This is a genomic window from Eubacterium sp. OM08-24 (assembly GCF_003438075.1).
In the GTDB taxonomy this organism is placed as follows: Bacteria; Bacillota; Clostridia; order Oscillospirales; family Acutalibacteraceae; genus Ruminococcoides.
Genome location: NZ_QSTA01000001.1, coordinates 288,357 through 403,699 on the forward strand (window position 1 = coordinate 288,357; position 115,343 = coordinate 403,699).

103 protein-coding genes, 1 tRNA gene and 4 pseudogenes (1 of these 108 only partly in view) are annotated in these 115,343 nt (G+C 36.9%); 67 read left to right on the forward strand and 41 right to left on the reverse strand.

Features of this window, described 5'->3' with window-relative positions:
* Positions 1-102: 102 nt before the first annotated feature.
* The 8 genes from DXC23_RS01495 to DXC23_RS01530 all read right to left on the reverse strand — a co-directional run bounded on the left by DXC23_RS01495 (position 103) and on the right by DXC23_RS01530 (position 8,830).
* Positions 103-387: a hypothetical protein gene (locus DXC23_RS01495; RefSeq protein ID WP_117704444.1), complete on the reverse strand. Its 285-nt coding sequence runs from the start codon at positions 385-387 to the stop codon at positions 103-105.
* Between the two features lie 28 nt (positions 388-415).
* The gene (locus DXC23_RS01500; protein ID WP_117704445.1) at positions 416-850 is read right to left on the reverse strand and encodes a hypothetical protein; all 435 of its coding nucleotides are present in this window, start codon (positions 848-850) and stop codon (positions 416-418) included.
* Positions 851-922: 72 nt separating this feature from the next.
* Positions 923-1,651: an Eco57I restriction-modification methylase domain-containing protein gene (locus DXC23_RS01505; RefSeq protein ID WP_117704446.1), complete on the reverse strand. Its 729-nt coding sequence runs from the start codon at positions 1,649-1,651 to the stop codon at positions 923-925.
* The gene (locus tag DXC23_RS01510) at positions 1,609-2,574 is read right to left on the reverse strand and encodes a XamI family restriction endonuclease (protein ID WP_117704447.1); all 966 of its coding nucleotides are present in this window, start codon (positions 2,572-2,574) and stop codon (positions 1,609-1,611) included. Before DXC23_RS01510 ends, DXC23_RS01505 begins: the two co-directional genes overlap by 43 nt.
* 1 nt (position 2,575) lies before the next feature.
* Positions 2,576-2,686 (reverse strand): hypothetical protein, encoded by a 111-nt coding sequence (locus tag DXC23_RS12745; protein WP_278286532.1) that lies wholly within the window; start codon positions 2,684-2,686, stop codon positions 2,576-2,578.
* 340 nt (positions 2,687-3,026) lie between these two features.
* A complete protein-coding gene (locus DXC23_RS01520; RefSeq protein ID WP_117704448.1) occupies positions 3,027-6,746 on the reverse strand; it encodes an ATP-binding protein in 3,720 nt (1,239 codons plus the stop codon).
* Between the two features lie 33 nt (positions 6,747-6,779).
* Positions 6,780-7,697, reverse strand: coding sequence for a hypothetical protein (locus DXC23_RS01525; protein WP_117704449.1), 918 nt, complete (start codon positions 7,695-7,697; stop codon positions 6,780-6,782).
* Complete coding sequence (locus DXC23_RS01530) at positions 7,694-8,830, reverse strand: DUF6076 domain-containing protein (RefSeq protein ID WP_117704450.1); 1,137 nt, start codon at positions 8,828-8,830, stop codon at positions 7,694-7,696. Before DXC23_RS01530 ends, DXC23_RS01525 begins: the two co-directional genes overlap by 4 nt.
* Positions 8,831-9,112: 282 nt before the next feature.
* Here DXC23_RS01530 and DXC23_RS01535 point away from each other — a divergent pair, with 282 nt between their 5' ends.
* The 9 genes and pseudogenes from DXC23_RS01535 (at position 9,113) to DXC23_RS01570 (ending at position 15,323) form a co-directional block, all read left to right on the forward strand.
* Positions 9,113-9,349 (forward strand): cysteine-rich VLP protein, encoded by a 237-nt coding sequence (locus DXC23_RS01535; RefSeq protein WP_242997374.1) that lies wholly within the window; start codon positions 9,113-9,115, stop codon positions 9,347-9,349.
* Positions 9,350-9,353: 4 nt separating this feature from the next.
* Positions 9,354-10,289, forward strand: a complete 936-nt coding sequence (locus DXC23_RS01540; protein ID WP_117704451.1) for a ParM/StbA family protein — start codon at positions 9,354-9,356, stop codon at positions 10,287-10,289.
* 1 nt (position 10,290) lies between these two features.
* Complete coding sequence (locus tag DXC23_RS01545) at positions 10,291-10,605, forward strand: hypothetical protein (protein WP_117704452.1); 315 nt, start codon at positions 10,291-10,293, stop codon at positions 10,603-10,605.
* A gap of 670 nt (positions 10,606-11,275) precedes the next feature.
* A pseudogene (locus DXC23_RS01555) lies at positions 11,276-11,794 on the forward strand (relaxase/mobilization nuclease domain-containing protein); the annotation flags it as partial.
* Positions 11,787-12,545, forward strand: a complete 759-nt coding sequence (locus DXC23_RS01560; protein WP_117704455.1) for a hypothetical protein — start codon at positions 11,787-11,789, stop codon at positions 12,543-12,545. The pseudogene DXC23_RS01555 and the gene DXC23_RS01560, both read left to right, overlap by 8 nt.
* Positions 12,535-12,756, forward strand: a complete 222-nt coding sequence (locus DXC23_RS12585; protein ID WP_242997375.1) for a ParB/RepB/Spo0J family partition protein — start codon at positions 12,535-12,537, stop codon at positions 12,754-12,756. The genes DXC23_RS01560 and DXC23_RS12585 overlap by 11 nt, the downstream gene beginning before the upstream one ends.
* Before the next feature lie 45 nt (positions 12,757-12,801).
* A complete protein-coding gene (locus DXC23_RS01565) occupies positions 12,802-13,386 on the forward strand; it encodes a hypothetical protein (RefSeq protein ID WP_242997376.1) in 585 nt (194 codons plus the stop codon).
* A complete protein-coding gene (locus DXC23_RS12335) occupies positions 13,386-13,523 on the forward strand; it encodes a hypothetical protein (protein ID WP_158552396.1) in 138 nt (45 codons plus the stop codon). The genes DXC23_RS01565 and DXC23_RS12335 overlap by 1 nt, the downstream gene beginning before the upstream one ends.
* A gap of 93 nt (positions 13,524-13,616) precedes the next feature.
* Complete coding sequence (locus DXC23_RS01570) at positions 13,617-15,323, forward strand: recombinase family protein (protein ID WP_158552397.1); 1,707 nt, start codon at positions 13,617-13,619, stop codon at positions 15,321-15,323.
* Positions 15,324-15,675: 352 nt separating this feature from the next.
* Here DXC23_RS01570 and DXC23_RS01575 read toward each other — a convergent pair whose 3' ends face one another.
* Entirely contained in the window at positions 15,676-16,632 is a 957-nt protein-coding gene (locus tag DXC23_RS01575; protein WP_117704457.1) for a DNA-processing protein DprA, read from the reverse strand.
* A gap of 1 nt (position 16,633) precedes the next feature.
* The gene (locus DXC23_RS01580; RefSeq protein ID WP_147329115.1) at positions 16,634-17,152 is read right to left on the reverse strand and encodes a hypothetical protein; all 519 of its coding nucleotides are present in this window, start codon (positions 17,150-17,152) and stop codon (positions 16,634-16,636) included.
* A gap of 211 nt (positions 17,153-17,363) precedes the next feature.
* Here DXC23_RS01580 and DXC23_RS01585 point away from each other — a divergent pair, with 211 nt between their 5' ends.
* The 24 genes from DXC23_RS01585 (at position 17,364) to DXC23_RS01700 (ending at position 49,875) form a co-directional block, all read left to right on the forward strand.
* A complete protein-coding gene (locus DXC23_RS01585; RefSeq protein WP_117704459.1) occupies positions 17,364-17,582 on the forward strand; it encodes a hypothetical protein in 219 nt (72 codons plus the stop codon).
* 1 nt (position 17,583) lies between these two features.
* Positions 17,584-18,624 (forward strand): replication initiator protein A, encoded by a 1,041-nt coding sequence (locus tag DXC23_RS01590; protein WP_117704460.1) that lies wholly within the window; start codon positions 17,584-17,586, stop codon positions 18,622-18,624.
* Positions 18,625-18,671: 47 nt separating this feature from the next.
* The gene (locus DXC23_RS01595; RefSeq protein WP_117704461.1) at positions 18,672-18,956 is read left to right on the forward strand and encodes a hypothetical protein; all 285 of its coding nucleotides are present in this window, start codon (positions 18,672-18,674) and stop codon (positions 18,954-18,956) included.
* On the forward strand, positions 18,956-19,426 hold the full coding sequence (locus DXC23_RS01600) for a PcfB family protein (RefSeq protein WP_242997377.1): 471 nt from the start codon (positions 18,956-18,958) through the stop codon (positions 19,424-19,426). The genes DXC23_RS01595 and DXC23_RS01600 overlap by 1 nt, the downstream gene beginning before the upstream one ends.
* 61 nt (positions 19,427-19,487) lie before the next feature.
* Entirely contained in the window at positions 19,488-21,356 is a 1,869-nt protein-coding gene (locus tag DXC23_RS01605) for a VirD4-like conjugal transfer protein, CD1115 family (protein ID WP_242997408.1), read from the forward strand.
* Between the two features lie 98 nt (positions 21,357-21,454).
* The gene (locus DXC23_RS01610; RefSeq protein ID WP_117705047.1) at positions 21,455-21,721 is read left to right on the forward strand and encodes a Maff2 family mobile element protein; all 267 of its coding nucleotides are present in this window, start codon (positions 21,455-21,457) and stop codon (positions 21,719-21,721) included.
* Between the two features lie 36 nt (positions 21,722-21,757).
* Positions 21,758-22,711: a VirB6/TrbL-like conjugal transfer protein, CD1112 family gene (locus tag DXC23_RS01615; RefSeq protein WP_117704463.1), complete on the forward strand. Its 954-nt coding sequence runs from the start codon at positions 21,758-21,760 to the stop codon at positions 22,709-22,711.
* 52 nt (positions 22,712-22,763) lie between these two features.
* Positions 22,764-23,213, forward strand: coding sequence for a PrgI family protein (locus tag DXC23_RS01620; RefSeq protein WP_117704464.1), 450 nt, complete (start codon positions 22,764-22,766; stop codon positions 23,211-23,213).
* Entirely contained in the window at positions 23,182-25,614 is a 2,433-nt protein-coding gene (locus DXC23_RS01625) for a VirB4-like conjugal transfer ATPase, CD1110 family (RefSeq protein WP_242997379.1), read from the forward strand. Before DXC23_RS01620 ends, DXC23_RS01625 begins: the two co-directional genes overlap by 32 nt.
* Before the next feature lie 11 nt (positions 25,615-25,625).
* A complete protein-coding gene (locus tag DXC23_RS01630; RefSeq protein WP_117704465.1) occupies positions 25,626-28,418 on the forward strand; it encodes a M23 family metallopeptidase in 2,793 nt (930 codons plus the stop codon).
* 11 nt (positions 28,419-28,429) lie between these two features.
* On the forward strand, positions 28,430-28,717 hold the full coding sequence (locus DXC23_RS01635) for a hypothetical protein (protein ID WP_117704466.1): 288 nt from the start codon (positions 28,430-28,432) through the stop codon (positions 28,715-28,717).
* The gene (locus tag DXC23_RS01640) at positions 28,698-29,360 is read left to right on the forward strand and encodes a CD1107 family mobile element protein (RefSeq protein ID WP_117704467.1); all 663 of its coding nucleotides are present in this window, start codon (positions 28,698-28,700) and stop codon (positions 29,358-29,360) included. The genes DXC23_RS01635 and DXC23_RS01640 overlap by 20 nt, the downstream gene beginning before the upstream one ends.
* On the forward strand, positions 29,357-31,426 hold the full coding sequence (locus tag DXC23_RS01645; RefSeq protein ID WP_117704468.1) for a type IA DNA topoisomerase: 2,070 nt from the start codon (positions 29,357-29,359) through the stop codon (positions 31,424-31,426). The genes DXC23_RS01640 and DXC23_RS01645 overlap by 4 nt, the downstream gene beginning before the upstream one ends.
* 3 nt (positions 31,427-31,429) lie before the next feature.
* Complete coding sequence (locus tag DXC23_RS01650) at positions 31,430-31,864, forward strand: hypothetical protein (protein WP_117704469.1); 435 nt, start codon at positions 31,430-31,432, stop codon at positions 31,862-31,864.
* A gap of 171 nt (positions 31,865-32,035) precedes the next feature.
* Positions 32,036-32,803 carry a hypothetical protein gene (locus DXC23_RS01655; RefSeq protein WP_117704470.1) on the forward strand — a complete coding sequence of 256 codons (768 nt, stop codon included), beginning with the start codon at positions 32,036-32,038 and terminating at the stop codon, positions 32,801-32,803.
* Positions 32,804-32,838: 35 nt separating this feature from the next.
* Positions 32,839-33,696, forward strand: coding sequence for a hypothetical protein (locus DXC23_RS01660; protein WP_117704471.1), 858 nt, complete (start codon positions 32,839-32,841; stop codon positions 33,694-33,696).
* A gap of 14 nt (positions 33,697-33,710) precedes the next feature.
* Positions 33,711-34,067, forward strand: coding sequence for a hypothetical protein (locus DXC23_RS01665; protein ID WP_117704472.1), 357 nt, complete (start codon positions 33,711-33,713; stop codon positions 34,065-34,067).
* A gap of 214 nt (positions 34,068-34,281) precedes the next feature.
* Positions 34,282-34,869, forward strand: a complete 588-nt coding sequence (locus DXC23_RS01670; RefSeq protein WP_199523035.1) for a hypothetical protein — start codon at positions 34,282-34,284, stop codon at positions 34,867-34,869.
* 249 nt (positions 34,870-35,118) lie between these two features.
* A complete protein-coding gene (locus DXC23_RS01675) occupies positions 35,119-37,947 on the forward strand; it encodes a SpaA isopeptide-forming pilin-related protein (protein WP_117704473.1) in 2,829 nt (942 codons plus the stop codon).
* Positions 37,931-39,427, forward strand: coding sequence for a SpaH/EbpB family LPXTG-anchored major pilin (locus DXC23_RS01680; RefSeq protein WP_117704474.1), 1,497 nt, complete (start codon positions 37,931-37,933; stop codon positions 39,425-39,427). The genes DXC23_RS01675 and DXC23_RS01680 overlap by 17 nt, the downstream gene beginning before the upstream one ends.
* A 23-nt stretch (positions 39,428-39,450) precedes the next feature.
* Positions 39,451-40,281 (forward strand): class C sortase, encoded by an 831-nt coding sequence (locus DXC23_RS01685; RefSeq protein WP_117704475.1) that lies wholly within the window; start codon positions 39,451-39,453, stop codon positions 40,279-40,281.
* Positions 40,271-41,929, forward strand: coding sequence for a DUF4316 domain-containing protein (locus DXC23_RS12590; RefSeq protein ID WP_242997380.1), 1,659 nt, complete (start codon positions 40,271-40,273; stop codon positions 41,927-41,929). The genes DXC23_RS01685 and DXC23_RS12590 overlap by 11 nt, the downstream gene beginning before the upstream one ends.
* A gap of 54 nt (positions 41,930-41,983) precedes the next feature.
* A complete protein-coding gene (locus tag DXC23_RS01695; RefSeq protein WP_117704476.1) occupies positions 41,984-49,393 on the forward strand; it encodes an LPD25 domain-containing protein in 7,410 nt (2,469 codons plus the stop codon).
* Positions 49,390-49,875, forward strand: a complete 486-nt coding sequence (locus DXC23_RS01700) for a macro domain-containing protein (protein ID WP_117704477.1) — start codon at positions 49,390-49,392, stop codon at positions 49,873-49,875. Before DXC23_RS01695 ends, DXC23_RS01700 begins: the two co-directional genes overlap by 4 nt.
* A 105-nt stretch (positions 49,876-49,980) precedes the next feature.
* On the opposite strand, the gene DXC23_RS01705 is transcribed toward DXC23_RS01700, so the two are convergent.
* From DXC23_RS01705 to DXC23_RS01765, 13 genes are all read right to left on the reverse strand, one after another.
* Positions 49,981-50,166, reverse strand: coding sequence for a hypothetical protein (locus DXC23_RS01705; RefSeq protein ID WP_117704478.1), 186 nt, complete (start codon positions 50,164-50,166; stop codon positions 49,981-49,983).
* 30 nt (positions 50,167-50,196) lie between these two features.
* Complete coding sequence (locus DXC23_RS01710; RefSeq protein ID WP_117704479.1) at positions 50,197-50,631, reverse strand: hypothetical protein; 435 nt, start codon at positions 50,629-50,631, stop codon at positions 50,197-50,199.
* Positions 50,632-50,651: 20 nt separating this feature from the next.
* Complete coding sequence (locus tag DXC23_RS01715) at positions 50,652-51,731, reverse strand: GH25 family lysozyme (RefSeq protein ID WP_117704480.1); 1,080 nt, start codon at positions 51,729-51,731, stop codon at positions 50,652-50,654.
* Between the two features lie 124 nt (positions 51,732-51,855).
* Complete coding sequence (locus tag DXC23_RS01720) at positions 51,856-52,068, reverse strand: hypothetical protein (protein WP_117704481.1); 213 nt, start codon at positions 52,066-52,068, stop codon at positions 51,856-51,858.
* 46 nt (positions 52,069-52,114) lie between these two features.
* On the reverse strand, positions 52,115-52,396 hold the full coding sequence (locus DXC23_RS01725) for a hypothetical protein (protein ID WP_117704482.1): 282 nt from the start codon (positions 52,394-52,396) through the stop codon (positions 52,115-52,117).
* A 2-nt stretch (positions 52,397-52,398) separates the two neighbouring features.
* Positions 52,399-53,007 carry a hypothetical protein gene (locus tag DXC23_RS01730; RefSeq protein WP_117704483.1) on the reverse strand — a complete coding sequence of 203 codons (609 nt, stop codon included), beginning with the start codon at positions 53,005-53,007 and terminating at the stop codon, positions 52,399-52,401.
* Between the two features lie 133 nt (positions 53,008-53,140).
* Positions 53,141-54,046: a 3'-5' exonuclease gene (locus DXC23_RS01735; RefSeq protein ID WP_117704484.1), complete on the reverse strand. Its 906-nt coding sequence runs from the start codon at positions 54,044-54,046 to the stop codon at positions 53,141-53,143.
* A gap of 14 nt (positions 54,047-54,060) precedes the next feature.
* Positions 54,061-54,525 carry a hypothetical protein gene (locus DXC23_RS01740; RefSeq protein WP_117704485.1) on the reverse strand — a complete coding sequence of 155 codons (465 nt, stop codon included), beginning with the start codon at positions 54,523-54,525 and terminating at the stop codon, positions 54,061-54,063.
* A 5-nt stretch (positions 54,526-54,530) separates the two neighbouring features.
* Complete coding sequence (locus tag DXC23_RS01745; RefSeq protein ID WP_117704486.1) at positions 54,531-55,463, reverse strand: ParB/RepB/Spo0J family partition protein; 933 nt, start codon at positions 55,461-55,463, stop codon at positions 54,531-54,533.
* Between the two features lie 17 nt (positions 55,464-55,480).
* Positions 55,481-56,263, reverse strand: coding sequence for an AAA family ATPase (locus DXC23_RS01750; protein ID WP_117704487.1), 783 nt, complete (start codon positions 56,261-56,263; stop codon positions 55,481-55,483).
* Positions 56,264-56,277: 14 nt separating this feature from the next.
* Positions 56,278-56,754, reverse strand: a complete 477-nt coding sequence (gene vapD / locus DXC23_RS01755) for a VapD family protein (RefSeq protein ID WP_117704488.1) — start codon at positions 56,752-56,754, stop codon at positions 56,278-56,280.
* Positions 56,739-57,059 carry a hypothetical protein gene (locus tag DXC23_RS01760; protein WP_117704489.1) on the reverse strand — a complete coding sequence of 107 codons (321 nt, stop codon included), beginning with the start codon at positions 57,057-57,059 and terminating at the stop codon, positions 56,739-56,741. The genes vapD and DXC23_RS01760 overlap by 16 nt, the downstream gene beginning before the upstream one ends.
* 14 nt (positions 57,060-57,073) lie before the next feature.
* The gene (locus DXC23_RS01765; protein ID WP_117704490.1) at positions 57,074-57,499 is read right to left on the reverse strand and encodes a single-stranded DNA-binding protein; all 426 of its coding nucleotides are present in this window, start codon (positions 57,497-57,499) and stop codon (positions 57,074-57,076) included.
* A 227-nt stretch (positions 57,500-57,726) separates the two neighbouring features.
* On the opposite strand from DXC23_RS01765, the gene DXC23_RS01770 reads away from it, so the two are divergent.
* On the forward strand, positions 57,727-58,182 hold the full coding sequence (locus tag DXC23_RS01770) for a hypothetical protein (RefSeq protein WP_117704491.1): 456 nt from the start codon (positions 57,727-57,729) through the stop codon (positions 58,180-58,182).
* Here DXC23_RS01770 and DXC23_RS01775 read toward each other — a convergent pair whose 3' ends face one another.
* Positions 58,183-59,538, reverse strand: a complete 1,356-nt coding sequence (locus tag DXC23_RS01775) for a relaxase/mobilization nuclease domain-containing protein (RefSeq protein ID WP_117704492.1) — start codon at positions 59,536-59,538, stop codon at positions 58,183-58,185.
* Positions 59,493-59,849 carry a plasmid mobilization relaxosome protein MobC gene (mobC, locus tag DXC23_RS01780; protein WP_117704493.1) on the reverse strand — a complete coding sequence of 119 codons (357 nt, stop codon included), beginning with the start codon at positions 59,847-59,849 and terminating at the stop codon, positions 59,493-59,495. The genes DXC23_RS01775 and mobC (DXC23_RS01780) overlap by 46 nt, the downstream gene beginning before the upstream one ends.
* Positions 59,850-60,171: 322 nt before the next feature.
* Between mobC (DXC23_RS01780) and DXC23_RS01785 the strand changes: the two genes are divergently transcribed.
* Together DXC23_RS01785 and DXC23_RS01790 are read left to right on the forward strand one after the other, a co-directional pair.
* Complete coding sequence (locus DXC23_RS01785; protein ID WP_117704494.1) at positions 60,172-60,600, forward strand: sigma factor-like helix-turn-helix DNA-binding protein; 429 nt, start codon at positions 60,172-60,174, stop codon at positions 60,598-60,600.
* A 177-nt stretch (positions 60,601-60,777) separates the two neighbouring features.
* A complete protein-coding gene (locus DXC23_RS01790) occupies positions 60,778-62,319 on the forward strand; it encodes a recombinase family protein (protein WP_158552398.1) in 1,542 nt (513 codons plus the stop codon).
* Between the two features lie 15 nt (positions 62,320-62,334).
* Here the strand turns inward: DXC23_RS01790 and DXC23_RS01795 are convergent, their stop codons facing one another.
* The 9 genes and pseudogenes from DXC23_RS01795 to DXC23_RS01840 all read right to left on the reverse strand — a co-directional run bounded on the left by DXC23_RS01795 (position 62,335) and on the right by DXC23_RS01840 (position 71,410).
* Positions 62,335-63,837 (reverse strand): RecQ family ATP-dependent DNA helicase, encoded by a 1,503-nt coding sequence (locus tag DXC23_RS01795; protein ID WP_117704496.1) that lies wholly within the window; start codon positions 63,835-63,837, stop codon positions 62,335-62,337.
* 332 nt (positions 63,838-64,169) lie between these two features.
* Positions 64,170-66,404 carry a hypothetical protein gene (locus tag DXC23_RS01800; protein ID WP_117704497.1) on the reverse strand — a complete coding sequence of 745 codons (2,235 nt, stop codon included), beginning with the start codon at positions 66,402-66,404 and terminating at the stop codon, positions 64,170-64,172.
* 11 nt (positions 66,405-66,415) lie between these two features.
* A pseudogene (locus DXC23_RS01805) lies at positions 66,416-67,267 on the reverse strand (acyltransferase domain-containing protein).
* 98 nt (positions 67,268-67,365) lie between these two features.
* The gene (locus tag DXC23_RS01810) at positions 67,366-67,992 is read right to left on the reverse strand and encodes an HAD family hydrolase (RefSeq protein WP_117704499.1); all 627 of its coding nucleotides are present in this window, start codon (positions 67,990-67,992) and stop codon (positions 67,366-67,368) included.
* 37 nt (positions 67,993-68,029) lie between these two features.
* Entirely contained in the window at positions 68,030-68,368 is a 339-nt protein-coding gene (locus tag DXC23_RS01815; protein ID WP_117704500.1) for a hypothetical protein, read from the reverse strand.
* A 532-nt stretch (positions 68,369-68,900) separates the two neighbouring features.
* On the reverse strand, positions 68,901-69,935 hold the full coding sequence (locus DXC23_RS01825) for a hypothetical protein (RefSeq protein WP_117704502.1): 1,035 nt from the start codon (positions 69,933-69,935) through the stop codon (positions 68,901-68,903).
* Between the two features lie 120 nt (positions 69,936-70,055).
* Positions 70,056-70,451 (reverse strand): sigma-70 family RNA polymerase sigma factor, encoded by a 396-nt coding sequence (locus tag DXC23_RS01830; protein WP_117704503.1) that lies wholly within the window; start codon positions 70,449-70,451, stop codon positions 70,056-70,058.
* Positions 70,452-70,457: 6 nt separating this feature from the next.
* Complete coding sequence (locus DXC23_RS01835; RefSeq protein ID WP_117704504.1) at positions 70,458-70,856, reverse strand: hypothetical protein; 399 nt, start codon at positions 70,854-70,856, stop codon at positions 70,458-70,460.
* A 302-nt stretch (positions 70,857-71,158) separates the two neighbouring features.
* Entirely contained in the window at positions 71,159-71,410 is a 252-nt protein-coding gene (locus DXC23_RS01840) for a hypothetical protein (RefSeq protein WP_117704505.1), read from the reverse strand.
* Between the two features lie 161 nt (positions 71,411-71,571).
* Between DXC23_RS01840 and DXC23_RS01845 the strand changes: the two genes are divergently transcribed.
* The 7 genes from DXC23_RS01845 (at position 71,572) to DXC23_RS01870 (ending at position 77,980) form a co-directional block, all read left to right on the forward strand.
* Positions 71,572-72,708: an AAA family ATPase gene (locus DXC23_RS01845; protein ID WP_242997381.1), complete on the forward strand. Its 1,137-nt coding sequence runs from the start codon at positions 71,572-71,574 to the stop codon at positions 72,706-72,708.
* A gap of 241 nt (positions 72,709-72,949) precedes the next feature.
* Positions 72,950-73,189, forward strand: a complete 240-nt coding sequence (gene mobC / locus DXC23_RS01850; protein ID WP_117704506.1) for a plasmid mobilization relaxosome protein MobC — start codon at positions 72,950-72,952, stop codon at positions 73,187-73,189.
* Entirely contained in the window at positions 73,189-74,655 is a 1,467-nt protein-coding gene (locus DXC23_RS01855; RefSeq protein ID WP_117704507.1) for a relaxase/mobilization nuclease domain-containing protein, read from the forward strand. Before mobC (DXC23_RS01850) ends, DXC23_RS01855 begins: the two co-directional genes overlap by 1 nt.
* Before the next feature lie 17 nt (positions 74,656-74,672).
* On the forward strand, positions 74,673-74,837 hold the full coding sequence (locus DXC23_RS12345) for a hypothetical protein (RefSeq protein WP_158552399.1): 165 nt from the start codon (positions 74,673-74,675) through the stop codon (positions 74,835-74,837).
* A gap of 93 nt (positions 74,838-74,930) precedes the next feature.
* Positions 74,931-76,535, forward strand: a complete 1,605-nt coding sequence (locus DXC23_RS01860) for a recombinase family protein (RefSeq protein WP_158552400.1) — start codon at positions 74,931-74,933, stop codon at positions 76,533-76,535.
* Positions 76,536-76,630: 95 nt separating this feature from the next.
* Positions 76,631-77,155 carry a hypothetical protein gene (locus DXC23_RS01865; protein WP_117704509.1) on the forward strand — a complete coding sequence of 175 codons (525 nt, stop codon included), beginning with the start codon at positions 76,631-76,633 and terminating at the stop codon, positions 77,153-77,155.
* Between the two features lie 3 nt (positions 77,156-77,158).
* Positions 77,159-77,980, forward strand: coding sequence for an SEC-C metal-binding domain-containing protein (locus DXC23_RS01870; protein ID WP_117704510.1), 822 nt, complete (start codon positions 77,159-77,161; stop codon positions 77,978-77,980).
* 152 nt (positions 77,981-78,132) lie between these two features.
* Here the strand turns inward: DXC23_RS01870 and DXC23_RS01875 are convergent.
* Positions 78,133-78,217, reverse strand: a tRNA-Leu gene (locus DXC23_RS01875).
* Positions 78,218-78,523: 306 nt separating this feature from the next.
* On the opposite strand from DXC23_RS01875, the gene DXC23_RS01880 reads away from it, so the two are divergent.
* The 11 genes from DXC23_RS01880 to aguB all read left to right on the forward strand — a co-directional run bounded on the left by DXC23_RS01880 (position 78,524) and on the right by aguB (position 93,106).
* Positions 78,524-78,826, forward strand: a complete 303-nt coding sequence (locus DXC23_RS01880; RefSeq protein ID WP_117704511.1) for a metal-sensing transcriptional repressor — start codon at positions 78,524-78,526, stop codon at positions 78,824-78,826.
* Positions 78,827-78,835: 9 nt separating this feature from the next.
* The gene (locus DXC23_RS01885; protein WP_117704512.1) at positions 78,836-81,337 is read left to right on the forward strand and encodes a heavy metal translocating P-type ATPase; all 2,502 of its coding nucleotides are present in this window, start codon (positions 78,836-78,838) and stop codon (positions 81,335-81,337) included.
* Positions 81,338-81,463: 126 nt separating this feature from the next.
* A complete protein-coding gene (locus DXC23_RS01890; RefSeq protein WP_117704513.1) occupies positions 81,464-83,218 on the forward strand; it encodes a 1-deoxy-D-xylulose-5-phosphate synthase in 1,755 nt (584 codons plus the stop codon).
* A gap of 83 nt (positions 83,219-83,301) precedes the next feature.
* On the forward strand, positions 83,302-84,060 hold the full coding sequence (locus tag DXC23_RS01895; RefSeq protein ID WP_117704514.1) for a HesA/MoeB/ThiF family protein: 759 nt from the start codon (positions 83,302-83,304) through the stop codon (positions 84,058-84,060).
* 19 nt (positions 84,061-84,079) lie between these two features.
* A complete protein-coding gene (locus DXC23_RS01900; RefSeq protein WP_117704515.1) occupies positions 84,080-85,861 on the forward strand; it encodes a bifunctional homocysteine S-methyltransferase/methylenetetrahydrofolate reductase in 1,782 nt (593 codons plus the stop codon).
* 452 nt (positions 85,862-86,313) lie between these two features.
* Positions 86,314-87,762, forward strand: coding sequence for an aminotransferase class I/II-fold pyridoxal phosphate-dependent enzyme (locus DXC23_RS01905; protein ID WP_117704516.1), 1,449 nt, complete (start codon positions 86,314-86,316; stop codon positions 87,760-87,762).
* A 58-nt stretch (positions 87,763-87,820) separates the two neighbouring features.
* Positions 87,821-88,675 carry a polyamine aminopropyltransferase gene (gene speE / locus DXC23_RS01910; protein ID WP_117704517.1) on the forward strand — a complete coding sequence of 285 codons (855 nt, stop codon included), beginning with the start codon at positions 87,821-87,823 and terminating at the stop codon, positions 88,673-88,675.
* A gap of 24 nt (positions 88,676-88,699) precedes the next feature.
* A complete protein-coding gene (locus DXC23_RS01915) occupies positions 88,700-89,959 on the forward strand; it encodes a saccharopine dehydrogenase family protein (protein WP_117704518.1) in 1,260 nt (419 codons plus the stop codon).
* A gap of 4 nt (positions 89,960-89,963) precedes the next feature.
* Complete coding sequence (gene nspC / locus DXC23_RS01920; protein ID WP_117704519.1) at positions 89,964-91,091, forward strand: carboxynorspermidine decarboxylase; 1,128 nt, start codon at positions 89,964-89,966, stop codon at positions 91,089-91,091.
* Positions 91,092-92,231: an agmatine deiminase gene (gene aguA / locus DXC23_RS01925; protein ID WP_117704520.1), complete on the forward strand. Its 1,140-nt coding sequence runs from the start codon at positions 91,092-91,094 to the stop codon at positions 92,229-92,231.
* Positions 92,228-93,106: an N-carbamoylputrescine amidase gene (gene aguB / locus DXC23_RS01930; RefSeq protein WP_117704521.1), complete on the forward strand. Its 879-nt coding sequence runs from the start codon at positions 92,228-92,230 to the stop codon at positions 93,104-93,106. The genes aguA and aguB overlap by 4 nt, the downstream gene beginning before the upstream one ends.
* A gap of 70 nt (positions 93,107-93,176) precedes the next feature.
* On the opposite strand, the gene DXC23_RS01935 is transcribed toward aguB, so the two are convergent.
* From DXC23_RS01935 to DXC23_RS01950, 4 genes and pseudogenes are all read right to left on the reverse strand, one after another.
* On the reverse strand, positions 93,177-94,250 hold the full coding sequence (locus DXC23_RS01935; RefSeq protein WP_117704522.1) for a spermidine/putrescine ABC transporter substrate-binding protein: 1,074 nt from the start codon (positions 94,248-94,250) through the stop codon (positions 93,177-93,179).
* Positions 94,251-94,276: 26 nt separating this feature from the next.
* Complete coding sequence (locus DXC23_RS01940; protein WP_117704523.1) at positions 94,277-95,068, reverse strand: ABC transporter permease; 792 nt, start codon at positions 95,066-95,068, stop codon at positions 94,277-94,279.
* Positions 95,068-95,859 carry an ABC transporter permease gene (locus DXC23_RS01945; protein WP_117704524.1) on the reverse strand — a complete coding sequence of 264 codons (792 nt, stop codon included), beginning with the start codon at positions 95,857-95,859 and terminating at the stop codon, positions 95,068-95,070. The genes DXC23_RS01940 and DXC23_RS01945 overlap by 1 nt, the downstream gene beginning before the upstream one ends.
* Positions 95,860-96,233: 374 nt before the next feature.
* Positions 96,234-97,277: pseudogene (locus DXC23_RS01950) on the reverse strand (ABC transporter ATP-binding protein); the annotation flags it as partial.
* A 429-nt stretch (positions 97,278-97,706) separates the two neighbouring features.
* On the opposite strand from DXC23_RS01950, the gene DXC23_RS01955 reads away from it, so the two are divergent.
* Both DXC23_RS01955 and DXC23_RS01960 read left to right on the forward strand, forming a co-directional pair.
* Complete coding sequence (locus DXC23_RS01955; RefSeq protein ID WP_117704526.1) at positions 97,707-100,829, forward strand: alpha-amylase family glycosyl hydrolase; 3,123 nt, start codon at positions 97,707-97,709, stop codon at positions 100,827-100,829.
* Between the two features lie 204 nt (positions 100,830-101,033).
* Positions 101,034-101,789: pseudogene (locus DXC23_RS01960) on the forward strand (carboxymuconolactone decarboxylase family protein).
* Positions 101,790-101,861: 72 nt separating this feature from the next.
* Here the strand turns inward: DXC23_RS01960 and DXC23_RS01965 are convergent.
* Positions 101,862-102,311: a nucleoside deaminase gene (locus DXC23_RS01965; protein ID WP_117704527.1), complete on the reverse strand. Its 450-nt coding sequence runs from the start codon at positions 102,309-102,311 to the stop codon at positions 101,862-101,864.
* Positions 102,308-103,384, reverse strand: a complete 1,077-nt coding sequence (locus DXC23_RS01970) for a type II CAAX endopeptidase family protein (protein WP_117704528.1) — start codon at positions 103,382-103,384, stop codon at positions 102,308-102,310. The genes DXC23_RS01965 and DXC23_RS01970 overlap by 4 nt, the downstream gene beginning before the upstream one ends.
* Positions 103,385-103,660: 276 nt before the next feature.
* Between DXC23_RS01970 and infC the strand changes: the two genes are divergently transcribed.
* The 11 genes in view from infC to smc are tightly spaced (at most 59 nt apart) and all read left to right on the forward strand, a layout consistent with a single transcriptional unit that may run on beyond the window.
* Entirely contained in the window at positions 103,661-104,179 is a 519-nt protein-coding gene (gene infC, locus DXC23_RS01975) for a translation initiation factor IF-3 (RefSeq protein ID WP_117704529.1), read from the forward strand.
* Between the two features lie 24 nt (positions 104,180-104,203).
* Entirely contained in the window at positions 104,204-104,401 is a 198-nt protein-coding gene (gene rpmI, locus DXC23_RS01980) for a 50S ribosomal protein L35 (protein WP_022234890.1), read from the forward strand.
* 51 nt (positions 104,402-104,452) lie between these two features.
* Positions 104,453-104,803 carry a 50S ribosomal protein L20 gene (gene rplT, locus DXC23_RS01985; protein WP_022234891.1) on the forward strand — a complete coding sequence of 117 codons (351 nt, stop codon included), beginning with the start codon at positions 104,453-104,455 and terminating at the stop codon, positions 104,801-104,803.
* 59 nt (positions 104,804-104,862) lie between these two features.
* Positions 104,863-105,645, forward strand: a complete 783-nt coding sequence (locus tag DXC23_RS01990) for an RNA methyltransferase (RefSeq protein ID WP_117704530.1) — start codon at positions 104,863-104,865, stop codon at positions 105,643-105,645.
* Positions 105,642-106,979, forward strand: coding sequence for a DNA-processing protein DprA (gene dprA, locus DXC23_RS01995; RefSeq protein WP_117704531.1), 1,338 nt, complete (start codon positions 105,642-105,644; stop codon positions 106,977-106,979). Before DXC23_RS01990 ends, dprA begins: the two co-directional genes overlap by 4 nt.
* 13 nt (positions 106,980-106,992) lie before the next feature.
* Complete coding sequence (gene topA / locus DXC23_RS02000; protein WP_117704532.1) at positions 106,993-109,086, forward strand: type I DNA topoisomerase; 2,094 nt, start codon at positions 106,993-106,995, stop codon at positions 109,084-109,086.
* Positions 109,087-109,116: 30 nt separating this feature from the next.
* Positions 109,117-110,445: a methylenetetrahydrofolate--tRNA-(uracil(54)-C(5))-methyltransferase (FADH(2)-oxidizing) TrmFO gene (gene trmFO / locus DXC23_RS02005; RefSeq protein ID WP_117704533.1), complete on the forward strand. Its 1,329-nt coding sequence runs from the start codon at positions 109,117-109,119 to the stop codon at positions 110,443-110,445.
* Positions 110,446-110,447: 2 nt separating this feature from the next.
* Positions 110,448-111,443 (forward strand): phosphate acyltransferase PlsX, encoded by a 996-nt coding sequence (gene plsX, locus DXC23_RS02010; protein WP_117704534.1) that lies wholly within the window; start codon positions 110,448-110,450, stop codon positions 111,441-111,443.
* A 5-nt stretch (positions 111,444-111,448) separates the two neighbouring features.
* On the forward strand, positions 111,449-112,126 hold the full coding sequence (rnc, locus tag DXC23_RS02015) for a ribonuclease III (protein ID WP_117704535.1): 678 nt from the start codon (positions 111,449-111,451) through the stop codon (positions 112,124-112,126).
* A 10-nt stretch (positions 112,127-112,136) separates the two neighbouring features.
* Positions 112,137-113,123: a radical SAM protein gene (locus tag DXC23_RS02020; protein ID WP_158552401.1), complete on the forward strand. Its 987-nt coding sequence runs from the start codon at positions 112,137-112,139 to the stop codon at positions 113,121-113,123.
* A gap of 3 nt (positions 113,124-113,126) precedes the next feature.
* A protein-coding gene (smc, locus tag DXC23_RS02025) for a chromosome segregation protein SMC (protein WP_117704537.1) crosses the window boundary here: on the forward strand, positions 113,127-115,343 show its 5' portion. 1,359 nt of this gene lie beyond the right edge of the window; only the first 2,217 of its 3,576 coding nucleotides appear in the window; its start codon is at positions 113,127-113,129; its stop codon lies beyond the right edge, outside the window.

Below are 115,343 nucleotides of genomic sequence, written 5' to 3' on the forward strand. Positions count from 1 at the left end.
TTTTTCGGAGCACGGAAAGCCTTGTAGAGTTAAGACTTTTTGCTGTATTCTTATTCTCTTTCCAAAAAAATACAAGCCTATATGGAAAGATACTAGTCATTTCTAAGTGAAACACAATTTCATTAAGTCGCCGCAAGGAACTTTGGCAAGTTCTCGCGGGTCAATTTTTTTTAGTCCGCCGCCGTAAACGCGTCCTTCTTCCTCAATGTCACTTCCATTAATGGATTTTAACAATTCCCATATTCTATATATAGATTTCGGACTATCTGATATGGCTTTTTGTAAATGTTCTTTAGGATACAGCATTAAATATGAATTTGTTACTATTGCTTCAGACAAATTAAGAATAAAGAGAATTGGAGATTCGTTATATTTTCTTCTGCCCATATAGGAACACAAAAAATAAGTTGTGTCCCTATGCTCTTGCCAGTACCATTTTTCTGTTTTTGCAGAGGTATTTTTGGCTTGTTTTTTCTATCCCACTATGTAGGTACTCCCATATGGTGGTAGACTGTTTCATTATTTCCTGTTCTGTTAATTTGCAATCTAACAAAAAGCATTGCGGTTCAATTAGTGGTATACCACCATCATCAGATTCCACAAGATCGGTTTTTAAATATCTAGGGCTTGGAAGAACAGTTTTAAAGAAAGACATATCGAGGCCTAAATCGTTTATTTTTTTCTTGCTCATAATAAAGAAACTGTTATCCCCGGTAGCAAGTCCTCTTTTTATCTCAAAATAATCGCCTATTGTTATTCCCGAATTATTATAACAACGGATTTCTTTTTCGGGAAAACGTGTCCATTTTCTTTCTTTACTCAAATCTGATTTTTTTATATGCTTGCTCAACGCAGGTTTATCATGTGTACCGCCGAAAGAAAATTCAATTTCATAATCATCTTTGACTATTTCGTTTTTGAATCACACGACACAAGATGAGACTAGTGCATCGGAAAACAATGAATTCTCAGGGTTATATCTGTGTATTCTCAGCAAATGAACATTTTGCAATAAATAATTCTTGATCGCGTTTCCATAATTAACATCCATGAATTCACTCGGTATCAACCATCCGCAGACAGCACCAGGTGCAAGCCATTTGTGCGCAAGTAGAATAAAATGACAATATAAGCCAGCTAAACCTGATAATGCTATTCCTGTTTCTTTTTTTTCATGTTCAAGAAGATATAACTTTTCATCTTGCGTTAAGTAATGGTGGCGCACATAAGGTGGATTAGTAATAACAAGATTGTATTTTTGTTTTGGAATAATCCGTGTAAAGTCGCCTTTTATCAGTTCTATCCCCGAATCATTCCACAGATTAGCCGTGCAATCAAAATATGCGGGGTCAATTTCTATACCTGTAGCCGTTTGAATGCAACAGAACGAATTAATCGAATTTAATAGGGCGGAATAAAAAACACCACTCCCTATGCAATGTTCTAAAAATGATATTTTTTTGTCTGATAAAAGCTCTAATCCATATTTAGTTATTTCTTGCGCCAACACAAAAGGTGTTGAAAACTGCCCATGTTTTCGGCGTTCCTCAATATCCTTTTCAGAATCAATAGCTTCCTGCATTAAGCGGCGGGATTCTTCTAATGAACTTATATTCCTAATTTCTCTAAATCGTTTATTCTGTGCTCCCATATCCAGTCTATCCCTTCTGCCGCTTCATATCCCAAATACCCAGAATCAAAGTATCCACATAAAAACAGGGAGTAAGAAACGTTACTGCCATATGTATTTCTTAACTGTTGCATTTTTACTGCTTCTTCTTTTCGGCATTTGTTTACATTTGTAAAATCGCCTGCGGATTTTTCTTCTAACAGCAAAGGCATATCACCAGATTGTGCTGAAAGCGGCATAATAGCAACATCAACAGGGATATTAACTGTTTCGCCTTGTTCGCCTGCAACGTAAACTGGAACATTTGTATGAAACGAAAATGTTCCCGGGATCATTTCATCATAGCTAACTCCGTTTTTAGCTGAAACATATCCCTTGCTTTGTAGCAGTTTAGTAATTGCCGCAAGCTGTCGCTTTTCTTGTGCGTTACGAATAATTGGATCGGCAACAGCTCCACACAATCTGTCTGCGACAATAGTAGATGAACGAATAATTTCTGTTTCATCCGGAGTGCGTTTTTCTGGTATCCATGTAAAAATATCAGGGTCAGCCATTTTATTGATAATATCAGAAATACGCTGTAATTCTGTAATTAGCCTTGCTCTTTGCATTCTCGGCGAAATATGCGGATTCTCAGAATCTTCCATGTTTTGAACAAGGCTTTTAGTTACTCCTGCAAGCCCTACTAATCTATCCCTAGCAATTGGGGGACACGTGGACATTCTTAGTATTGGCAAAACTTCGGGATGCCTTTGTAAAAGAGCGGGAGAAATACTATTTAAATAGTTTGTTTCTTTGAGTGCTTCTTTAACGCTCTTTGCTGTTGAAACGCGTGTTTCTCTATATGCTTTAGGAGCAAAATACATAAACCATGTATTGTATAAATCAACGGATTGATTAATGTCCTTTTTCCACAAATGCGGTTTATCAAGGTTGATACCCATTTCAACATTCCTTTCTTTCGTCATGTATTTCTACAATATCGTCAAGTCCACATTCAAGTGTTGTTGTGATTTTTGCTAATGTATCAATTGCAACGGGTTTGTCCTTGCCCATTTTGGCAAGGATATTTGTGCTTATACCCGCAAACTTTCTTCACATCCGTTTTTGTCATTTGCTTGTCAACCAGCAGTTCCCACAAGCGGTTATAACTGTATGTCATGGATATTCTTCCCACTGAAATGTATCTCTAAAAGTATAGGATGAATTATAGCATACCTAGCTGGAAAAAGCAATAATATATCTTGTATTCGTGACATCTAGTTTTGCGGTCAATTCTACCGTACTCGTCTGCATATATTCTTTGACAGTTTCGAATAACTTTAATTCGTGGAAAGCTATATTACAAGAAATACAGCGCCTTGAAAGTAAGTTGCACAACACGATTAACAGCTATTTAATAGCCTCTCAGTATTTCTCTTATCTCTACATCTTTAGCATATGAATTCAAATCGTTTATCATTTTCCCGATATATTGTTTATGCTCCAAGTAATCTATGCCGTGTATTTCTTGGGATAATCTGTTCAGGAATTCAATTTTATTATGAATCAATGGCACCTCGCTACCTGACCACGAAGAAAAGCTTGAAAACAATGGAAGGTCTTTAAAGTTTTCTATGCTTTTTTCATACTCCAGATAGAGCTTGATGTAAGCGATTCTTTGCTCATCTGTCATTTTTGCTATGGAATCAAAAAGGCTCCTCATATACACGCTATCCGAATGATGCTTTTCTATAAAACTGCAAAGAAAGGTATTAACCTTTTCTCTGTCTGAATAAGCATTTATTACATCAAAGAAATCTGTTAATTCATAATGGGGATAATTTACTTTTTCTTTAATGACATCGGCAATATGCTCAAATGAAGTGGAAAACTCTTCTGTTTCAAATAGTTTAGTAATATGATCTGAATGATCCATAAAATCACGATGTCGTTGTTTTATTATTGTTAATAAATACTCATCGAGAAATGCGCAATTATTACAGAATAGTATTTTAAAGTATTGTCCATGATAATCAAAATACCTTTCATATGACAACTCAAATAGATAAATCTGCTCCAATAAATTCATTTCGGTTGAAAATAATCCGAGAACTTCAGCAACAGGTGTGATTCCGTCGTGGAATAAAAAACTAAAATATATATCAACAATAAACGGGAGCTCATGCTTTTTTTCAAGAATGATTTTACATGTCTTAATGAATACATCCGGATCCAAATAACTGAATTTTTTAACAAAGGTTATTTCTCTAAAACCAGACCTAATAATCGTTTTATCTGAATCATCAAGAAGGAAAGAATAAAAATCTTCAACGGTGTTTTTCTGTATCTTATCATTCGGGAAATGATAAAAGTAATAATAAATCCATTCATTTTTTTGAGCGTATTCATTTGCTTGAAGTAATTGTAATACTTTTTCAGGATCCATTAGATTAAAAAGGTATTCAACAATTCTAGAGGCAGATAATCTCGTTGGAGTATCAATGTTCAAATAATATTCTACTGCCTTAACAAAATGATTATTGCCTTCATACAAAATGTCAAACAATAGACCTAAGCCTTCTGTTATTTCATATTCATTTTCAATGCAAGATTCATTACAAACATCAATTATTGAACAAATATCAGAAAAATCAGCTTTGTTAATCATTTCTTTGATATTGCTCTTACGGACTATCAGTTCATCCCGGAACTCTTTATATTTTAGCTTATTCTCGCCTTTGATTGTTTTATATATTTTAAGGATATCCGAAGATGAATAATCCTTAACAAGCGATTGGTCAATAAACTTTTCTAGATCGCTCTCCCTCAAAAAAGCTATATAATTATCAACAAGAATACAATCTTCGAGATTGTCCGAATTAAATGAAGAGTCAATTAATCTATAAATAAATGGGCAATCCGTTTCAATAATCTGATTGCTTTCGTCTGCTCCATCGCCGTATTCTCTTAATATGTCACGAATACACATTTTTGAATCCTGAGTTAGACATATTTCATATAGTAATGTCCATACTTTTTTTCTTAGATTTACAATCAGCTCACCTCCACGTATGGTAATATAATTAATTGTAAATGATCTTTCTCCGTTCGATTCTGTCCATTCAAATCGGAATTTTAAAAGGTGTTTAGCAACATCAAAAAACAGATATGTTACAGCTTCGTTTGTCCAGTTTTCAGAATATCCTTTCAGCTTTTCGAGTAAAAGATTTTCAACACGATACTCAAATCTGTCGGAATACTTATTGAACACTAAACGCTGCTTTATTATTGCAAAAAACTGTTCGTATAAATCCGGTCTTTTCTTATAATATAATAAAAGCAAATCTAATGCTTCGGAATAATTGTAACATTGATAAAAACCACCAAGTATTTCAATTACATCATCAGTGATAGATTCCGATTGTTTTTCTTTTGATAAATTTTTGTTAAATGGCCTTTCTTCTGATTTATCAATTATTCCTTTAAGAATCAGAAGAGTAGCAGTTTCATTAACTGGATAAAATGCCTTTACATAATCAAAGAAAACAGATGGATCGTTTTCGGCTAATTCATCCCATACTTTACTTATTTCTTGATTAACATAAGCTATCATTTCATCAGAGGAAAAGGATATGGTTAAAACATTTACAGACGTTATTGTTTTTGATTGATTGACAGGGAAGTAAACTTTAATGGCATCAGAAAGAAGGATCAGTTTTTTATCAAAAAATACATATTTCAGAATATAGTTGGATAAGCACTGTTCTGAAATTTTTACTGCCTTTTCAGCATAGATATCAATTAGCTCGTATGAATGAAGTTTATATACACTCTCGATAAAAGTTTCTTTACTAATATGAGAAATGTTCAGTAATGGTTCAATAAAATCCAGATTATCAATATGAAATGCGTCAACAAAAGCAACTATTCCAAAAGTAATAATTAAATCTTTTTCATCACACAATTTATACTCTTCAATAACCCGACCATAATAATTTTCATATAACTTGGACACATCTGCTAATGAGGCTAAAGCGTTTTCTCTTCGTGCTGTTATTCCGGCAATCATAGCTATGCGGGTGTTTCCGTTTGATATTTCAGATATTCTTTTAAGATAATGCTGATCTTTAATACCAAGGTTAACTTTGATAATCTCTTCAATCTTTTCTTTATCAAATGGCTTAACTTTTATTATTCCATACCTTGCAAACTCCATTATTTTTTTATGGACTTCATTGAGTGCGTAATCTCTTACGGTAATAATTATTTTAACAATAATTCCATTTCCTTTTTTTAATAAGTATTGCAAAATATGTGACAATCCAGCAATTTGGTTTGCGTCATCAACAAAAAGTAAATATTTGCCAGGATGATTTATATGCATTTGAAGTTCTTCATATATAGGAAGCGCATTGTCCCTTATACATAGCAGAGTTTCTCCTTGTTCGGAGCTGCGATTTTTAGCGAATTCAACTGCTAATCTTGTTTTTCCTGTTCCTGCGGTACCTGATATTACTGCGACATCATATTCTTCTAATACTTCATCAAGCTTTTTTATTTCATCTTCTCGATACAGAAATTCGTTATCTAATGGTGCCGAAAAAGCTGATGAATCATTTTGTTTAATAAAATCCTCTATGCTAAATATCTGGTTTGTATCATAAGATATTTGCAAATAATCTTTTGCTAAATCTCTTCTTTCGGAGAAAAGATGATTGGCAATTCTATCTATTCCCCACATATTAAACACAATACTCTTCTCTTCACACATTTCACAAAACTCTTTATGAACCGCAGGTTTTAAATTTGAGGATGTATGAAAGTATATGATTTCTGATATATCTTTACTATCAATGCCGGTTTCACTTGAATTTAAGCATTTTTGGATATCATCAGTAATCTTTTTACGAAGTCCTGTTTGCTGTGTTGTATATTCAACAAAAACATATTTGTTATCCTCATTGATACAATACGTGTCAGGAGTTCCTGGAGTCGTTTTTTGAGTTCCCGATTGGCTGCCTAGTGAAACAAAATTAGAGTATCCTAATGAATATAGTATTTGATCACAAAGGTTTTGAAAAGTCCCTTGATCCAATTCTAATATTTTCTGTTTGATTGTATTAATTATCGCCATATATTTCACCTCGTTTGAATCTGTTTTGTTTTATTAAATTATATCATTATCTTTTTGTTCCCGCAACAAGTATAACAGTTTAAAACCAATCTTTTCTATCGCCTTTTCACAAACTCTCTTAGCCGTACTCGCATTACTAAACCCGTGATCGGTGGCGATGTCGGTATAAGGCAGCGGTTTGATGAGCTTTTCCTTCGGTTTGCCATTTTCGTCTAAATCGGTTTTGTCGGCATAGTGATTACTGAAACACTCAGGGCAAAAGCCGAGGTGCTGGGCGAGCATTATTTTTTCTGTGTATTCCAAGCTGTCATAGGCTTCATACAGTTTATCATAAAGCTCCTGCTTGAAATAGATATTTTCAGGATTGAGCGAGGAATCGTGAAGAAGAAAATCTGTTGTCTGTTCGTCGTCCTCATCGTTACTCTGAACATCTACATAGTTTTCAGTAAGAATACCGCCTTCAATGATAGACTTTGTTTTATCATAGCTTTCACCGATTTGCGCTGCAACCTGAGAAATGGTTTCCTCCGTAAATTCACCGCCTGAATGATTGAAAATATCCATCACTTTACGAAGTCGGGCATATTCAAATTCACTTTGCACGGAATAGCCCGTCCGCATTGTGCGAATATAGTTATGCGCCTCACGCTCCATATACCTCTGAGCATACGGCAGAAAAGGAGCTATGGAAATATCGTATTTCATCAGAGCCTTACATAAGCCTGTTACAAGGCTTTGCTTTATATCGGCAAAATGTTCTTCCATTGAGTATTTATTCCTAAAAGACTTCGCCTTTTCATTTAACGACGGCTTGTAATAGTGTAGGAACCAATAGAAATAATTGTCATCGCCGGTCTGGATATACTGCCGAATATACTCCTGCAAATCCCATTCAGGCGGTGGCGGAGTAATGCGGTATATTTCAAATTCTTTTTTCTCGATATGGCTCACTTTTGCTTGATTCTCCTGTCCGTTTCTCTATACAAATTCTCACGCTTCATATCCATTTTAAATTGACCGTTAGCGTAGTTGTCATCATACTTTGCTTTTTGCCAATACTCTTTAGCGACTTTCAGCGCCATTGCAGCAAACTCTGCTGTAATGGTGCTTCTTTTTTGTTCTACACGAATTGCAGAGCAACGACTCTTGTAAATTGGATTGATAGGGTTACCTTCAGAAAGCTCCTTTTCCTTCATCCTCGCCGCATATTTTCGGCAGGTAATTGTTTTTCCTTTCAGCGTATAGGGCGCAATACCGTTGCAATACACCTGCCGCCTTGCAGAAGTCATCAGGAAACAGCGCTTGCAGATCGGACACCTTCTCGGATAATGACCGTAGTACAAGCCCTCAAAAAAATCCGTGAGGACAAAGCTGTAGTACTTGTCAAAAAACATTCTTCTCGCCGTAACAATCGTTTTGCTTTTAGCCGTTTTACGCATAGCAACATACTCGGATGTCATATAGAGTTTTTCGTTGCCGAATATATCCAATGCAATCGGTAATAGATGCGGCTCGTCAAAGCGTTCTGCTTCATCAAGTCTGTTACAAAACTCAGTTAAGCCCTCAAATGCTTCTCTCATATCGTTGCTGATACGATCATAGAAAGCCAGTGTTGTCATCATATCATTAAGTAGGTTGTCCGCTGTTTTTTGCTGAACTTTATCTATTTCAATCGGGAGCAAATCCAAAGCAGATTCATTGATTCCCATAGCTAATATTTGAGCCTTTGCATCGAAATACTCTCGGATAAAGTCAGCGTTGTTCTCTGTGAAAAGTTCAGCTATTCTAATACACTCTGCTTCAACATCCAGCTTAGTGAACGGTTGCAGTTTAGGCAAGGTTTTTAATATTTGGTGGATCTCCCACCCGGATCGTAAAACATCATTGTTATCAAGATAACCGGCAGAGATCGTATCGTATAAATGCCAGCTGTATTGTTTGTATACAGCCAACCGAGCCGCCGTATCGTCCTTATAGTATTGATTCAAAAGGTGCGTAGCGAACGTACCGGCAGGGTAAGTTTTGTTGCCGATCCGTATTCTTCCGTCACGAAAATCGGCGCTGCAAAAGCTGATTTTTTCCAAAATCAACACCTCCTAACTATCAAGTCTACCAAAACAGGTGTCCAATAAAACTCCCTTTGCTCCGTTTTAGAAGAAATTTTTGAAAAAATTTTGAATTATTGTTTTCCGTAATATAAAATTATCGGCTTGAATTCTGATCGTTCAGTATTCAAGCCGTTTTTAAGTGTTTTCTTTTTGATTTTCACTATGTTTTCTTAAAACCCTAAGTTTTCGGATTTTCGTGTATTTAATACAGTAGAGGGACGAAAAGCCCTCCAAAATACACGAAAGGAGGAACAAGCTATGGTGCTGAAAATTACCGAAGAGCAGTCCGACAGAGTAAACCGCATTGTCCGTCATTCGTGCTGCAACTGCATTGACGACAACTGCCTGTTGCTCGACTACGGCGAAGAACACAGCTGCGTGCAGCTGATCAGCAAGTACGGCATTTACTGCAACTATCTTTTGAAATGCATATTGCCTGCTTTCCAAAAACTCTACGGCGACATACTCGCCTACAACGAAAAACTGAAAGGATGATTTTATGAAAACACTAAACAATTTTAAGATTATCGGTATCGACCACGGTTACGGCAACATCAAAACCGCTAACCATTGTTTCAAGACGGGTATCACTGCCCACGACAGTGAACCGCTGTTTACAAAGGATATGCTTACCTACAACGGCAAGTATTATCTAATCGGCGAAGGTCACAAGGAATTTCTGCCCGAAAAGCAGAATGATGAGGATTATTATATCCTCACGCTCGCCGCTATCGCAACCGAGCTTGCAGACGAAGGACTGACCGAAGCGGATGTGATTATCGCCGCAGGCTTGCCTTTAACTTGGACAAGCGGACAGAAAGCGGATTTTGCCGCTTATCTGTCAAAGAGCAAAGGGGTAGCGTTCACTTTTCGGAATGTAGATTATCATATCCGAATCTCTGATGTAAAAATCTATCCGCAGGGATATTCTGCGGTCGTGCCTATCAAGTCTACGCTCAAAGGATTGAGTATGGTAGCCGATATCGGTAACGGTACGATGAACACACTTTATCTTGTCAACGGCAAGCCGCAAAGCGGTAAGATGTTCACCGAGAAGTTCGGCACTTATCAATGCACCCTCGCTATTCGTGAAGTCTTTATGCGCAAGACACGCCGAGAGCTGAACGACTATATCATCGACGAGGTGTTGCAGACAGGCACGGCAGATATTCTTGCTTCCGATTTGGAAATCATCACCGCTATTGCCGAGGAATATGTCGCTGAGACCTTCCGTCGCTTGCGTGAGCACGGCTATGATGAAAGTACGATGACGCTCTGCGTCTGCGGCGGTGGCGGTTGTCTGATCAAGAATTTTTATCACGGCAATCTCGACCGTGTAAAGTTCATTAACGACATCTGTGCCGCAGCTAAAGGCTATGAATATCTTGCAGACGTTTATCTGAGAGCCGAGGCGAAGAATGAAGGACGTGTATAAAATGACAGTACGCTTTGACCTAACCGACGCCCGAGAGCGTTATCTTGCAGAGTATATGCAGACGCTGGATGTGAAGAAGTATCAATCCCGCAATCAGTTTGTGTTAGATGCGATCGCAGACTATGTGGATTTGCAGTCGATCACCCGAGAGCAGCACGATGAGGATATCCGAAGCATTATCCGTGAAGAAATGCAGGCTTGCTTTGCCGAAGCAAACTTCACTCCGCAGCCTATGACAAACGCTCCGGCACTGACCGCAGAGCAACAGAAAGAAGCCGAACAAGATATTATGGACGACCTTAAACTGTTTGATTGACGGCAAATTTTGAGACGATAAACAAAACTGCCGTCACTTTGACGGCACAACAGAATTATAAAAAGATGAAATATTATCAGCAGTATAAGGCAAACAGAATCCGTCCCGTATTACCACAGGGCGGGTTTGTCTTATACTGTAGCAAGCAGGGAATTTGTACGGCAAATTCCAAATACAACAGCCCCGAAGCTGTTGTAAATCTTTAGGGACACCCTAACACCCGAAGAAAGAAGGTGTATTTTTGAACGATAAAAATGCAAGAATCGAGCTGCGAGTTACGCAGTCCGAGAAAAAGAAGATAGCCCGGCTCGCCGAGAGCTGCGGCTTATCTCAATCCGAATATATCAGACAAAGGACATTGGGCTATGCGCCGAGGACGGTGCAACCTGATCCTTTTTTGATTTCTACCAAACGCTCTGCCGTTTGTGTGACGAGGTTGCCGATAAGGTATCACCTGAAACCGAACGAAAGCTGCTTGAAGTCGTAGACGAAATCCAACAGTGCCTACTTCTGCCGGAGAAATCCTCTGCCAAGCAAATCTGTAAGGAGGTAACGACGTGGCAACAACAGGCTTCTGGCCCGTCAAAGGACGGCTAAAAGATGTTATCAATTACGCTGAAAATCCTGATAAAACTATCGAGCGAAATATCTTGATGATGACTTAGCTGTCGCTCTCAATTACGTTGAGAACAGCGACAAAACCGACCAAACAATGTACGTCAGTGGAATAAACTGTCCGAAGAAAAGGGCTTACGAGCAGATGATGACCACAAAGCGACGTTTCGGCAAGCTCGGCGGAAATGTAGCGTATCACGGTTATCAGAGCTTTCAGGCAGGAGAAGTCACGCCCGAAGAAGCGCACCAAATCGGCATTGAAACCGCCAAGCGAATGTGGGGCGATGATTATGAGATTGTCGTGACGACGCATCTAAATACGGCAAACATTCACAATCATATCGTCGTAAATAGTGTATCGTTTCGCACCGGACGGAAGTTTGAAAATCATATTTCCGACCATTACAAGCTGCGTGAGATTTCCGACGAGGTCTGCCGTGAGCACGGAAAAACTGTCCTTGAAAACGCTCCGTTCTACGGCGGCGACAAGGCATATTGGGTACGCAAGAGCGGACGAGTACCACACAAAGATATGCTGCGGCACGATGTTGATGAAGCCTTAGCCTGTGTTTGATTTTGAATTTTATCTTCGCTCGCTCGGCTATCAGTTTGTGCGGAATTTCAAATATCAGCATCCGTCAGTGATCGCTCCTGACTGGCTGAAGCCTGTCATATTAAGCAGTCTCGGCAAGGATTACACCAGAGAAGCGATACTTAGGCGGCTTCAATCTCAGCGTGAGGATAAATACTTTGTGGATTTCTATACACCAAAATCGTATTATCAGCGCCAACCGCTGATAGTGAGAATCAGAGATTTTGAGAAAAGAACAGAGCCTGATGTTATCACGGCGCTGTTTGAGCTTATCATCACTATCGCAAAGCTCATCACAGGCAACAACGTGCAAAAGCGAGATTATCGTCCTGTATCTCCCGAATTGAGATTGGAAATACAGAATCTCGACCGAACGCTTGAGGAATACCATTTTCTCCGTGACCATAATGTGAAATGCGCAGAGAATTTTGTATCTTGCCGAAAGGAAATCGCCGAGCAAATCAAAACCTATGAAACCGAGCGGCAGCATATCCGCAACCGAATCCGCAGAGCGAAAACACCTGAAGAAGATTATTCTCTAAAAGAACAATGCAGAGAAATCACAAAGAAGCTAACACCCTTGCACAAGCAGCTCATTATCTGCGGGCGCATTGAAAACAAAGTGCCTCGACTCCGTGCTTTGATCGAACAGGAAAAGCAGCTGGAGCAAGGCAGATACAAGTACAAATATTGTCACCAAAATAAAACGAAACAAAGGAGTTATGAACGATGACCAATATATCAATCAACAGATTACACGAATTCAGAGATCACCCTTATCAGGTGCTGACAACGAAGAAATGAACAGCTTAATCGAGAGCGTTCAACAACAGGGGATTATGACGCCGCTGATCGTTCGACCGTTGGAAAACACAACCGACGAGTACGAAATCATATCTGGACACCGCCGTTTCCGTGCGGCACAGAAGGCAGAACTTGCATAAGTACCTGCCTTTATTCGTCCCGTCAGCCGAGATGAAGCAGCAATAATGTTGGTGGACAGCAATCTGCACAGGGAGCATCTTCTGCCGTCGGAAAAGGCGTTTGCCTATAAAATGAAACTTGAAGCTATGAGCAGACAGGGATATCGATCCGACTTAACTTCCAACCAAGTTGGTCGGAAGTTGGAAACAGCAGATATTATAGCTGAACAAACAGTCGAAAGCAAAACACAAATTCGTCGCTATATCCGTTTAACAAAGCTCATTCCCGATATTCTCAAAATGGTTGATGAACAGCGTATTGCTTTTTCCGTCGGTGTGGAGCTATCCTACTTAACCGAATGTAAGCAACAGGATTTACTTGAAGCGATTGAGCTTGAGGACAAAACGCTCTCGCTCTCACAGGCAATCCAAATGAAAAAGCTCTCTCAGGCAGGCAAACTTGACAGCGAAACCATATCAAAAATCATATCTGAGGAAAAACCGAATCAGCGTGAGAAAATCAGTTTTCAGTATGATGTGTTGAGCAAGTATTTCCCAAAGAATTTCACGCCGCAGGATATTTACAAGCGCTTACTCAAATTAGCGCAGGACGATTACAGACGCAAACAGCGCAACAGGGAGGAACGATAATGAGCATTATACAATCACTTTACGGCGAAGAACACGAATACAAAGTCAACGGCGCTACCTACATTGTGCGGCGGCGTTCAAGCACACAGGACGGAAAGAGGACAACACCTCTTTCCCGACTTGTGTTAAAAGGATAATAAACAGCGATTTCGCACATTTGATAATCACCAAGGAAAATGATACTATGGCAGCAGAAAATGTGTGTTCGGCTGTCGGAAAGGAGGACAACATTGCAATCGAAAAAGAAACAGGATAAGGCTGGCATTACCGCCTTGTACTGCCGCCTTTCCCGTGATGACGGCGTGGAAGGTGACAGTAACTCGGTCGCCAATCAAAAGAAATTGTTAAAACGTTTTGCAAAGGAAAATGGGCTAACCAATACCCGATACTATGTTGACGATGGCTATACCGGTACAAATTTTGAGCGTCCCGGTTTTCAGAAGATGATCGAGGACATTGACCTCGGATATATCTCAACGGTGATTGTCAAAGATCTGTCCCGTCTCGGACGGCGATACGATATGGTCGGATATTATATGGACACCTATTTTCCCGACAGAGATGTTCGGTTCATCGCCGTTAACGACAATATCGACAGCGACGAAGGTGAAAGTGAAATTGCGCCGTTCAAAAATGTGTTGAACGAGTTTTATGCGAGGGACATTAGCAAAAAATGTCGATCATCCTATAGTATCAGGGGTAGCACAGGCGAGCCGTTAGCTCCGCCGCCATATGGATATATCAAATCTCCCGATAATTCTAAGAAGTGGGTTATTGATCCCGAAGCGGCACAGGTCGTTCGTGACATCTTCAAAATGGCGCTTGAAGGTAAGAGCAACGAAACGATTGCCCGTATATTGCAGGAGCGCAAGGTGCTGATTCCTATGGCGTATTGGCAAGAAAAGGGTATTCGTAAAGGCGGTAAGGTCACACAGCCTAACAAATATAAATGGTGCAAAACTACCGTTACAAAGATTCTTACCCAGCAGGATTATTGCGGCGATATCATCAACTTTAAGACGTATTCCAAATCATACAAGAATAAGAAACGCTACGACAATCCTAAAGAAAACTGGGTTATTTTTAAGGATGTTCACGAGCCGATTATCAGCCGTGATGATTTTGAGCTGGTGCAGATGCTTGTCGTAAAGACAAAGCGCCGTGCTCCTAAACAGGAAAACGGCGAGAAGAATATGTTTTGCGATTTTCTTTACTGTGCCGATTGCGGCAGCAAGTTATGGTATCACACGAATACTACCAACAAGGAAATCCATTATTTCAGCTGTTCCAACTATAAGAAGGATACCCGTGGGAATTGCGAAACCCGCCATTATATCCGTGCCGACGCTATCGAACAGATCGTTATGCTTGAATTAAAGAGATTAGCAAAGTATTTGGAATCCCACGAGGAAGAATTTGCAAAGCTCCTCGCCGAAAAAACCAATGCCGATATGTTGGCGGAGCAGAAAACCTTGGAAACAGAGCTAAATCGGGCAACCGCCCGAAATGAAATGCTCACTTCGCTTTTCGCCAAAACCTATGAGGACAATGTATCGGGCAAGTTGAGCGATGAGATGTATATGGAGCTATCCCATAAATACGAGGTTGAACGTCTTGAACTGAAAACAAAGATTTTTGAGTACAAGGAGCGCCTTGCCAAAATCAGTGAAATGGAGCAAAACAAAGATGACTTTCTTAAAGCTGTCAGAAAGTTTATGGAGATGGAATCCTTAACCGCACCAATGCTCCGGGAACTTATTGACCACATTGATGTGTACGAAAAAGAAGGCGGCAAAAAGAACTACACTCAACGTATCGTCATCTATTATCGTTTTGTCGGCTACTTAGAACTACCGTCATCAGATGACGAAAACTACAAAGCCAACACCCGGAAGGGCGTAGATGTGGAGTATATTCCCACAGTGAAATCCGCATAAGACAAAAGGTGAGCAGGCACAAAACCTGCTCACCACATACAAACCGGATGAAATTGAATAAAAGAATGAGTGTCCATAACATAAATCCGTTATGAACACTCATACTGGTGCGGGTGACAGGACTTGAACCTGCACACCGGTAAGCACAAGAACCTAATGGTGACGACACCTTAATGAATTTATGTCAAATTTGGCATATTTCTGATATTATAATACCGGTTTTGTTGAAGCTAAAAGTAATTTAGTAAAACATTGATTACTCGAGCAACCGATAATTATAAGCCATATATGAATAATTGAAACGAAAAAAATATAGCTATACTATGTGAGATACTCACCTATCCAGACTTGTTCATATTATATCAAATAACGATGCTTGCACATATTTTTCTTTTGTGCAGGGTTTGGAAATCTGTTCAGGGATTCTCCCATCCCAATCTTCATTAATTGGGACAGCACCATTTTTGATCAGTGCCTGATTTCCGGGATAGGGATGATCCCAGCACAGAGTGGTACACCAACCATTCTTCAAATTTTCATTTGCACCGTTCCATGTTCCGCCTTTATTTAAATCAGAATGAATTATCACCGTACCAATGGACTGGGCATAAATATACCGGTTTCTCATCATTGCCATACCGACATTAAATCCGGCATCCGGCTTTGAAACGGTCATCAGCAGAAGCTTTCCTTGCTGAATGTTTTTGACCACATCGCTTTTCTTTAGCTTCTTCAGCAGCGAATCGGACAAATATTCTACGGTAAAGCCGTTGTTAAGCAGTGCCTCTTTTCCGGAAATTGTATCAATGCCTTTTGCTCCGCCTGAAACAACACCATATCCCAGAGAAACTGTTTTTCTGACTGTCAGTATGGCAAAATCAACATCTTCGGTTGTAACTGTTCTGGCTCCTACATATCCGATGTATTGTCGTTCAAGCAGTGATAAATCACCCGCATAATAAAAGATTGGAGGACAAGTGTTTGAAAGTATTTTTTTGAGCTTTTTGGGATAGTTTATGTCTGCTCTTGTGACTGTTTCTATACCCATATTCTGATATTGCGAAAGCTTAAAACTCAGACTGGCATTTCTGTCCAGCAACCGTATAACACGTGCAATTTGATCTGTATTGAAACCAAGTATGGACTTAAAGTCATCGGTCGAAAAGTCGAAAAGGTCTTTTGGAGTTCTTTCTGCCCGAATCAGTTTTTGTGCAAGTTCGCTGTATTCTTTAGGTTCAAGAGGTCGAACCCCTTCGCCTACACAGATATGGCTGCATAGTGTTAAAATTGCATTTGAATCCTGATTCATATTAATCCTCCCTATTGCTGCTGTCGGCAAGTGCAAATGGATAAATATTTTCCGCACCTGCTTCCATCAGCCTGTATCCGCAAACGGTGAATGTCCATCTCGAATCCACAACATCATCAATCAAGAGAATATTGAGTGGTGCAGTTACATTTTCTTTTACAAAAAATGATTTATATGCATTTGCACACTGGTAGGCACTGTTTTCCATTTTCTTTTGCTGCTTTGCAGGTGTTTTTTCCAGAATATCAACAAAGTCAAGCTTAAGTGATTTAGCTACCCGAGCAGCAAAGTCTTTTACAAGTTCGCTGCGGCGTGACGGAACACAGCAAATATGAGTAATTTTATGTTCTCGTATAAAAGGCCTTAATATATCAACACTTTTTCCGACTAGCTCATCACGAAAACGCATTTCCTTCGAGTACTTTCCTTGTTTTACCAATTCACCGTAACCGGCATCACCATACTTTGAGATGCAAAAACCCTTCTGATTGATATGCGAAATTCTTGATGCTTTAGTCACATCGGAACTGACCCACATTTTTCTTGGCTCAATCGGAATAATTAATTTATTAACAAATTCTTCTGCAATATTGATTAATGAATTGAGGTACAACAGAATAATCAAGTATTAACTAAAGTCAATCTCGAAAGAGGTTGGCTTTTTTATTTTTATCAAAATAACGATAACAGACAACAATTGAAATTTGTATTTAAGAAAAGTTGGGATAAGTATGGAAAAGTGCTTTTATGTACCTAAGAAACTGATGGACAAAGAATACTCGGAGTATCCGGTAGAGTCAAAAATATTATTTTCAATAATTTTGTCAACAGCTCAGAACACTAAAGCAATAATGAGCTGTGCAAAGTTAATTGCAAATCTTGGTGATGATGAAATACGCTCTCTCAAAAGCGAAATGAAAAAGATTGAATCAGAAAGTGAGAGTGCGTGATATGTTTGACTTTTTCTATGGTGATAGCGAACAGTATATATTCTATCGTGTTCCGCAGATATTATTCACTGATGACAGATTCAAAACTCTGTCTTGTGAAGCAAAATTGTTGTATGGTTTTTTACTTGACAGAACATCGTTGTCTAAAAAGAACGGTTGGATAGATAAAAGCGGTATAACATTTGTTTACTACAAGCAAGAGCTTGTGCAGGAGCAACTCAATATTGGCAGAGATAAAGCTATGCGTATATTTAGTGAGCTTGAAAAAATTGGTCTTATAATTCGCAAAAAGCAAGGATTAGGTAAGCCTACTAAAATTTTTGTTATGAATTTCGCAAAGCCAATAGATAAATCGGATGATGAAGATGAAGTTATCTGCAAGATTAATGCTCTTACTAAAAGCACAAAAACTCAGCAAAAATCTGATAAGTCGGCTCAAAAAGATGAACCAACATCCCAGAGGTCGGAAAAATCGACCTCTGAAAAATCGAAATCGACCTCAAGAGGTCGGAAAAATCGACCTCTTGAAGTTGATAAAAACGATGTCAGGACATCGGAAATCTCGACCTATATCCATACTGAGTTAAACCATACTGAGTTAAACCATACTAATCCATCTATCAATCAAGCTGATACAGCAACAGAATCGACTTCTGAAAAACTTGATAGAAGGATAGAAGAATATGAGGAATATGTCCAAAAGGCTGAAATACAAATTTCATACTATGCGTTGTTGTCGCAGGGTTACAATCAACATTACCTTAACTTAATTGTTAGTCTACTTGCGGATACATATGTACATCGTGCAGATAACTGTGCTTTAAACATTAACGGTTTGCAAATCAACATTGCAGATGTGGCAAGACAATATGAAAGGATTGATGATGGGCACATCGAATACATTATGAGTAAGCTCAATGAAACATCTAAAACACAGCAAATTAGAAATATACGCAATTACTTGCGAAGTTGTTTATATAATGCTGTCAACACAATGGAGCTTGATGTTGATATGCAAGTCAATTATGACTTTGAAAATTGAATATTAACTTATGCCCCATTGGGGCACAAGTTTGGAGGAAAAGAAAAATGATTATTTTAAATCAAGATTTAGAACTTGTTAATTTTGACAAACTGGCTAAAATCTCTATGTTTTCCGGCGAGATTGAGGAAACAACGGTTTATGCAATTGTTGCTTTTGAGTCTATTTCAGATGATGACAATGAAGATGTTATGAATCCTGATGCGTTAATGCTTGGTATTTACAACAATGAGTCTGAATGCTCAGAAGTATTCTTATCACTTTGTGAAGCAGTTGAGAATGGTAAAAACATCTATCGTATGCCCGAACCTGTGAATGAGGAAGTGATTTAGTGAACGATGTCAAAAAAGTAATTGATTTTACAACTCAGGCATCACAAGTAACATCTGAACTACTAAAGTCAATTATGAAGGATTTTTTGTCAGGTAAGGCTAAAAAATCAGGCAGGAAAATGTACGGTGAACTTGCCAAAGTTGGGAAACTGGAGAACATCGAAGTTACAGAAAACAACATCAAAGATTTTTTAAAGACGGCTCAAAAGTATGATATTGACTATGCACTCAAAAAAGATGTGTCAACATCCCCTGCTACATATCACATATTCTTTGAGAGTGCAAAATCCGAAAATTTTCAGAGAGCTTTTAAAGAGTATGTCTTTGGTGTCAACAAGAAACTTGAGAAAAAATCAGTAAGCGATGTTGTAAATCGAGAACAGATAAAGCAGAATGCAAAAACTATCGCTAAACAACAATCAGACTTGTCAAAAGAAAAATCTCTTAACAAGTCTGATATGGGGAGGTGATGGTGTGAATATTGATAGTGGCAAGATACGAAAAATTATTATTTTTGCTTTGCCGTTAATTATGTTCTTTTGGATTGGAAATAAAATCAGTTTTGCTTACCGTACAGTTACAGTTGTTGGTGATATATCTGTTAAAGCTTACCCGTTTATTGATAACCTTGGTAATGCAGTAACTAACCCTCTGCCCTCTTTGCATCCATATGATGTGCTGATTGGTGCGATAGTAGCAGGTATTGCTAAATTAGTTATTGAGTACAAGAAAAAACATAAGAAAAAATTTGCAGAAGACAAGGAATACGGTTCTGCTCGTTGGGGAAACGAAAAGGATATTGCTCCTTATTATGATAAGCAAAATCAAAGTGATAATATCATTCTGACACAATCTGAAAGATTGACAATGAATAAAGCAAAATCACCAAAGTATGAGCGTAACAAAAATGTAATAGTTTATGGTGGTTCAGGCTCAGGTAAAACTCGCTTTTATGTAAAACCTAACCTGATGCAGATGCATTCAAGTTATGTTGTAACAGATCCAAAAGGCACAATAATTAATGATTGCGGCAAATTGCTTCAGCGTGGCAAACCAATTTATCAAAAAGGCGATATTATCGGTTATCAACCGTATGAAATTAAAATTTTCAATACAATTGATTTTAAAAAATCAATGCACTATAACCCGTTTGCATACATTCGTCCCGAAACTCGTGAGCAAGATATATTGCGTACTGTTGAAGTGCTGATAGCAAATACAACCGGCGAGCAAAAAGGCGGAGATGAGTTTTGGGTTAAAGCAGAGAAATTGCTTTATACATCATACATAGCTCTCATTCTGACTATGTGTCCTGAAAATGAGTGGAATTTTGAAACGCTTATTGATTTTGTCAATGCATCAGAATGCCGAGAAGATGATGATAGCTTTAAAAATGCAATCGATTGGGCATTTTACTATCTTGAAAAGTGGATTGAAAAGGATTGGGATAAAGATGAGCAGTTTGAAGAACAAAACGAAAACTATGCTGATTTAGTTGACATTGATGTAGAGCCTTGGAGAGCAAGTCTTGGCAGATTTGCTGTGCGACAGTACAAAGCCTATAAACTTGCGGCAGGTAAAACAGCTAAATCAATCTTGATTAGCTGTGCAACAAGACTCGCTCCGTTTAGTATTGACAGTATACTTGAAATTACAAGCTATGACGAAATGCAGCTTGATACTATCGGAGATAGACTTACTGCATTGTTTATAGTTGTATCAGATACTGACGCTACATTCAACTTTTTGGTTGCGATTATGTATTCTCAGCTTTTTAATCTTCTGTGTACTAAAGCTGATAAAACTCCGAAAGGCAGATTAAAGTATCCTGTACGATGTTTGATTGATGAATTTGCAAACATAAAGCAAATACCTGATTTTGAAAAAATAATTGCTGTTATACGAAGTCGAGGTATTTCTGCGAGTATTATTTTGCAAACAAAATCACAACTAAAATCTTTGTATAAAGATAATGCTGAAACAATCGAGGGTAACTGTGACTCGGAACTATTTTTGGGTGGTAAAGAAAAAACAACGCTAAAAGACATATCAGATAATTTAGGAAAAGAAACAATCTATATGTTTAACACATCTCGTACAAGAGGAACTCAAGAAAGTTATGGAGTTAATTATCAAAAACTCGGTAAAGAATTGATGTCACGAGATGAAATAAGCGTAATGGACAACTCCCAATGCGTATTGCAAATCAGAGGTTTGCATCCATTTTTGTCTTACAAGTATGACATAACAAAGCACAAAAATTATAAATATCTGTTTGATTATGATGATAAAAATTATTTTGATGTAAAAAAGTATGTTAAGCGTAAGCATAACCATACCGCTGAACTTAGAAAAAGCACAAAATATACAGAATTTCAAACAGTAGATGAAAGGAAATGATTAGTATGAATTTAAACAAACCGAAAAAATTATCAAGCAGAAACAGAAATGCAAAAAAAGTTATTCTCGCAGTTACAGCCGTATCGGTTGTGATTGCTATGAGCTGTGTAACAGCGTTTGCTGCAGTAAGCACTACAGATTTTATCAACAAAACATCAACTGTACTTACCGCTGTTATTTCGCTCATTGGAGCAGGACTCGGAGTTTGGGGTGTTGTAAATCTTATTGAAGGTTACGGAAATGATAACCCGGGTGCAAAATCACAGGGTATGAAACAGTTGATGGCAGGTATTGCACTTATTGCTGTAGGTGTACTTATTGTGCCAGTCTTGAAAAATATGATGTCATCTGCTATGACTTCGTAATATTACTGTTGTTATCTTAAAGAAGGGTGTGATAGTTTGGGAATTTGGGAAGACTTTATCTCCGGAATAGATGAGTGGTTCAGAGGATTTCTTGCCGGAGCAATTGAAGGTTGTTTAAAAACTGTAAATTCTATGCTGTCAGGTGCTCTCAACAATGGTGATGATGGAGGAATTAATTCAATTTTTAATTCTTTTCTCGGTGACCCTACGACTTTCACGGGGTCAACATCTGCAAATGAAAGTCTGACTCCGATTTGGAGTACGATAGAAACACTGTCAAATAATGTGATTGTACCTATCGGCGGTTTTGTTCTTATGGTTATTGTATGTTATGAGCTTATACATATGGTTGTTGACGGCAATAATTTTAAGGATGTTGATGATTCAATAATTATACGGTGGATACTTAAAACATTCTGCGGAATTTTGCTTATAAGCAATGTTTTTTATATAGCAACAAGTGTATTTGCGTTTGGTACAGATGCTGTCAACGATGCATTGACAACCTTGTTTGGCACAGGCGATTTTGTTGATGATGAGTTAATAAGCAGCAGTACATTTCACGAAGTATTAATGGCACAGGACAAAGGTACTCTAATTGTAACTCTGATAATAAGTTTTGTAATGATTATAGTCACTTTCTTGCTATTAGCATCAATTATCGTAGTGCTTGCATCGAGAATTATTGAAGTATTTATGCAATTATCTATTGCCCCTATTCCATTTGCAACATTTCTTAACAAGGATTGGGCTGACATAGGCAGGAATTGGCTAAGGAATATTTTAGCACTCGCTTTTCAAGGATTTTTTATCATCGTTGCACTTGCAATATTCCAATCATTGTTCAATAACGCACTTGTCACAATGATGTCAGGGTCAAGTACAGATGTCATTATGACGATGGCTATTCTTCTTGGATTTATAATTGCATTTATATTTACGATGTTTCGCACATCAAGTATTTCAAAGTCAATATTTTCAGCACACTAATAACTTGTGCCCCATCGGGGCACAAGTTAAAAGAAGAGGAGGAAATTACATTATGCAGGTGCAGGAAAATTTTGTTCACATACCAAAAGATTTATCACTCATTAAGCAAAAATTCCTTTTGGGACTTACAAAAAGACAAGCAATAGGTTTTGCTGTCGGACTCGTATGTGGTTTACCTGCGTTTTTTATAGTCAAGGCTATAATTAACAATTTGACAGTTGCAATATTTGCAATGGGTATGTTTGCTATTCCGGGGATTATGTATGCTTTATTCAATAAAAACGGTATGTACTTTGAAACATATATTGCATTGCTTATTAAATTTTTTAAAAAGCCGAGAGTACGAAAGTATGAACCTTTATCTGCTTTAAAAGCTATTGAAAATCAAATTGAATATAACAGATTAAAAAGAATTCTTTTAAATGCAGATGTTGATGTTCCGGTATTTGATAATAAGAAGGTGACATTATTTGAAAAAATCACAAGTAAACACAAAAAATAACAATCAGAAAAAGCAATTAAGTAAGGAAGATATTAATTCTATAAAAAGAAGAATGTCACAGCTGAGGAAGGAAAATACAGACAGAAAAGCATCAACTCAGGCACTGATACCATACAAAACGATGCTCCCTGATGGTACTTGCCATATTGGCGGTAAGAAGTATTCTCAGACTGTTGAATTCTATGATACGAACTATCAACTTGCAACATTTGACGAAAAAGGCAGTAAGTTTTCTTCGTGGTGTGATATTCTCAATTACTTCGATGACAGCATTGAATTTCAAAATACATACGAAAATCAAATCATTGATAAAGACTCAATGATTAAGTATGTAAAAATTAATGATGTCAATGACTCTTATAATGACATCAGAAAAGAGTACAGTAATATTCGCATTGAAAATTTATTTGGAGGAAACAACGGTAGAAGCATTAAAAAATATCTTACCTTCACAACAGAAGCTAAAAATCTAAGAGAAGCAAGAGCAAAACTTAATACAGTAGCAAATGAAGTTATTCAACTGTTTGCCGATATGAAAGTATCCGCTCGCAAACTAAGCGGTGAAGAACGACTTGAGAGTATGTATAAATCGCTCAATCCTTTTACTACACAACCTTTTCTTTTCGATTGGGATCTCGTTAGGAAAGGTTATGATACAAAAGACTTTATTGCTCCTTCATCTGTAAAATTTGTCGGTAAAAATCAATTTGAAATTGGTAATGCGTATGGCTGCGTAACATCAATTAATATTCTCGCCGGTGAATTATCGGACAGAATAATTGCAGATTTTCTTGACAAAACAGAAGGACTTGTTTCGTTAAATTTCCATATAAAGCCTTTTGACCAAATAAAAGCTTTAAAATATGTGCGTGGTAAACTTTCTGATGTTCAAAAAATGAAAATTGATGAACAAAAGAAAGCCTTTCAAGCAGGTTATGATTCAGATATTTTGCCTGAGTCAATTCAAATATATCTTAACGAGTTAAAAGGCTTACTTGAAGATTTAAACAGTAAAAATGAACGCTTATTTGACATTACAATTACTGTCAGACAATATGCTTTGAGTAAACAAAAAAGCAATTTACAGCTTGAAACATTATCAAGAATTACGCAAAAAAACAACTGTAAACTCATATCACTTGATTATATGCAAGAGGAAGCACTCGCATCGTCATTGCCAATCGGCTACAATGATGTACCGATTGCAAGAAGCTTACCGACAAGTGCAGTAGCTGTATTTATACCTTTCTCAACGCAGGAAGTATTTCAAGCAGGCGGAACATATTACGGACTAAATCAGGTCACTAAAAATATGATTTTGGCTGATAGACTAAAATTGAAAAACCCTAACGGCTTATACTTAGGCGTGCCGGGTGGCGGTAAATCTTTTGCTGTAAAGCGTGAAATAACAGATATATTTTTAACAAGAGATGATGATATTTTTATAACCGACCCTGAGGGAGAATATTATCCCATTGTCCAACATTTGAAAGGTCAAATAGTAAAAATATCATCGAACAGTCCTCATCATATTAATCCGCTTGATATAAATATTAATGCAGCCAATTTACAAGATGAAAATCCTGTTGCAACAAAATCTGATTTCATCATCTCTTTATGTGAGCTTATTGTTTCAGATAAATTAGGATTAACAGCAGAAGAACGCTCGGCTATTGATAAATGTACGAAAAGACTTTATCAAAGATTTTTTTCAAACAGTCCAAGCAGAGAAAATATGCCAACACTTGCTGATTTACAAAAGGAATTCAAAGCAGCTGATGTTGTACATACTCTCAACCGAGTTGCTAATTCACTTGAAATGTATGTTACCGGCTCACAGAATATTTTTGCATATAGAACAAATGTTGATATTGATAATCGCCTTGTGTGCTTTGACATTAAAGAGCTTGGCTCACAACTTAAAAAAATCGCACAGCTTATTATACAAGATCAAGTGTGGTGCAAAGTTTCTGAAAATCGTAACATCAAAACAACACGCTACTACATTGATGAATTTCATTTGTTGCTGCGTGATGAACAGACTGCGAAGTATTCGGTAGAAATGTGGAAACGCTTCAGAAAATGGGGCGGTGTGCCCACCGGCATAACGCAGAATGTAAAAGACTTGCTCTCATCACCGGAAATTGCAAATATACTTGATAATTCTGACTTTATATATATGCTGTCGCAAGCCAATGGTGATAGAAAAATATTGCAAGAAAAACTTGATATATCCGATGCACAAATAAAATATGTAAAAGGTAGTCAACCGGGTCACGGATTGGTTTTTTATGGTGATATTATTTTACCTTTTGAGGATGATTTCCCCGAAAATACAATTATGTTCCAACTTTTGAATACTGACCCTGCAAAACGAAAAATACCTGCAAATTTGAATTGAGGTGAAATGCAATGAGTTTAACGGGTAAGGAATATCATATTGAATTTACAAGAGTTAAAACAAGTACAGGCTTTCACAGACAAATTAAATTAAAGAAAGCTGATGCTCCTGCATTTGTTCAAAACGGTGTTTTGCATAAATTGTATAATGTTAATCGCAGATTTGAAGGTGATGTTCCGAAATTTTCAATCTCACAAAAAATTGAAAATATACAACCGCATACAACTCAAGGCAAAAGTGTAAAATATTCTCTCTTGGCAGTAAGTAAGTCACGCAAAATTGCTACAAGTGCTGCCTGGAAAGCTGCTTTATCAGCCGAAACGATAACGCTTACTTCGGCAAGGTTAGCAGGCAATAGACTTACTCAAAAGATAAGGAATAACGCTGATACGATTGATAGCGGTAAAGCGATTTTAAGTGCCGTTACAACTATATCAACTGCAAACAGAGTAAGAAAAACTTTAATTCAACATAAACTGCAACGCAAAAGATATAAAGCATATAAGCAAGCTGTTGCCACTTCAAAAGCTCAATTCAAATCTGCTAAACACAGACTGCAAATTAAAAAGAAAGAGTTTAAGTCCGCAAAAAAACTGCAAAAGCAAAAATTGAACAATATTTCTAATGAATTTAAAAACTCTTCAAAATTTATTTCCGCAAAAAAAATAAGGGTTATTGCACGAATTTTGCATAAAAACATAAAAGCTAATCGTAAATTCATAATAGAGAAAGATAAAGTAGAAGTTCAAAAAGACTTATATAAAAGCAAAATTAAGTTAAAACGCTTATATAAGCCTAAAAACATCGTTTTGCAAGGACTTAAAAGTGCTGCTGTCCGTGGTGCATACAGTGTTTCAAACAAAATTGCCCAAAATGCTCAGGACAATGATTTCGTTCAGGCTATATCAAACGCTGTTACAGTTGATAGACAAATAAAAACTATAATAAAATCATATAAAAATCAAAAAATTTCAAAAGCTGAAAAAAGACCCGAAAAATTAAACAAAAGGAGAAACAAACTTCAGCAAAAGCAGAATAAGCTAAATCAGACTCGTATGAGGAAAAGAAGTCATAAGCCTAAGCCGAAAAGTACAGCAAAAGATAAAGTAAAGCAACTTAGTAAAGGAATGGTGAATATTATTGCTAAGCTGTTTGGAGCTTTAGCATTTCCTTTGCTGATTATAATACTGGTTTTTGGCTTAGTCGTTATGATGTTCGGCAGTTGTACGGCTAACAGCAGCTTTCTGCTCGGCACTTATTATTGTTCAGATTACGATATGGCACAAGCGATTGAAACATATACCGATATTGCTTACAGCTATAATCAAGATGTTATTAAGTGTCAGGGCAATGATTGGAAAAACGGTTTAAACAATATGGGTATAGACACATCTAATATGCCTGATAAACCGTCTGAATTTGTCTTTGGCAAAAACCGTTATCAAAATTATGACCCTGTTTATGATTTTGATGCTAATAAGTTGATAGCATTTATGTGTGCTTATACTTATGATTTTGACAATGCAAGCGACCAAAAGCAACGATGGTCATATAAATCTGAGTATGATGATGTACTGCAAGACTTGTTTGAAACAGAATATAGCTTTGAAGCTCAGTACTATAATTCGTCATATTGGAAAATCTGTAATCAATTTACCGTGTATCCGAGCAACCATTCATTTTGGTATTGTGCCGGTTCCGGAACAACTGTATATAACGGTACTACATACGGATATATTGATTTTGGTAATGAAGCTCCACCAACTGAGCTAATGCCATTTACCAATGACCATACGATACATTTTGATTTAAGCACCGGCGAAGTTAAAGACCGCAATAAAGGTTACGCAAAATCCGGTTATTATATTCAAAACTTAAATTATGATTATACTCTTCCGTCAGGCAGTAAGGTTAATAGCTTTTATCACTATATTGTATCAGGTTCAAATCGTTATCTCGGCTTCAGAGGAGCTGACGGAAAGTTTTATCATAAAACTCAGCTTTATGTTAATGGTATGTCATTTAATTATGCTATTGCACATCAAGATGCTGAAAAATGGCTTGGCAGAACAACAAACAACAGAATGCTTATAAGAGATTTTCGACAAGAGGAATATGTCAAGGAATGTAAGCTCTATACCAATGTTAAACAGTTGTGTTCTTTTGATGATGCGATTGATAAAATGCTAAAAGAAAAAAATCCAACTGATGCTAATGATTATACGCAAAGATTACAATATTATCGTATTTTAGCTTGCCTTGAACAGGATGCAAACGGTAAAACGCCGGATACATACGGATTACATCAGATGTTTAATTCTTCACCCTTGTTGGGTGATTTTATTGATGCAGAAATATATAATAACTATGGTTATGATATGGTAACTTGGGGAAGTAATCATTGCAGCAACACAATTCATTACGGTATTGACATTACAGCAAACACAGGCAGTAATGTATATGCTGTAATGGACGCTAAAGTCGATAGTATTGACACAGCAAATCATACTATTGTACTTATAACAGCAAATGATGCAACTTTTTTCTACGAAGAAGATAAAAAGCACACCGTTAAAGTATCATATACAAATATTACAGTAAAAAGCGGACTTGCTGTCGGCGATACTGTTAAAACGGGTGATTATATCGGAAAAGTTGATAATTTCAGGCATTGTAATATGGTTGATAACTCATCTGCAGACAGAGATTATTTACATATGAGAGTTGAAATTAAATATAATATTGTAGAGTGGTCTTGGCACGATGTTGATCCTCAATTTTTGATTTATCGTGAAAACAGTTAGGAGGTATGAAGTTGATTGATAATAAGCAAAAACTTGCAGCTCTGAAAGATAATCTTAATACTATCAGCAAAAAAATTGCTGATTTGTCAGTAAAGAAGAAAAAACTTGAAAAGCAAATATCAGACATTGAGCAAAAAGAATTTATGAGCATCATTCGTCAGAATGATTGCACCGTTGTCACATTGTCTGATGATTTGGAGTTAATTAAACGCATTAAAGCAAGTAATATTTCACAAAACGAATTACTTGAATTACTTAATGATTTAGGAGGACAGAACGATGAACAAAAAGAAGTGTAAAATTTCAAGAGCAATCTCAGCTGTTGTTTTATGCGTTGCAATGTTAGCGGTCAGCATATGCGGAGCAAATGCCGCAGAAGCAACTGCTGATGATAATAACGATAATAATACAGCAGTTGAAGAAACAACAGCTGAAAGTAATGAAAATGAAAGCAACAGCACCGATTATAATTGGTCAAGCAATACAACAGGCAATGCTAATTTAACAGCAGACCAGGAGATTTTAATGGAAAATGGTATGTATCAATTTATCGCTGTCAAAACGAGAGATGATGATACTTTCTATGTTATCATTGACAAAACGAAGAATGAAGATAATGTGTATTTTCTCAATGAAGTTGATACAGCAGATATTGAAAAATTCTTGAGTGATGATACTAATGCAAATGCAACAGTTCAAGAAACTACTCAGCCTGCAACAGAGCAAGTTGAGCGTACTGCCACATCTGACGATTCACAGTTTACTATCTATCTTATCGTTGGTGTTATCGTTCTCGGCGGTATAGCTTTTGCAATTTTTAAGCTCAAAAAAGGTAAGTCGACTAAGAAAAATGCGGATACCTCAGATGATGATTTTGACGATTTTGATTACGAGGAAATAAACGAAGATAACAATGCTGACAATGCGGAGGATAACAAATGATATTAGTTGTTGCTGAAAAGCCGTCTGTTGCAGCTACAATAGCTACTGTATTGGGAGCAACCCAAAAAGGTGTTAATTACATATATAATGATAAATACATTGTAAGTTGGTGTCTTGGACATTTAGTTGCTTTGGACGATCCTGATATGTACGATAAAAAATATGCGGAATGGAAATTTGAAAACTTACCTATCATTCCAAATAAGTGGTCATTTACAATTAACAAAACTACAAAATCACAATTTTATGTGCTGAAAAATCTTTTTTTAAAAAATGATGTAACTGAAATTGTATGTGCGACTGATGCCGGACGAGAAGGCGAGTGTATTTTCAGATATGTATATAATATGGTTGGTTGCAAAAAGCCGGTCAAAAGACTCTGGACATCATCGCTTGAATCAAGTGCAATCAAAAAAGCTTTTGCTGAGCTTAAAGATGATGCAGAGTATGATACTTTGTATCAAGCCGGGTTTGCAAGAGCTAAAGCCGATTGGCTCGTAGGTATTAATGCAACAAGACTTTTTTCAATCCGATATGGCATTACGCTTAATGTTGGCAGAGTGCAAACGCCTACACTTGCAATGATTGTTGACCGTAACAACAAGGTAAAAAACTTTGTGAAAGAACCGTTTTACAAGGTTGATATTGACTGTGAAGATTTTAAAGCTGTAAGTGTTGAGGAATTTAAGTCAGAATATGAAGCTGATAAACTTGCCAAATGTGTTGATAAGTCGGATTTTACGGTTGTTGATGTAACGGAGCAACAAAAATCTGTTGCTCCTCCAAAGCTCTATGACTTAACGGCTTTACAGCGTGATGCAAACAGCATTTACGGTTATACCGCACAGCAAACGCTTGATTATTTACAATCACTTTACGAAAAACGGCTTGCTACATATCCTCGCACGGACAGCAACTACATAACCGATGATATGGCTGATACAGCTAAAAGTCTTATTGAAAGCGTTTACGGTGTATATGAAAAAATACCACAGACACCTACCGATGTTACAAAAGTTATCAACAACGCAAAGGTATCAGACCACCACGCTTTGCTGCCGACCGAACAGATAACAAGCTATGACTTATCGTCCTTGCCTACAGCTGAATATAATATATTGTTTATGCTTGCCGTCAGACTTTGTGTTGCAACAGGTGAAGATTATATATATCGTACAATCACTGCTGAATTAAAATCTAATAATAGCGATAAGCTGTTTGTTTCAAAATCGACATATCCGGTTAATGTCGGTTGGAAATTTATAGATGTATCTATTAGGGCAAAAGATAAAGGTGAAGAAGATAAGGCATGTTACGAAGATGAAAATTCCGATAATATTTATCGTAACGATATATATTATTCCGTACCTGCAACCGTATCAGAACACTTCACTTCGCCGCCAAAGCAATATACAGATGCTACTTTATTGTCAGCTATGGAAACAGCCGGCAATACCGATTATGTTGAAGACAGCAATGTTGAAAAAAAGGGACTCGGCACTCCTGCAACTCGTGCCGGCATTATCGAAAACCTTGTTAAGCGACAATACATACAGCGTGATGGTAAGAAAATTCTGCCGACCGAAAAAGGCATTCAGCTCATAGACTGTGTTCCAGATGATGTAAAATCTCCGAAGATGACCGCAGTATGGGAAACCGTATTACAACACATCGAAAAAGGTACTGCAAATGCTGATGAATTTATGGCACAAATAGAAGATTCGGTAATGTATCTTGTAAGGACTTATAGCTCTGTTGATAGCAGCAAACATTTTTCCCGTTGGGAAACAGTCGGTACTTGCCCTAAGTGTGGGCAAAAAGTATTGTCATATCCGAAATCATATTCTTGTGAAAATAAAGAGTGCGATTTCAATATATGGAAAAGTATTTGTGGCAAGAGCATTTCATCGGCACAGGCTATTAAGCTGCTTACTAAAGGTAAGACGGACACACTCAAGGGATTAAAGTCTAAATCAGGCAAATCCTTTGATGCTGCTATTAAACTTAACTCGGATTTCAAAACAGAGTTTGTCTTTCTAAATACAAAAAAATCATACAGGAAGTAAATTATGGAACGAGAACGCTCAATACCGGAAGAAAATAAAGATATAGAGAAAGAAAAGTTACTGCCTGAGATAGCAGAAATATTGAATATATCTATATCGCAACTTGAGCAATACCCTGCTGATGTTCAACTAATTCTTTGCCAAACTTACATTAATGAGAGTAAGTTTGGCAAAGACGATGTTGCAAAGATATTAAATCAAGTTATTAATCTTGATATTGATAATATCGGTATAACCAAAGAGGTTAAAGAGTTAAATCCGCCTAACTTAGACAACGAATTAAGCGAGTCTGATAAAAAAGTAAATCAAAATAAGCGTACATATCTCATATCAAGAAATCAAATTATTGAAAACGCAAGAAAAATAGCTGAACTCAATTCAAAACAACAATTACAGCAAACAGAACAAATAAATCGCAATAATAAAAGCAACTATTGACAAACGAAAAAGTAAACTATACAATTATTTTGTATATATGTGATTTTATTTCTCTTTTTATTTCCACTTATAAAAATTAAGGTTTTTGCAAAACTTATACTTGACAATAATATCATTGTGATATATAATAAATATAAAGAGATATAAAAATCAACAAAGGAGAGGTAAAATATGAGGATTATAAAAAAATTGATAGTTGCTTTAATGATTACAGCTATGCTTGTGGTATCTGTTGTAAGCGTATCTGCTGTATCTGAATATGATAAGGTAGTTTACATTACAAAGGAAGAATTCAATGATAAAATGTGGGATATGTACTTATCTGTATCACGAATTGATGAAGATACAATACTTGACGAGAAAGACGCATTTACTGTATCTATGGGCAGGTATGAATTAACAAGTTTCTTAGAGAATTATGAACCTCTCAACAGTGACATAAGTGTATCAGATGCTTATCAGGAGTTTTCTGCACATCTAAAAGATGTTTTTGAGGATATAAAAATAGATGTAGATGAAAACGGAAATATTTACGAGGAGCATAAAGACGGCAGTAAATATGATTGGACATATAATGCTGACAAGGATATGTTTGTTTGTACCGACAAAAACGGCAATATTGAAAAAACATATGACCGTTATCACACCGATTACGAATTACAGCATAAGGAAGATACAACAGTACAGGAAGAAACACAAGCCACTACTCAGGAAGAAAGCTATAACTATGTAGAAGCAAAGCCATATGTAGATAATAGCGAAAGCAATACACAAGTAAAAAAAGAAGCAGCTGTTGCTGAGGTAGCTACATCTGATTCGGCTGAAATTACAAGTGGTATGAGTACTCCACAAGTAATAATTCTAAGTTTTGTTGGCGTTGCAATAATAGGCGGCATTGTTGCCTTAATCTTTACATACAAGAAAAAAAACGGCAAATAATTCATCAATACATTGTATAGTCAGGAGGTATTGTTATGACTAAAAAAAGAGGAATCGTTGTAATAGCTGCAAGCGTGATTTTTGTAATTGGTGTAATAATTGCAATTTTAGTTGCAGGCTGTGGTAAAACGGCTGACAGTAAGGTGTCAACTGCAGATGAAGTCATTGCTACATCTGTGCAAACCGTAACTCAGGTTGTGACGGACAGTCAGGGCAATACACATATTGAAGAAGAAACTAAGGTTGTTGAGGTTAAGCAGACACAGCCTGCGGAGAAGTCGGAAAAAGCTACGGAAGTTAATGCACATAATGTGGCAAAGACCGACAACAAGCAGAACAACAGCAATCAGACTAACAACAATAATAACAATGCCGGCAACGGTCAGACAAGCAAGAGCAACGGCTCATCAGGCAGCACAAACAAGCCTGCAAGCAATTCAGGCTCAAGCGGTTCATCAAGTCAGAGTAAACCGTCAGGCGGTTCATCAAGCAGCTCAAGTCAGAGCAAGCCGTCAAGCGGCTCCGGCTCATCATCTTCAAGTAAGCCTGCACCTGCACCGGCTACACAGCCTGCAACAAAAGACCCACACGAAGGCAAAACTTGGCACGAGGCGGAGTATAAAACTGAGAAGGTTTGGGTAGTTGACGAGGAAGGTTATACTTGGCAAAAGCCAATTTATGAAACACACGATAGGACTATCTGCAATACTTGCGGTGCTGATATTACAGATTGCGTAGGTGAACACGGATATAATCATTTAATCAATGGCGAAGATGCAAGTTATCGTAATGAAACGGTAGATACATTGGTAGGTTATGAAACCGTAGAAGAACCCGAAAAAGGACATTGGGAAAGTAAAACTACCCTTGTTCGACCTGAGGGATGGTACTGATTAAGGAGCAAAATATGTCAATAATTTTACTGCCTTTTAAAATTGTTTTCTTAATATTAACTTTTCTTCTAAAGGGTGTGCTTTACATATTGTCATATACAATAATATTTTTTTCCGATTTTTGTGGGGCTATTCACTATATAATTAGACTCGGAAGCGGTATATTTGCTATTGGAGGAACGATAGTAGTTGTAGGTTGGATACAGGAAGGTAGTTTTACAGGTTTTGAGGGTGGATTATTAATTGCGATAGTATGGTTAGTTGCTATGTCGTTTAGTATTATGTTCGATTTAGGTAACGCAATAGCAGACTTTTTAGAGAATATCGGCGATTGGTTAGGTAATTTAGCACTTAGATTTTTACATTTATAAAATTAAGTATTGCATAATTTACTTTTATAGCATATAATAATTATAGACGGATATTTCCGTATGTGCAAATGTTTTTCGCCCACCACTGGCGAATAATAAATGACTGGCTCGAAAATGTTTTTCGCCCACCACTGGCGAATAATAAGTGACTGGCTCGAAAATCTTCGGTAACCCTGTCATTATGATAGGGTTACTTTTGTTTTAAGGGAATATTATGGAAGTAAAAGACGGATATGTATATCATATAAAAGATTCATATTTTGCAAAAGTAAACGATAATAAGCTTATGTCTAACAAGGACAACGGAAAATTCAGACCTACTTACTTTTGCTTTAGAGATTTGAATACAAACTTAATATGGGTTGTTCCAATGAGTTCTAAATATAAAAAATATAAAGCAATCGCAGAGAATAAAGCTCAAAAATACGGAAAATGCGATACCATTATACTTGGTAAATTTGACGGTCAAGCGTCAGCATTTTTAATTCAAAATATGTTTCCTATAACAGAAGCCTATTTAGACCACGCACATACAAGAAATAATAATCCTGTACCTGTGAATTATAAATTAAAGCAAGAAATATTTACCTGTGCTAATAAAGTATTGCTTTTAACACGAAAAGGTTATAATCTCGTTTTCCCCGATGTGTTAAGATTAGAAAAGATAATGCTTCAAGAATTATCACTTAATTCTAATAAAGTTAAATCTCCATTATCAAGAAATCAGATAATTCGTAATGCGAAAGCAATAGCAGGACAAAAACATTTTTCGAACGCTAAGGATAAGAGCAAAAGCAGATAAAACTACATAAACATTTACGGCAGAGCTGTTACGGCTCTGCTTTTTTTATGCCCTAATTTCAGGGCATTTTTTATTTTTCTAAAAAAATTTAATTTTTTTAGAAAAATAAGGGTGCAAAACTCGAAAAATTGCGGATTAAATATAGAGGAATATTTTTAATGATTGGAGGTTAAATGATGTGTATTCGTGCAAGAGATTCTCCTTAGGAATTTCCCAACTTTTCTATCAAAACAAATGAAGGAGAGTTTTATGAAAAAATTAAGAAAGCTAAAATCAGCTGTCGCAGCAGTTTTTAAGCCTAAAAAGCTGACATCATTAGCAGCTGCGTTTGCAACCGTATTTGCTATGCTGCCTATTGCAAGCGTTTCTGCAGGAGCATATTCATATACGGGACTTGATGAAATCGGCGGCAAGGTGCTAATTGAATCATCAGAGAAGCCTATCGTTCTTGTCAACAATGGCAGTGACGGTCGTTTGGATGCATACAAGTTTAAATTCAACGGTGAAATAGGCTATTGCATTGACCCACAGTCATTTGCTCAGACTACGCAAGGAAATACAGTTGAATTTACTGAGTTTTACGGCGAAACGGGCAAGGAAGTTATTAAGCTTGATCCAAATTCGAGCAATGCTTCCGAAAAAGCACTCATTGTTGGTGAAGAGTTGCTGTATGCAAAACATTTCTTTGACAGTAAAGAAATTGTAGTTGAAAACAAGACTATGAAGCAGTATATGTATGACAAATTCATATGTCCGAAAGCCGATTACAAATACAGCTCATTCTTCTCTGCTGCTAAAATAAGTAATGATGACGCATACTATATCCTAAGTCATTTCGCACTATCTCAGCTTTATCACACAATGCTTAATGATAAAAGTACAGCTTGGAAAACTTGGAGCGGATACAGTGCGATTACTGAAATGGTAGATATGATTGTTGATGTGTGCCAGCGTGTTTCAAAGCACAGCGGTAATTACAGCAAAATTGCAGATTACGCAAGTACAACAAATATCTATATTGCTCACCCTAAGCCAAAAAATCCAAAAGACGGAACATATCAGCACCTCATAGTTGAAATTCCGAAAAAAGCTAAATTGTCGCTACAAAAGTCAGGCACTAACGATAGTATTAAAGACCTGACAGAAAGCACTCAGGATAAGGATTATCTTAATTTCAGCGGTGCAGAATATACTCTGTATAAAAAAGCCGACAACTCGGTTGTCGCAGTTGCACAGCTTAACAGAAACGGTAATATTTCAAAAATCAAATATTCCTACTCCAATCAGGATTGGATAGGTAAAAGCTACTTCGAGCTTGATGCAGGTGATTATGTACTGAAAGAAACAAAAGCACCGAATAACGGTAAATATTATGCCATTGACGATGCAGAGTACTCTATCACCATTACATCTGATGATTGCAAGCAGGAAAAAACACTTGATGTGTTAAATGTAAGCGATACAGAAAGAGTAAGACTAAACCTAAAAAAAGAAAGTGCTAATCCTGATTTAACGGATAATAATTCTTGTTATGACTTAGACGGTGCACTGTTTGCCATTTTTAGCAATCAAAAAAGTGCTTATGATTATATTGCCGACAATAGCAAGAAAAACAATATTGTAAGATACTTTATTACCGACAGTAAAGGCAATTGCAAGGCAATTTCTGCTGACGGTAATAGTTGGGACTACAGTACAAGCTCTGAGCTTTATAAATTTACTTACAGTAAGTCTTTATATGCTGTTGAAATCGAAGCACCTAATGGATTTAAGAAGTACAACAAAGCCGTTAATCTTACATTAACGAGTGAAACCTATGGTGGCTATGCTGTATTGTCGGCAACGATAGTTGATGAACCAATGAATGACCCGGTATATATTTTGCTTCATAAAAAAGATGAATTAACTGGTCAATACACAAATATGGAAAACGCAGAGTTTACTGTATCTTACTATAAAGGTTACTACTATTCTGAGGATGAGTTAAGTGATAAAAGACCCGAAAGGCAATGGGTATTAAAAACTGATAGCAGAGGATATACGTATTTAGATGAAGCTCATCGTGCTGATAGCGACTTTGGTGAACCGTTTTACTTAACAAGTGACGAAAATCCTAACCCGGCTATACCGCTCGGAACAGTTACAATTCAGGAAACTAAAGCACCGCAAGGCTTTAAACTAAACTCTGAATTGTTTATCAGACAAATAAAAATTGATGAGATTACAGGTTCTGTAATGACTTTTAACGAAATCGAAGTCCCCGAACCTCGTGATACAGAATTTGGTAACCTTAGCATTTACAAGACGGCAGATGACAGTAAGCGTTCTAACAATACAGCTAAAAATGTGTGGTTTAGAATAACCTCTGATGATGGCATTACAGATGAAGTCATTGCTACAACTGCAAAAGGTCTTGATGGTGTAGCTACACTTAACAATTTGCCTGTTTATAAGTTGAGCGGTGAATATGTTTATTACACAATAAGTGAGTTAGGCTACAAAAATTCTGACGGCACTTATTCTGTTCCTGACCGATATGTTGCTCCAACATCAAAAACTATTACCCTTAAAGAAAATGTAACACTTACATTTACATTTGCTAACAGACTTGCTACAGGTACTTTAAAACTTACTAAAACAGACAGTTCTGACACTCTTATAGACGGCTCCGGTTGGAAACTTTATAAAGCTGACGGCACAGCTGTTGAATGCAGAAAAAATAGTAACGGTAAATATTCGTATAAATCCACCGGTGCAAGTGCAACTGAGTGCATAGCGACAAATGGCAGTTTGACCATTGACAAGCTTCCGGTCGGTGATTATTACTTAGTCGAAAGCATAACACCAACAGGATATATGCCATATGGTAAAAAGTTAGAATTTAAAATTTCTGCAAACGCAGAAACTCCGCTTTTAATTCAGTTTACCGTAAAAGATAACAAGACAATGTTGTCTGAAACAGGTGGAGTCGGCAGAGCACCGCTTTACTATATAGGCATAGCATTGGCACTTATATCAACATTTTTTATTACTAAAGCAAAAAACAGAAAGGAAAATCAGTATGAAATCAAAAAATAATGTATTTAAAATTTTTACTGCAATGGCAGTTGCTGTTTTGATGATTATGTCGGCAATTCCATTTGCATCAGCCGCAACTAATAACAATTTACTTGACACTACTAAAAAAGTATCGATTACTACAAAATGTGCAAAGCCGGGATATACCTTTACTGTGTATAAAGTTGCTGAACTAAAAACAACCGAAAATCCATATCAGACAGGCTATACTTCGCTCGTTCCGTCAATTTCAGAAGATATATTGAGAGGTAAATCATCAGTTGTATTGGCAGCTCTTGACGGTATCGCAACAATGCCTTCAACTGCTTCTGTTGTAGGTACATTTACTACATCAGCAACTTCTGTTACAAAAACATTCTCAGGACTTGCTCAGGGAATGTACTATATCAAGGCAACAAACTATCCTGCCGGCGTAAAAAGTGTTACAAACAGCGTAATAGCACTTCCGTATTATAACAACGGTTGGGTATATACATATAAAGCTATTGACCTTGCAACTAAGGTTAATGACGGTGATGTAGTTACCGGAAAGACAATCACAAACAGCACTAAGGACAACGCAAACTATACCGATGTTTCACTCGGTGATACAGTAAACTTCGAGATTAAGTCATCAACAGCCGGATCATCTACTATGAAGCTCAAGTCTTACAGCGTGTATGACGAAATGTCAGCAGGACTTACTCTTGATAAAGACAGCGTAAAGGTTGCACTTCTAAACGCACAAGGCGGTAAAATTGCTGACCTTACAACATCTGATTATACACTTAATGTAACTTCTGAAGTTGACGGTAAAGCTACTACATTTAATGTAGCAATTACAAATGCTTATCTTCAGAAAAATGACTTTTATGCAAGAAATGCTGCATATACTTCTGTCACCTACTCTGCAAAACTCAATAAGTATGCAGTTGTCGGTAAAGCCGGTAACCCTAATACCGAAACAAAACTTGTGTATGCTAACAAAAACGGTGTTGAGTCAGAAGTAAACGGTAATACAGTTTATGTTTACACATTTGCAGTAACAGTAAATAAAACAGATACTAGTGGCAATCCCCTTGAAGGGGCAGGATTCGATCTTTTTGTATCGGAAGAAGATGGAAATGCCCTCACAAATGAGATTGCAACCGGCGTATCTGATAAGACAGGTAAAGTTACTTTTTATAACTCCAACAAAGAAGAAATCAAGCTTGCAAGCGGTAAATATTATATTGTCGAAACAAAAGCTCCTACAGGCTACAACATCTATGGTAAAGTTATTCCTATTACAATTGATGTAACTTATGGAGCTGCATTTACTGATGGTTCATATATTACTAATTGTCCGACGGACGGCACAGTTAGTATTGATGTTAAAGATACAAGACTTTTTTTCCCACAGACAGGCGGTGCAGGTACTGCAATGTTCTATGTTATTGGTTCTGCACTTGCAATTAGTGGCATAGTTATTTTAGCTACTCGCCGTAAAGTTAAAGCATAAAAATATAAGGAGAAAAGTACCATATGAAAAGAAGCAAATTATTTTTGGTTATTGGAATCGCATTTATGGTTTTATCTGTTTCTATGGTACTTTATCCTACTATATCCAATGCTATTAACAGCTTATATTCAATCACAGTTATAAAAGATTATACAAAATATTCAGACACTATTTCGGCAACTGACCGGCTTTCGCTGTTATCAGTTGCCGAAAAATATAACAAAACTTTGCGTGATACAGTAAGTACATTTTCATATTCAACAGATAGTCTTGTTGACAGTTATGATAATGCATTGAATTTTGAAGATGGACTTATAGGATATATCGAAATTAAGAAAATCAATGTAAAACTGCCTATATACCACGGTAGTGATCCTGATGTGCTTAAAAAAGGTGTTGCTCACATACCTAATAGTGCTTTGCCTACGGGTGGTATTGGCAACAATACTGTTTTATCAGCACACACAGGCTATCCAACGCAGGTCTTTTTTGATAATCTGACTGAGCTTACAGTCGGTGACACTATTAACATCTATGTGCTTGATAATACACTTACATACAAAATAACAGCAAAAAACATTGTTGAACCTGACGATACATCTCTATTAAATGCAGATGATACAAAAGACTTGCTGAGCTTAATAACTTGTTATCCTTACGGTGTTAACAGTCACAGACTTATTGTAACCGCTGAAAGAGTTATAGTGTCGTCAACACAAGATGAAGCAATAGAAAGCACAAAATCAGAAAGCAAAAATAGTTTTGAAATTATAATATCTGCAATAATTGTATTTCCTACTGCAGCCATAATTGTAACTATTGCGAGAAAAAGGAGGAAAAAATATGCCCGATAAAGATAGAGCGGTTGCTATAACTATAGATAAGTCACTTATTCAAGAGGAAACCGAGGAAGAAATCAAGACAAGAGTTCCCGGCACATTTAGCGATAATATACGCTTCTTGTGGATAAAAAAAGATAACTGTGAGGAGATAAATAATGCTAAGACAATATTAACCTCACTCAATGAAAACAGTACTTATATGCTATATGACCGGTTCGGGAATATAGCCGAAAATATATCCGGAAAGCAACTATATGAAGCTCACTACGATCCGGTATCCGAAAAAAATATATCCGATAAAGATAGAGTTACACTTGTTCAAGATATGAACACTTTAGGTTATGAATTCGTGCAGGTTGAAGGTTATTCGGATGATTTCCTTATGTGGAAATCAAAAGATGAAGTCGATACAAAAAATGCTTTTGGCTTTGATGGGTGGGAAGCTGTGAGAGAATTTGTCAATAATGTACATACTCTGATGAACAATTATACTGTTCAAGTATTACAAGACAGGATAAATAAAGATTACAGCGTAATTGACTATGGCTCATTTGATGATAGAGAAATTCAGACAGCAATTAAGAATTACTCGCAACAAAAAGCTAAAAATAATGACATCACATATACCAAAGTCCAAACTGAATATGATAAATCAGAGCCGGATAACAGTATCAATATAGAAAATCCGATACTTGCATCCTTTTATGATAAGTACAATCAGAAAATTGCAAAATTTGAGGATAAAAATACAAATCTTAATGCCAAAATCAACAAACTCAATCATAAGATTACTAAGGCAACAGAGTTTGTTGAGGTTATCTCGGCTCTTGAACAGGTTATTCCTAAAACTATTTTTACTGTATTAAATCTTATTTCTCAAGAGAAACAAGAAAAAATTGCGAATATGCAATCAAAACTATCTAAACACGAAAGCCGTATTGCTGATAACAATAAGAAAATTCATAAGTATGAAAGTAAGATTACTTTATGTAAAAAAATTAATACATTTCTCACTAATATGAAAACGCAAGACGGCAGAAAAGAAAACTTTATCAACGGTGTTCAGGAATTCAGAAGTATTGCAATCCGAAATGCTTCTGAAAAATTTGATGTAACTCAGGAAAAACTCAATAAAGCTATGTCTGAATATGGTAGAACACATTTTGCATCTGAAAAGCTAAAGCTTCAAAAGCAAATTAATAATCTTGCAAATAAGAAGGACAAGCTTCGTGACAAACTGATTGCTCTTGATGCACTCGTTGATAAATTCGATACAATTAATAAAATGTCTGAACAAAAAATCGAAAATGTTATTGAGCAGAGTTGTGACAATATTGTATCTGACCTTACCGGCAAAAAAGCTGTAAAAGCAGAAACTGTTGTAAATGCTTGCAGTAAAGCTATTGACTCCGCAAGCATAGCTAAAGAAAAAGACAATTACCTAAAAAACGCAGAAATGTCTGTTGAAGATGATTATGACAGCATTGACGGAATCATAAACAACGGCAATAAACAGCAAGAATATGAAAAGCTGAAAAAGCCTGAACGCAAATCGCCACTGTCAAGGAGTCAACTCAAGAAAAATGCTGAAACAATTGCACATAATGAGCAACAGCAAAAAACTAACGATAAGACAAAAAACCACGGACAGGAAATATAAATACTGAGCCTTGTGCCGTAAATCGCACAAGGCTTTTGTTATAGAGGTAATAATATGATTGAATTATTTGGCAATTCTATTTGGAATAATAACACTCCAAACACCGATAAGAAAGTTATTATTGCAGATGAAAAAGAACTAAAGAAAATTGAGCAAAGCATAAATAATGCAGGATTAAATTACTGTGCTTACATACGAAAAGGCAATGCTTATATAGCAGTAAACAAAAACGATGTTGAAAACATACATAAACTTAATATTAATATAAAGGCTGTAAGCAACTCAAATAATAAGCCTTATAAACCAAACAAAATAATTGGAAATACACCATTTAAAAACATCAATAATAAATACTATCAAAAATATAGTGCTGACATTGCTTACGCTGTTGCTTATAGGCTTGATGAACTGAATATACCCTTTTCAGGTAAGCTGTACGATGTATATAACTCTGTTACAATTACCATTGACAAGGCTTATGTTGAACAAATTCAAAGTATAGCAAAAGAGATAACTGAACAGAGAAGTTTAATTACTAACAGTAACGGCAAAATTACAAATGCAATCAAAGATGCGGTTAAAAAACTTAATTATTCTGAAGAACAGCTTAAGTCAATAAATAAAGCAGAAAATCTTTTATTAGACAGAATTGATGATGAAAATTTATTATCTGCTTTTGATGCAATGTTTGAAGGCACTAACAAATATAGTGCTGATGACATAGCTAAATTATCCGATGAGTTTGTAAAAATCTTTGAAAACTTACACGGATTAGAATGTGTATTTGCAAGCAGAAATGATTTTAATGGTCTGAAAAAAGAGTTTGACCAAAATATCTTGTTTGAAAAATATACTCAAGATAAAGGCTTTTCGTCAGAACAGGAAAAAGTAATTAAGAATATGATTGATAAAAACATGGACTCTGTTCTTGATATTCTTGATTTTACTTTTTCGGTTTCTGAAATGGAAGATATGTACTTAGCATATCAGCAAGGTGATTATGACAAATTAATTAACATTGTTGCAAATGTTAAGAATATAACAAGAATTGAGATTGAAGGCGAAATTGAAAGTGGTACATATATTACAACTATTCCCGATTATGACAGTCTTAAAAGAGAGTTATTCTATCACGATCCTGATACAGAAAGGATAACGCATATATATTTTAATCCTGATTCTGTTTCAGGTGGTCAATTCGTAATATCTGATATTAACTACGACCAAATTGTAAGTGCTGTTGAAAAATACTCAAATGATCCCGAAGCCTTTTTTGATTATCTTGATTCTGTAAGTAATCAAACACTTGCTGATGTTGGTAGTGATTATTTTCGTGATACATACGAAGAATTTTATAGTAATGAACATATAGCCGAAGGCTTTTCTAAAGAAGTAATAGAACAGCTTACTAATATTGCTACAGTAAATTATACTGTTCCAGATAAAACAGATTATTACAAATCTTATTTTGAGCCGGAGGAAATAGCGGAAAGAGCAGGCTTGCGTAACAAAGCACAGGAAGTTGCAAAGCAAAATAATTTGCCTTTTTACGATAAATTCAGTATGGGTTTCGAAGATGATTTCGATACGGCAGTTTATGACGGAAGTATGTCAGCTGATGATTATGAAAAATTACAGCAAGCTGACATCGAACCAAAAGCCGACCGTCCAACAATTACTTGTGATTGGAGCGAAAGTCAGGTGTTTGAGAACGGCAAGACTTATTCGGTTGCCGAATTTGATACGCTTATGAAAAATGCCGATGACGAATGGGTTGAGCAAAGACAGCTTGAAATTGAGGAATACGGCAGCGAAAATGCGGTTGCAGAAGCATACAGAAACGGTGAACTTGACAATATTCATCTTGGTTATGAAAAAACGAAATTTATTATTAATATGCCGAACGGTACGAAATACACCGAACGGCAGGACATCGGGGACGGCATAGGTGGAGTTATCGATTTTTTGAAACAGTATCCACAGTATAGCGGTGTTGTGAAAGTGCTTGAAGCTGATATAGAATTTGACAAAAATGACGGAAAATCAGTAGGATTGGTTGAAACAAAAGAAATATACAATGCAACCGAAACGAAAGGCATTGATGTTGAAAATACTGAAACACAATACTTTGCAGAAATAAACAACCTCCAAAAAGGAGATGTAATCTATATTGATGAAACAGAATTTGCAGTTGAAACTATTGGAAACTTTGATATACAACTTCGTGACTTATCTTCTTCATTCCCTGTTTTCAGAGCTGAAAGTAAAGAAAATCTCAATAGACTTTTAGCGTCTAAGACTGCTTATTTTCCTGCCAAGACTCAAGATGAAAATGAAGTTACCCAAAACATAGAAACAGAACAGCCTACACTGTTTGATTTTGATAACGGCGATACTCTATTCTCTGATGCAGCACATACAACTGTAGAGAAAGGCAAAAATTATGTAATGGAAGATAGAGAAACTGTTACAGGAGCAAAGACAAAGTTTAAAAATAATATAACGGCAATCAGAATATTAAAAACTCTTGAAAGTGAAAATCGTAAAGCAACTGTTGCAGAGCAAAGGCAACTTTCCCTTTATACCGGTTGGGGTGGTCTTGCAAATGCTTTTGAGCCTGACAATGATAAATGGAAAAATGAGTATTTAGAACTAAAAAATCTGCTTACTGATGATGAATATACTGCTGCAAGGTCATCAGTACTTGATGCGTTTTATACAGACAGCACAATAATTGACAGTATATACAAGGTTATTCAAAATGCAGGACTTGAAAGCGGAAATATTCTCGAGCCTGCTATGGGCATTGGCAATTTCTTTGGTCGCTTGCCTGCAGATTTAAGAGGTAAAGTAAATCTGTACGGTGTTGAAAAAGACAGCTTGTCAGGAAGAATAGCTCAAAAGCTATATCCGCAAGCTAATATCACTATTGACGGATTTGAAAACACTCATTTCAATGACAACAGCTTCGATGTTGCAATCGGTAATATTCCATTTGGAGATTTTGGAGTAAATGATAAAAAGTATAACTCTCAAAACCTAAAAATTCACGATTATTTCTTTTTGAAATCACTTGATAAAGTGCGTGACGGTGGTATCATTGCTTTCGTAACCTCTAAAGGTACGCTTGATAAGAAGGACAGCTCATTTCGCAGAGAGTTAGCAAACAGAGCGGATTTAGTTGGAGCAATCAGATTACCAAATAATGCTTTTAAGTCTGCCGGTACAGAAGTTACATCAGATATTATATTCCTAAAAAAGCGTTCTGAACCGCCCATAGTAGAACCAACTTGGGTAAGCATAGGTCAGACAGCTGACGGATTGCCTGTAAACAATTATTTTGTAAAGCACCCTGAAATGGTGCTTGGTGAAATTGTTGAGGGTAATAAAATGTACGGCAGAACAGACGATACAATGTGTGTGCCATTCGATGACGGAAGAACGCTATCAGATTTACTTGCAATAGCAGTTAATAATATCAGCTTTACTTATACACCGCATAAAGATAAGCTAATACCATTGGCTGAAAAGTCTGATGAAATTATATTACCTCAGGGTATTCGTGCCGAAAGTTATTTTAAGAGCAATAATGATATTTATTTTTATGGAAGTAACAACGAGAGTGAGTTAATAACAATTCCTTGTTCAGAATTACTTGACAAAAAATATACTGCCAAAAATATAAGCCGTATATCAAAATATATACAGCTTAGGGATACATTGCGTGAATTACTCGATGTGCAGCAATACGAAGGCAATGATGATAAAGTTGTTCAATTACAGGAAAAGCTCAATACATTATATGACGATTATTATATAAGATATGGTCTTTTGCATAACAATTATAATCGTAATATTCTTGGCTTTGATGGTGCATATCAGCTTGTAGCTTCGCTTGAAAAAAGTTATGATAAGAGCAAATTAATTGAAAAATCTGATATCTTCACTCAGCGTGTGAATGTACCTAAAACAGCTATTGAGCATATAGATACCGCATCGGAAGCTCTCGCAATATCAATTGCTGAAAAAGGCATTATTGACTTTGCTTATATGAGCAGTTTGACAGATATACCTGAAGAAAATCTAAGGATAAATTTATGTGCAAACGGAGAGATATTTGCTGTACCTGAGTTATCAAACAAGGATAACATTGTGTACCAAACGGCATCTGAATATTTGTCAGGCGATATTTATGCCAAACTTGATATGGCTAATTTAAGTGCAAGAGATAATGATATTTATCGTTCAAATATAATTGCACTTGAGAAAGCAAAGCCAAAACCATTAAAAGCCGCTGACATTGATGTAAGTATCGGTGCAACATGGATATCTCCAAAGTATTATGAACAATTTATGTATGAGATTTTTAAGACACCTGAAGAAAATCGTTCAGATTATGCACCTAAATATTATTGGCAAAAAGATGGTAAGAAGATTGAAGTAGAATATTCAGCTTATTCCGGCAGATGGAGCATTAGTAATAAATCTATTGACAAGTCTGTCACCGTAACTAAAACTTATGGTGCCCACGGCTATTCGGGTTATGCTATATTTCAATCAGCATTAAATCTCACTGAACCAAAGGTATATAAAATTAAACTCGATGAATTTGGCAGACCGATATTTGATAAAAACCATAAACCCATAAGTGAGCTTGATGTGCCTGCAACGCAAGTAGTACAACAAAAAGCAAACGCAATACGCAGAGAATTTAAAAACTGGATATTTAAAGATGCTGACAGGCGAAAAGATATTCTTGATACATATAACAGAACTTTTAATTGTATTAAACCTCGTCAATATGATGGTTCACATCTTACTTTTCCGGGTATGAATTCTAACATTGAACTTCACGAGCATCAGAAAAATGCAATTGCTCACGCAATATTCGGTTGTAATACGCTATTCGCACATTCTGTCGGGGCGGGAAAAACTTTTGAAATGATTGCAACAGCAATGGAGTGTAAAAGGCTTGGATTGTGTCATAAATCCCTTTTTGCTGTTCCAAATCACCTTACTGAGCAAGTAGGTGACGATTTTCTTAAGTTGTATCCAAACGCAAATATTCTTGTTGCTACAAAGGATGATTTCAAGACTGAAAACCGCAAAAAACTTATGAGTAAAATTGCAACAGGCAATTATGATGCTGTGATTATTGGACATACTCAGCTTAAAATGCTGCCGTTGTCACCTGAAAGGCAACAAGCAATATATCAAGAGCAGATTGATAATATAATCAAAGGTATTGCAGAACTAAAGGCACAGGACGGCAGTAATTTTAAAATCAAAGATATGGAGCGTACGAAAAAGAGCCTTGAAAAGCAGCTTACTAAATTACAGTCGGCTAAAAAGGACAACTCCATATATTTTGAAGAGCTTGGAATAGACAAGCTCTTCATTGATGAAGCACACGAATTTAAGAACTTATTTTGTACTACGAAATTGCAGAATGTATCAGGTATATCTTCAAGAGCATCTCAAAGAGCAACAGAACTTTTTGCAAAGTGTCGCTATCTTGATGATAAGACCGGTGGAAAAGGTGTTGTGTTTGCAACAGGTACGCCTATTTCAAATAGCGTGACTGAGTTGCATACAATGATGAGATACTTAAATTATGATTTTCTTGCGAGCCATAATAATATGCAAAACTTCGATAATTGGGTATCAACATTTGGTGTGCAGAAAAAAGAGTATGAGCTTGCTCCTGCCGGCAACAAGTTTAGAGAACGCACAAGAATTGCAGAATATTCTAATTTGCCTGAACTGATGTCTATGTTTAAGTTAATAGCAGATGTTCGCACATCGGATACATTAAATCTTAATGTACCTAAATGTGAAATGCACATAGTAGATGTTGAACCGACCGAATTGCAGGAAGAGCTTGTTAATGAACTATCAGACAGAGCTGATGAGGTCAATAACGGCTCCGTAGATCCGTCACAGGATAATATGCTCAAAATTACCGGTGACGGCAGAAAGCTCGGACTTGACCCTCGACTTATCGATGCAGAATTTGAAGATAATCCCGGTACAAAGTTAAATGTGTGTGTTAATAATGTTTTTGACATTTATGAGAAAACCACTGATAAAAAACTTACGCAAATTATATTCTGTGATTTAGGTGTTCCGGGCAAAGGTGTAAATGTTGATGCAGACAGCAAAGACGAGGATACAAAGAGTGTTACAGAAATTGACTCTCTCGAAGAATCAGGCAAATTCTGCGTGTATGACGATATTAAAGATAAACTTATTGCTAAGGGTGTATCGCCACAAGAGATAGCGTTTATTCACGATGCTAAGAATGAAAAGCAAAAATCTGAGCTTTTTGCAAAAGTACGAAGTGGCGAGGTTCGCATACTCTTAGGTTCTACTGGCAAAATGGGCACAGGAACAAATGTGCAGGATAGAATTATTGCCCTACACGATTTGGATGTACCTTGGCGACCTTCTGACCTCGAACAAAGACGAGGAAGAATGGTAAGGCAAGGTAATATTAACGAAAAAGTGCATCTCTATCGCTATGTAACGAAAGGCACTTTTGATGCTTATTCGTATCAGCTGCTTGAAAAGAAGCAGAAATTCATAAGTCAAATTATGACATCAAAAGCTCCTGCACGAAAATGTACTGATGTTGACCAAGCTGCGTTATCGTATTCGGAAATCAAAGCACTTTGCACCGGTGATGAGCGTATAAGAGAGAAACTCACACTTGAAAACAGAGTAAAAGAACTTACAGCGTATAAATCTGAATATGATAATACCCGTTATGAGCTTGAGGACAAAGTAAACGCTTATCCTGAGCAAAGAAAAGATTTGCTCTGCACGATTGGTAATATCCAAAAAGATATTGATAAGTTAAATGCATTGCCTAAAGATGATGAAGGCTCGATTGTTTATACATATAATTTTGGAGATGCAGCTTATACCAACTCGGAAGAAGATAGAAAATCCGCAGCTAAAGCTCTTGGAGCTTTTGTAGCATTATCAAGGCAGCACCGAAATGAAACCATTAAAGTAGGTGATATTTCAGGATATGAGGTTGAAATAATCAATAAAGGCTTGATTGTTGATGATATTACTGCGAGATTAGGCAACGGAAAATACAAGGTTAATTTTGGTAGTCTTAATATTCACAATCTTTCTAAACTTGAAAATCTGTTTACAAAATTCAATGAATTTCTGTCTAATGCTAAAAAAGAATTGAATCGAATTGATTATGATTACAATTCAGCAAAAGAAATGCTTACAAAACCCTTTGAATTTGAACAGGAACTTACAGAAAAGACGAACAGATTAGCTGAATTAACCACAGCTTTGAATATTGACCTTGCTCAGCGACAGAATGTATCTTCAGAACGAAAAACTTGCTATTTTAGCAAGAACTCTATTTTGCACAGGACAAAAAATAAAATTGCTCCGGAACAAAATAAACCTGAAATAAAAAGGAGTGCACCTGAACTATGATAATTTACGCAAAAGGAGATATAACAAAGTTTGATGTAGATGCAATTGTAAATGCAGCCAACGGCTTTGGATATATGGGAGGTAAAAGATGTGTTACAGAACTACATAGAGGAGTTGCAGAGAGCATACAATTTGCATCTAAAGGAGCTGTTGAACAACTTGCAAGAGCAAAATGTAAAACGCAACCTTTTTTCAGCTATGCACCGGGAGATGTTTTTGTGACCGATGCTCCTAACTTGGTATGTAGAAAAGTAATACACGCAGTTACTATGCGTTCTCCCGGAAGTAAAGCAAAAATTTCAAATATAATAAAGCTAATTCCCAAAATTATAGCAACAGCTGAACACCTTAATATAGAATCAGTAGCTGTCCCCTTGCTTGGGTGTGGAACAGGCAGACTTGATACAAAAGTTGTTCAAGAATTATTAGCTGATAATCTTATAAGTGATAAAGTGACTTTTTATATTGTTGTTTCACTTTAAAATTAGTTATAGAGTGATTTTTCAATGAGTCAACTAAATTATATAATTTAAAAAAAGTAAAGGCAGATAGCACCTTTTACGGTGTTATCTGCCTTTTAGTTTTAACTACTTTGCTTCACCAATAATAAATTCAGTTCCCTTACCGCTATTACCAAGAGTAAGGTTATTTGATATAGGTGCAATTGTATTTGTTTCAAAATTTTCTTTCGTTAATAAAGAAAAATTTTTAATAGAATCATTCTTTGAGTCCGCAACGATAAAAAAATCCTTGCTATCATATTTTTTACGCATTTATTATCACCTTTAATTTTTTTATATGAGCTATATAAAAATATATTCGTGATTTTTAATCATTGAAAAATCCACCAAGCGTAAACACTCATATTCTTTAACAATGAGCTTTGAGGGATTGCTATTTGCTAAGTCAATTGAAGTAATAGCTCCGTCTTTTCTTTTATCTCTTTTATCTTCAACTCTTGCACTGTGTACCTCAGTTTTATTAGTAGTATATACATACGATTCTTCATTGTTGTCGCTGATAACTTTTTTGAATTCTGTTATTTCATATGTTGTACTTTTTTTGTCACTAATAGCAATAGGTGGTATATATTCACTTGCAAGTAATGAAAAAAACATTATAACACATATTACCATTAGAGTAATTAGAGTTCCATTACTCACATCACCATATCTTTTAATATTTATTGCTATCACTAACAGTATAACAGGTATTATAGCAATGCCTAACCAAATCATTATAACTCCTCCTTATAATTTTAATAGTTTAAATTATATATGTAATTCATATCAACCTTTTCGGAAATCCCGTCAACATTGCCTGTCCACGAATACTGATGAATATCAACAAATGACGGAAGCTCATTGTACGAATTATTTGGTGCTGCCATCCAAATTAAATATTTGCTTGCAAGCTCATCAGGATAAGCACTGTCAACAAGCATTGATTTTGCACTATACATTCCAACATCAAATCCATAACCCTTTATTCCGTCACAAAAGGTTGAAATAATATCAGTCAATGTTCTGCGTGGCAAAACAGCCTGTCTGTATTCTTCTACATCAAGGAAAACCTGCAAGTCAAACTCTTTGCCCCTAATGGTCTTCATACAATTCCTGACTTCGGCTTTTGCAGCGTCAATAGTAGTAGCATAACTGTACCAATATGCTCCAACATTTAAACCTGCGTTTTTTGCTTGACGATAATACTCGTTAAATTTATTATCTTCTTGATTATCGTCTTTACCGTAACCGGCTCTGAGAATTACACAAGTAACACCTGACTTTTTTACTTTATTGAAATCAATATCACCGTTCCACTCCGATAAATCAACACACCTTGCTTTTTCAACTTTGATTTTTGCTGTTACAGTTTCCCTGCACTGCTTAACAGTAACAGTTGCGTTGCCAACTTTATTAGCCTTAATTTTTACTGAGTGCTTGTCCGTTGCAACTATTTTTGCAACTGAGCTGTCAGAAGATGAGTAGGTGATCTCATTTACATTATTATTTGTATCAACAGAAATCGTAAAAGTATCACCGACATTTTTGCAATATTCTTTTGTTGATATACTTATCTGTGTATTATTTTCTACGCTCTGATTGCTGATTTCAATTTGTAAAAACGATACATCGTTTACATCAATTCTGCCGTCATTGTTCAAATCAAGTTTTGTATCTTCTGCAAAATCAGACAAAGCATTTTGCAAATATGTAACATCATTCACATCAATTTTATTATCCGCATTAATATCAAAACCTTTTGCAAGTACAGACATTCCACAATTGATAAGTACAATACTCGTAATTACACCAATTATTATATTTTTTATTTTCATTTACCCATTAATCCTTTATTTAATAAATCATCACATTTATTTGAAGCAATAAACAGTGTGTACACTATAAATGTATCAGTTATCGCTAAAAAACTCATTACACACCAAGTTAAAGCCATTATGCTCACCTCATTTTAAATGCTTGCTTTGCTTCACATTCGCTGAAAAAAGCATTTTTACCAACAGTCCAAAATTCATTGCCTGATGTTTTGCACCTTACGCTCATACTGTTTTCTTCCAAAAGAACTGCGGTGACAGTATCACTGCACATCAGCATTTCTCCGTCACCTAAGTCATCAATCAAGAAAACTTTTTTGCCTATCATATTTTCTACCATATCAGTACCTCCGTTTATCATAACTTGCACTTTTGATTTAATTCGGTTATATATTTGAATATAGGTCACTTGTTTGACTTGAAGAAATGTAATTTGTATCGATTTTTCTTTTTGACATCATTGATAAAATTTCATTTCTTTTGTTATAAATTAATTCTTCTTTTTGGTTTAATGGCAAAGAATTTTCAATAGGACTCGGCTTAATGTATTCGTCTATAATAATTCTATCTAAGATAGTTACCAATGTATCTGCTATATCGTCATCACAAGTGAGATTTTGCAAAAACTCAGATATATTGCCTTTTAAATCAATTTTTAATTTTAACAATATTAATTACTCCTTCTTTTCGAGTTGCGAATTTCCAAGTATATGGGTATAACAAAAAATAACACTATAATAATTATTCCTGTAAAAATCAGCAAACAAGTACATTTGCCTGAAATGTTGTCTATATTATTTGATAATATTTCCTTGGCAAAACTATCAATACATTCAGAAGATTTGTTTTCTAAATTAAACACTTGTCCTGATTTGCTTGTATTGCCATTACCTACTACTAAAAATTTATAACTGGCAAAAGTTTCATTACTAACACAATAAAAAGTATATATTGTGCAATCATATGTGCAACCTTCGGTGTACTTAGTATCGCTATCGTAATATACTTCATCAAAATTAAATACATCTTCATATGAAAAAGAATATATAGTATTAACAATTTGCATTTTGTCAGTATCAATCACATCCACAGCTTTCGTACACTTTGTTTTATTTTGTGATTTTTCTAATTGCGTATTATTTTTCGCTTGTGCATAATATTCAGCGTAATTTGACTCACATTTATTAGTAATATAGGGTTGGAAAAATATAAGGACTAAAAAGTAAATAAGAAATAGTATACACCATACCACATAGAACACTTTTTGCGATTTCAACATTAGTTTCTTTTCCTTTCCTTCTTTTCTTTATCTGTATATGTTTTTGGAGTGTCGCCGGAAATACACATCACATAATCGTTAAACATTATTGCCAACACATTAATCGTAACAAAAATTTCTGAGTAAAGTAACATTAAGATTCCAGTTCCTTTTGTTCTTTCATTTTTTTATAGCAATACAAAGTAGCTCTGCAGTCAGCTAAACTGTCGTGTGCTGTATCGTTTTCCCAGTCATAACCGTAATACTCTGCACACTTAGTTAGTTTCTGCCATTTATTGCAGCCATACTTATCACTCCATTCGCCGTATATGTCTGCAAAATCTTGCATAACATCTATGACAGTCGCCTTGCTGTTTTCAATGCCGACAGCAGAAAGAAAACTTAAATCAAAATCTGTGTTGTAACCCACAATCACATTCGCTGAATTAATTATCTTGTTAATTTCTTGCTTGACTTCAATGATGTTGGGTGCGTTTGCTACCATTTCGGGGGTTATATGATTTACCGCCATAGCTCCATCCCAATTTTCGGTGAAAAGCGGCTTAATATAGCTGTTGAAGAGCGTATTGCCCTGACTGTCTATAATTGACACCTGTAACAGCTCATCGGTATCGGCATTAAGTCCTGTTGTTTCTGTATCTATGACTATTTCGTCATATTCTATGCCTGAGTCAAAATTTTGAGCTGTAAAAGTGTTTTTAATAATGTCCTGTGTGATTTCTCGACGCAGTTGCAGTAACTCTTCTTCCTTCTTTACCTTTTGTTGCTGTAAAAAGGCTTTTTGACGAGCGACACGCTTTTCTTTTTCTTCTGCACGGTAAGTAGCAAGCTCTTCATCAGTCATTTTGCGTACTTCCTCGTCCCACAGATATAGCTCTTGATTAGGACAATAAGCATTAACCCATAGATACTTACCGCATTTTTCGTTAAGCTTAACATAGTGCTTGAGCTTCCACTGCCTTTCGGTCAGCAAAAGTCTATCTTGCTTAACATTTATCCTTGTCCTTACGCTTGTTTTATAATCGTCCCAAATGCTCATATATACGCTCCTTTTTATACAAAAACCATATTTTTATACACATCTTCTCTTACAATCAATCTTAGATTGTTGAGCAGTTTTTTATATTTTTCAATATCATTATTGCGTTTGGCAAGCTGAATATCGTTGTTGCTGTTCTCAAGCTTTTTTACTGTATCGTCAATCTTTTTGTCAGTATCAATAACCTGTTGCATAATTGTCTTATACAGTGAGCCATCATTGAGCATTTCTTGTAATTCATCACGCTTTTGATGATAAAGATAATGAGTAAAAATGCCCTCGTTCCAATATAATCTTCTCATATTGTAGTTGCCTGTCTTAAAGTTGTAACTGTAATAGTTGTATTCTTTGTTGCCAGGTTCGTCAATTACTTCCTCAAGGGCGTATTTTGGTATTTTCGTTCCGTCGTAATTTATTTTTTCGTAACTCTGAATTGAGTTGTTAAAATTGAAAAACTCTAAAAAATTATCAACTGTCATAATAGTTACACATCCTTTCTATCGCTGTAAAACATTTCAAGAGCTTGTTCAACTATTTGTTGAATTTCATCATTGCTTTTGTCTGTAAAATACTTTTTATAAGTGTTTGGATTGATAGCAATTTTTTTATCAGGCTTTTTCTTTTTAATGGCAAGCACCTTGAGCATTTGGTTTCCTGTAAGCTCAAGGTTTTCTTTTTTGCAATCAACCGATAAAACTCGTAAATCTCTTGCTTGTGCTTCTGATATTTTCATCAGCATATCATTATTATCAGCTGTATTAATCTCAAGTAGTGTTGACTGCTCCTCTGCGGTCAAATATGACAACTCAACACCGGCTCTAACTGCAAGCTGACCTTTATCGAGCCAAGCAAGTATTCCATCACACAACTTACTTATTCTCACAAGTCTTGCTATTGTGTTCCTTCCTAATCCATATTCTTCTGCAACCTTTTCTCGGCTGTTACCGTTGCTTTCAGACTCACCGTTTAACGCTCTTATTTCATTGATAATGTCATTACGCTTTCCCTGAGAGAACATTTCAGAATATCGTCTTGCAATAATTCTTGCCTGTTCTGATATTTTAAGGTCATTAAATCCTCGCTGAATGAGGTTGCTTTCATCAACATAAGTCTGAGCCTCCTCTTCTGTGAGCTGTTCTTTTATGATAGCCGGTATTGTTTCAAGTCCTGCTATCTTTGAGCAATTCCATCGGTTATGACCAATGAGAATTTCATATGTATCTGAACCGTTAGGATTAGGTCTGCACACAATCGGAGTCATTACTCCATTTTTTCTGATTGATTCAACCATATCATCCCTGCGTTCGCCGTTATACAATGAAAACTGATGATTGTGAAACGGTACAAGCATATCAAGCGGTATTTGCTTTATCTGATTATTTTGTGAGAGCATAGCTCCAAAATTAAAGCCTGTCATTGTAATACCTCCGTAAATTATGCACCGATTCTTTTCGACAATTCATCGGCACAAGCTATGTATTCCTCTCCGAGCTTGCTGCCCTTAATCAAGCATAATGCTTTGTGCTGTTTTGTGCTTTCAACTGCTTGTGTAGCACGATGTATCTGAGTGCTAAAAAGAGCTTCATTATAGATGCTTTCAAGTTGTTCAACAACACGCTTGCTTGCGTTGGTACGGTCAACCATTGTCGGCAGTACGCCGAGGATCTTTAAATCCGGATTGATTGTTTCCTGTATCTGTGTAATAACTCCTGTAAGCGTTTTAAGACCGCCAAAGGCGAAGTCTTGTACCTGTACAGGAATAATTACTCCGGAACTTGCAGTCAGAGCGTTCATCAGCAAAACACCTAAAGACGGATTGCAGTCAATGATTACATAATCATACTGCTTAATTATGTCATCATTCAGGATACGCTTGAGTATGGTTTCTCTCGAAAGGACTCCTGCAAGGAATAAGTCTGCATTTGCAAGGTTAATATCGCAAGGTATGTAATCAAGATTATTAATCTCGCTATGTCTGATGCAGTCTTTAATTTTGACTGCCTTACTCATACCTACCTTGCCGATGAGAAGGTCACTCATTGTAGGGTTACCATCCGTATTGTCGAAATCGGCATATTTTGATAAGTCTGCCTGCGGGTCAAAATCTATTGCAAGGACTCTGCTGTTCTTGAGAGCAAGTGCTGCTGATATATTAAATGCTGTTGTAGTTTTGCCAACTCCGCCTTTTTGGTTTGCTACTGATATAATTTTACACATTGTGCATACCTCCGTTATCGTGATTTATCTGTTTGTTTTTCTTCGTTGACTGTATTCTTTTGAGCAATTGTTTTAGCATTATTCTTAATTTGTTTGCAAGAAATTGGAGCTTTTCCTTTAGTTTCGTTTTCTTTAGTTTCAACCGATTTAGACTGCAACTTTGATTTTTCAGGCTTTTGAAATATGTATATCAAATCGTGTTGTTCGCTTATATCGGTAACATCAAATTTCTTTACACATTTCCGTAGCCAAGGGAATGTTGTATTCATATCATCAATAAGGTTTATGATTTCGTAATCAAATAGTTTTCCTTTTGAAATATATCCTGACCATTGTCTATGGACGAAGCCGTTATCAGTAAAGAATTTGTTAATTTGTTTGTATGCTTTTAGATATATAAAAGGATTATCAGATTGATATATTTTTTGAAGAGCCTTAGAGTCTAAATCAAAATTGATTGCTTTTAATGATTTAATCATTTCTTTCTGCATTTATTTAAACCTAACATAATATCTTCAATGCTGCCATTTGACTTGTTATGCCAAAAATATTTTACGGCATAATTTTTAAACCAATCCATATCATACAAATCAAGAATTACTCTCCATAATGCACCGTAATCTCTGCTTCTGCCTTTGTCGGTAAAAATCAGGTGATAGGGCTTGTCTGTTTTGATTTCGGGTAAATCAAACCGCCTGAACATATTTTTGATATATTCGTACATTTCTTTAGGGTCGTAAATATCGTCATTGATAACCTTTTCTTCATCAATAACAATTTCGACTTTGTATTTCATTTTTATATCACTCCTTAAAACGGTAAATCTTCTTCATTGCAAAGAGCATCGTGTATCATCTGATATTCTTCCTGGGACTTATGGTCAGGGTCAAGCTGTGGCATTGGTTCTTCTTTGTCAATTCCCTTTTTGGTAAAACCAAGGAAATCAACTTCTGTAACAATAATTTCAACAATGTTGCGTACAATATTTTTACTGTCAATATAACTGCGTGTTTTTAAGTAGCCTTCAACGGCAATTAAGTCACCCTTTGTTTTGTATTTACAAAGATTAGTTGCTTTGCTCTCCCAAAACACAAGGTGAAAATAATCAGCGTCATTGTTATAGCTGTTATTAACAGCAAGTACAGTGTTGCATACAGCTGTATTGTTGTTAGTTGTGTACTTTAATTCAGGCTCTGCTGTTAATCGTCCGATAAGTCTTACTTCGTTTCTAATCATTATTAAAACTCCTTCTGTATGTGTTTTATGTTCAAATAACTTGTGCTCCGTTGGGGCATAAGTTATTTTTGTTTTACCGTGGCTTTATTATATACCACAATAATATTATTGTCAAGCATAGGTTTTACAAAAAATCTAAATTTTTTATTGACAGCATTAAAAAACTGAAATATAATCAATATATCACAATAATAACATTGTCAAATATATAAAAGGGTGAGATGTAAATGGATAAAATAAATAAGAGAAGTATTCCAAAAGAAAGAGAGTTTATTTGCAAGATGTGCGGAAACACATTCAAATCAACTGCTACACACGCAAGCTATTGCAAATATTGCAGAGATAAAAGGCAGCTTGAAAGAAGCAAAGAGCATTATCAAAAAATGCTCGAAAATAAAATTCGAAGACTCGGCTCTGAACAGATATGCCCGGAATGTGGCAATACATATATACTTAGGAGCGGTTCTCAGAAGATGTGCGAAGACTGTGCCAACAAGCACAGTATGCAGCTTAAAAAAGAAGCTAATCGTAATTATTCAAAAAGAACATATGACTCGTTCCTTATGTATTTTCCAAAAGGCAAGAAAAAGAAATTGCAAGACTATGCAAAAGAGCATAAAATGAGTTTTAACGAATTTATTAATACTTGCATTGATTATTACATAAAAAATCATAAAGACTGATTATTCCAATTCGTTTTTATGTGATTTATCAGACACATTTAAATAATCTTCGATACTCTGACGGGCAAACTCAAGTTCTTTTAATTCGCTAACTGTTTGTTTGTACTGCTCGTTTAATTCTTTTATATCTTCAATCAAGTGTTTCCTTTCGTTTGTTAGTTTTTCAATTCTCGGCAATGTTTTGTCAGGATACAAATTTAATAATTTATTAACGGCATCATCGTACTTTTGTAGTGCGGTGATGTTTTCTTTTTTATAACGGCTCGGATTTTTTGAATTTTGCAAACCTGTATGAACAGCTTTGTATTTTTCGTATGTGTTAATGAGTTTTATTACATCTCCGATTTCATCAACTTGCCGTTGTTTCTTGTTAAGCTGCGATACAAGCATCATTCTTTCGTTGTATTTTTGAGTAGAACTGTTTTCAATATCCTCCTGATTGCTGATATTGTGCGTAGTCAAAAAATTTATAAGTCTTGATGCTTCTTTCATATTTTGCAATTCAGCCCAATGCAACAATCCTTTAGATGTTTGAATTTTATTAGTGTCTATAATATTTGTCTTATAAGTTTTTCCTGAAATGCCTTTTTTAAGAAACTGATATTGTTCAATCCTTTTTCGTATTTGTGGTTCGTCATAAAACCAACCGAGAGTTCGACCTCTTGAAAATCTTTCTTGTCCTTCAAGGCGAAACTTAATTTTCACAACATTATTTGGGGTATATACACACTCAACTTTTTTGCTTTTGATTAGTGTCAGAAATTCGTCAAAGTTTGTACATTGCATTATTGTTTCATCAATAATATATCTGAGTTTAGACTTCCAACTCGTGCCTAAATAATCCTGTTGCCACTCGTAGTAGCACTTACCTTTATTTTTAGAATTTTCAATTACAGACAAATTATTTTCTCGACACAAATCATCGTTAATATTTCTTAACTTTTCCCAAACTTTGCCACCTCGGTTTTTTTGATATTCAAAACTTCGGAAATTCACAAAATCAATATTATTAAAGATAATATGATTATGTATATGAGCTTTATCAATATGTGTAGATACAATATATTGATAGTTATTATCAAGCAATCGTTCTGCAGTTTTAACTCCTATTTCTAATGCTTGTTCCGGTGTGATTTCTCCGATTTTGAATGATTGTTTTATATGTTGTGCAAGGACAGATCCTTTTCCTGTTCCTAATGCTCTGATATCTAAAAATTCACGCTCTGCTGTTTTACCGTCTGCAGTACATCCAAATGTATGCACTAATCGTCCATTGTCTGTTTTTTCAGGATTTAGTATATAGTCTATTGCTACAGCGAGAGAAGTTTTGATTGCACCGATTTTAGTGACTGCCATATATTTTCCGATACTTCCTTTATATATTTAATGTCATCATCGTAATAGCGATTTGTCGCATTTACTCTTTTGGCAATTTGATTTATATTAGCACCGATATTAATTAATGATTTATTAAGCTGTGCAATTTCTTTTAAATCTAAATTAATTATTAGTCCGTTCATTGCCATTTTTCGAGTATAAGAACTTATAGAAATTTCTCTTGTTAATGACATTCTATTTTCGATAATTTCAAATTCTTGTGGTGATACTCTGAACTTGATAATTATATTTTTATTTTTGCCATTGTCTTTTATATTTCTATCTTTCATAAGATAAGCCTTTCGTAAAATAAGTATTTAGGGGTTTTAGGGGATTTGCCCTTAACAAGCATTTTTCGGAGCTTAAAGCGGAGAAAAAATTAGGATTTGTGTCCACACAAAGCAGTGCTTGCTATTTTAGTGAAAAGGGATATTTGAAATAATCTGTACTCCCTATATATAATCCGCAAAAAAACGCATTTTGCACCTAATTTTGATAAAAATTTTTAAAAATATATATTTTTGTAATTTTTATATTGTTATATGGCAAATATTGTGATATTATAATGTCATCGATGTTGTCTGTTAATCGTTATTGGAACGGAGAGTTTTAATGACGAATAACAGTAATAATGCTGATGATAAGCAATTAATTTTGCTGAAAGCATACAAAAGACAAACTGCAAGGCAAGAAAAATATTTGCTTTTTGAAAAAGATTACAGAAGCAATAAATGCAGAAGTATTTTATCTCTTGATGATATAAACGATAAAAATATAAATCAAGTTGATAATAGTGCAGATATTAATAGCGTTATAAACAAAAATAATCTGCACAAAGCACTAATGACTGCATTGCAAGAGTTATCAGTAATCGAAAGGCAAATAATAGATGAGTGCTTCTTTTATGAGGATGTAAAGCGAAAAACTTATCAAGAACTCGGCAAGAAGCACAACATATCCAGGCAAGTCTATGTACGCAAGCTCAACAGAACTTTAAGCAAATTAAGACAACTTATTGAGCAACATTTTGACGAATTTTAAAATAAAATCAAAGATAATTTATTTTTTTACAAAAAAAGAGGTGCAAAAACCTAAAAAATGCGGAACATATATAGAGGACTTGGCTTCTCTGTATATTATCCGCAACTCTTGCAATGAATATTTTGTTGTGTTATGATTGCTGTAATCAATTGTTGTCTGTTTATAATGGAGGATAAAATGCACGAAAACAGACAAGATTTAAAAATAACAGCGTTGTATTGTCGCTTGTCGGCTGATGATGAGCTTAAGGGTGACAGCAACTCTATCATACATCAAAAAGAACTATTGCAAGAATATGCTTACAAACACGGCTTAAGGCAGATAGAATTCTATGTTGACGATGGATACACCGGTACAAATTTTGATCGTCCTGACTTTCAAAGGCTCATATCCGATGTGGAAAATAATCTTATTGGAAGCGTTGTAGTCAAGGATTTATCACGATTGGGAAGAAATTATCTAAAAGTAGGTTACTACACAGAGGTACTTTTTCCTCAAAACGATATAAGGTTTATTTCTGTAACAGATAATATAGATTCTATAAGTGAAGCAGGAATGAATGATTTTGTACCATTTAAAAACATTATGAATGAATGGTATGCTAAAGATTTGTCACGCAAGCAAAGAGCTGTTGTAAAAAGCAAAGGTAATTCAGGTAAAAGATTAACCTGTCGCACTATTTATGGTTATAAAAAAGACGAAAATGGTGAGTGGGTAATTGATGAACCATCTGCGAATGTTGTTAAAATAATTTTTAATTTGTATCTCAAAGGATACGGACAATCAATGATTGCAAATTATCTGTTTCAACAAAAAATTGAAACACCGAATGCTAAGAAATCAGACAAAACTAAAAATCCGTTTCGTTGGTCTGTGCAGACTATAACACAGATACTATCTCATCAAGAATATACAGGCGATACGGTTAATTTTAAAATATCTGAACTTGGCACTAAGAAAGTGTTTACTGACACACAACCTGCAATAATAGAGCGAGAAGTTTTTGAAAAAGCTCAATTACTCAGGACGAAAAGAAAAAGAGTATATAGACGATTTGACGAACAAGCACTTTTTGCCAATGTATTGTTCTGCTCCGACTGTGATAGTAAGATGTACATACAGCGTAAATTCAATAGAAATTGTACAAACTCATATGTATGTTCTAAATCAAGACTGTCATCAGACTGTTCTTCTCACTATGTTAATGAAAAAAAGCTAATTGCTTATGTTTTAAAAAGCATAAATGCTCTTATTACGACAGATAGAAAAAGCCTTGTTTCATTGATTGAAATGAAAAAACAGTTAGAAGCTCAAAAGCAAAAAATTGAGAACGAAAAAAATCTCCAAAATGCTAATAATCGCATTTCGGAGATTGATAAAATTCTTATTAATTTGTACGAGGATAAGGTCAAAGGCAATATTACTCTTGAAACATTTCAAATGTGTGACAAAAATTTTTGTATTGAAAAAGCTGAGTTGCAAAAACTCATTATTGACAGTTCAAGACAAAGTGTAGTTATTAATAAGCAAGAAGTAGAAATTTCAAATTTCATAAAGATGCTTAATAAGTACCATACACCATTGTCCGAATTAACACCTGAAGTCATAGATGATTTCATTGAAAAAATCGTAGTATTTGAAACAGAAAAAATTAACAATGTTCGCAATCAACAAATTAATATCTTTTACCACGGGATTGGTATGATAAGCCTTGAGTAAAAGTTGTACCTCAATTCATCTATCCATATTTATAAATTTTGAGGAAACCGCAGAAGGCAGGAATTCTTTACCAAGGCAGTTAGCACAGTGTCCACAGTTATGAGCAGTTTTATCATCTAAACAAGAAACGATATATCGACTGAAACATTCCTGTGTACTTACAAGACATTTCATCTGTTCCACTTCTTGCCTGCGTATAGCGGTTACCATTTCATAATGCTCTCTATCATATACAAATTTTTTAGGGGTCAAATAGTAATAACTTTTATCTTTTCTGATAAAGCCATCATTTTGAAGAAAAGATAACGCTTTTTTTATCCTTGTATTTCGTATATTCAATGTTGAGATAATTTCGTTTTCTTTAACTCCGTCATTACTTCCTATGTATTGCATAATACTTTCAGTTTCCTGCTCGGTAGGAAAAGCCGTATTAATAAAATAATTCAAAATTTCCTCATCTTCTTTTCCGTACATAAGGAAAATATATGCCCTGTCAAGGTTACGTCCCGCACGTCCAATTTGCTGATAATAAGAAACGATATTTGACGGCATTTGATAATGGATAACAAACGCAATATCGCCCTTATCATATCCCATTCCCAGTTTAATTGTCGCAACGATTACCTTTAATTTGTTGTTTCTGAAATTCTCCTCTATTTCTCGGTCAATGCTGTTACCGTCTTCACCGGCTCGTGAATAATACGCTGCAGCAGATATACCATTCTTTATCAGAAAATCTGCCAGATAGTCGCAATCTCTTTGTGTGAGGCAGTAAATAATTCCGCTTCCGTCAAGTTTCAGTATATTTTCTAAAATCCATGCATAGCGTTCAATTCTATCAGGTTTATTGAGAACCTGTATATATAGTGATTCTCTCGTTAAGGGTCCTCTGGAAACGAAAACATTGTTACCAAGCTGACTCCGAAGATCAGTCACCACACGATCGTTTGCAGTTGCAGTTGTTGCAAGTATCGGAACATTAGGAGGAAGCTGTTGGATGATTGTTTTAAGTTTGCCGTATTCCAAACGAAAATCATGACCCCAGTCTGAAATACAGTGTGCTTCATCAATTACAAATAATCCGATTCGGATATTTTTCAATCGCTTCTGAACATCATCACTGAAAAGCGTTTCCGGCGTTACCAGGATTAAATCTAACTCATCTTGCTCCAGAGAAGCCAGAATATCTTCTCGTCTGTCTTTTACAGTGCTGTTCAAAATATCACACCGAAGCCCCATTTTTTGGGCAGCATCGATCTGATTTTCCATCAAAACCAGCAATGGACTTACAACCATTGTAACACCACGCTTCTGTTCTCTAATAAGTTTTGTGCACACAAAATACACAAGACTTTTTCCCCATCCGGTTCTCTGAACAACAAGGGTACGGTTGTGGGTCAGTGTTGCCTCAATAGCTTCGTATTGTCCATCTCGGAAAGAAGCGTCGGGACCGTAGATTGCTTTGATTATCTCTGTTGATTTTGCATAAATATCCGGGTTGTAATGTATCTCTTGCATCGTATATACCTCTAAATCATTTTGTGTTTGCTTATTCTTTTCTAGTTATGCGTTGAAAATTATAAATTTTATTATAACTCTATTTTCGTGCGTTTTCAAGATTTTCATTGTACATACCACGGAAACTAACGCAGAATAAGTAAAAAGAAGCCAACAGTGTTGTCATAATTGTGTGAAAAATAAGAGTAATGCCGTAAAACAGTATGAATGATTGAAAAATATTCGCTCTAATTCTTTGTCAATATTCGGAATCAATTTCAAAATTTCGTGTCCAAATATACATTATAAGCCGTCCCATTGTCAAAAGATTATGTTAGACTATATTGTAAAAGTTAATTATAATTTCTCCTAAGCATATTAAATCTATTATCTATCATATGTAAACATAACAATGTAATTTTAAAGGCAAAATCTATTTCATTTGATTTTATATAGTTTTTACCATGTATACACTCATTTCTAATATTCAAACCATTTTCTCCGTACATACAAAAGTATATGAAAAAGAAATCTGACGCATTAATTAAGTCGTCTGTTACTTTGTAAATGTTAGTAATAATTTCAGTAAGAACAGATGTAGGACTTTTTAGTTTATTACAATTTCCGCTTTTTATATTTACAGGAACAATTCCACATATTTCTCCATAATCTCTTATTCGGTTTTCTAATAATGGAAAAAGTTGAGTTAAATGTGCCAGAGTAGGATTGGAAGAAAAACTGAGCAAATTATATTCTGAATTTTTATCTTTTATATTTTTATAAATTATTTCATGATTGGTAAAAAAATATATTTCAGCTCTCAAAAGAGCTTTTGATGTTCTATATATGCTTTTCAAGTATACATCAGAAGAGAAAACATTTAAAAACTTATGATAATTATCGTCTATAATTTTTCGGATTATTTCTTCATATATTTTGTCAACATTATGATCATTATCTAATATTAAATCATCCGGCTTTGGGAAATCTTCTGCAACTATAATATTTGAGCATAGAGCAGAGAAAGGATTATTTGAAATAGTTTGCATACCTTCAATCATTTTGCCTTTGCTGAGATTGAAAATATTTGCGGCGAAGCCAATAGGTTTATCAATAATTTGATCATTATGCTTTTTAATAGCCTCATCAGAAACAGTCATTTTTTGTTTAAATGAAGTTAGTACGCCGACGGATTTTCTATAGTATTCATCTGTCCATAAACATCTTACTCTTATTATTTCATATCTAATCTCGTTTGCAACAATATTCTTATTGTTTATTATTCTAGTCAGAAATTGAAAATACTGTAAAAATAAACTTGGAAGAAGATTATATTCATATTTTTCCAAGACAGAATCAAATTTATCATATATTACATCCGCAATAGATTTATCAATTTTATGCAATATATATTCATCCTCTATATATTGAGTAAAAGAAACAAAGTCATTGATTTCATTAATTTTAAATAATTTTTCATTAATTATTTTATTTATGTCTTCTTTTTTATTTTTGTTTCGTAATATGCCTTTTTTATCAAAATATAGTAAGACGTTATTAGCATTTACATATTCAATAGCTTTTGATAAATTAATGTAACATTCTTTACTAATAATAGATTGGACTTTGCTATCGTTTAAGAAAGAAATAATAAACTCTAAGCTTGAACAATAATAATCTCTTTCTTTATCGCTTTTTAGATTTTGATAATATTCAAATAATAACCTAAAATGTATTTCGATAGTTGATTGCGACGGAATAGCTTTATGAAGTGCATATTCTATAGATTCAATAATAAAATCTGTGACTTCATTTTTAAAATACGCTTTCATATTATGCAAAATTTCACTATTCCACAATGAAAAGTCAGGGAAATCTTTTTCACCTATGCTCGAATGAGCTTTTAGTTTACCAGATTCGTATTTTGTTGAAATCATTTCATTTATATATCGTTCTTGCCAAGTATTATATTTAGACAAAGGCTTGAAATGATATGAAAAGCAATTTGCGTTATATAGTTCGTCGTAATGTTCTGCAACAAAATTTTTATTTTCAGCGAAAATATAATTAATATTATCATTGAACACACTAAGGGGTTCATTCATATCTATTTCTATTTTATCAATTAATCTGTAAATAGTTACTTTTTCATCGTAGAATACATTAATACTTTCTTTTTGGAAAATATTACGAAGTAAAAAGATATCTTGATACATAAGATATTTTTCACTTTTACCAACACTATATATTTTTCCACAGTATATTAGCATTTTAAATATTTGGAAAAAGTCATTCTGGCAAATAAAATCATCTAAAGAAATATTTCCGTTATAAAAAAGTGCAAGATTATCTAAATCCTTTAGCCAGGAAGCAGTAATTCCAAGATCCTCATAATAATACTCACGGATTTTGGTTAGATATATAAATAAATCATTTATTTCAAAATGTTTATTAAAAAAATCCTGAAAATCGCTGACAGTAAAATCAACTTCTTGTTTTTCAACATAATCAATAAACCAAGCCCATTGGTTGGATTTTGATAAAATATTATCCATGATTTTTACCGTTAATTCGTGTTCAAAATACACAGCAATTCACCTCAAAAATATTTCAATCTTCCGTAAGCATTGTAGATAACTCCACCCGATAGAAGATGTATTTTCATATTTCTTTGCAAAGCTGTGTTTTCGGGTAAAGCACTATAATCAGTTGATTCTGTGTTATACAACCACTCAATAAAATCAGTTCCAATTTCACCCTCGTCAAAAATTTCAAATCTATTTTGAAAACTGATTATATTGGAATTTTATCTTATCATATCTTTAAGTTGACTATCCAAAAGCCAAGAGTGACAACGGTATTCTGCATTTGCTAAGTCAGGATAATATTCAGTAAAAAATTTTTTAGCTTTCATTAAAGATTTATCAACAGCACACGGAGAAAAATCAGCGTCAGAGGGAATATGAATACCGATTACAATTTTATCATCAATATGCTTCTTCTCATATTCCAATTCATCGATTCTAAACAAATGACATCCAGCTTGGCGAGCAGTCCACCAATACCTGTCAAAATAAAGTCTGCCTGTCATTTTGTAAGTTTCATTGATAAAGCGAGTATAGCATTTCATTGTATCAAAATAAATTTTATCGCTGATACCCTTTGTTTTATAAATTTCATAAGCATCAGCTGATGCTTTCAGCATACAGGCAAGTATCTTGATATTATCTTTATCATCACCGAGAATAGATTGAAGTTCTAACCAAGCTTCATTCATCTTTTCGTAGATAAGAAAAAACTTTAGCTGTTTATCTATTGTGTCAAAATCAAAGTTATCGGCAAATTCAAGCACACGAGTTTTAATTTCAGGTTGCAATTTGATTTTGTTGGAAAGCGTTAAAATATCCATAAGTCTTTCACCATATATCCGTAGGAAAACAGAAAAAATCATATTTTTCGTTCCATTGTGGACAAATCAATAATGTCTCGTTTGGATTAACTTCAAATGTGTATCACCAATAGAATAAAAATACCTATGTAGTTTTCGTATCATAAAATATCCTCTAAATCACATAACTCGTTTAAGTTGCTGACAGTGTAGTTCGGTTGTTCTTCTTGTGTCATAGGCGTAGCAAGTCCGCCTAATCCTTGCTTAATCCATACAGTTTTCATTCCGATTTTATTGGCAGGAACAATATCATTGTCGAGCCTGTCACCGACCATTACCGCTTCTTCTGCCTTGCAATCAGCTTTACTTAGAGCAATTTCAAAGATACGCAAATCAGGCTTTGCTACACCCTCCTCGGCTGAAGCTACAACAAGGTTTATGTATTTAAGCAAGCCGATTTTTTCTAACCGTTCTTCACTGCCAAAGACCTGATTGGCAATAATTCCGATTTTATATTTCTTGCTTAATTTTCTTAAACATTCTTCCGCTTCAGGATATACAAATTCGTCATCACTGTTCCAAGGAGCCATAGTTAAGCCGTAATATTCAAGTGCCTTATGGTAGCCTTTTTGATTGTATTTTGAAATCTCAACCATTTTGCTGTAAAAATCATCATAACTAACATTTGTATTTGCTATGGTCTTTTCAACTCTTTTTCGGAAAGCAACACTTTCGTCAACAAGTGTTGAACCTATATCAAAGAAAATCCATTTAATGTTTTTGATCATATTATCACCAAATTCAACTTATATTCTAAACATCGTATCAATTCATTATAACGAAATAATTTCCTCTAGTAATTACATCTCCTATACCGTAGGGTAAATTTTTTAGAATAGCTCCTTTAATTAACTCAATAGCATTATCTTTACGTAAAGCCACATGTATTTCGCTTAATGTACTTTTACTTTCAAAAAGTCTTGATAATTGTTGAAAGAAAGCGGATACGGATTTGATTGCTCCATCTCTTAGCATATCGTCTAAGTAAAATATTAAAATCTTCTGAAAATATATTTTTCCGTCGATTAAAGGCAATAGTATTAGTTCGCTCTCCCCTGAATAAACCCATTTTGTTTTTCTTTCAAGTTTTCTCGTGAATTTCACAAATTCTTCGTTACTAAAGTACCATTCTGTTCCATCAATTTTTGCGACAGTTTCCTTATCAGGATAATTCTCACCCCAATACGAGCCGAATCATGGAAGATAAAAATTAACATTTCTGCCGGTTAAATGATGGTAATAATTCAAGCTATTCAATATGCTTTGTCCGGACTCCAAATCCGGACGCATAATAAAAACACCTATATAATCGTTCCTTAGACCCCTTTCAATATAATTACTATTTATCTTTTTTATCATTTCCTCGTAAGTTAAAGCGTTAATCATAATGCCTCCCTAAGTTTTGCTAAAAATATTTATCAAAATGGTAATACTCTGAACGAATTATATTGCAAACTCGCTCATAAGGTAATAGTAAAATAAACGCAATTGTATCCATTTGGTTAATGGTTCCTCGTAAGTCCATAATCAGTTACCTTTTGCAATATCATAAACTCCTTTGTAATGATGTACTCTGATTGATATAAATACAAAATCTCTCAAATCATAAGCACTTCGCTTGATTTATTAATATTGTTCATTCCTTGAAGTCATGTTTTCTGTTACCCTTCTTTATTGCTTTGAATATTTCCTTAATAGGATGTTTATTAAAATCATTAATTCTTTGTCTTTGCGTGTGATTTTCTTCTTCAAGTTTAGTAACATTTTTAGACAATCTTTTATTTTCTTCACTCAAGCAATAGATTTTATTTTCTAAATCATTATAGAATGCTATTTTAGATTCTAATTCTTCTACTTTTTTCTCTTTGATGTCAATTTCTGAACGTAACCTATTTAGTTTTTCAAGATTTTGTTGATATGTTGTTTTAAGTTTTACTATTTCTTCTTTGTATTGTGACATAATAACATATTCCTCCGACGATGGATTAGAAATGAATTTGCCATATATATTTCTTGAAAAAATATTTTTCATTTCAATTATCGCCATGTTTTTTCGTTCCTGAGTTAATGGTATACCCGGTTTATCCAATTTGAGTTTATCTCTCAAAGTTTTCGAAATTGGAACTTCAAATATTGGTATTCCATTTTCTTCAAATGTTCTATATTTATTATAATTTGTCTTATGTGTTACAACTACCTCAATAACAAGTTTACCATACCATTTATAAAAACACCTTTTTCCTATTTTGCTTATTTGATTTTTACTAAATTCATAATAAACATCAGCACGAAACTGTTCGGAAAAATCAAAGATTTTTTCGTTTTCTCCTTTTGTAACATTGAGATACAAGTCTATATTATTTTTCTTATTTACCAAATGAAGAGTTGATAGATTTGCAAGTGCTGTTTTTGCCACATAGTGTGTTAAAGATTCTCCCTCGGAGTCACTTTGAATTGAGTTATCGTTCTTTGTATAAAAAACAAAATGTGCTCTTTGTGTTGATTTATTAAATCTGGGAAATACTTTGTATTCATCATCAATGACTTCGTAGTATAAAGTTAATTTTTTGTATTCACTATTATTCTCTTCTCTTAAAAGGAAAGCATCAAAAGCTGAAATAGTGCTTTCATCTCCGGTAAAATTATTAATTGCGATGGCGTACGATTTCATTATTTCACCTATTGAATATTAATACTTTTTCAATAAATTAATTTTATCATGAAACAATCAATATAGCAATATCAAACAATGCAAAAACATGTACCTTTCTCCTGTTGTACTCTGACTTAATTAGCTGCCATATAATAAAATTTTTATTTTTTCAATAATACGTTTGCGTTTCTTTTGAGCAGCACTTTCTGTCATTCCGAGCAGAAGTGCTGTTCTGTTATAGGACAACTTTTCTTTTGTTTCAAATGTATCAAAGTTTATCCCTGCTGTCAGTTCAAGCAATTTGCGCTCTATCGGGGATAGTGTAAAAATAGCCCTTTTGATTTGTTCGGATTTATAGTTATCAAAAATAATAACCTCTATTTCAGAAATATCCTCTATTTCAAAAGATTCTCTGCTTCCGGAATATTTTGTTGCTAACGCTGTTTCTATATACTCAATGACTGTATTCTCGGGAAGATGTAACTGTTTAGATATTTCTTTTACAATTTCATCAAACAGTTTTATATCTTTCATTTTGAATTACAATGACGTTACTTTACTGAGATTGTTATGTGCATTTTTACTTTCCATATTTGTAATAGTGCAGTCTGTTCGCATATACTCTAACCACGCTTTATGAGTTTTATATTTCATAATTTGAAGAAGAGGAAGCTTTTCATCTGCTGTATATCTTTGCAATTCGTCCCACAATAGAGAAACAAAAATTTGTTTTAAATCTGGAAGTCTATATTCTTCAATGTGATTGTGTTCTATAAACTCGGTAGCTTTTCTGTTAAGTATAGGCTCATAGAAATGCAAGAATTTATTAAAATATTTACTATCGTTTGTTTTCAGGTACTGCAAAAAATAATCATTGAAATCATCAAGTCTGGTGGGTTCGTAACCTAACTGATACATATTCAGGTTTTCATTTTGCATTTTATCACTCCTAATCTTTCGTTGCTTCCTCGTAAATTTTCTCCAAATTCATTTCCTCTTTCTAGTGATTTTCTGCATAGTCGAAATCAAACTGTGCCCGCTCAAATTTCATATCAATAATCTTTTTAGCCTTAGCTGATATAGTTTTACTGTATCAGCTAAGGCTTTTATTTTGGCGTATTGAACTGTAGCGCTTGTTCCTGAGAACATAATACGGACTGTCGGATTTTTTCTGCTTTTTCATTTTGCGTTTTGTAATTTCAGGGTGCTTTGCAACATAGGAGCAAGGCACACAGTATTCCTTATTTACCGTACTGCAATATAGTTGCTTGTGTGCCGTAGTCATAAGAAAATATTTGTTGCCAATGACGGTTTATTTTACCGCTGTGAATCAGCAACTTTGTTGCATCCTCCTTCGGAAGATTAGCAATGCAGTTGCTCATATATCCAAACGGAAATTTCTTGTTGCATATAATTATATTCCTGTCATCAAAATCAACTGCAAAATAATCAAAGGTTGTGATTTTGCTTTCGTACCTTTCAATATAGCTCAATCCCTTCGCCTCAAAAGTATTATATCACTGCATTGGCAATATCACAATATATTAAGTATCAAAATTTAATAGTCACAGGAATTTCTGTGATTTAAAAAAAGTCTGACATTTATGTATTGAGAGCAAAAAGCATTCAATATTTTATGGAAGGAGTTGTTATAGTGCATAACAATAAAAAGCTTACTGCCATTGACGGTGAAACATTAATGGATATGCGAATCAAGCCAATAAGCTTTTGCATAGACTCGCTGTTACCGCAGGGTGTATCTCTGCTCTGCGGTGCTCCGAAGATAGGTAAATCGTGGTTAGTGCTTGATTGGTGCGTTCGCATAGCCAAAGGAGAGGAGGTGTGGAATTTTAAAACCATGAAAGGAACTACCTTGTATCTTTGCCTTGAGGATAACCTGAGCAGAATTCAACAAAGGCTGAATGAGATTACAGATGAAGTTCCGAACAATGTATTCTTTGCAACATCTTCGTGTTCGCTGTCGGACGGACTTGCAGAACAGATTGAAAGTTTTGTCGCAGAGCATAAAGATACGGTTCTGGTTGTCATAGATACATTTCAGATGATACGAAGTAAAAATAAGGATACTACTTACGCAAATGATTATCAGGAAATTGAGGAACTGAAAAGATTAGCGGACAAGCTGAAAATTTCTCTTCTGCTTGTACATCATCTGCGCAAGCAAGGTGACAATGATCCTCTGAATAAAATCTCAGGCACAACAGGAATCAGCGGTGCGGTTGATACAACGTTTATTCTTGATAAGAGCAAGAGAAGTCAGAACAACGCAACTATGATTTGCACGGGCAGGGATATTGAATACAGAGAGTTGGAACTGAACTTTTCAAAAGACAATCATATGTGGAATTTAGTTTCGGACAGTGTAGAAAGTCCTGAAATACTTTTGCCGGAAGAAATGAATTCGTTAATTGAATTTATGAAACAAAAGATTGTCTTCAAGGGGACAAACTCTGAGTTCGCAGAAGAATTTAATTCTTTCTGCTGTAAAGAAATCTCTGCAAAAGCGTTAAAACAGATGATGAATAAATGGCGTTACGAATTAGAGAGCAATGACATTTACTTTAGCTCATACAGAAGTAACGGTAAAAGGTTTGTAAATGTTCACTATCTGCCCGATAGTGACTCAAGTGCCTTAAATGACGGAAATATTATTGGTGCCAAAACTTGCGTTTCTTTCGGCACTTGCGACCCTGACGAGCCGTATCAGCCAACGAGAGTCGACTTGTGCGATTATTTTGCAGAGTACGAGAAAATACCCGACTGCAAGTGAAAATCGCAATTTGGGCAAATTTACGGCAGAGTTGAAATTTTATTTTCAGTAGCAGAGGTTTGGGCTACATTTCCCGGACTTGTCCGGGGCAAGCAGAGCGCCCGGCTGTCCGCCGAACACGTAAAAACCGAGCGAAGCCCGGACCCACTTTAATACGAGGTGCATAAAAATAGAAAATCGTAAGAGAAATCAAACTTTAAGTATCAGATTAACTGATTCCGAAAAATCAGCAATCTATAAAATGTCAAAGAAAGCTAAGCTGACATTGACTGAATATATTTTGAAATCTTCATTACAAACCGAAATTAAAGTAGTTGATTTGCAACCGTTACTTGTTGAACTGAAAAGGATTGGCAATAACCTGAATCAGATAACAAGGAAGATAAACAGCGGTGTTTTTTGTTCGTATAATTTTGCAGAAGTAATTGATATGCAAAGAAAAATCTATGACGCAATCATAAAACTGTCGGAGGAAAAGTGATGGCGACCGTGACATATATTCGTGAGTCAAAACAATCAATCAGTGCGATGAAAGGTGTAATTGATTACTGTTGTCAGGATAAGAAAGTCTATGATGAGATTTCAAATCAAAGACTTGTCAGCGGAATTAATTGTGACGGTGAAAATGCATTCAAAGAGTTTATGGCTACTAAAAAGTCATACGGTAAAACTGACGGTATGAATTTCTATCAGTACGTTCAATCATTCTCACCCGAAGAAAATATTACTCCGCAGAAAGCTCATGAGGTTGCATTAGAGTTTGCCGAAAAAGCGTGGACAGGATATGAAGTTTTAGTTGCAACTCATTGTGATGCACAACACATCCACTCTCACTCTGTAATCAACTCGGTAAGCTTTGAAAATGGCAAAAAGCTTCGACAGAATCCAAACACGCTTAATTTATTACGAGCCTTGAGTGATGAAATTTGCAGACAGCATAATCTTTCAACTCTTGAACCTTACAGAAAAGACGGTATGAAAATCTCTACAAGAGAATACCGCACGGCTGTCAAAGGTCAGAGTTGGAAATTCAAACTGATGAATGACATAGACAAAGCCATGAACATAAGCGGTTGCAAAGAAGATTTTATAAATGCAATGTCAATTATGGGTTACACCGTAACCTGGACAGACGACAGGAAATACATCACCTATCAATGTCCGAACAAAATGAAGTGCAGAGATATTAAACTGCACGAAGATAAATATTTGAAAGGAAATATTGAAAATGAATTCAGATACAGGCAAGAACAATATTTTGGAAAGCCTCAAGCAGAGGAACAGCAATTCACTTACTGCGATAGAACTGCTCTCAGGAGAAACGAAAGTAATCTCAATTCCTTCTCAAGTGAGAGAGTAAGAACTCAATCTGTTGAGAACGGCAATAACATTTCAACCGGAGCTGTACAATATGATTTCAAAAATCTCAACGGACGACCAGATGGTGGAATATCTGGAGAGGATTCTGGAAATCAACAAAGACAATATGGAATCAATCTCGAAGAGTTGTCAGTCGGAGCTGAAGAAAATTTCGGAACAGAGTCTGAAAGGAATCAGGTCGATGCAAACGCAGATGACCAAATCTATTCAACAGGCTGGGAAGAGTCAAGAAGAGTTTTTGAAAAATACATTGCAGCAAGGCCAGGAGTTGGAATCGGTAATAGCCTCACAAGTGAAGAGGTCAACTCTGCTGACAACCTTAAAATGGATAGCAATAACTGTGCTGTCCTCGGCAGTATCAACTCTCTTGCTGAATCACTTTCTCGGATAATTGATGATGAATCGGAAGATGAAGAAGAACGCAGAAAGCGGATTACAGCTGAGCAAAACGGCAGTGATATTGGTACAGCAATAGGAATTGCTGTAGGTGTACTAGCAGGCACAATATCAAAAGAAGAAAATATTGAATATGAAGAACCTGATGACAGTCCGACCATTCAAATGTAGTCGGAGAAAGGAGGACTATGAGCAGAGAATCAGAACCTGTAATAATTGAATCTGTTTTTTATAACTACACGGGAACAGACGAGCAATTTAATACTTTCCTGAAAAGTGTAATCAAGGATTATGTTTTGGAAAATAATCTGTTGCCTGATGATGAAAATATTATTGATGAAAAGTCAGCTTAATTGCTGGATATTAGTAACGAATTGTGATATGTTGTGGTTGCACCGAGGTGGTGTGACCACAACATTCAGATAACAAACGAAAGGAGAATGATAATGAAAGTGTGGCTATATTACAGGCTGTCAAGAGATGGAGATGCTGAACTCAATTCTCTTAACAATCAGCGAAACATTTTAGTAGAATATGCAAATGCAAACAATCACGAAATCGTGGGTGAGTCATATGACGATAATGTTTCGGGTATGCACTTCAATCGTGAGGGTATCAGCAAAATCTATGAACAGGTTGAAAACAAGGCGATTGAAGCAATCATCGTAAAAGACTTATCCCGACTTGGCAGGCACAGAACGCAGACTGCGATGTTCATTGATTATCTTCGTGAACACGATGTCAGAGTGCTTTCTGTTACAGAAAACATTGACACAAGCAATGAAGATGATGACCTGATGATAGGCTTCAAGGGGATTTTCAACGATATGTACGCTCGTGATATTTCAAAGAAAATCCGTGCAGGCTACAAGCAGAAACAGAAAAACGGAATTGTGATTACAGTACCGCTTGGATATTTTAAGGATAAGAACACCAATGAAATTTTAATAGTCGAGGAAGAAGCGGAGATTGTCAGAAAGATATTTGACCTCTACCTATCAGGCTACGGCTTAAAAGCAATAGCCAAAAAGCTGAATGATGAAGGCATAAAATCACCGCAGTACTATCAAAACAAAATGTACAACAAGAAATTACCCTGCAACAAACCTGAAATTACTGGCAGGTACTTATGGGTGAACACAACGGTAAAACGGATTTTGCAGAATGAGTTTTACATAGGAACAGTCACCTGTCACAAGACTTATACCAGTAAAATTAATCATATCAAAAAGGCTTTGCCTGAGGAAGAACAATTCAAACACGAAAATTTTGCACCTGCCATTATCTCAAAGGATAAATGGAAACAGGTGCAATTTTTATTATCTTCAAAGCGTAATAATAATGTTCGAGCGAGTTCAGGTAATCCCTGCCACCGATACACAGGACTGATAGAATGCGGTGACTGCGGTTGTACATTCGTATGCAAAAAGCGTAAGTGGAAAGATAAACCCGCACGCATCGAATACAACTGCAACGGCTATCATCGCTACGGCAAGGAGCACTGCACGGCACACAGGATTGATGAGGAATATTTAGACAAGTTGATTTATAATGAGCTTATGTTAATCAAGGATGAAGCACTTGCAAACTACAAATCAATAGAATCGGATGTAAAGAAATGGATGAGCAATAAAGGTACGGTAAACAATAAGCTGAAACAGCTCAATACAAGCCTTGAACAGCGCAAATCTGACCAAAAGGAAATCCTGCTTGAGAGAATCAGGGATAGGGAACACGCAGATATCTACACAGAAATGCTTGAAAAATGCGAGTCGGATATTCAGAAGCTTGAAGATGAAATTAAGTCCATTCTGGATTATAACTCAACTATCAAAAAGCGTAAAGCTGAAATGAAAGACAGCGTTGAAATCATCGAAGAAATTATCAAGGAGGGAGCGATCAGCGACGCAAACCTCAGATTGCTTGTAGATAAAATAATAATTTTTGAAAGAGACAAAAAGCTGAGTATCAAAATCAAGTTAAATGCAAAATTTCAACGACATAAGGATTGTTATGATGAGGATGGAAACATTTCATTAAAAAGTTTTTAAATGATTTTAAAAATAGTATTTCAATGCTAATTTTATTGAATATTTTTTATCATAGTTGTATAATGAACTATATTAATAAAGGAGAGGTGTATTTTATGTTACACGAAAGTGATGATAAAAATAATGTTAAAATTGAAAATTCTAATTTATTGTTTTCTAACATCCAGTCAATGCCTTATACCCCAAAAGAATATATTGAAAGTATAAAAAAATCAAATGTATTACTGGTGCCGTGCGATAGATATAATGACGGGAACTGGTTGTTTACTGAATACACACACGAGATTTTTGAATATATAAATGAAGTGGACGACGATGGCATAAAAATGGATATATGTATTTCTGATGAGGAATACAAAAAATTAGAATTGCATTCAGAAGTAATCAATTTAGGAATTTTTTTAGTAACTAATATAGTTTTTCCAATATTAGTTGGTATTTTAAGTTCGTTTCTATATGATAAGATAAAAAAGTATCATAAGAAACCAACAGAAACAAATACAAATGTAGAAGTTATTGTTGAGAAAAATGGCAAATCAAAAAAAGTCATCTATAGTGGAACGATTGAAAATTTTGAAAAAACAATGAAAAGTATAAAGGATACTATGTTTGAGGAATAGAATATGGAAGTAGAACACATAGAGAAATATTTGAGCATTAATAAAACAAACTTTGATAATCAAATATTAGAATATATAAATAATAATAAAATGTTAGCAGTGAATGAAGGTAATGAAGATTTAGCAAATTACATGTGGTGCTTGAATAAGATATTCAAAATTCAAAAAAATTATATATCTGCATATAATTTATTGAAAAACAAAGAATTTCAAGATGCATGGTTGTTATTAGACAGAATAGAAATAGATATATATTTATTAAGTAACAATTTTGATATTTCTTCAGACAAATATAATATTGAATATATTTTAGATCGTATACATGATTTTCAGAAGCTATATCCATATGAATATTTCATAAGCAGAGAAAGTATAATTAAAAGCGAAAAATGTACAATATGCGGAAGAAAGGTAGGTATTAGACATAGTTGTGGACACAAAAAAGGTAGGTTATACAATGGAGAACTATGTTTACATAAGGTAACTGACTTTGAGTTTCGGGGGATGGCTTTAGTGAAAAATCCCTTTGATAAATTTGCATATATTCAAATTGAAGATAAGGAATATAACTATGGAATGATAGAATTATTAATTAATGAATTGCATTCACCTTACGAGAAATGGCACATAGAAGATACGAAAATAAAAAAGATTGAATATCTAAGAATAGGACGAAATGAGTTATGTCCGTGTGGTTCTAACAGAAAATACAAAAAATGTTGCAAAGATACTGAAAAGGAACTTATGACACATTATATAATAGTATTTGATAATCCCGAAGGTCACAAAAGAATGCCTTTAACAACATTCTCTACATATAAATAGAATTGGCAGAGAGACTAATAACGGTGAAGAATCAAAATTAGTTAATAAGACAAAAATCCCTTGATGAATTTTAGGCAAAACATATAACGGATTTTTAACTGTTTTGCCTAATAGAACGAAAAAAAAGCCCGATTTAATCGGACTTTTCAGGGTGGTGCGGGTGACAGGACTTGAACCTGCACACCGGTAAGCACAAGAACCTAAATCTTGCGTGTCTGCCAATTCCACCACACCCGCATAGGTGCTCTTAATTTTTACACGGCAGAGCAACCGAGGTGGAGCTAATCGCTTAACCCACAATGAGATTATTATATCAGAATTATTTTTAAAAATCAAGAGAATATCAAGAAATTTTAAATTTCATTTTGGATGAATTTCGTACTAAAAAGTATGTGACAGGTTTTAAAGTGAATATATTGCTTTTTGCTATAAGTATATCTATAAATTGTTTTGGAATCAATATCTTAGTATTGACAATATACCTTATGGGGGTATATAATAAATATACCCTTAAGGGGTATGAATGTATAAAGGACTGATATTATGGCTTGTGAAAATTGTCATAAAAATAAAACAATGCAGAGAAGTGAGGCAGAGTACAAGGCTCTTATCAATCGTTTAAACCGCATTGAGGGGCAGATAAGGGGCATTAAAGGTATGCTTGAAAAAGATGCCTACTGCACCAATATTCTTGTTCAGGTTTCGGCTGTTAATGCGGCGCTCAATTCTTTCAACAAGGAATTGCTCGCAAATCACATTAAAACCTGCGTTGCTGAGGATATTCGCAACGGCAAGGACGAAACGATTGATGACCTTGTTGCTACCTTACAAAAGCTAATGAGGTAGGTGCTTTTGATGAAGAAATTTAATGTTACGGGAATGAGTTGTGCCGCTTGCAGTTCTCGTGTTGAAAAAGCGGTTTCAAAGGTAAACGGAGTAAAATCCGTTTCCGTCAGCTTGCTGACTAATTCTATGGGTGTAGAGGGCAGTGCAAGTGACGAAAGCATAATTGCGGCGGTTGAAAAAGCAGGCTACGGTGCAAGTGTTGCAGGCGGTAAAAAAAAGCAGTCGACTGAAAATGAGCAATTAAAAGATAAGGACACTCCTGTTCTTATGCACAGACTTATTGCATCGGTCGGTTTTCTTGCAGTGCTGATGTATATATCTATGGGACATATGATGTTGGGTTGGCCTTTGCCAAACTTTTTTACGGATAACCACATCGCTGTGGGACTTGTTCAGCTGTTGCTATGCGTTATAATAATGGTGATTAACCAAAAATTCTTTATAAACGGCTTTAAAGGATTAATTCATCGTTCGCCGAATATGGATACGCTTGTTGCGCTTGGTTCGGGTGCATCGTTTGTATATAGCGTATATGCACTTTTTGCTATGACAGACGCTCAGGTAAAAGGCAATGCAGATCTTGTTATGAGCTATATGCACGAGTTCTATTTTGAGTCGGCGGCAATGATTTTAACGCTTATTACAGTAGGAAAAATGCTTGAGGCTCACTCTAAGGGCAAAACAACAAATGCGCTCAAGGCGCTTTTAAATCTTGCACCTAAGAAAGCTACATTGCTTATTGACGGCAAAGAAACCGAGGTTATTGTTGACAAGGTAAAAAAAGGCGATGTTTTTGTAGTTCGTCCGGGCGAGAGTATTCCTGTTGACGCAGAGATTACAGACGGCAGTACGGCTGTTGATGAGTCGGCGCTTACAGGTGAGAGTATTCCCATTGATAAAACAGTCGGTGACAGCGTGTCGGCAGGTACGATTAATAAATCGGGATTTATCAAGTGCAGTGCTACGGCTGTCGGCGAAGATACGGCTTTATCGCAAATTATAAAAATGGTTAGCGATGCTGCGGCTACAAAAGCGCCTGTCGCTAAGATTGCCGATAAGGTATCGGGTGTGTTCGTGCCTGTTGTAATTGTTATTGCTGTTGTTACTATTGCCGTATGGCTTTTGTGCGGTCAAACTGTCGGCTATGCGCTTGCAAGGGGTATATCTGTTCTTGTAATCAGCTGTCCTTGCGCATTGGGACTTGCCACACCTGTTGCAATTATGGTAGGCAACGGTATGGGCGCAAGAAAAGGCATTTTGTTTAAAACAGCGTCATCACTTGAAGCGGCAGGAAAAATTCAGATTGCGGTTCTTGACAAAACAGGAACTATTACAAAAGGCGAGCCAAAGGTTACAGATGTTATTCCGTTTGGAATTTCTGAAAATGAACTTTTGCAGTATGCTTATTCCATTGAAACAAAGAGTGAACATCCGCTTGCCAAGGCAGTAATCGCCAAGGCACAGGAAATCGGCTTAGTGCCATACGAAATTACAGATTTCAAAGCAGAGTCGGGCAACGGTCTTTCAGGCGAATACAACGGTGAAAAGATAATCGGCGGCAGTAAAAAGTATATTTCTTCACTTATAAATATTTCAAATGATATTTCAAGCAGAGCAGACAGTCTTTCTGAAGAAGGAAAAACACCTCTGTTCTTTATGAAAGGCGATAAGCTGTTAGGTATAATTGCCGTTGCCGATGTTATCAAAGACGAAAGTCCGCAGGCAGTTAAAGAATTGCAGAATATGGGCATTAAGGTTGTAATGCTCACAGGCGACAACGAGAGAACAGCAAAGGCAGTCGGCAAACTTGCAGGTGTTGACGAGGTTATAGCAGGCGTACTGCCTGACGGCAAAGAAAAGGTAGTTGCCGATCTTAAAAAGCAGGGCAAGGTTCTTATGGTTGGTGACGGAATAAATGACGCACCCGCACTCACAAGAGCGGATATAGGTATGGCTATCGGCTCGGGCACAGACATTGCAATAGACGCAGCCGATGTTGTTCTTATGAAAAGCAAGCTGACAGATGTGCCTGTCGCTGTAAGACTTAGCAGAAAAACTCTGAGAAATATCCACGAAAACCTTTTCTGGGCATTTATTTACAATGTAATAGGTATTCCGCTTGCGGCAGGAGTATGGATTCCGTTGCTCGGCTGGCAGTTAAACCCAATGTTTGGTGCGGCGGCAATGAGCCTTTCGAGTTTCTGCGTAGTAACCAATGCTTTAAGACTGAATTTCTTTGATATAACAAATCCAAAGAAAGACAGAAAAATAAAACAAAAATCTAAAAAGGATGATAATGCTATGACAAAGACAATGAAAATTGACGGTATGATGTGTTCACATTGCGAGGGCAGAGTTAAGCAGTGCCTTGAGGGACTTTCTCAGGTTAGTGCGGCAGATGTAAGCCACGAAAAGGGAACAGCTGTTGTTACTCTTTCTGCTGATGTATCAAACGATGTTCTTACAAAGACTGTTGAAGATCAGGGCTACAAGGTTATTTCAATTTCATAATTTATTTGCAGATGTCATTTTGCTTGGCATCTGCAATTTTTTTGCAAAATTTTCTGAAAAAAGTATTGACTTAAAGTCAGCTTTAACCGTTATAATAGGTTTATCAAATTTACAGGAGATGTTATTATGTATATCGAAAAAATTAATTCACCTCAAGATGTAAAAGCACTCAATACGGAAGAAATGAAACAGCTTGCACAGGAAATGCGTACAGTCCTCATTAAAAAGCTAAGTATCCACGGCGGACACTTCGGCCCTAACCTCGGTATGGCAGAGGCGATCATTGCATTGCACTATGTATTTAATTCACCTGTTGACAAGTTCGTTTTTGATGTATCTCATCAGAGCTATTGCCATAAAATTCTTACAGGCAGAAAAGACGCTTTCCTTTTTGAAGATAAATACGACGATGTTTCGGGCTATACAAATCCCGAGGAAAGCGAGCACGATTTATTTAATATCGGTCACACCTCAACTTCTGTCAGCCTTGCATCCGGTCTTGCTAAGGCAAGAGATTTAAACGGAGGCAAAGAAAATGTAATCGCAGTTATAGGTGACGGTTCACTCAGCGGCGGCGAGGCTCTTGAGGGCCTTGATTATGCAGGCGAATTTGACGGCAACTTTATTATTGTTGTAAATGATAATGATATGTCTATTGCCGAAAATCATGGCGGACTTTACAAAAACCTTAAGCTTTTAAGAGATACAGACGGTAAGGCAGAGTGTAACCTCTTTAAGGCTATGGGACTTGACTATGTATTTGTAAAGGACGGCAACGATATTGAACAGCTTATTTCTGCTTTTAATGGTGTAAAAGATATTGATCACCCTGTTGTGATTCACATTTGCACACAAAAGGGTAAAGGCTATCCTATCGCTGAACAGAACAAGGAAAATTGGCATTGGTGTATGCCGTTTGATATTGAAACAGGCAGATCTAAATTTGAGTTTGACGGCGAAAGCTATGACGATATTACTGTAAATTATCTTCTTGATAAGATGAAAGCTGACAAGAGCGTAGCTGTAATTACTTCGGGTACTCCTGCCGTTGCAGGCTTTACAAAGGATAAGCGTGTTATTGCCGGTAAGCAGTTTATAGATGTAGGCATTGCCGAGGAACACGCTGTTGCTCTCGCATCAGGTATGGCAAAGAACGGTGCTAAGCCTGTTTACGGTGTTTACAGCTCATTTATTCAGAGAACATACGACCAGATTTCTCAGGATTTATGTATCAATTCAAACCCTGTTACAATCATTGTATTTGCCGCATCGGTATTCGGTATGAACGATGTAACTCACCTCGGCATTTACGATATTGCAATGCTTTCAAATATTCCTAACCTTGTATATCTTGCACCTACCTGCAAAGAGGAATATCTTGCAATGGTAGAGTGGAGTATGTCGCAGAGAAAGCACCCTGTTGCTATCAGAGTACCGGGCAACGGTGTTATTTCAAATCCTGATTACAAGCCTGTTGATTTTGATAAACTCAATAAGTACAGTGTTGCCATAAAGGGAAGCAAGGTTGCTATCCTCGGACTCGGCACATTCTATCAGCTTGGCGAAAGCGTAGCAGATGAAATTAAAAAGCTGTATGGCATTGCCGCAACACTTGTAAATCCTGTTTACATTACAGGTACAGATGATGAGCTGCTTTCTGGGCTTGAAAAAGACCACGATGTGGTAATTACACTTGAGGACGGTATTCTTGAGGGCGGCTTTGGCGAAAAAATCGCAAGATTTTACGGTAAAACCAATGTTAAGGTGCTTAACTACGGCTTAAAGAAAGAATTTATCGACAGATATGATTATAACGAAATTCTTGCAGAAAATCGCCTTACTAAAGAGCAGATTTGCGATGATGTAAAGAATTTTATCTGATTTAAGTTGACAACCGCAATCAAATAGTATTAAAATATTAGGGCAGAGTTTTTCTGCCCTGATTTTTATTTTTGGGAGTTTTTATGAACTTAACAGAAGAACAGAGCAAGCGCTATTCAAGACAGCTTGTTATGAAAGAAATAGGAGAAAGCGGACAGAAAAAATTGCTTTCTTCAAGTGTGCTTGTAATAGGTGCAGGCGGACTCGGTTCACCTGCCCTTATGTACCTTGCAAGCGCAGGAGTAGGAACAATAGGCATTGCAGATGCCGACGAAGTTGATGTGTCTAATCTGCAAAGACAGGTTATACATTACTGTGCCGATATAGGCAAAGCAAAAGTTGAATCGGCTAAGGAGAAAATAAAGTCATTAAATCCCGATGTCAATGTAAAAACCTATAAAACATATGTGAACAGTGAAAATATAACTGAGCTTATTTCAGACTATGATTTTGTGCTTGACTGTACCGACAATTTCAGCAGTAAATTTTTGATAAACGATTACTGTGTAAAGGCAGAAAAGCCGTTTTGTCATGCAGGAGTTGTGGGCTATGAGGGACAGCTTATGACATATATTCCGCATAAGTCACCATGCTATCGCTGCGTTTTTGAAGAAGAACCCAAAGCAGGAGATGTACCCTTGCCAAAGGAAATAGGGGTAATAAGTGCGGCTTGCGGCGTTATAGGAAGTTTGCAGGCTATGGAGGCAATTAAGTTTTTGCTGTCAAAGGGCGAGCTTTTGAGCGGTTATATGCTGATTTACAATGCTTTAAATTCGAGCTTTCGCAAAATAAAGCTCCCGAAACACAACCCGAATTGTAAGGCTTGCGCAAAGCAAGATTAGTTAGAATATAGGAGAAATTATGAATATAAGAGAATACCTTAAAAAGAGTAAGCTTGTTGCAGACGGCTCTTTTGGCACATATTATTCAACAAAGTATAAGACAGACGATATACCCGAATATTCCAATATTACAAATCCGCAAAGAATTTTTGATATTCATACCGAGTATATAAACAGCGGTGCAAGGCTTATAAGAACTAACACCTTTGCATCAAACACATACTCGCTTGACTGTTCGCTTGAAAAGGTGAAAGAAAATATCAGAGCGGCTTTTGAAATTGCGAAAAAAGCGGTTGATAAAAGCGGAAAAGAAGTATTTATCGCAGGCAATATCGGGCCTGTACCTGCTGTGTTTCAGCCGGATTTTGAGGCTGTCGAGGAGGAATACTATCAGATAGCCAAAACCTTTGTTGAATTGGGCGTTGAAATTTTATGCTTTGAAACCTTTACGGATAACGAGCATATTTTGCCGGCAATAAAGAGAATCAAAGATGAGTGCAATCCGTTTATAATCGTGCAGTTCTGCGTAAATCAGTTTGGTTACAGCGAGGCAGGCGAGAGCGCCGAAAGACTTGTGAGCAATACCGCATTTTCAAAATGCGTTGACGCCGTAGGTCTTAACTGTGGAGTAGGCCCTGCCCATATGCAGCAAATATTGTCGAGAATAAATCTTAACAATAACTGCTTTATAACCGCAATGCCAAATGCAGGTTATCCTCTGCTCGTACGCAACCGAGTAAAGTATGCCGACAATCCGCTGTATTTTGCCTCTAAAGTGAGCGATATGGCTTTGATTGGTGCTGATATAGTCGGCGGCTGCTGTGGCACTACTCCCGAATATATTAAAGACCTTGCCGAAACCGTTGATTTAACACCTGCCGTAAAATCAAGTGAAACGGCAGCTAAAAAAGAATGTGAAAAGCCGATTATAAAAAAGGGCTTTTTCAGAAATACAGACGGTACAATTAAGGATAAAAAGTTAATAGCCGTAGAGCTTGCTCCACCGTTTGGTGCTGATGATAAGAAATTGCTTGAGGCGGCACATAGTCTTAAAGGGCTTGGTGTAGATGTGCTTACATTTCCTGATTCTCCGTCAGGCAGAACAAGAATTGACTCTGTTCTTATGGCTCAAAAGGTTAAAAATGAAACAGGCTTTGATGTAATGCCGCATATCTGTTGCCGAGATAAAAACGCTATTGCCATGCGTTCCACATTCCTCGGCGCAAGCATAAACGGGATAAATAATTTCCTTATCATAACAGGCGATCCGATTCCTGTTATGGCAAGACAGGTAGTAAAATCCGTATTCAATTTTGATTCTGTCGGTCTTATGCGCATTGCAGACGAAATGAACAGCGACTCGCTTAAAAATCAGCCTATCACTTATGGCGGCGCTATAAATCAAGGCAGACTGAGGATTGAAGCCGAAATAAAGCGTGTGCAAAAGAAAATGGACGCAGGCGCTGAGTTTTTTCTCACTCAGCCCGTATTTACAGCAGAAGATGCCGAGCGTTTGCGCAGAGTAAAAGAAGAAACGGGCGCAAGAATTTTGTGCGGAATTATGCCGCTGGTAAGCCGTAAAAACGCTTTGTTTATGAAAAACGAGATTTCAGGCGTTAATGTTACCGATGAAGTCATTGAGCGTTATCCCGAAAGCACCTCAAGAGAGGACGGGGAAAATATAGGCGTTGAGCTTGCCAAGGAAATGATTGCTATTACAAAAGACTTTGCAGACGGATACTACTTTTCTTTCCCGTTCAACAGAACATATTTGCTTAAAAGAATTATAACCGAAATTTAATGTAAAATATCTGTAAAGAGTTACAAATTTCTTGACAAAATATGATATTTGGTTTATTATAAAAATAATGTGAGAGTGAATCTTACATATTTTAGCGTGAAAAAGATTTCTGTTTTCATGCAAATATATGACCACTTGCATATGCAAGTTAAGCCCATACGGACAGGCGGGTCAGCTGCCGAGCGTGGCGCAAGCCACATTATTGATTGAGTTAAAAGCTCAAATTTTATAAGTCGATTACTTATCATCAGTGCAACAGCACATCACTTGTGAAACGGTCAATAAGAGCAGAACGGTATATTTGCTACATTAGCTCTGAAAACGGAATTCTTCTATTAACTGTCAGCATAAGCGGCAGAAAATAAATCATATATCCGTTATTTAACAGGTGGTGCATTGTGCCACCTGTTTTTTTGTTGCATTATTTTTGATAAGTCGAAAGGGTAATGTAAATGGATATAAACGCACAAAAGAAAGCCCCCGTATATGAGGCTTTGCAAAAATTTCGCAAACAAAGGGTTGTGCCCTTTGATGTACCCGGTCATAAAAGAGGAAGAGGAAACCACGAGCTTGTTGAGCTGCTCGGCGAAAAATGCGTTGGACTTGATGTAAACTCAATGAAACCGCTTGATAACCTCTGTCACCCTGTATCTGTAATTCTTGAGGCAGAACAGCTTGCGGCAGATGCATTCGGCGCAGGTCACGCATTCTTTATGGTAGGCGGTACAACCTCTGCGGTACAGAGTATGATATGGTCAGTGTGCAAAGCAGGCGATAAAATTATTTTGCCGAGAAACGTGCACAAAAGCGTTATTAATGCTCTTGTGCTCTGCGGAGCGGTGCCTGCCTATGTAAATCCCGATGTAGATAAAAAAATAGGTATTGCGCTCGGTATGGAACTTTGTCAGGTTGAGAACGCAATCAAAGAAAATCCCGATGCAGTGGCTATCCTTGTAAACAATCCGACCTATTACGGAATTGCCTCTGATTTAAAAGCAATCGTAAAGCTCGCTCATGCTCATGGTATGAAAGTGCTTGCAGACGAGGCGCATGGCACACATTTCTATTTTGGCGAGGACTTGCCTGTGTCTGCTATGGAGGCAGGCGCAGATATTGCGGCGGTTTCTATGCATAAATCCGGCGGAAGTCTTACGCAAAGCTCACTGCTGCTTACAAACAAAAATGTTCGCTGGGAGTATGTGGCGCAGATAATTAATCTTACGCAGACCACAAGTGCAAGCTATTTGCTTATGTCGAGTCTTGATATTTCACGAAGAAATCTTGCATTACGAGGTAAGGAGTCATTTGCAAAGGTTATGAAAATGGCTGAGTATGCCCGAAATGAGATAAACGAAATCGGCGGCTATTACGCTTACGGCAGAGAGCTTAACAACGGCAGCAGTGTTTTTGATTATGATGTAACCAAACTTTCAGTTTACACAAGAGATATAGGGCTTGCCGGAATTGAAGTTTACGACTTACTGCGTGACGAATACGATATCCAGATAGAATTCGGCGATATAGGCAACATACTTGCCTATATTTCAATCGGCGACAGAATACAGGACATTGAAAGACTTGTAGGTGCGCTTGCCGATATTAAAAGGCTTTATTCAAAGGACAATGCAAAAATGCTTAGTATGGAGTACATTCCGCCTATTGTATCGGCAACACCGAGAGATGCGTTTTATGCAGACAAAGAAATGCTGCCGATTGAACAGACGGCAGGAAGAATTTGCAGTGAATTTGTTATGTGCTATCCGCCCGGAATACCTATTCTTTCACCGGGTGAAATGATTACAGATGAAATTATAGAGTATATTAATTATGCAAAAGCAAAAGGCTGCTCAATGCAGGGTACGGAAGACCCGTATATTGAAAAACTTAATGTATTGAAATAAAGTTTTTTAAGGTTACTAATAATGCGTTTTGTAAAAAACGAACCAAAGGAGTGTTTATATGGAATTTTGGTTTTCTGAAAGACATACCGATAATGTTGAGCTTTCTATAAGAGTTGAAAAACAGCTATTCAGCGGTCAGAGCGATTTTCAGCGAATTGATGTTTTTGATTCTGTGGAGTTTGGCAGATTTCTTACTTCAGACGGTAATGTGATTTTCAGTGAGAAAGACGAGTTTACCTACGATGAGATGATTGTTCATGTGCCTATGGCGGTTCATCCGAATGTAAAAAAGGTGCTTGTAATCGGCGGCGGCGACGGCGGTGTTGCCAGAGAGCTTTCACATTATGAAGAGATTGAAGTTATAGATGTTGTTGAGCCTGACGAGATGTTTGTTGAGGTGTGCAAGGAGTATTTTCCCGACAACTCAAAGGGACTTGATGACGAGCGAGTTAATATATATTATCAGGACGGACTTAGGTTTTTAAGAACAAGTCATAACGAATATGATTTAATTATTAATGACGCAACCGACCCGTTCGGACACACTGAGGGACTTTTTACAAAAGAGTTTTACGGCAGCTGCTACAAGGCACTTAAAGATGACGGAATTATGGTATATCAGCACGGCAGTCCTTTCTATGATGAGGACGAGGGTGCTTGCAAGGCTATGCACAAGAGGGTGTATAGCTCATTCCCGATAAGCAGAGTTTATCAGGCGCATATTCCTACCTGTGCGGCAGGTTATTGGCTGTTTGGCTTTGCATCTAAAAAGTATCATCCGCTCAAAGACCTTGACGCTAAAAGATGGAACAAGCGTGGCATAAAGACATGGTATTATACAACTAATCTTCACAGAGGCGCTTTTATGCTGCCAAAGTATGTTGAGGATTTACTTGCAGAAGAAGAAAAATAATTTTATATATTGGAGGAAAACAAAATGAGCAGACTTTTAATTATCGGTTGTGGCGGTGTTGCAGGTGTTGCAATTCACAAGTGTTGTCAGAACAGCGATGTTTTTACAGAAATTTGCATTGCAAGCAGGACGAAATCAAAGTGTGACGCTATAAAAGCAAAACTTGAAAACACAACAAAAACGGTTATTACAACCGCACAGGTAAATGCCGACAGTAAGGACGAGCTTGTGGCTCTTATTAATTCATACAAGCCCGATGCGGTATTAAACCTCGCACTTCCGTATCAGGATTTAACAATTATGGACGCCTGCCTTGAAACCAAAACAGACTACATTGATACGGCAAACTATGAACCGGAGGACACAACAGACCCCGAATGGAAAGCTGTTTACGAAAAACGCTGCAAAGACCTTGGCTTTACCGCTTACTTTGATTATTCATGGCAGTGGGCATATAAAGAAAAGTTTGAAAAAGCAGGTATTACAGCACTCCTCGGCACAGGTTTTGACCCGGGTGTTACAAGCGTATTTACAGCTTATGCACTAAAGCATTATTTTGATGAAATACATTATATTGATATTCTCGACTGCAACGGCGGCGACCACGGCTATCCGTTCGCCACAAACTTTAACCCTGAAATCAATCTTCGTGAGGTATCCGCAAACGGCTCTTACTGGGAGGACGGCAAGTGGGTTGAAACCAAGCCTATGGAAATTAAGAGAGTATATAACTTTGACGGAGTGGGCGAAAAGGATATGTATCTTCTCCACCACGAGGAAATAGAATCACTTGCTAAGAACATTCCAAATGTAAAGCGAATCCGTTTCTTTATGACATTCGGACAGAGCTACCTTACACATATGCAGTGCCTCGAGAATGTCGGTATGCTTTCTACCGAGCCTGTTATGTATGAGGGCAGAGAAATTGTGCCGATTCAGTTCTTAAAGGCTCTCTTGCCTGACCCGGCATCTCTCGGCCCACGCACAAAAGGCAAGACAAATATCGGCTGTATCTTTACAGGCATTAAGGACGGTAAGAAAAAGACAATTTATATCTACAATATGTGCGACCATCAGGAGTGCTATAAAGAGGTCGGCTCGCAAGCTGTATCATACACAACAGGTGTGCCGGCTATGATCGGTGCGTCGCTTGTTCTTAGCGGTCAGTGGAAAAAGCCTGGTGTTTATAATGTTGAGGAGTTTGACCCCGATCCGTATATGGAGGCACTTAATAAATTCGGTCTTCCTTGGGTTGTTGACGAAAATCCCGTAACAGTTGAGTAAGCCGATGAAATTTACAGAATTACCAACACCTTGCTATGTAATTGATGAGCAAAAGCTGATAAAAAACCTTGAAATATTAAAAAGCGTACAAGACAGGACAGGCTGTAAAATATTGCTTGCTCAAAAGGCATTTTCCGCTTTTTGCGTGTATCCGCTTATGAGCAAATATTTGTCAGGCACAACGGCAAGCGGACTTTATGAGGCAAAGCTCGGATATGAATGTTTCGGCAAAGAAACGCACATTTTCGCACCTGCTTTTAAGGAGAATGATTTTGAAGAGATTTTAAAAATCTGCGGTCATATTGTTTTTAACTCATTTTCTCAACTTGAAAAATACAGGGATAAATGGCAAAATGCAGATGTAAGCGTAGGCATACGACTTAACCCCGAATTTTCCACACAAGAGGGACACGAAATCTATGACCCGTGCGCTTACGGTTCAAGACTTGGGGTTACAAAGGCAAATTTCAGAGAAGATTTGCTTGACGGAGTTGAGGGCTTTCACTTTCACACATTGTGCGAGCAAAATTCAGATGATTTGGTGTCTACTTTTAAGGCAGTTGAAGAAAAGTTCGGCAAGTATTTTTATAACGCAAAATGGCTCAACTTTGGCGGCGGACATCATATTACACGAGATGATTACGATACAAAGGCGCTTGTTGACCTTATAAAGTATGTTCAAAATAAATACGATGTTGAAGTTTATCTTGAACCAGGTGAGGCAGCGGCACTGAATGCAGGCTATCTTATTACAGAGGTTATGGACATTGTTCACAACGGACTTGATATTCTGATTCTTGATGCATCTGCCGCCTGTCATATGCCTGATGTTCTTGAAATGCCGTACAGACCGCCGCTCAAAAACAGCGGTAAGCCTAATGAAAAAGCGTTTACTTATCGTTTGTCATCTTGTACCTGCCTTGCAGGCGATGTAATCGGCGATTACAGCTTTGACAGTGAAGTTAAAATCGGTGACAGACTGATTTTTGAGGATATGGCGATTTACTCAATGGTAAAGAACAATACCTTTAATGGTATGCCGCTGCCGTCAATTGTGCTTATGCATAATGAAGATAACTGCGAGGTTATAAAAGAATTTTCGTACAACGATTTTAAAGAGAGGCTTTCATAAATGAGCTTTGAGTATATAAAAAACAAATTTCCGACTGACGATGGCTTTTGTATGCCTGCTGAATTTTCAAAACATTCTGCCACCATTATGATTTGGCCCGAAAGACCCGGAAGTTGGTGCTATGAGGCAAAATTTGCCGAAAAGGTTTTTGCGGAAATTATAGGGAAAATTGCGGAGTTTGAAAAGGTATTTGTGCTTGCAAGCGACAAAAAATTTGCTCACGCAAAGGCTTGCCTTGAAGGTGTTAAAAATGCGGAAGTTTTGAATATAAATTCCGATGATGCATGGGCAAGGGATACCGCCCCGACTTTTGTTGTAAACAATAACGGCGAAATTCGTGCCATCGACTGGCAATTCAACGCATGGGGCGGCGAATATGACGGTCTGTATGCAAATTGGGAGAATGACGATAAAATTCCATATGAACTTTGCAAAACGCTTGGCGTTCCGTTGTATGACGCACATCCGTTTGTGCTTGAGGGCGGCTCAATTCATACTGACGGAGAGGGCACGCTCATTACAACAGAAGAATGTCTGTTAAGTAAAGGCAGAAATCCGCAGCTGACAAAAGCCGAGATTGAAGAAAAGCTAAATAAATACCTCGGTATAAATAAAATAATCTGGCTGCCAAAGGGCATTTATAATGATGAAACCAACGGGCATATAGATAACATATGCGCATTTGTCGCTCCGGCAGATGTTGTACTTGCGTGGTGTGATGATGAAAATGACCCGCAATATGCAATATCAAAAGCGTGCCTTGATATTCTTGAAAATTCAACCGACAATAAAGGAAGAAAGATTAAGGTCCATAAACTGCCTGTTCCGAAAATTCCCGTGACAGTTACCGAAAATGATATAAAAGGATATATATTCGAGGACGGTGAGGACACAAGAGAAGTCGGAGAAAGGCTTGCGGCATCGTATGTTAATTTTTATTTTTGCAACGGCGCTGTAATTTTACCTCAATTCGGCGGTGAAAATGCCGAAAGCGACAGAGTTGCCGCAGAAATTCTTGAAAGAGTTTGTAAAGACAGAAAAATTATTCCGATTTATGCAAGAGATATTATTGTCGGCGGAGGCAATATTCATTGCATTACACAACAAATTCCGTTTGCCGATAAGGGAGGTAAAATATGAGAAAAGTTAAGGTATCGGCGGTTCAGATGAAATGTACAACCGATGTTTGGGAGAATATAGCAAATGCCGAAAAATTTGTGCGACAGGCAAAAGAAGACGGCGCAAATATTGTTTTACTCCCCGAACTGTTTGAAAGACAATATTTTTGTCAGGAAAGACGATATGATTATTATAATTTTGCAAAGCCTGCACTTGAAAATGACGCTGTACTTCATTTTTCAAAAGTGGCAAAAGAGCTTGAAATTGTAATGCCTGTCAGCTTTTATGAGCGTGACGGAAACCGACTTTTTAACAGCGTTGCGGTAATTGATGCTGACGGTGAAATTCTCGGTGTGTACCGCAAAACCCACATTCCCGATGACCATTATTATCAGGAAAAATTTTACTTTATTCCCGGTGATACGGGGTTCAAAACTTTTAAAACTAAGTTCGGTACAATCGGTGTAGGCATTTGCTGGGATCAATGGTTCCCTGAAACCGCAAGAGCCCTCGCATTAAATGGCGCTGAATTGATTTTCTATCCGACCGCTATCGGTTCAGAACCTATACTTGAGTGCGACAGTATGCCGCATTGGAGAAGATGTATGCAGGGGCACTCCGCAGCGAATGTAATTCCTGTTATTGCGGCAAATCGAATAGGCAGGGAAGATGTAACTCCGAGTGAAGAAAACGGCAATCAGACATCATCGCTGATTTTTTACGGCTCATCTTTCATTACAAACGAAACGGGAGAGATTATTAAATCTGCGTCAAGAGATGAAGAAACCGTGCTTACAGCAGAGTTTGACCTTGACGAGATTTTTCAAAACAGACTCGGCTGGGGAATATTCCGTGACAGACGCCCTGATTGCTATAAAGTAATTACTGAAAAATAAACAGATATAAAAACAGAGCAGACCTATTAATTTTAAGTCTGCTCTGTTTGTTTTTTAAAAATTAAACCTATTATTTATCCGCCTGAATTTTTACAAACTGTTCCTGCATATAGCTGTAAACATCGTCGGGTACATTTGTAAATACATAACATTTGTCGAGATATTCGTCACTCGGGAAGATAAGTTCGTTATTTTTTATATCCTCGTCAAGATACTCGTCGTATGCTTTCTGATTAGGTGTTGCGTAGTAGAGATATTCAAAGTTAGCTGCCGCAATTTCAGGTGACTGCATAAAGTTAATGAATTTTTCTGCATTTTCTTTATTTTTACTGCAAGTAGGAATACACATTGCGTCATAGAAAAGGTTTGAACCGCCCTCCGGAATTGCGTAATCCAAATCTTCGTTATTGTCCATCATAGTTACAATATCGCCTGCATAGTACGGAGCAATAGCCGCCTGACTGTTTTCCATTTCGGTAAACACCTGATCCATAACATACTTTTTAAGCAAAGACTTTTGCTCGGAAAGTTTTGCAGCCGCCTTGTCAACATCTTCTTTTGTGCATTCGGCAGGATTAATACCGCAAAGCTGCATTGCAATTGCCATAGCGTCACGGCTGTTGTTAAACATAAGAATGTCGCCGCTTAACGATTTATCCCAAAGTGCTTCCCATGAAGTTGGCTTTGTTGCCACTTTTGTTTTGTCATAAACCATTGAAGTAACGCCCCAGGTGTAGCAAACAGTGTATTTACCCTCAGGGTCGCAGGAAAGATTTTTAAAGCGTTCCATAAGGTTATCTTTGTTAGGAATGTTGCTGTAATCAAGTTCCTGCAGCATATTTTCGCTTATGAGCTTGCTTATCATATAATCCGACGGAATAACAACATCATAACTTACATTGCTGTTTTTAAGCATATTGTAAAGTTCTTCGTTGGTTTCGTAAGTGGTGTAGTTTACCTTGATGTTGTATTCATTTTCAAATTCGTCAATTACATCAAGAATACCGTCCTCGCCGTTTGCAATATATTCGCCCCAATTATAAACATTGACTTCGCCGTCATAGCTTTTGCCGCAGCCTGCCATTGCAGAACAAGCAGCAGTGCCGATAAGTAACGAAAGGGCAATGCAGCCGAATTTTTTCATTTTTCAATCTCCCTTACTTCAGTTTATTATTTCACCTTTTCCTCGTGTCTTTCACGAATGTTTATAAGAACCATTATAATCAGAATTGCCAAAAACAACAGAGCGGAAAGCGCATTGATTTTCGGCGATATTCTTCTATGTGTCATTGAGTAAATTTCAATAGAAAGATTTTGGAACTTTGCTCCTCTTGTAAAGTAAGTGATTATAAAATCGTCAAGAGAATAAGTAAAGCTCATTAAAAGTCCCGAAAATATACCGGGCATAAGCTCGTGAATTACCACCTTGTAAAATGCCTGCCATTGATTACAGCCAAGGTCAAGAGCCGCATCATAAATGCTTTGATCCATTTTGCGTATTCGTGGCATTACATTTAGCACTACAAACGGCACACAAAAGCATATATGAGCAATCAAAACAGTAACAAAACCCATTTCAAAATTAAAAAGAACGCCTAAGAATGTAAATAAAAGCATAAGCGATACGCCCATTACAATGTCAGGACTGATGATAGGAATGTTAGACACACTCTGAATCATAAGTCTTTTTTTGCCTTTGAAATTATTAATTCCGATTGCGGCGGCAGTGCCGAGTATTGTTGCAAAAACAGATGCAAGCACTGCAATTATAAGTGAATTGCCGAGTGCGTTTATTATATTGTCATCTCTGAAAAGCTGTTCGTACCACTTGAGTGAAAAACCTTTCCAAACAGTAGTTTTGCCCTCGTTAAACGAAAATATAATCAGTACAAAAATCGGCAGATATAAAAACAGCATTACAAGTGAAATATATATCTTTGAGGCAATATGCTTATTTTTCATTATGCAATCGCCTCCTCATCTCCAAAGAAATTCATAAGTACAAGGAACACAAGAATAAATATCATAAGTATAAGCGAAATAGCCGAACCTGTACTCTGGTCTGTCCAGAACACCTTGTCTATTATGTCACCGATCATAATGTCATTTGTGCCGCCCAGGTATTGAGCTACAAGGAAAGTGCTTGCCGAAGGAACAAACACAAGAGTAATGCCCGAAATTACACCCGGAATACTCAGTGGCAATACTACCTTGCTGAAAACATGAAATCCGTTTGAACCGAGGTCTTGAGCCGCCTCAATAAGACCGTTGTCTATTTTGCTCATTACGGTGTAAATCGGCAAAATCATAAACGGCAGATATTCATAAACCATACCAAGTATAACCGCACCGGAATTTCCGAGGTATGTTCCGTGTATGCCGAAGAACGATAAAAATGTATCGAGAGGGCCGTTCGTCTGAAGTATCATAACCCACGCATAAATTCTAAGCAGAAAGTTCATCCACATAGGAATCATTAAAAGCATATTTATAAGATTTTGAGTGGACGATTTCATTTTTGTGAGCTTATATGCAAGAGGGTAAGCAATTACAAGACATATAGCGGTTGAAATGAGCGCTATCCATAACGACCTGACAAACACTTCGCCGTAAAAGAAAGCCTTGTTAAATGCCTCTAAAGAAAAGTTGCCGTTCTTATCTGTAAAAGCAGTTATAGCAACCATAACCATTGGTATCATTGTAAAAACTGCCATCCAAATAATGTAGGGAATGGAGGGTTTGCGTGATTTCATCTTTAACCCTCCTCGTCAGATAAAACCTCAAACTCGGCTTTATCAAAATCAAATGAAAGCGGAACATAGGTTGCAACCTGTTCATCGGTATCACTGAGCATAAGCCATTTTCTTGTATCCGACTCAAGAATAATCTCGTTATGCTCACCTTTGTATATTACAGATTCAATATATAAATCAGTAAGGTCACCGTTGCCGTCACCTGCAAGTGAAAGCGCATCCGGCGGAAGTGTGATTTTTAATTTTGTGCCTTCTTCAAAATAATGATTTTTAACTTCAATAGTTTCATCCTCAAACTCAAAGCTGAAAGTATTTTCATCTTCGTTAGCAGAGGTAACTGTGATTTCAATTTCATTGTTGTAGAAAGGCAAAAGCTTGTTCATAATCTGAATATTGAAAGGAATTACCCGCATACCTATTTGACTTCCGATTTCGGCTGATGTGGTAGAGTGAATAAGAATTTCACACTTGCCGCACATTACGCTCATTTCGTAATGAACGCCCTTGAAAGTCGATTTAACAACAGTACCTGTAAGCTGACCGTTTTCCGGAGAAGTGATTTCAATATCCTCGGGTCGTATAACAACATCAACAGGTGTGTTTTCACCAAAGCCCTTATCTACGCACTCAAACTGCTTGCCGAGAATTTCAACCCGACAGTCGCCAAGCATTGTTCCGTTAAGAATATTTGCCTCGCCGATAAAATCAGCTACGAATGCGTTTACAGGTTCATTGTAAATATCCTCAGGCGAGCCAACCTGCTCAACAACACCGTTGTTCATTACAATAACGGTATCGCTCATTGTAAGAGCCTCTTCCTGATCATGTGTAACATATATAAAAGTTTTCTGCGAGTTCTGCTGAATTTCTTTTAATTCAATCTGCATACTTTTTCTGAGCTTTAAGTCGAGTGCACCAAGCGGCTCGTCAAGCAAAATAACCTCAGGGTCACATACCAATGCTCTTGCAATCGCAACTCGCTGCTGCTGACCGCCCGAAAGTTTTGTAACCGCTCTCTTTTCATAGCCTTTAAGGTCTACTACGGCAAGCATTTTAGAAACTCTCTCTTTGATTTCGTTCTTAGGTACTTTTTTTAGCTTTAAACCGAAAGCAACATTATCGAATACATTTAGATGTGGGAAAAGCGAGTATTTCTGAAATACTGTATTAACATTTCTTTTATTAGGCGGCATACCGTTGATTTTTTTGCCGTCAAACAGAACATCTCCACTTTCAGGCTCAACAAATCCGCCAATAATTCTGAGGGTTGTGGTTTTTCCGCAGCCGCTCGGCCCAAGGATAGTTATAAATTCCTTGTCTTTAAAGTCAAGATTAATGTGGTTTAAAATTACCTCTCCGTCAAATCGGACGAATATATCCCTTAAAGATATAATGGTATTTTTTCCTGACTGCTCCATTCACGCACCCCTGTTCGTTAAAAGTTTATGTGCTTTTTATTGCATAATTAAAGGACGGAGAGTGATAGTTGGTAATAGCCTTAACCAAGCGAACACCGTCCGCCCCCACAATTCACTGTTGCAATATTGTAAAGACAAAAGCATACCAATAAATTATAGTCTTTTTTGCAGTAAAAGTCAATTATTATATTTTTGCAAATACCGCTTTTATGCGCAGATTTATTGCATAATCCGTTAATTTGCCCGATTCAAATAAAAAAACTAAAATTTATTCACTAAGCTTGTTCCTTGCGTATACAGTAAAGCGTTTATTTGTTATAATAACTAAAAATGCTGCGGTTAATTTGTTAAAATAAAACATATATTTTTGTGGAGTATTTTGGTATAATTAAAAGGAAATCAAATACTTGGAAAGGACGGATTTCATTTATGAGTAAACTTAAAAAGCTGACAAGCGTTGTGCTTGCGGCAACTATCGTTTCTTCTGCATCTGCAATGGCTCTTACAGCAGCCGCAGCGGAAAACGATAATGCGGTTTCTGCCGCAGACTATAATCTGCAAAACAATGTTCAGGACGGCGTAATTTTACACGCTTTTAACTGGTCATACAAAACAATTAAGGAAAACCTGCCTGCAATTGCAGCAGCCGGTTATTCTACAATTCAGACATCACCTGTTCAGCAGCCGAAAGACTACTCGACATCAAGAGATGTTGCGGGTCAGTGGTGGAAACTTTATCAGCCTGTAAGCCTTTCTGTTGCTAAGAACTCATGGCTCGGCACAAAAGATGACCTCAAAGACCTTTGTGCAGAGGCTGAAAAGTACGGCGTAAAAATTATTTGCGACATTGTTTCTAACCATATGGGCAGTGAAAGCGAAGATACACCTAATGTTGTAAGCTCACAGGTTAAAACATATGCTCCTGATATTTACGACAATGCAAGTACTTTCTTCCGTAACAACAAAATTACTGTATCAGACAGCAGTGTAGAAAATGTAGTTCAGGGACATCTTAATTCCTGCCCTGACCTCAACACAAACAGCACAGTTGTTCAGAATAAGGTTATCTCACTTCTTAAGGAATGTATCGACTGCGGTGTTGACGGTTTCCGTTTTGATGCGGCAAAACACATTGAAACTCCCGATGACGGTGAATATGCTTCTGATTATTGGAAGAACATTACAGAGACTGCAGGCTCATATTACAAAACAAAAACAGGCGACAATCTTTATATTTACGGTGAGATTCTTAACAACTGCGGTTCCGGCAGAAGTTACAGTTCTTACACAAAGTACATTAGTGTAACAGATAACAAAACAGGTGACTCTGTACTCGCAAATGTGGTAAATGGCAAGGCATCGACTGCCGCAAGCTCAAACTACAAGTCAGGCGTTGCCGCATCCGATGCAGTTCTTTGGGCAGAGTCGCACGATACATACGAGGGCGAGTCAGGTTCAGGCGGTATCAAAAACACCTCTAAAGTATCTGACGAAAACATCACTAAAGCATGGGCTATCATAGCCGCAAGAAAAGACGCAACTTCACTATACTTTGCTCGTCCTGGCGCTGCTTTAATGGGCGATGCCGCTGAGGACACAACATATAAGAGCACAGCAGTTTCTGAAATCAATAAGTTCCACAACCTCTTTGTAGGTAAGAGTGAAAAGCTCGGTGCTGTTGACAATGTAGCTTATGTTGCAAGAGGTACAAGCGGTATTGTTCTTGCTAACTGCGGCGGCAATGAAAAGTCAGTCAGCATTTCAGATACAGGCCTTGCAAACGGTACTTACACAGATACAGTTTCGGGTGCTAAGTTTACAGTTGCTAACGGTGTACTTACAGGTAACATCGGCTCAACAGGTGTTGCTGTTGTTTATAACGGTACAACAACTCCAAGAAATACCTGCTCAGTAGAGAGCGGCGATTTCAAGGGCGATACACTTACAATCAACCTTGGTCTTGACAACGCAGCATCAGGTACATACTGCATTGACAATTCTAAACCTGTAACTTACACAGGTGATATTGCAATCAGAGTAGGTTCAGACTACGCTTACGGCGAAACTATTAACCTTACTCTTACAGCAACAGACGGCAAAAATACAACAACCACTACTTATAAATACAATAAGCAGGAGGCTGCGTCATCAGGCGTTTATGTATTCTTTGCATCTGAAAAGAGAGAAACAAGCGCAAGATGGAAAGCACCTTACAATGTTTACATCTATGATGAGGAAACATCTAAGGAAGAAACATACAAGGCATCTAACTGGCCGGGCACAAAGATGAACTATGATAAGGCAACAGGTTATTACTATGTAGAAATTCCTACAACCTGTATTGCAACCGATGCAGACGAAAACGAGTATGAGTCAAACTTTGACCTTGCACACTCTTCAAACACAAGAGTTATCTTCAGCGACAGCTCAAATGTAAACTCTGCTCCTCGTCAGTATCCATCGGAAAAGGGCCTTAAATTAAAAGGAACTTCTAAAATTTTTGGTCTTACAAAGACAACTTCATGGGAAGACACAACACTTGTACCTACAGTTGAATCACAGCCTGCAACTGAGGTTGTAAGAGGTGATAAGGCTTATAAGTACGGCGATATTAACACAGACGGTAAGTTTGATGTTCAGGATGTAACAGCACTTCAGCTTATTGTAGCCGAGTCAACTAAACCATCTCAGCTTATCTATGCTTTAGCTGATCTCAATCAGGACGCAATCGTTGATGTAAGAGATGTAACAATTCTTCAGTGTTATGTTGCACGCAAGACAGAGGGTACAGGCGTTACAGGTCAGGTTTATAATGCCCCTGTTAAGCCTACACAGCCTACTACTCAGCCAACAACACAACCTACAACACAGAAACCTACAACTGAGCCGACAACAGCTCCTGCTCCGCAGAAATACACGCTTTACCTTAAAACACAGCTCACATGGATGACATCAATGGGTACTAACCTCTATGCTTTTGATAACGATACAAAGCAGTCATATCAGCTTGAGCAGGATACAGATGATTACCCGAATGTATTTAAGGCTGAGGTAGACAGCACAGTTACAAATGTAACATTTTACAGAGCAAACGATATGGTTGACGAAATGTCAAAGCCATCAAGCGAAGGCCCTATATACAATGCTTGGGCAGCAACTGTAAGCAGCACAAACAACTGCTACACACTTGAAAGCGTTGATGAATCAACAGACAAAGCAACAGCGACAGTTGGCCCATATGTTAAGGAAGAGGCTCCGGAGTGGACTCTTGATGTGGTTTACTTTGATAACTCAAAAACAAAGTGGAAAGAAGTATATATTTACGGTTGGGGCAACGGCCTTTACAACGAGGCATATAAAATGACTCAGATTGCCGGTACTGATATTTGGAAATACGAACTTCCTGAGCCAATGTATCCTGGCACTGAGTGTATGCTCTTTAAGAACACATTATCTACTTGGGACAAGCAGACAAAGAATGTTAAGGTTGTAGAGGGCAAGAACCTTTATGACGGTAAGACAAAGACTTGGGTAGGTACTTACGAAGAGTAATTATTCGCTTTGCTTTATGGTTTATAATAACCAATAAAAATAATTTAATAATTTTGCAGGCATACTTTTGTGTGCCTGCAATTTTTATGGAAAATTTAATTTTAACTATTGACTTAAACTTAGCTTTAAGTGCTATGATTCAATTAATGAAGTGATAATTATATATCACATTACAAAATTGTATTTTGACTTGGAGGTATAATTATGGCAGTTAAACAGACCGCAGGCAGAGATTCGCTCGGTGAATTTGCTCCTAAATTTGCAGAAATTAATGATGATGTGCTTTTTGGCGAGGTATGGTCAAGAGAGGATAAGCTTTCACTTCGTGACCGCTCTCTCGTAACCGTTACGGGCACTTATGTCACAGGGACTTACCGATTCATCATTTAAGTATCATCTTATGTCTGCTAAAAAGAACGGCATTACAAAAACGGAAATTGCCGAAATTCTTACTCATGCAGCATTTTATGCAGGTTGGTCAAAGGCTTGGGCTGTATTCAGAATGGCAACAGAGGTGTGGGTTGACGAAAGTGAAGATGTGAGCAATAAGGAGAAGTATCAGCAGTCAATTTTATTCCCAATCGGAAACCCGAATGACGGATTTGCAAAATACTTTATCGGTCAGAGCTATCTTGCACCGTTGTCTACAACTCAGGTTGGCATTTTTAATGTAACTTTTGAGCCGAAGTGCCGCAATAATTGGCATATACATAACGCTAAAACAGGTGGCGGACAGATTTTGGTTTGCGTAGGCGGCAGAGGATATTATCAGGAATGGGGCAAAGAGGCTGTTGAGTTAAAGCTGGGTGATTAGTGAATATTCCTACCGGCATTAAGCATTGGCATGGCGCAGCTCCCGACAGCTGGTTCTCTCATCTCGCAGTTGAAGTTCCGGGTACAGAAACTTCTAATGAATGGCTCGAGGCTGTAAGTGATGAGGAATATTCAAAATTAAAATAATTTTCACTAATCAAATCATCATATAAAGAAAAAACGATAGGCAACATTTTCGCCTATCGTTTTTTCTTTGTTTTATCTTAATCGTTTAAAAAAGCTCTTTAACAGCTCAGCACATTCTTCCTGCATAATTCCGCCTTTGTAATTTGGCTTGAAATTATACGGCATTTCAAAAAGATTTGTAATAGTGCCGCAAGAGCCGTTTTTAAAATCATATGCACCAAAATACACCGTCGGAATATGTGCATTTATAATTGCGCCGGCACACATAGGGCAAGGCTCAAGCGTTACATAAATTTCACAATTCCATAGCCGCCAGCCACCGAGAGCCTTGCAGGCATTGTTAATAGCATCTGTTTCAGCGTGAAGAAGTGCGTTTTTTTCTTTTTCTCGTCTGTTCCTGCCCGTTGCAACAATTTCATCGTTTCGCACAATAACAGCACCAACGGGAACTTCGTCATCTTCAAAAGCCTCACGAGCAAGTTCGAGCGCTTTTTCCATATATTTTATATCAAAATTACTCATAGTATTACTGCCGTATATATGGTTTCCAAAATAAAAATAGAAACAATGGTAATTACACCCGGATTAAAGAAAAAGCATTTTACTTTTTCTTTAAGTGAAAGTGAAATTAATTGCGAGGTATCGCTGATGCTGAGAAAGTTTTTATCCTTTTTCATTATATATAGAAAAGCAAGGATTCCGAGCACTAACATACCTACAAACAGAGAATAGTATAAAATGTAGAATGAGCGTGTGGTAAGCATACTCTGACTTCGAATTATATCCATCATTACAGAATAAAAATTATTTACAAAATGAATGATGATTGACGGAATAATTGAATTTGCCTTGCAGTCGATATATGCAAAAACAAGACCGAGAATGAATGCAAAAGGAATCTGAATTATGTTGCCGTGCATTCCGCCAAACATAACAGCCGAAGTAATAATAGCGAAAGAGTTGCCGTATTTCTTAAGAGTTCCCATCAGTATGCCGCGAAAAGCAAATTCTTCGGCAAAAGCAGGAGTAAGCGCAACCGCTATTACATATAGAATATTTTCAAACACAGATGAGGACGATGCGTCCATATCAAGATTATAGTCAATTCCGATTGAAGAAAAATTAGAACTTAAAAGGTCAGCCGCAACATTGGATACCATTGCAACTCCCATTCCCATAAGCGTGAGAGCTATAAGCATTGTGGGTTTAACAGGCTTGACTATCAATGACTCGGAAATATGAGTTTTGCTTAATTTCAAATATATAAGTCCCGGTACTACTGCCGAAGATGTTGCGGCGAGTATTTGCGAATAATAGAAAATTGGGCCTGAAGTCAGCTGCTTTGTGACTTCATATATCAATGTTTCGGTGTCAATGTTTGTTACATCCATATTCATCATCAGAGAAAATGAGAGAGCAAAGATCATAATGAACTCAATTACAAACATTGTCATAAAATATGCCAAAATATAGAATCCCAATCCGCTTGATTTCTTTTTTACGGTTTTGATATCAAGATTTTTTTTAGATTGCTGAGGACTTTGCTGATAGCCTTGCGCATATTGTGGATAAGGCGTTGAATTTACATATTGCATTTAAATCACTCCAATGGTATAATATTATCATAGTAGAGTATATATTTCAAGAAATATTTTCCTGAAATGAAAAAATAATCAAAAATCACTTGACTTTTCAGGTGAGTAGTTATATAATGTGTAGGAACAATAAAGCAAAGCAGAAATGCTTTCACCTGTGGGGTGTCGTCTGCACGGGTCAATACCTTAAACCTGATAGTTTATTTGTATTGCAATGCGGACGGAGTATTTCTGTCCGCATTATTTTTTTGAAAGGTACTTTGGAGGTGCTTAACCATCAGCAAGAAAGATATTCAGATTAACGAGGAAATCCGTGATAAAGAGCTTAGAATAATCAGCTCAGACGGACAGCAGCTCGGTATTATGTCGGCAAAGGAAGCTCTTGCACTTGCAGAGCAGAAAAATCTTGACCTTGTTAAGATTGCTCCACAGAGCGTTCCGCCTGTATGTAAAATTATGGACTACGGCAAATACCGTTTTGAGCAGGCTAAAAGGGAAAAGGAAGCAAGAAAAAATCAGCATGTTGTTGATATTAAGGAAGTTAGACTTTCTTTAAATATTGATACTCACGACTTTAATACTAAACTTAATAATGCTGTAAAGTTTATTAAGCATGGTGACAAGGTTAAGGTATCTATCCGTTTTAGAGGAAGAGAAATGGGACATCCTGAAATAGGTCTTGAAACGATGAAACGCTTTGCTGACGCTTGTGCAGAGTTTGCCTCAGTAGAAAAGCCTGCAAAGCTCGAAGGTCGCAATATGCTTATGTTTCTTGCACCAAAGTCCAATAAGTAATCACAGCTAAGGAGGATATTTATTATGCCTAAAATTAAAACTCACAGTGGTGCTAAAAAGCGTTTTAAACTTTCTAAGAACGGTAATGTAATCCGTGCTCACGCAAACAAGAGCCACATTCTTAACAAGAAAACAACTAAGCGTAAAAGAGGTTTACGCCAGACTGCTGTTACAGACAAGACAAATGTAGCTCAGATCAAGCGTTTAATTCCATATAAATAATTTTTCGCTTGTACTGCTTTTTATTTAAATAATAATCGGAGGTAATATATAATGGCACGTGTAAAAGGTGCGATGATGACTCGCAAAAGAAGAAAAAAGGTATTAAAGCTTGCCAAGGGCTACTGGGGTTCTAAATCAAGACATTTCAAAATGGCTAAACAGGCTGTTATGAAGTCAGGCAACTACGCATATATCGGCCGTAAGCAGAGAAAGAGAGATTTCCGTCGTCTTTGGATTACTCGTATTTCTGCAGCTTGCAAGGCAAACGGCACAAACTATTCAACATTTATGAATGGTCTTAAAAAGGCAGGCATTACATTGAACCGTAAGATGCTTTCAGAGATTGCTATTGCTGATCCTAAGGCTTTTACAGCTCTTGTTGAGCAGGCTAAAAACGCTTAATTTTTAAACTGTAATTGCGTTTGGGTAACACCAAACGCAATTATTTTAGGAGAAAAAAGATGTTATTTGTTACAAGTAAAGATAACAGTAATATTAAAAAGGCTGTAAAGCTAAAATCAAGTGCTAAAGAACGCCGTAAAAGCGGTCTTTTTTTGGCTGAGGGACTCAGAATTTGTATGGATGCCGTACGAAGCGGAGCACAGATTCAAACCCTATTTGTAACCGAAAAGGCTATGCAAAAACACAGCGAAGACTTTAGCTTGCTTGAACAGAATGCACAGTCTACAATATGCGTAAGCGAAAATATTTTTGCCCTTATGAGTGATACACAATCGCCACAGGGCTTTCTTTCGGTTATAAAAACACTTGACAAAACCAATGAGTTTGATACAATAAAGTGTGATGGCAAATATCTTGCACTTGATAATGTGCAGGATCCAAGCAATCTTGGCACTGTTTTGCGTTCTGCCGAGGCTTTTAATGTAAGCGGAGTTATACTTTCGGCAGACTGCTGCGATATTTACAATCCAAAGGTTGTAAGAGGCAGTATGGGTGCGGTATTTAGAATACCTTTTATAATTGAAAGCACTGTAAAGGATTTCCTTGAAAAAAATCCGCAGTTAAATTCGTATGCCGCCGTTGTAAACAGCAAAGCCGACAGTCTGACAGATGTAAAGTTTAAAATTCCTTGCGTAGTTGTCGTGGGCAATGAGGGCAACGGAATAAAAGCAGAAACAGAGCAAGCCTGCCAAAATAAAATCACCATACATATGGAGGGCAAGGCTGAATCACTCAATGCGTCTGTTGCTGCTGCAATACTAATGTGGGAAATGATGAAATGATTTCTGAAAATGCTCGTTACTGGATATGGATTTCACAATCACTTGGCTATAATAGTATAAAGGTAAAGAGAATTTCTGAACTTTATTCTGATATTGCCGATTTCTTTTCAGGCGGAGAAAAAGAGTGGAAACACTGCGGTATTTTTACGCCTAATGAGATGAAAAAACTGAACAATACGAAAATTTCAGTTGCAGATGATATTATTAAAAAATGCAGTGAGCTTAATTATTCTGTAATTGCGATTGATGACGAGCATTACCCACAAAGACTGATAAACATTGATACTCCGCCTGCCGTTATTTATATAAACGGACAGTTGCCTGAGTTTGATGATCGTCTTAGCATTTCTATTGTTGGAACAAGACGAGCTACAAGATACGGTACAGATAATTCCTTTAAATTTGCATATGCGCTTGCAAAGTACAGCGTTATTATTGTAAGCGGCGGTGCACTTGGTGTTGACTGTGCATCTCACAGAGGAGCGCTGTCTGCTAACGGAATTACAGTTTGTGTGCTTGGCTGCGGTATTAATTATAAATATCTTACCGAAAACGAGGGTATGAGAAAAGCTATTGCTCAGAGTGGTGCGGTTATATCCGAATATCCGCCCGATGAGCCGCCTTTGCGTTATAATTTTCCTGCACGAAACAGAATTATTTCGGCGCTTTCGGACGGTCTTGTAGTTATGGAGGCAGGCATTAAGAGCGGATCTCTTATTACGGCAAGAATGGCTATCGACCAGGGCAAAGAGGTGTTTGCTTTGCTTGGCAACAACAGTCCTCAAAATGAGGGGTCTAATAAGCTTATAAAAGAAGGACTTGCTCACCCTGTTACTGATTTTATGGATATACTCAGTGAGTTTAACAGCAACAGAGGTTTGTATGTAGAAGATGAAAAACTTGATTTTGACGATATTAGTTTTTCAGATCTTGAGGCAGTACCTGTAAAGGGCAAAAAGCCGACTAATAATAAGAATACAGCTAAAAGTAAAACAACAAAAGCTGTTAAAGCAGATGTATCGGAAAAGAAGAACGAAAAGTCTGCAAGCAATAATAACAGTAAATCTGCACAGCATAAGGAAAATGCACAGTCTGCGAAAAAACCGGAAGACAAACAAGAAAATGTGCAGAAAAATATTTCAGATTTGAAAGCATCTGGTTTGTCTGATACAGCGATAAATGTATATTGCCAAATCAGCAACGAGCCTGTTCATATAGATAAAATAGTAAGTGAACTTAATATACCTGTTTTTAAAGTGCTCACAGCCCTTACTCAGCTTGAAATAAAAGGCTATGTAAAGGCAATACAGGGCAGACGGTATATATTAAAATAAACGGAGGCAGTAAATGTCAGATTTAGTAATTGTTGAGTCACCGGCTAAGGCAAAGACAATCAAAAAATATCTCGGCGGTAATTACGAGGTAATTGCATCAATGGGACATGTTAGGGATTTGCCAAAGGCTCGACTCAGCGTTGATATAAAGAAAAAATTTGCACCAAAATATGAAATTATCAAAGGCAAAGAAAAGCTGGTTGAGGAGCTTAAAGACCTTGCCGAAAAAAGCGACAAAATTTACCTTGCAACTGACCCTGATAGAGAGGGAGAGGCTATTTCGTGGCACCTTGCTTATATTCTCGGTTTGCCGCTTGATGACAATAACAGAGTTGAATTTAACGAGATTACCAAAAACGGCGTAACAAACGGTATGGCTCATCCTCGTTCTATAAATATTGACCTTGTAAACGCTCAGCAGGCAAGGCGTATTCTCGACAGACTTGTCGGTTACAAGCTAAGTCCTTTTATTTCTCAGAAAATCAGACGAGGACTTTCGGCAGGCAGAGTACAGTCTGTTGCGGTAAGAATTATTGTAGACAGGGAAGAAGAAATCAGAAAATTTAAGCCTGAAGAATACTGGACTATTGATGCAAAGTTTATTCCAAAGGGTAGCAGAAAGTCTTTTTCTGCGTCGCTTTATTCAGACGCAAACGGCAAAATTAAGATTGAAAATCAGGAACAGGCAGAAAAGATTGAGCAAGACCTTGCCGATGCTGAGTATATGATTACTAAGGTAAAGCATGGCACAAGAAGAAAAACTCCTGCACCGCCTTTTATTACTTCAACCTTACAGCAGGAGGCATCAAGAAAGCTCGGCTTTCAGTCAAGACGAACAATGAAAGTTGCTCAGGAGCTTTACGAAGGTGTTGACATTGAGGGAATGGGCGCAACAGGTCTTATCACCTATATGAGAACCGACTCTTTGAGAATATCAGATATTGCCAAGGAAGAGGCAGCACAGTATATTTTAAACAGATTTGGTGAAAAGTTCCTGCCGGCAAAGCCACGAGTATTTAAAACCAAGAGCAACGCACAGGACGGTCACGAGGCTATAAGACCGTCAATGCCGAGCCTTGCGCCGGAAGATGTAAAGGCAAGCCTTACTTCTGACCAGTTTAAGCTATATAACCTTATTTGGAACAGATTTATGGCATCTCAGATGTCGGACTGTATTCAAAAAACAACACAGGCTGAAATTTCAGCTAAGGAATATATCTTTAAAGCATCGGGTTACTATGTTGATTTTGAAGGCTTTACTACTCTTTATGTTGAGAGCAAGGATACAGAGGAAGAAAAGTCTACTCAACTCCCACCGCTTGAAAAGGATATGCCTGTAAAATGCAAGGAGCTTAAAAAGAATCAGCACTTTACTCAGCCGCCTGCACGATACACAGAGGCATCACTTATCAAGGCGCTTGAGGAGTACGGAATCGGCAGACCGTCAACCTATGCGGCAACTATTACTACAATTACAAGCCGAGAGTATGTTAAGCGTGAGGCAAAGACTTTGTATCCGACAGAGCTTGGCGAGGTTATGACAAACCTTATGAAAGAGCGTTTCCCTAAGATTGTAAATTACAAGTTTACGGCACAGATGGAAGAAAATCTTGACGAGGTTGAGCATGGCAAAGAGGAATGGGTGGAACTGCTTGATGAGTTCTACTCTGATTTTGATAAAACTCTCAAAAAAGCAAAGGAAGAGATGGAGGGTGTTAAGCTCCAGCTCAAGGAAGACCAAACAGATATTATCTGCGATAAATGCGGCAGACAAATGGTGGTAAAGGTTGGCAGATACGGTAAGTTTATTGCCTGCCCCGGTTATCCTGAATGTAAGAATGTACTCAAGTTTGTTGAGAAAACAGGTGTTAAGTGCCCTAAGTGTAACGGAGATGTCATTGTAAAGCACACAAAGAAAAAGCGTGTGTTCTACGGCTGTTCAAATTATCCCGATTGCGATTTTGTAAGCTGGAACGAACCTGTTAACGAGAGATGTCCGCAGTGCGGCGGTATTCTCTTTAAGAAAAAGGGCAAAAAGCCAAAGCTGTATTGCGCAACCGAGGGTTGTGGATTTGAAAAAGAGTTTGTCGAGAAAGACGGCGAATAATTAGGATACTGTAAAGGAAAGGTGAATTCTTTGGAAAAAGACTATATCAATGTAATAGGTGCAGGTCTTGCAGGTTGTGAGGCGGCAAAACAGATTTCTGCGCAGGGAATAAAAGTTCACCTTTACGAAATGAAACCAAAGAAAAAAACACCGGCTCACCATTCCAATTTGTTTGGCGAGCTTGTGTGCTCAAATTCCTTAAAGGCAATGCGAACAGAGAGCGCCGCAGGACTTTTAAAAGAGGAAATGCGCAGACTTGATTCTTTTCTTATGAAATGCGCAGACAAATGCCAAGTGCCTGCCGGAGGTGCTCTTGCGGTTGACAGAGATATTTTTTCTAAACTTGTTACAGACGGGATAAGAACCGATGAGAACATAACGGTTTTTGAAGAAGAAATTACCGATATTCCTGATGATGCGATAACAATTATCGCCACAGGGCCGCTTACTTCGGATAATCTTGCTGAAAAAATCAGAGAGAGGTTCGGTACTTCGCTTTCATTTTTTGATGCAGCCGCTCCTATTGTGAGTGCAGAAAGCATTGATATGGATTATGCTTTCTATGCATCAAGATACGATAAAGGCAGTGGCGACGATTATATAAACTGCCCGATGAATAAAGAGGAGTACGAAACCTTTTATCAGGCACTTGTAACAGCTGAGAGGGCGCCGCTGCACAGCTTTGATGTTAACAATCCAAAAGTTTATGAGGGTTGTATGCCGGTTGAGGTAATGGCTCAGAGAGGTGAAAACACCCTGCGCTTTGGCCCGATGAAACCTGTCGGTCTTGTAAATCCTAAAACAGGGCACAGACCTTGGGCAGTTCTTCAGCTTAGAAAAGAGAATTGCGAGGGTACTATGTATAACCTTGTCGGATTTCAAACAAACCTGAAATTTGGTGAACAAAAAAGAGTGTTTTCGCTTATTCCTGCTCTGTATAAAGCGGAGTTTTATCGCTACGGTGTAATGCACAGAAATACATTTATAAATTCGCCGAAATTGCTTAATGCCGATTTCTCATTGCGAGAGAATAATACTTTATTCTTTGCAGGTCAGCTCACAGGTGTAGAGGGTTATATGGAATCTGCGGCATCGGGAATACTTGCAGGCATTAATGCAGTAAGAAGATTAAAAGAGCAAGAGCCGCTTATTTTGCCGACCGACACAATGATAGGCGCATTGGCAGGATATATATCTGACAAATATGTTGAGAAGTTCCAGCCTATGGGTGCAAACTTCGGTGTGTTACCAACTTTGGAAAATCGTCCTCGTGACAAGCAGGAGCGAGGAAAAGCATATTCCGACAGAGCGCTTAAGAGCCTTGAAGAATATCTTGCGCATAAGAATATTGAGGTGTAAAAATGAAGATTATAGTAGATGCCTTTGGAGGAGATAACGCACCGCTTGAAATAATAAAGGGGTGTGCGCAGTCTGTTGCTGAATTTGACGATTTGTCAATTATTCTCACAGGTGACGAGGGCAAAATTATAAAGGTTGCAAGCGATAATAATATATCACTTGACAGAATAGAGATTCACCACTGCACAGAAGTTATTACAATGGACGACCATGCCGACGCTGTTTTGAAAACCAAGAAAGACAGTTCTATGGCAGTCGGATTTAATCTGCTCAAAAGCGGTGAGGGCGATGCGTTTGTTTCTGCAGGAAACAGCGGTGCGCTATGTATGGGCGCTACCCTTGGTGTAAAGAGAATTAAGGGTATTAAAAGACCTGCGTTTTCGCCTGTTATGCCGTCTGCAAATGGTTTCTTTATGCTTGTTGACGGCGGCGCAAATGTAGACTGTCGCCCCGAAATGCTTGTTCAGTTTGCTATTATGGGTTCAATTTATATGAATAAGGTTATGAAGATTGAAAATCCACGAGTTGGTCTTGCCAATGTAGGAACAGAAGATCACAAGGGAAACGAACTTTATCAGACTACATATAAACTGCTTAAAGAGAGTAATTTGAATTTCATCGGCAATGTTGAGGGCAGAGATATTCCGCAGGGCGTTTGCGATGTAGTAGTGTGTGACGGTTTTACAGGCAACCTTATATTAAAAACCTATGAGGGCGTTGCAATGGTTGTAATGCAGGAAATCAAGAATGTATTTACAGGCAGTTTAAAAGGCAAGCTTTCCGCATCACTTGTGCTTGGCGATATGAAAAAGCTCAAGAAAAAGCTCGACCATAACACATATGGCGGTGCGCCTGTATTAGGTGCGTCAAAGCCTGTATTTAAGGCACATGGAAGTGCTAAGGCGGTTACTGTAAAAAATGCAATCAGACTTTCAAGAGATTATGTTCTTGCTGATGCAATCGGTGAAATTTCAAAGGTTATTAATTCGGAGGATTGATTTAAGTGCAGGAGCTTGAAAATAAAATCGGATATAAATTTAAAAATATCAGCTTGCTTGAGGAGGCACTGACTCATTCCTCGTATGCAAACGAACACAAATCAAAGCATATAAAATACAACGAAAGACTTGAGTTTTTGGGTGACGCAGTTTTATCTATCGTTGTGTCGGATTATATATTTAAAAATTGTCCTGAATTGCCAGAGGGTGAGCTTACTAAGCTGAGAGCATCACTTGTATGTGAAAAGAGCCTTTTTGTTTTTGCAAAACAGCTCGGACTTGGTAAGTACCTTATTCTCAGCAAGGGAGAGCGCCACAACGGCGGCGCAGAGCGCCCGTCAATTCTTTCTGATGCATTTGAGGCGCTTATTGCGGCTATTTACATTGACGGCGGCATTGAACCTGCGGCAAAGCATATCTTGAACTTTGTAATTCCTGCGATTAAGGCATCAAAGAAAAGACCTGTAAACGATTACAAAACCACTTTACAGGAGATTATTCAGAAAAACCCCGGCGAAATGCTTGAGTATGTACTTGTTGCTGAATCAGGCCCTGACCACAACAAACATTTTGTAGTTGAAGTTCATCTAAACAGCAATGTAATCGGCAAGGGCGGCGGAAAAAGCAAAAAAGAGGCTGAACAGCAGGCCGCAAGAGAGGCACTGGAGTTGATGGGTTATTAAACATTCTAATGTGGCGCTTTTTATACCGCACAACGGATGCCCTCACAAATGCACTTTCTGTAATCAAAGAAACATTGTGGGGCAAGCGTATCAGCCAAATGCCGATGATGTGACAAATGCCGTAAAAATCGCCGTAGATTCTTTAAAAGAAAATACCAAAGAGGCGGAGATTGCATTTTTCGGCGGCAGTTTTACAGCAATTGACAGAGAATATATGCTCGAACTTTTAGATGCGACCAAGCCGTTTATCAACCGCTTTAAAGGTATTCGGTTATCTACCCGTCCCGACTGCATTGACGATGAAATTGTAAGTCTTTTGAAAAGCTATAAAGTAACTTCAATTGAACTCGGCGCTCAATCTATGGATGATGAAGTGCTTAAACTCAATGAAAGAGGACATACGGCGGATGATGTAAGAAATGCCTGCCGCATTATAAAAAATTACGGCATATCACTCGGACTGCAGATGATGACGGGACTGTACGGTTCTGATTTTTATAAAGACATTTATACTGCCGATGAATTTATAAAGCTCAGACCGGATACTGTAAGGATATATCCGACTGTTATTATGCAGGATACCGAACTTGCAAATCTTTATAACAGTAAAAAGTTTATTCCTTACACACTTAAGCAATCGGTTGAACTTTGCTCAAAGCTCATTTTAAAATTTAAAAGCGAAAACATCCGTATTATAAGGCTCGGACTTCATTATTCCGAAAGTCTTGAAAATAACAGCCTCGGCAATAATTATCACCCTGCATTTAAAGAACTTTGCGAAAACAAAATCTTTTTTGATAAAATAACTAAACTGATTAAAAATTATCCCGACAAAGAGGTTGATTTTTTTGAGGCATATGTAAATCCTCATTCGGTTTCAAAACTTGCGGGACAGAATAAATCAAACATAATCAGACTTAACAATATGGGTTACAAGCTGAAAATCAAGACAGACCAAAGTCTTGACGAATACGAAATCTACATAAAACAGAGGTAATAAATGCGATTAAAATCACTTGAAATTCAAGGCTTTAAAACCTTTCCTGATAAAACTAAATTATCTTTTGAGCAGGGCATTACCGCTGTTGTAGGTCCGAACGGCTCAGGCAAAAGCAACATCAGTGACGCTATCCGTTGGGTGCTCGGCGAGCAATCTCCAAAGAGCTTGCGCTGTTCAAAGATGGAAGATGTTGTTTTTAACGGAACCGACAAAAGAAAAAAACTCGGCTATGCCGAAGTTTCGCTTAACATAGAAAACAAAGACAGAGTGCTTGCCTTTGACGGCGATGAAATTTCAATTACTCGCCGTTATTATCGAAGCGGTGAGAGCGAATATCTCATTAACAAAGCACAGGTCAGACTAAAAGACATTAACGAGCTTTTTATGGATACAGGTCTTGGCCGTGACGGTTACTCTATGATAGGACAGGGTAAAATCGACAGCATTGTATCTTCCAAAGGCGAGGACAGACGAGAAATTTTTGAAGAGGCGGCAGGTATTTCACGCTATCGTTACAGAAAAACAGATGCGGAGCGAAAACTGAAAAGCACGGAGGAAAACCTTTTAAGACTGCGTGACATCGTGACAGAACTCGAAGAGCGTGTCGGTCCTCTTAAAAGGCAATCGGAAAAAGCACAGGAATTTTTAAAATACTCCGAAGAAAAGCGTGGACTTGAAATAGCGCTTTGGTTGCTTACCCTTGACAAAAGTCAGGCGGCGCTTAAAACACAGGACGAAAAAATCGCCATTGCTCACGCACAATATGATGACGCCGAAAAAATGCTCGAGCAGATTCAAAAAGAGTCGGAAGAAATATATCTAAAAAACGGACAGCTTGCCGTAAAATCCGACGAAGTAAGACACCTGATTTCAGAGCTTGACGCACTCATTTCCGATATGCGTTCACAGCTTTCGGTTTCAAAGAACGATATTCTTCATAACGAAGAAAACATAAAGCGTGTTGAAAACGAAATCCAAAACGCACAGCAAAATTCACAGCTTATTTCTACTCAAATTGCGGAAAAGAACGAGGAAATCGCTGAACTTGACACAAAAATAATTGAAAAGCAGAAAGAATATACCGCACTTTCCGAAAAGCTGAATGTTATCAACCTTGATACTGGCAAGAGCGGCGACAAACTGCAACAGCTTACTTCCGAGCTTTCTATGCTTACAACGAAGTCTGCCGATGCAAGGGTAATTGATATGACGGCGGAAAGTTCGATTTCCGACCTTGAAGAAAGAATCGAAAGCCTTACAACCGCAAACAAAGACGGAATTGCAAGAGTACACGAGCTTGAAGAAATTTCCGAAGAATACACAACAAATCTTACAAATCTGCGGGAAGAAATTACATCAATTACAAATTCAATTCAGGGACTTGAACTTAAATTGCAGTCAAAAGCACACAAGCGTGACAGCTACAAGGCTGAAAGCGACAGACTTTTGCTTGACAGCAAGGAGCATATAAGAAAAATCAACTTCCTTGAAAATCTCGAACGCAACCTTGAAGGCTTTTCAAAGAGCGTTAAGGTGGTAGTCAATGCCTCTAAAAGCGGCAGGCTAAAGGGTGTGTGCGGCCCTGTTTCACGAGTAATTTCAGTACCGCAAAAGTACGGTGTTGCTATTGAAACCGCACTCGGCGCAGCAATGCAGAATATAGTTGTAGAAACAGAAAATGACGCAAAATCCGCTATTTCCTATCTGAAATCTTCAGACGGCGGTCGAGCAACTTTCTTGCCTTTAAATACAATAAAATCAAGAGAGCTCAGAGAAAACGGACTCGAATCTAATTACGGCTTTATCGGTATTGCAAGCGACCTTTGCAGCTGCGACAATAAATTTAAAAATATTTTATCTTCTTTGCTCGGAAAAATTGTTATTGCGGATAATCTTAACTCTGCTACCGAGATAGCCAAAAAATATTCTTATCGCTTTAAAATCGTTACACTTGACGGTCAGGTTGTAAATGCAGGCGGTTCGCTCACAGGTGGTTCGCTTAACAGAAATACAGGCTTATTAAGTCGTGCAAGTGAGATTAAAGATTTAAAAGAGCAAACAAAGGCTATTGATGAAAAGTGCGCACAGGCGCAAAAAATGTGCAATGAGGCGGCGCAGGATTATGCGGCTGTTGAGGCGGAACTCCTCGGTACAAGAGCCGACCTTTCAAACAAGAAACAAAGCCTTGCAAGAATGGAAGCCGAAAGCAGAGCGTGT

Bases quoted from the DNA above. Each gene is read 5' to 3' on its own strand.
- DXC23_RS01495 (WP_117704444.1), bottom strand. From the start codon at position 387: ATGGGCAGAAGAAAATATAACGAATCTCCAATTCTCTTTATTCTTAAT.
- DXC23_RS01505 (WP_117704446.1), bottom strand. From the start codon at position 1,651: ATGGGAGCACAGAATAAACGATTTAGAGAAATTAGGAATATAAGTTCA.
- DXC23_RS01510 (WP_117704447.1), bottom strand. From the start codon at position 2,574: ATGGGTATCAACCTTGATAAACCGCATTTGTGGAAAAAGGACATTAAT.
- DXC23_RS12745 (WP_278286532.1), bottom strand. From the start codon at position 2,686: ATGGGCAAGGACAAACCCGTTGCAATTGATACATTAGCAAAAATCACA.
- DXC23_RS01520 (WP_117704448.1), bottom strand. From the start codon at position 6,746: ATGGCGATAATTAATACAATCAAACAGAAAATATTAGAATTGGATCAA.
- DXC23_RS01535 (WP_242997374.1), top strand. From the start codon at position 9,113: ATGGTGCTGAAAATTACCGAAGAGCAGTCCGACAGAGTAAACCGCATT.
- DXC23_RS01540 (WP_117704451.1), top strand. From the start codon at position 9,354: ATGAAAACACTAAACAATTTTAAGATTATCGGTATCGACCACGGTTAC.
- DXC23_RS01545 (WP_117704452.1), top strand. From the start codon at position 10,291: ATGACAGTACGCTTTGACCTAACCGACGCCCGAGAGCGTTATCTTGCA.
- DXC23_RS12585 (WP_242997375.1), top strand. From the start codon at position 12,535: ATGAACGATGACCAATATATCAATCAACAGATTACACGAATTCAGAGA.
- DXC23_RS01565 (WP_242997376.1), top strand. From the start codon at position 12,802: ATGTTGGTGGACAGCAATCTGCACAGGGAGCATCTTCTGCCGTCGGAA.
- DXC23_RS12335 (WP_158552396.1), top strand. From the start codon at position 13,386: ATGAGCATTATACAATCACTTTACGGCGAAGAACACGAATACAAAGTC.
- DXC23_RS01575 (WP_117704457.1), bottom strand. From the start codon at position 16,632: ATGAATCAGGATTCAAATGCAATTTTAACACTATGCAGCCATATCTGT.
- DXC23_RS01585 (WP_117704459.1), top strand. From the start codon at position 17,364: ATGGAAAAGTGCTTTTATGTACCTAAGAAACTGATGGACAAAGAATAC.
- DXC23_RS01590 (WP_117704460.1), top strand. From the start codon at position 17,584: ATGTTTGACTTTTTCTATGGTGATAGCGAACAGTATATATTCTATCGT.
- DXC23_RS01595 (WP_117704461.1), top strand. From the start codon at position 18,672: ATGATTATTTTAAATCAAGATTTAGAACTTGTTAATTTTGACAAACTG.
- DXC23_RS01605 (WP_242997408.1), top strand. From the start codon at position 19,488: ATGTTCTTTTGGATTGGAAATAAAATCAGTTTTGCTTACCGTACAGTT.
- DXC23_RS01610 (WP_117705047.1), top strand. From the start codon at position 21,455: ATGAGCTGTGTAACAGCGTTTGCTGCAGTAAGCACTACAGATTTTATC.
- DXC23_RS01620 (WP_117704464.1), top strand. From the start codon at position 22,764: ATGCAGGTGCAGGAAAATTTTGTTCACATACCAAAAGATTTATCACTC.
- DXC23_RS01630 (WP_117704465.1), top strand. From the start codon at position 25,626: ATGAGTTTAACGGGTAAGGAATATCATATTGAATTTACAAGAGTTAAA.
- DXC23_RS01640 (WP_117704467.1), top strand. From the start codon at position 28,698: ATGAACAAAAAGAAGTGTAAAATTTCAAGAGCAATCTCAGCTGTTGTT.
- DXC23_RS01645 (WP_117704468.1), top strand. From the start codon at position 29,357: ATGATATTAGTTGTTGCTGAAAAGCCGTCTGTTGCAGCTACAATAGCT.
- DXC23_RS01650 (WP_117704469.1), top strand. From the start codon at position 31,430: ATGGAACGAGAACGCTCAATACCGGAAGAAAATAAAGATATAGAGAAA.
- DXC23_RS01655 (WP_117704470.1), top strand. From the start codon at position 32,036: ATGAGGATTATAAAAAAATTGATAGTTGCTTTAATGATTACAGCTATG.
- DXC23_RS01660 (WP_117704471.1), top strand. From the start codon at position 32,839: ATGACTAAAAAAAGAGGAATCGTTGTAATAGCTGCAAGCGTGATTTTT.
- DXC23_RS01665 (WP_117704472.1), top strand. From the start codon at position 33,711: ATGTCAATAATTTTACTGCCTTTTAAAATTGTTTTCTTAATATTAACT.
- DXC23_RS01670 (WP_199523035.1), top strand. From the start codon at position 34,282: ATGGAAGTAAAAGACGGATATGTATATCATATAAAAGATTCATATTTT.
- DXC23_RS01675 (WP_117704473.1), top strand. From the start codon at position 35,119: ATGAAAAAATTAAGAAAGCTAAAATCAGCTGTCGCAGCAGTTTTTAAG.
- DXC23_RS01680 (WP_117704474.1), top strand. From the start codon at position 37,931: ATGAAATCAAAAAATAATGTATTTAAAATTTTTACTGCAATGGCAGTT.
- DXC23_RS01685 (WP_117704475.1), top strand. From the start codon at position 39,451: ATGAAAAGAAGCAAATTATTTTTGGTTATTGGAATCGCATTTATGGTT.
- DXC23_RS12590 (WP_242997380.1), top strand. From the start codon at position 40,271: ATGCCCGATAAAGATAGAGCGGTTGCTATAACTATAGATAAGTCACTT.
- DXC23_RS01695 (WP_117704476.1), top strand. From the start codon at position 41,984: ATGATTGAATTATTTGGCAATTCTATTTGGAATAATAACACTCCAAAC.
- DXC23_RS01700 (WP_117704477.1), top strand. From the start codon at position 49,390: ATGATAATTTACGCAAAAGGAGATATAACAAAGTTTGATGTAGATGCA.
- DXC23_RS01705 (WP_117704478.1), bottom strand. From the start codon at position 50,166: ATGCGTAAAAAATATGATAGCAAGGATTTTTTTATCGTTGCGGACTCA.
- DXC23_RS01710 (WP_117704479.1), bottom strand. From the start codon at position 50,631: ATGATTTGGTTAGGCATTGCTATAATACCTGTTATACTGTTAGTGATA.
- DXC23_RS01715 (WP_117704480.1), bottom strand. From the start codon at position 51,731: ATGAAAATAAAAAATATAATAATTGGTGTAATTACGAGTATTGTACTT.
- DXC23_RS01720 (WP_117704481.1), bottom strand. From the start codon at position 52,068: ATGGTAGAAAATATGATAGGCAAAAAAGTTTTCTTGATTGATGACTTA.
- DXC23_RS01730 (WP_117704483.1), bottom strand. From the start codon at position 53,007: ATGTTGAAATCGCAAAAAGTGTTCTATGTGGTATGGTGTATACTATTT.
- DXC23_RS01735 (WP_117704484.1), bottom strand. From the start codon at position 54,046: ATGAGCATTTGGGACGATTATAAAACAAGCGTAAGGACAAGGATAAAT.
- DXC23_RS01740 (WP_117704485.1), bottom strand. From the start codon at position 54,525: ATGACAGTTGATAATTTTTTAGAGTTTTTCAATTTTAACAACTCAATT.
- DXC23_RS01745 (WP_117704486.1), bottom strand. From the start codon at position 55,463: ATGACAGGCTTTAATTTTGGAGCTATGCTCTCACAAAATAATCAGATA.
- DXC23_RS01750 (WP_117704487.1), bottom strand. From the start codon at position 56,263: ATGTGTAAAATTATATCAGTAGCAAACCAAAAAGGCGGAGTTGGCAAA.
- vapD (WP_117704488.1), bottom strand. From the start codon at position 56,754: ATGCAGAAAGAAATGATTAAATCATTAAAAGCAATCAATTTTGATTTA.
- DXC23_RS01760 (WP_117704489.1), bottom strand. From the start codon at position 57,059: ATGAAATACAAAGTCGAAATTGTTATTGATGAAGAAAAGGTTATCAAT.
- DXC23_RS01765 (WP_117704490.1), bottom strand. From the start codon at position 57,499: ATGATTAGAAACGAAGTAAGACTTATCGGACGATTAACAGCAGAGCCT.
- DXC23_RS01770 (WP_117704491.1), top strand. From the start codon at position 57,727: ATGGATAAAATAAATAAGAGAAGTATTCCAAAAGAAAGAGAGTTTATT.
- DXC23_RS01775 (WP_117704492.1), bottom strand. From the start codon at position 59,538: ATGGCAGTCACTAAAATCGGTGCAATCAAAACTTCTCTCGCTGTAGCA.
- mobC (WP_117704493.1), bottom strand. From the start codon at position 59,849: ATGAAAGATAGAAATATAAAAGACAATGGCAAAAATAAAAATATAATT.
- DXC23_RS01785 (WP_117704494.1), top strand. From the start codon at position 60,172: ATGACGAATAACAGTAATAATGCTGATGATAAGCAATTAATTTTGCTG.
- DXC23_RS01790 (WP_158552398.1), top strand. From the start codon at position 60,778: ATGCACGAAAACAGACAAGATTTAAAAATAACAGCGTTGTATTGTCGC.
- DXC23_RS01795 (WP_117704496.1), bottom strand. From the start codon at position 63,837: ATGCAAGAGATACATTACAACCCGGATATTTATGCAAAATCAACAGAG.
- DXC23_RS01810 (WP_117704499.1), bottom strand. From the start codon at position 67,992: ATGATCAAAAACATTAAATGGATTTTCTTTGATATAGGTTCAACACTT.
- DXC23_RS01825 (WP_117704502.1), bottom strand. From the start codon at position 69,935: ATGAAATCGTACGCCATCGCAATTAATAATTTTACCGGAGATGAAAGC.
- DXC23_RS01830 (WP_117704503.1), bottom strand. From the start codon at position 70,451: ATGAAAGATATAAAACTGTTTGATGAAATTGTAAAAGAAATATCTAAA.
- DXC23_RS01835 (WP_117704504.1), bottom strand. From the start codon at position 70,856: ATGCAAAATGAAAACCTGAATATGTATCAGTTAGGTTACGAACCCACC.
- mobC (WP_117704506.1), top strand. From the start codon at position 72,950: ATGTCAAAGAAAGCTAAGCTGACATTGACTGAATATATTTTGAAATCT.
- DXC23_RS01855 (WP_117704507.1), top strand. From the start codon at position 73,189: ATGGCGACCGTGACATATATTCGTGAGTCAAAACAATCAATCAGTGCG.
- DXC23_RS12345 (WP_158552399.1), top strand. From the start codon at position 74,673: ATGAGCAGAGAATCAGAACCTGTAATAATTGAATCTGTTTTTTATAAC.
- DXC23_RS01860 (WP_158552400.1), top strand. From the start codon at position 74,931: ATGAAAGTGTGGCTATATTACAGGCTGTCAAGAGATGGAGATGCTGAA.
- DXC23_RS01865 (WP_117704509.1), top strand. From the start codon at position 76,631: ATGTTACACGAAAGTGATGATAAAAATAATGTTAAAATTGAAAATTCT.
- DXC23_RS01870 (WP_117704510.1), top strand. From the start codon at position 77,159: ATGGAAGTAGAACACATAGAGAAATATTTGAGCATTAATAAAACAAAC.
- DXC23_RS01880 (WP_117704511.1), top strand. From the start codon at position 78,524: ATGGCTTGTGAAAATTGTCATAAAAATAAAACAATGCAGAGAAGTGAG.
- DXC23_RS01885 (WP_117704512.1), top strand. From the start codon at position 78,836: ATGAAGAAATTTAATGTTACGGGAATGAGTTGTGCCGCTTGCAGTTCT.
- DXC23_RS01890 (WP_117704513.1), top strand. From the start codon at position 81,464: ATGTATATCGAAAAAATTAATTCACCTCAAGATGTAAAAGCACTCAAT.
- DXC23_RS01895 (WP_117704514.1), top strand. From the start codon at position 83,302: ATGAACTTAACAGAAGAACAGAGCAAGCGCTATTCAAGACAGCTTGTT.
- DXC23_RS01900 (WP_117704515.1), top strand. From the start codon at position 84,080: ATGAATATAAGAGAATACCTTAAAAAGAGTAAGCTTGTTGCAGACGGC.
- DXC23_RS01905 (WP_117704516.1), top strand. From the start codon at position 86,314: ATGGATATAAACGCACAAAAGAAAGCCCCCGTATATGAGGCTTTGCAA.
- speE (WP_117704517.1), top strand. From the start codon at position 87,821: ATGGAATTTTGGTTTTCTGAAAGACATACCGATAATGTTGAGCTTTCT.
- DXC23_RS01915 (WP_117704518.1), top strand. From the start codon at position 88,700: ATGAGCAGACTTTTAATTATCGGTTGTGGCGGTGTTGCAGGTGTTGCA.
- nspC (WP_117704519.1), top strand. From the start codon at position 89,964: ATGAAATTTACAGAATTACCAACACCTTGCTATGTAATTGATGAGCAA.
- aguA (WP_117704520.1), top strand. From the start codon at position 91,092: ATGAGCTTTGAGTATATAAAAAACAAATTTCCGACTGACGATGGCTTT.
- aguB (WP_117704521.1), top strand. From the start codon at position 92,228: ATGAGAAAAGTTAAGGTATCGGCGGTTCAGATGAAATGTACAACCGAT.
- DXC23_RS01935 (WP_117704522.1), bottom strand. From the start codon at position 94,250: ATGAAAAAATTCGGCTGCATTGCCCTTTCGTTACTTATCGGCACTGCT.
- DXC23_RS01940 (WP_117704523.1), bottom strand. From the start codon at position 95,068: ATGAAAAATAAGCATATTGCCTCAAAGATATATATTTCACTTGTAATG.
- DXC23_RS01945 (WP_117704524.1), bottom strand. From the start codon at position 95,859: ATGAAATCACGCAAACCCTCCATTCCCTACATTATTTGGATGGCAGTT.
- DXC23_RS01955 (WP_117704526.1), top strand. From the start codon at position 97,707: ATGAGTAAACTTAAAAAGCTGACAAGCGTTGTGCTTGCGGCAACTATC.
- DXC23_RS01965 (WP_117704527.1), bottom strand. From the start codon at position 102,311: ATGAGTAATTTTGATATAAAATATATGGAAAAAGCGCTCGAACTTGCT.
- DXC23_RS01970 (WP_117704528.1), bottom strand. From the start codon at position 103,384: ATGCAATATGTAAATTCAACGCCTTATCCACAATATGCGCAAGGCTAT.
- rpmI (WP_022234890.1), top strand. From the start codon at position 104,204: ATGCCTAAAATTAAAACTCACAGTGGTGCTAAAAAGCGTTTTAAACTT.
- rplT (WP_022234891.1), top strand. From the start codon at position 104,453: ATGGCACGTGTAAAAGGTGCGATGATGACTCGCAAAAGAAGAAAAAAG.
- DXC23_RS01990 (WP_117704530.1), top strand. From the start codon at position 104,863: ATGTTATTTGTTACAAGTAAAGATAACAGTAATATTAAAAAGGCTGTA.
- dprA (WP_117704531.1), top strand. From the start codon at position 105,642: ATGATTTCTGAAAATGCTCGTTACTGGATATGGATTTCACAATCACTT.
- topA (WP_117704532.1), top strand. From the start codon at position 106,993: ATGTCAGATTTAGTAATTGTTGAGTCACCGGCTAAGGCAAAGACAATC.
- plsX (WP_117704534.1), top strand. From the start codon at position 110,448: ATGAAGATTATAGTAGATGCCTTTGGAGGAGATAACGCACCGCTTGAA.